This is a genomic window from Sphingomonas faeni (assembly GCF_030817315.1).
In the GTDB taxonomy this organism is placed as follows: Bacteria; Pseudomonadota; Alphaproteobacteria; order Sphingomonadales; family Sphingomonadaceae; genus Sphingomonas; species Sphingomonas faeni_C.
Genome location: NZ_JAUSZF010000001.1, coordinates 3021625 through 3133065, shown reverse-complemented (window position 1 = coordinate 3133065; position 111441 = coordinate 3021625). Strand labels below are relative to the sequence as shown.

At 65.8% G+C, this 111441-nt stretch carries 110 protein-coding genes and 4 pseudogenes (2 of these 114 cut by a window edge); 59 read left to right on the top strand and 55 right to left on the bottom strand.

Annotated elements, in window-relative coordinates:
- Positions 1–339: the 3' portion of an MFS transporter gene (locus QFZ54_RS14700; RefSeq protein ID WP_307088281.1), read on the top strand. Its footprint begins 993 nt before the window's first position; the window shows 339 of its 1332 coding nt (coding positions 994–1332); the start codon falls outside the window, past its left edge; it ends in the stop codon at positions 337–339.
- Between the two features lie 305 nt (positions 340–644).
- Here the strand turns inward: QFZ54_RS14700 and QFZ54_RS14695 are convergent, their stop codons facing one another.
- Positions 645–1805 carry an MFS transporter gene (locus tag QFZ54_RS14695; RefSeq protein ID WP_307088279.1) on the bottom strand — a complete coding sequence of 387 codons (1161 nt, stop codon included), beginning with the start codon at positions 1803–1805 and terminating at the stop codon, positions 645–647.
- Between the two features lie 63 nt (positions 1806–1868).
- Positions 1869–2486: a flavin reductase family protein gene (locus QFZ54_RS14690; RefSeq protein ID WP_307088277.1), complete on the bottom strand. Its 618-nt coding sequence runs from the start codon at positions 2484–2486 to the stop codon at positions 1869–1871.
- Between the two features lie 51 nt (positions 2487–2537).
- Here QFZ54_RS14690 and QFZ54_RS14685 point away from each other — a divergent pair, with 51 nt between their 5' ends.
- The 3 genes from QFZ54_RS14685 to QFZ54_RS14675 are packed head-to-tail and all read left to right on the top strand — an operon-like array spanning position 2538 to position 5318.
- The gene (locus QFZ54_RS14685; protein WP_307088275.1) at positions 2538–3284 is read left to right on the top strand and encodes a cytochrome b/b6 domain-containing protein; all 747 of its coding nucleotides are present in this window, start codon (positions 2538–2540) and stop codon (positions 3282–3284) included.
- Complete coding sequence (locus tag QFZ54_RS14680; protein ID WP_307088273.1) at positions 3281–4042, top strand: molybdopterin-dependent oxidoreductase; 762 nt, start codon at positions 3281–3283, stop codon at positions 4040–4042. Before QFZ54_RS14685 ends, QFZ54_RS14680 begins: the two co-directional genes overlap by 4 nt.
- Before the next feature lie 49 nt (positions 4043–4091).
- On the top strand, positions 4092–5318 hold the full coding sequence (locus QFZ54_RS14675) for an SAM-dependent methyltransferase (RefSeq protein WP_307088271.1): 1227 nt from the start codon (positions 4092–4094) through the stop codon (positions 5316–5318).
- 348 nt (positions 5319–5666) lie between these two features.
- On the opposite strand, the gene QFZ54_RS14670 is transcribed toward QFZ54_RS14675, so the two are convergent.
- Positions 5667–6059 (bottom strand): EF-hand domain-containing protein, encoded by a 393-nt coding sequence (locus QFZ54_RS14670; protein ID WP_307088269.1) that lies wholly within the window; start codon positions 6057–6059, stop codon positions 5667–5669.
- 146 nt (positions 6060–6205) lie between these two features.
- Here QFZ54_RS14670 and QFZ54_RS14665 point away from each other — a divergent pair, with 146 nt between their 5' ends.
- Both QFZ54_RS14665 and QFZ54_RS14660 read left to right on the top strand, forming a co-directional pair.
- Positions 6206–7450 (top strand): argininosuccinate synthase, encoded by a 1245-nt coding sequence (locus tag QFZ54_RS14665; RefSeq protein WP_307088267.1) that lies wholly within the window; start codon positions 6206–6208, stop codon positions 7448–7450.
- Positions 7451–7573: 123 nt separating this feature from the next.
- The gene (locus QFZ54_RS14660; protein ID WP_307088265.1) at positions 7574–9163 is read left to right on the top strand and encodes a hypothetical protein; all 1590 of its coding nucleotides are present in this window, start codon (positions 7574–7576) and stop codon (positions 9161–9163) included.
- Here the strand turns inward: QFZ54_RS14660 and QFZ54_RS14655 are convergent.
- The 4 genes and pseudogenes from QFZ54_RS14655 to QFZ54_RS14640 form a co-directional block, all read right to left on the bottom strand.
- A pseudogene (locus tag QFZ54_RS14655) lies at positions 9123–10272 on the bottom strand (GNAT family N-acetyltransferase). The gene QFZ54_RS14660 and the pseudogene QFZ54_RS14655 sit on opposite strands and share 41 nt — an antisense overlap.
- A 96-nt stretch (positions 10273–10368) precedes the next feature.
- Positions 10369–10833, bottom strand: a complete 465-nt coding sequence (locus tag QFZ54_RS14650) for a RidA family protein (protein ID WP_307088263.1) — start codon at positions 10831–10833, stop codon at positions 10369–10371.
- A gap of 201 nt (positions 10834–11034) precedes the next feature.
- Complete coding sequence (locus QFZ54_RS14645; RefSeq protein ID WP_307088262.1) at positions 11035–11661, bottom strand: HAD family hydrolase; 627 nt, start codon at positions 11659–11661, stop codon at positions 11035–11037.
- The gene (locus tag QFZ54_RS14640; protein WP_056490061.1) at positions 11658–11927 is read right to left on the bottom strand and encodes a DUF3572 domain-containing protein; all 270 of its coding nucleotides are present in this window, start codon (positions 11925–11927) and stop codon (positions 11658–11660) included. The genes QFZ54_RS14645 and QFZ54_RS14640 overlap by 4 nt, the downstream gene beginning before the upstream one ends.
- Before the next feature lie 36 nt (positions 11928–11963).
- Between QFZ54_RS14640 and QFZ54_RS14635 the strand changes: the two genes are divergently transcribed.
- The gene (locus QFZ54_RS14635; protein ID WP_307088259.1) at positions 11964–12326 is read left to right on the top strand and encodes a response regulator; all 363 of its coding nucleotides are present in this window, start codon (positions 11964–11966) and stop codon (positions 12324–12326) included.
- Between the two features lie 99 nt (positions 12327–12425).
- On the opposite strand, the gene rpmG is transcribed toward QFZ54_RS14635, so the two are convergent.
- On the bottom strand, positions 12426–12593 hold the full coding sequence (gene rpmG, locus QFZ54_RS14630; RefSeq protein ID WP_055881863.1) for a 50S ribosomal protein L33: 168 nt from the start codon (positions 12591–12593) through the stop codon (positions 12426–12428).
- A 70-nt stretch (positions 12594–12663) separates the two neighbouring features.
- Here rpmG and QFZ54_RS14625 point away from each other — a divergent pair, with 70 nt between their 5' ends.
- The 4 genes from QFZ54_RS14625 to QFZ54_RS14610 all read left to right on the top strand — a co-directional run bounded on the left by QFZ54_RS14625 (position 12664) and on the right by QFZ54_RS14610 (position 14420).
- Positions 12664–12918 carry a hypothetical protein gene (locus QFZ54_RS14625; RefSeq protein ID WP_307088254.1) on the top strand — a complete coding sequence of 85 codons (255 nt, stop codon included), beginning with the start codon at positions 12664–12666 and terminating at the stop codon, positions 12916–12918.
- Positions 12919–13090: 172 nt separating this feature from the next.
- Entirely contained in the window at positions 13091–13588 is a 498-nt protein-coding gene (locus QFZ54_RS14620; RefSeq protein WP_093398573.1) for a Dps family protein, read from the top strand.
- Between the two features lie 69 nt (positions 13589–13657).
- Positions 13658–13843 (top strand): DUF1328 family protein, encoded by a 186-nt coding sequence (locus QFZ54_RS14615; RefSeq protein ID WP_055881870.1) that lies wholly within the window; start codon positions 13658–13660, stop codon positions 13841–13843.
- 70 nt (positions 13844–13913) lie between these two features.
- Positions 13914–14420 (top strand): DUF6265 family protein, encoded by a 507-nt coding sequence (locus QFZ54_RS14610; RefSeq protein ID WP_307088248.1) that lies wholly within the window; start codon positions 13914–13916, stop codon positions 14418–14420.
- On the opposite strand, the gene QFZ54_RS20420 is transcribed toward QFZ54_RS14610, so the two are convergent.
- Positions 14402–14530 (bottom strand): pentapeptide repeat-containing protein, encoded by a 129-nt coding sequence (locus QFZ54_RS20420; RefSeq protein ID WP_373458535.1) that lies wholly within the window; start codon positions 14528–14530, stop codon positions 14402–14404. The two genes, QFZ54_RS14610 and QFZ54_RS20420, sit on opposite strands and share 19 nt — an antisense overlap.
- On the opposite strand from QFZ54_RS20420, the gene QFZ54_RS14605 reads away from it, so the two are divergent.
- A complete protein-coding gene (locus QFZ54_RS14605; RefSeq protein ID WP_307088246.1) occupies positions 14525–16117 on the top strand; it encodes a cisplatin damage response ATP-dependent DNA ligase in 1593 nt (530 codons plus the stop codon). The two genes, QFZ54_RS20420 and QFZ54_RS14605, sit on opposite strands and share 6 nt — an antisense overlap.
- 72 nt (positions 16118–16189) lie before the next feature.
- On the top strand, positions 16190–16972 hold the full coding sequence (locus QFZ54_RS14600) for an AcvB/VirJ family lysyl-phosphatidylglycerol hydrolase (RefSeq protein WP_307088244.1): 783 nt from the start codon (positions 16190–16192) through the stop codon (positions 16970–16972).
- A gap of 259 nt (positions 16973–17231) precedes the next feature.
- Here QFZ54_RS14600 and QFZ54_RS14595 read toward each other — a convergent pair whose 3' ends face one another.
- Positions 17232–17966: a glutaminyl-peptide cyclotransferase gene (locus tag QFZ54_RS14595; protein WP_307088242.1), complete on the bottom strand. Its 735-nt coding sequence runs from the start codon at positions 17964–17966 to the stop codon at positions 17232–17234.
- Positions 17967–18073: 107 nt separating this feature from the next.
- On the bottom strand, positions 18074–18952 hold the full coding sequence (locus QFZ54_RS14590; protein ID WP_307088239.1) for a cold-shock protein: 879 nt from the start codon (positions 18950–18952) through the stop codon (positions 18074–18076).
- Positions 18953–19255: 303 nt separating this feature from the next.
- Here QFZ54_RS14590 and QFZ54_RS14585 point away from each other — a divergent pair, with 303 nt between their 5' ends.
- The 5 genes from QFZ54_RS14585 (at position 19256) to rpoN (ending at position 23662) form a co-directional block, all read left to right on the top strand.
- Positions 19256–19876: a ribonuclease D gene (locus tag QFZ54_RS14585; protein WP_307088237.1), complete on the top strand. Its 621-nt coding sequence runs from the start codon at positions 19256–19258 to the stop codon at positions 19874–19876.
- Positions 19873–20529, top strand: a complete 657-nt coding sequence (gene lptC, locus QFZ54_RS14580) for an LPS export ABC transporter periplasmic protein LptC (RefSeq protein ID WP_307088235.1) — start codon at positions 19873–19875, stop codon at positions 20527–20529. Before QFZ54_RS14585 ends, lptC begins: the two co-directional genes overlap by 4 nt.
- Positions 20530–20534: 5 nt before the next feature.
- Positions 20535–21098, top strand: a complete 564-nt coding sequence (locus tag QFZ54_RS14575; RefSeq protein ID WP_307088233.1) for an LptA/OstA family protein — start codon at positions 20535–20537, stop codon at positions 21096–21098.
- Positions 21099–21226: 128 nt separating this feature from the next.
- On the top strand, positions 21227–22009 hold the full coding sequence (gene lptB, locus QFZ54_RS14570) for an LPS export ABC transporter ATP-binding protein (RefSeq protein WP_307088231.1): 783 nt from the start codon (positions 21227–21229) through the stop codon (positions 22007–22009).
- Positions 22010–22150: 141 nt separating this feature from the next.
- Positions 22151–23662 carry an RNA polymerase factor sigma-54 gene (gene rpoN, locus QFZ54_RS14565; protein WP_307088229.1) on the top strand — a complete coding sequence of 504 codons (1512 nt, stop codon included), beginning with the start codon at positions 22151–22153 and terminating at the stop codon, positions 23660–23662.
- Between the two features lie 120 nt (positions 23663–23782).
- On the opposite strand, the gene QFZ54_RS14560 is transcribed toward rpoN, so the two are convergent.
- From QFZ54_RS14560 to QFZ54_RS14550, 3 genes are all read right to left on the bottom strand, one after another.
- On the bottom strand, positions 23783–25420 hold the full coding sequence (locus tag QFZ54_RS14560; protein ID WP_307088227.1) for a S10 family peptidase: 1638 nt from the start codon (positions 25418–25420) through the stop codon (positions 23783–23785).
- Between the two features lie 62 nt (positions 25421–25482).
- Positions 25483–26481: a ligase-associated DNA damage response exonuclease gene (locus QFZ54_RS14555; RefSeq protein ID WP_307089485.1), complete on the bottom strand. Its 999-nt coding sequence runs from the start codon at positions 26479–26481 to the stop codon at positions 25483–25485.
- Between the two features lie 64 nt (positions 26482–26545).
- The gene (locus QFZ54_RS14550) at positions 26546–27151 is read right to left on the bottom strand and encodes a hypothetical protein (protein WP_307088225.1); all 606 of its coding nucleotides are present in this window, start codon (positions 27149–27151) and stop codon (positions 26546–26548) included.
- Between the two features lie 81 nt (positions 27152–27232).
- Between QFZ54_RS14550 and QFZ54_RS14545 the strand changes: the two genes are divergently transcribed.
- From QFZ54_RS14545 to QFZ54_RS14535, 3 genes are all read left to right on the top strand, one after another.
- Positions 27233–29677, top strand: coding sequence for a ligase-associated DNA damage response DEXH box helicase (locus QFZ54_RS14545; RefSeq protein ID WP_307088224.1), 2445 nt, complete (start codon positions 27233–27235; stop codon positions 29675–29677).
- Between the two features lie 545 nt (positions 29678–30222).
- The gene (locus QFZ54_RS14540) at positions 30223–31032 is read left to right on the top strand and encodes a retroviral-like aspartic protease family protein (RefSeq protein WP_307088222.1); all 810 of its coding nucleotides are present in this window, start codon (positions 30223–30225) and stop codon (positions 31030–31032) included.
- Positions 31033–31115: 83 nt separating this feature from the next.
- Positions 31116–32513 (top strand): M20/M25/M40 family metallo-hydrolase, encoded by a 1398-nt coding sequence (locus QFZ54_RS14535; protein ID WP_307088220.1) that lies wholly within the window; start codon positions 31116–31118, stop codon positions 32511–32513.
- A gap of 106 nt (positions 32514–32619) precedes the next feature.
- Here the strand turns inward: QFZ54_RS14535 and QFZ54_RS14530 are convergent, their stop codons facing one another.
- The gene (locus QFZ54_RS14530; protein WP_307088218.1) at positions 32620–34626 is read right to left on the bottom strand and encodes a potassium transporter Kup; all 2007 of its coding nucleotides are present in this window, start codon (positions 34624–34626) and stop codon (positions 32620–32622) included.
- 169 nt (positions 34627–34795) lie between these two features.
- Here QFZ54_RS14530 and pdeM point away from each other — a divergent pair, with 169 nt between their 5' ends.
- Positions 34796–35458 carry a ligase-associated DNA damage response endonuclease PdeM gene (pdeM, locus tag QFZ54_RS14525; RefSeq protein ID WP_307088216.1) on the top strand — a complete coding sequence of 221 codons (663 nt, stop codon included), beginning with the start codon at positions 34796–34798 and terminating at the stop codon, positions 35456–35458.
- 282 nt (positions 35459–35740) lie between these two features.
- On the opposite strand, the gene msrA is transcribed toward pdeM, so the two are convergent.
- The 4 genes from msrA to pabB form a co-directional block, all read right to left on the bottom strand.
- Positions 35741–36400, bottom strand: a complete 660-nt coding sequence (gene msrA, locus QFZ54_RS14520; RefSeq protein WP_307088214.1) for a peptide-methionine (S)-S-oxide reductase MsrA — start codon at positions 36398–36400, stop codon at positions 35741–35743.
- A gap of 49 nt (positions 36401–36449) precedes the next feature.
- Positions 36450–36596 (bottom strand): hypothetical protein, encoded by a 147-nt coding sequence (locus tag QFZ54_RS14515; protein ID WP_307088212.1) that lies wholly within the window; start codon positions 36594–36596, stop codon positions 36450–36452.
- Between the two features lie 323 nt (positions 36597–36919).
- Complete coding sequence (locus QFZ54_RS14510; protein WP_307088210.1) at positions 36920–38119, bottom strand: pyridoxal phosphate-dependent aminotransferase; 1200 nt, start codon at positions 38117–38119, stop codon at positions 36920–36922.
- Positions 38120–38168: 49 nt separating this feature from the next.
- Entirely contained in the window at positions 38169–39941 is a 1773-nt protein-coding gene (pabB, locus tag QFZ54_RS14505; RefSeq protein WP_307088208.1) for an aminodeoxychorismate synthase component I, read from the bottom strand.
- 80 nt (positions 39942–40021) lie between these two features.
- Between pabB and QFZ54_RS14500 the strand changes: the two genes are divergently transcribed.
- Positions 40022–40690, top strand: a complete 669-nt coding sequence (locus QFZ54_RS14500; protein ID WP_307088206.1) for an MBL fold metallo-hydrolase — start codon at positions 40022–40024, stop codon at positions 40688–40690.
- A 259-nt stretch (positions 40691–40949) separates the two neighbouring features.
- Here QFZ54_RS14500 and QFZ54_RS14495 read toward each other — a convergent pair whose 3' ends face one another.
- Entirely contained in the window at positions 40950–42575 is a 1626-nt protein-coding gene (locus QFZ54_RS14495) for a M28 family metallopeptidase (RefSeq protein WP_307088204.1), read from the bottom strand.
- Positions 42572–43015, bottom strand: a complete 444-nt coding sequence (locus QFZ54_RS14490; protein ID WP_307088202.1) for an MAPEG family protein — start codon at positions 43013–43015, stop codon at positions 42572–42574. The genes QFZ54_RS14495 and QFZ54_RS14490 overlap by 4 nt, the downstream gene beginning before the upstream one ends.
- Before the next feature lie 225 nt (positions 43016–43240).
- Here QFZ54_RS14490 and rpmF point away from each other — a divergent pair, with 225 nt between their 5' ends.
- The 5 genes from rpmF (at position 43241) to QFZ54_RS14465 (ending at position 46303) form a co-directional block, all read left to right on the top strand.
- Positions 43241–43420: a 50S ribosomal protein L32 gene (rpmF, locus tag QFZ54_RS14485; protein WP_128455117.1), complete on the top strand. Its 180-nt coding sequence runs from the start codon at positions 43241–43243 to the stop codon at positions 43418–43420.
- Positions 43421–43455: 35 nt separating this feature from the next.
- Positions 43456–44484 (top strand): phosphate acyltransferase PlsX, encoded by a 1029-nt coding sequence (gene plsX / locus QFZ54_RS14480; protein ID WP_307088200.1) that lies wholly within the window; start codon positions 43456–43458, stop codon positions 44482–44484.
- Positions 44481–45449, top strand: coding sequence for a beta-ketoacyl-ACP synthase III (locus QFZ54_RS14475; RefSeq protein WP_307088198.1), 969 nt, complete (start codon positions 44481–44483; stop codon positions 45447–45449). The genes plsX and QFZ54_RS14475 overlap by 4 nt, the downstream gene beginning before the upstream one ends.
- Before the next feature lie 94 nt (positions 45450–45543).
- Complete coding sequence (locus QFZ54_RS14470; RefSeq protein ID WP_307088196.1) at positions 45544–45843, top strand: integration host factor subunit alpha; 300 nt, start codon at positions 45544–45546, stop codon at positions 45841–45843.
- Between the two features lie 97 nt (positions 45844–45940).
- Positions 45941–46303 (top strand): MerR family transcriptional regulator, encoded by a 363-nt coding sequence (locus QFZ54_RS14465; RefSeq protein ID WP_307089482.1) that lies wholly within the window; start codon positions 45941–45943, stop codon positions 46301–46303.
- A gap of 40 nt (positions 46304–46343) precedes the next feature.
- Here QFZ54_RS14465 and QFZ54_RS14460 read toward each other — a convergent pair whose 3' ends face one another.
- The 6 genes and pseudogenes from QFZ54_RS14460 to QFZ54_RS14435 all read right to left on the bottom strand — a co-directional run bounded on the left by QFZ54_RS14460 (position 46344) and on the right by QFZ54_RS14435 (position 49874).
- Entirely contained in the window at positions 46344–46859 is a 516-nt protein-coding gene (locus QFZ54_RS14460) for a MucR family transcriptional regulator (RefSeq protein WP_307088194.1), read from the bottom strand.
- Between the two features lie 453 nt (positions 46860–47312).
- A pseudogene (locus tag QFZ54_RS14455) lies at positions 47313–48057 on the bottom strand (IS5 family transposase).
- Between the two features lie 80 nt (positions 48058–48137).
- Positions 48138–48272 (bottom strand): hypothetical protein, encoded by a 135-nt coding sequence (locus QFZ54_RS14450; protein ID WP_307088192.1) that lies wholly within the window; start codon positions 48270–48272, stop codon positions 48138–48140.
- 110 nt (positions 48273–48382) lie between these two features.
- Entirely contained in the window at positions 48383–48781 is a 399-nt protein-coding gene (locus QFZ54_RS14445; protein ID WP_307088191.1) for a hypothetical protein, read from the bottom strand.
- A gap of 138 nt (positions 48782–48919) precedes the next feature.
- A complete protein-coding gene (locus tag QFZ54_RS14440; protein ID WP_307088189.1) occupies positions 48920–49573 on the bottom strand; it encodes a hypothetical protein in 654 nt (217 codons plus the stop codon).
- The gene (locus QFZ54_RS14435) at positions 49560–49874 is read right to left on the bottom strand and encodes a hypothetical protein (protein WP_307088187.1); all 315 of its coding nucleotides are present in this window, start codon (positions 49872–49874) and stop codon (positions 49560–49562) included. Before QFZ54_RS14435 ends, QFZ54_RS14440 begins: the two co-directional genes overlap by 14 nt.
- 391 nt (positions 49875–50265) lie before the next feature.
- Between QFZ54_RS14435 and QFZ54_RS14430 the strand changes: the two genes are divergently transcribed.
- From QFZ54_RS14430 to QFZ54_RS14420, 3 genes and pseudogenes are all read left to right on the top strand, one after another.
- Positions 50266–50766 carry a MucR family transcriptional regulator gene (locus QFZ54_RS14430; RefSeq protein WP_307088185.1) on the top strand — a complete coding sequence of 167 codons (501 nt, stop codon included), beginning with the start codon at positions 50266–50268 and terminating at the stop codon, positions 50764–50766.
- A 115-nt stretch (positions 50767–50881) separates the two neighbouring features.
- Positions 50882–51799: pseudogene (locus QFZ54_RS14425) on the top strand (IS1595 family transposase); the annotation flags it as partial.
- Complete coding sequence (locus QFZ54_RS14420) at positions 51799–51960, top strand: hypothetical protein (protein ID WP_307088183.1); 162 nt, start codon at positions 51799–51801, stop codon at positions 51958–51960. The pseudogene QFZ54_RS14425 and the gene QFZ54_RS14420, both read left to right, overlap by 1 nt.
- Before the next feature lie 1380 nt (positions 51961–53340).
- Here QFZ54_RS14420 and QFZ54_RS14415 read toward each other — a convergent pair.
- Genes QFZ54_RS14415 through argH form a run of 5 tightly spaced genes read right to left on the bottom strand, consistent with a single transcriptional unit; the run spans position 53341 to position 58079 of the window.
- The gene (locus QFZ54_RS14415; RefSeq protein WP_307088181.1) at positions 53341–54294 is read right to left on the bottom strand and encodes a CorA family divalent cation transporter; all 954 of its coding nucleotides are present in this window, start codon (positions 54292–54294) and stop codon (positions 53341–53343) included.
- The gene (locus QFZ54_RS14410; protein ID WP_307088179.1) at positions 54291–55175 is read right to left on the bottom strand and encodes a precorrin-2 dehydrogenase/sirohydrochlorin ferrochelatase family protein; all 885 of its coding nucleotides are present in this window, start codon (positions 55173–55175) and stop codon (positions 54291–54293) included. The genes QFZ54_RS14415 and QFZ54_RS14410 overlap by 4 nt, the downstream gene beginning before the upstream one ends.
- Positions 55172–56434 (bottom strand): diaminopimelate decarboxylase, encoded by a 1263-nt coding sequence (gene lysA, locus QFZ54_RS14405; protein ID WP_307088177.1) that lies wholly within the window; start codon positions 56432–56434, stop codon positions 55172–55174. The genes QFZ54_RS14410 and lysA overlap by 4 nt, the downstream gene beginning before the upstream one ends.
- 11 nt (positions 56435–56445) lie before the next feature.
- Positions 56446–56700 (bottom strand): hypothetical protein, encoded by a 255-nt coding sequence (locus QFZ54_RS14400; protein ID WP_307088176.1) that lies wholly within the window; start codon positions 56698–56700, stop codon positions 56446–56448.
- A complete protein-coding gene (gene argH, locus QFZ54_RS14395) occupies positions 56697–58079 on the bottom strand; it encodes an argininosuccinate lyase (RefSeq protein WP_373458602.1) in 1383 nt (460 codons plus the stop codon). Before argH ends, QFZ54_RS14400 begins: the two co-directional genes overlap by 4 nt.
- A 16-nt stretch (positions 58080–58095) precedes the next feature.
- On the opposite strand from argH, the gene QFZ54_RS14390 reads away from it, so the two are divergent.
- From QFZ54_RS14390 to QFZ54_RS14375, 4 genes are all read left to right on the top strand, one after another.
- Positions 58096–58737 (top strand): TlpA family protein disulfide reductase, encoded by a 642-nt coding sequence (locus QFZ54_RS14390; protein WP_307088173.1) that lies wholly within the window; start codon positions 58096–58098, stop codon positions 58735–58737.
- 246 nt (positions 58738–58983) lie between these two features.
- Entirely contained in the window at positions 58984–59499 is a 516-nt protein-coding gene (locus QFZ54_RS14385; RefSeq protein WP_307088171.1) for a DUF2975 domain-containing protein, read from the top strand.
- Entirely contained in the window at positions 59499–59717 is a 219-nt protein-coding gene (locus tag QFZ54_RS14380; RefSeq protein ID WP_307088170.1) for a helix-turn-helix domain-containing protein, read from the top strand. Before QFZ54_RS14385 ends, QFZ54_RS14380 begins: the two co-directional genes overlap by 1 nt.
- Entirely contained in the window at positions 59714–60526 is an 813-nt protein-coding gene (locus QFZ54_RS14375; RefSeq protein ID WP_307088168.1) for a hypothetical protein, read from the top strand. Before QFZ54_RS14380 ends, QFZ54_RS14375 begins: the two co-directional genes overlap by 4 nt.
- 435 nt (positions 60527–60961) lie before the next feature.
- On the opposite strand, the gene QFZ54_RS14370 is transcribed toward QFZ54_RS14375, so the two are convergent.
- The 4 genes from QFZ54_RS14370 to QFZ54_RS14355 form a co-directional block, all read right to left on the bottom strand.
- On the bottom strand, positions 60962–61459 hold the full coding sequence (locus QFZ54_RS14370; RefSeq protein ID WP_307088166.1) for a DUF427 domain-containing protein: 498 nt from the start codon (positions 61457–61459) through the stop codon (positions 60962–60964).
- Positions 61456–61818 carry a thiol-disulfide oxidoreductase DCC family protein gene (locus tag QFZ54_RS14365; RefSeq protein ID WP_307088164.1) on the bottom strand — a complete coding sequence of 121 codons (363 nt, stop codon included), beginning with the start codon at positions 61816–61818 and terminating at the stop codon, positions 61456–61458. Before QFZ54_RS14365 ends, QFZ54_RS14370 begins: the two co-directional genes overlap by 4 nt.
- Positions 61815–62366, bottom strand: coding sequence for a TspO/MBR family protein (locus QFZ54_RS14360; RefSeq protein ID WP_307088163.1), 552 nt, complete (start codon positions 62364–62366; stop codon positions 61815–61817). Before QFZ54_RS14360 ends, QFZ54_RS14365 begins: the two co-directional genes overlap by 4 nt.
- A 119-nt stretch (positions 62367–62485) precedes the next feature.
- Positions 62486–63562, bottom strand: coding sequence for a GlxA family transcriptional regulator (locus QFZ54_RS14355; RefSeq protein WP_307088161.1), 1077 nt, complete (start codon positions 63560–63562; stop codon positions 62486–62488).
- A gap of 244 nt (positions 63563–63806) precedes the next feature.
- Here QFZ54_RS14355 and QFZ54_RS14350 point away from each other — a divergent pair, with 244 nt between their 5' ends.
- Complete coding sequence (locus QFZ54_RS14350; RefSeq protein ID WP_307088159.1) at positions 63807–64634, top strand: alpha/beta fold hydrolase; 828 nt, start codon at positions 63807–63809, stop codon at positions 64632–64634.
- A gap of 98 nt (positions 64635–64732) precedes the next feature.
- Here the strand turns inward: QFZ54_RS14350 and QFZ54_RS14345 are convergent, their stop codons facing one another.
- Positions 64733–66562 carry a DUF885 domain-containing protein gene (locus tag QFZ54_RS14345; protein ID WP_307088157.1) on the bottom strand — a complete coding sequence of 610 codons (1830 nt, stop codon included), beginning with the start codon at positions 66560–66562 and terminating at the stop codon, positions 64733–64735.
- Positions 66563–66844: 282 nt separating this feature from the next.
- Here QFZ54_RS14345 and QFZ54_RS14340 point away from each other — a divergent pair, with 282 nt between their 5' ends.
- From QFZ54_RS14340 to QFZ54_RS14315, 6 genes are all read left to right on the top strand, one after another.
- Complete coding sequence (locus QFZ54_RS14340) at positions 66845–67738, top strand: alpha/beta hydrolase (protein WP_307089480.1); 894 nt, start codon at positions 66845–66847, stop codon at positions 67736–67738.
- A 115-nt stretch (positions 67739–67853) separates the two neighbouring features.
- Positions 67854–68774, top strand: a complete 921-nt coding sequence (locus tag QFZ54_RS14335; protein WP_307088155.1) for an alpha/beta hydrolase — start codon at positions 67854–67856, stop codon at positions 68772–68774.
- 363 nt (positions 68775–69137) lie between these two features.
- Positions 69138–70919 (top strand): sensor domain-containing phosphodiesterase, encoded by a 1782-nt coding sequence (locus tag QFZ54_RS14330; protein ID WP_307088153.1) that lies wholly within the window; start codon positions 69138–69140, stop codon positions 70917–70919.
- Positions 70920–71147: 228 nt separating this feature from the next.
- The gene (locus tag QFZ54_RS14325) at positions 71148–71462 is read left to right on the top strand and encodes a phosphonate transporter (protein ID WP_307088152.1); all 315 of its coding nucleotides are present in this window, start codon (positions 71148–71150) and stop codon (positions 71460–71462) included.
- A 10-nt stretch (positions 71463–71472) separates the two neighbouring features.
- On the top strand, positions 71473–72762 hold the full coding sequence (locus tag QFZ54_RS14320; RefSeq protein WP_307088150.1) for a GGDEF domain-containing protein: 1290 nt from the start codon (positions 71473–71475) through the stop codon (positions 72760–72762).
- Entirely contained in the window at positions 72759–73928 is a 1170-nt protein-coding gene (locus QFZ54_RS14315) for an AMP-binding protein (protein ID WP_307088148.1), read from the top strand. Before QFZ54_RS14320 ends, QFZ54_RS14315 begins: the two co-directional genes overlap by 4 nt.
- Positions 73929–74098: 170 nt before the next feature.
- Here the strand turns inward: QFZ54_RS14315 and QFZ54_RS14310 are convergent, their stop codons facing one another.
- The 4 genes from QFZ54_RS14310 to QFZ54_RS14295 form a co-directional block, all read right to left on the bottom strand.
- Positions 74099–74632, bottom strand: coding sequence for a CarD family transcriptional regulator (locus QFZ54_RS14310; protein ID WP_307088146.1), 534 nt, complete (start codon positions 74630–74632; stop codon positions 74099–74101).
- A 204-nt stretch (positions 74633–74836) separates the two neighbouring features.
- Positions 74837–75178 (bottom strand): ferredoxin FdxA, encoded by a 342-nt coding sequence (gene fdxA / locus QFZ54_RS14305; protein ID WP_031393648.1) that lies wholly within the window; start codon positions 75176–75178, stop codon positions 74837–74839.
- A 282-nt stretch (positions 75179–75460) separates the two neighbouring features.
- The gene (locus QFZ54_RS14300; protein WP_307088142.1) at positions 75461–75754 is read right to left on the bottom strand and encodes an RNA-binding S4 domain-containing protein; all 294 of its coding nucleotides are present in this window, start codon (positions 75752–75754) and stop codon (positions 75461–75463) included.
- Between the two features lie 7 nt (positions 75755–75761).
- Positions 75762–78254: a helicase-related protein gene (locus QFZ54_RS14295; RefSeq protein WP_307088139.1), complete on the bottom strand. Its 2493-nt coding sequence runs from the start codon at positions 78252–78254 to the stop codon at positions 75762–75764.
- A 416-nt stretch (positions 78255–78670) separates the two neighbouring features.
- Here QFZ54_RS14295 and QFZ54_RS14290 point away from each other — a divergent pair, with 416 nt between their 5' ends.
- Both QFZ54_RS14290 and QFZ54_RS14285 read left to right on the top strand, forming a co-directional pair.
- Positions 78671–80158 (top strand): M23 family metallopeptidase, encoded by a 1488-nt coding sequence (locus QFZ54_RS14290; RefSeq protein WP_373458600.1) that lies wholly within the window; start codon positions 78671–78673, stop codon positions 80156–80158.
- 104 nt (positions 80159–80262) lie between these two features.
- The gene (locus QFZ54_RS14285; RefSeq protein WP_307088135.1) at positions 80263–81033 is read left to right on the top strand and encodes an energy transducer TonB; all 771 of its coding nucleotides are present in this window, start codon (positions 80263–80265) and stop codon (positions 81031–81033) included.
- Positions 81034–81102: 69 nt separating this feature from the next.
- On the opposite strand, the pseudogene QFZ54_RS14280 reads toward QFZ54_RS14285, so the two are convergent.
- The 6 genes and pseudogenes from QFZ54_RS14280 to QFZ54_RS14255 all read right to left on the bottom strand — a co-directional run.
- Positions 81103–82196, bottom strand: a pseudogene (locus tag QFZ54_RS14280) (ATP-binding protein); the annotation flags it as partial.
- Positions 82197–82281: 85 nt separating this feature from the next.
- Positions 82282–83001, bottom strand: coding sequence for a TIGR02186 family protein (locus tag QFZ54_RS14275; protein WP_307089478.1), 720 nt, complete (start codon positions 82999–83001; stop codon positions 82282–82284).
- Between the two features lie 35 nt (positions 83002–83036).
- On the bottom strand, positions 83037–83951 hold the full coding sequence (locus QFZ54_RS14270; RefSeq protein ID WP_307088133.1) for a sulfite exporter TauE/SafE family protein: 915 nt from the start codon (positions 83949–83951) through the stop codon (positions 83037–83039).
- A gap of 48 nt (positions 83952–83999) precedes the next feature.
- Positions 84000–84995: a hypothetical protein gene (locus QFZ54_RS14265; protein WP_307088131.1), complete on the bottom strand. Its 996-nt coding sequence runs from the start codon at positions 84993–84995 to the stop codon at positions 84000–84002.
- Entirely contained in the window at positions 84992–86446 is a 1455-nt protein-coding gene (locus QFZ54_RS14260; RefSeq protein WP_307088130.1) for a glycosyl transferase family protein, read from the bottom strand. The genes QFZ54_RS14265 and QFZ54_RS14260 overlap by 4 nt, the downstream gene beginning before the upstream one ends.
- Before the next feature lie 262 nt (positions 86447–86708).
- A complete protein-coding gene (locus QFZ54_RS14255; protein ID WP_307088129.1) occupies positions 86709–87212 on the bottom strand; it encodes an outer membrane protein assembly factor BamE in 504 nt (167 codons plus the stop codon).
- Positions 87213–87346: 134 nt separating this feature from the next.
- Here QFZ54_RS14255 and QFZ54_RS14250 point away from each other — a divergent pair, with 134 nt between their 5' ends.
- Together QFZ54_RS14250 and QFZ54_RS14245 are read left to right on the top strand one after the other, a co-directional pair.
- Positions 87347–87853: a ubiquinol-cytochrome C chaperone family protein gene (locus tag QFZ54_RS14250; protein WP_307088127.1), complete on the top strand. Its 507-nt coding sequence runs from the start codon at positions 87347–87349 to the stop codon at positions 87851–87853.
- Positions 87850–88374, top strand: a complete 525-nt coding sequence (locus QFZ54_RS14245) for a YceD family protein (protein WP_307088124.1) — start codon at positions 87850–87852, stop codon at positions 88372–88374. Before QFZ54_RS14250 ends, QFZ54_RS14245 begins: the two co-directional genes overlap by 4 nt.
- 259 nt (positions 88375–88633) lie before the next feature.
- On the opposite strand, the gene QFZ54_RS14240 is transcribed toward QFZ54_RS14245, so the two are convergent.
- Together QFZ54_RS14240 and QFZ54_RS14235 are read right to left on the bottom strand one after the other, a co-directional pair.
- Positions 88634–89173: a SixA phosphatase family protein gene (locus QFZ54_RS14240; RefSeq protein ID WP_307088122.1), complete on the bottom strand. Its 540-nt coding sequence runs from the start codon at positions 89171–89173 to the stop codon at positions 88634–88636.
- Positions 89174–89181: 8 nt separating this feature from the next.
- Positions 89182–91881: an ATP-dependent DNA helicase gene (locus QFZ54_RS14235; RefSeq protein ID WP_307088121.1), complete on the bottom strand. Its 2700-nt coding sequence runs from the start codon at positions 91879–91881 to the stop codon at positions 89182–89184.
- A gap of 261 nt (positions 91882–92142) precedes the next feature.
- Here QFZ54_RS14235 and QFZ54_RS14230 point away from each other — a divergent pair, with 261 nt between their 5' ends.
- From QFZ54_RS14230 to QFZ54_RS14210, 5 genes are all read left to right on the top strand, one after another.
- Positions 92143–92448, top strand: coding sequence for a hypothetical protein (locus QFZ54_RS14230; protein WP_307088118.1), 306 nt, complete (start codon positions 92143–92145; stop codon positions 92446–92448).
- Positions 92449–92507: 59 nt separating this feature from the next.
- Positions 92508–94088: a lysine--tRNA ligase gene (locus tag QFZ54_RS14225; RefSeq protein ID WP_307088116.1), complete on the top strand. Its 1581-nt coding sequence runs from the start codon at positions 92508–92510 to the stop codon at positions 94086–94088.
- Between the two features lie 216 nt (positions 94089–94304).
- The gene (locus QFZ54_RS14220) at positions 94305–94862 is read left to right on the top strand and encodes a 2'-5' RNA ligase family protein (RefSeq protein ID WP_307088114.1); all 558 of its coding nucleotides are present in this window, start codon (positions 94305–94307) and stop codon (positions 94860–94862) included.
- Between the two features lie 91 nt (positions 94863–94953).
- Entirely contained in the window at positions 94954–95958 is a 1005-nt protein-coding gene (locus tag QFZ54_RS14215) for a histone deacetylase family protein (protein ID WP_307088112.1), read from the top strand.
- The gene (locus QFZ54_RS14210) at positions 95948–97180 is read left to right on the top strand and encodes an MFS transporter (RefSeq protein ID WP_307088110.1); all 1233 of its coding nucleotides are present in this window, start codon (positions 95948–95950) and stop codon (positions 97178–97180) included. The genes QFZ54_RS14215 and QFZ54_RS14210 overlap by 11 nt, the downstream gene beginning before the upstream one ends.
- Before the next feature lie 146 nt (positions 97181–97326).
- Here QFZ54_RS14210 and QFZ54_RS14205 read toward each other — a convergent pair whose 3' ends face one another.
- A complete protein-coding gene (locus QFZ54_RS14205; RefSeq protein WP_307088108.1) occupies positions 97327–98556 on the bottom strand; it encodes a dipeptidase in 1230 nt (409 codons plus the stop codon).
- Positions 98557–98653: 97 nt separating this feature from the next.
- Between QFZ54_RS14205 and QFZ54_RS14200 the strand changes: the two genes are divergently transcribed.
- The gene (locus QFZ54_RS14200) at positions 98654–99751 is read left to right on the top strand and encodes an acyltransferase family protein (RefSeq protein WP_307088106.1); all 1098 of its coding nucleotides are present in this window, start codon (positions 98654–98656) and stop codon (positions 99749–99751) included.
- A 3-nt stretch (positions 99752–99754) separates the two neighbouring features.
- Here QFZ54_RS14200 and QFZ54_RS14195 read toward each other — a convergent pair whose 3' ends face one another.
- From QFZ54_RS14195 to QFZ54_RS14175, 5 genes are all read right to left on the bottom strand, one after another.
- The gene (locus QFZ54_RS14195) at positions 99755–100513 is read right to left on the bottom strand and encodes an energy transducer TonB (protein ID WP_307088103.1); all 759 of its coding nucleotides are present in this window, start codon (positions 100511–100513) and stop codon (positions 99755–99757) included.
- 506 nt (positions 100514–101019) lie between these two features.
- Positions 101020–101949: an electron transfer flavoprotein subunit alpha/FixB family protein gene (locus QFZ54_RS14190; protein ID WP_307088101.1), complete on the bottom strand. Its 930-nt coding sequence runs from the start codon at positions 101947–101949 to the stop codon at positions 101020–101022.
- Complete coding sequence (locus QFZ54_RS14185; RefSeq protein ID WP_307088099.1) at positions 101946–102692, bottom strand: electron transfer flavoprotein subunit beta/FixA family protein; 747 nt, start codon at positions 102690–102692, stop codon at positions 101946–101948. Before QFZ54_RS14185 ends, QFZ54_RS14190 begins: the two co-directional genes overlap by 4 nt.
- A gap of 245 nt (positions 102693–102937) precedes the next feature.
- Positions 102938–104140 (bottom strand): ADP-forming succinate--CoA ligase subunit beta, encoded by a 1203-nt coding sequence (gene sucC / locus QFZ54_RS14180; RefSeq protein ID WP_056053980.1) that lies wholly within the window; start codon positions 104138–104140, stop codon positions 102938–102940.
- Positions 104141–104638: 498 nt separating this feature from the next.
- Positions 104639–105577 carry a ribose-phosphate pyrophosphokinase gene (locus tag QFZ54_RS14175; RefSeq protein ID WP_093398251.1) on the bottom strand — a complete coding sequence of 313 codons (939 nt, stop codon included), beginning with the start codon at positions 105575–105577 and terminating at the stop codon, positions 104639–104641.
- A gap of 97 nt (positions 105578–105674) precedes the next feature.
- Here QFZ54_RS14175 and gltX point away from each other — a divergent pair, with 97 nt between their 5' ends.
- The 7 genes from gltX to ribH form a co-directional block, all read left to right on the top strand.
- The gene (gltX, locus tag QFZ54_RS14170) at positions 105675–107000 is read left to right on the top strand and encodes a glutamate--tRNA ligase (protein WP_307088097.1); all 1326 of its coding nucleotides are present in this window, start codon (positions 105675–105677) and stop codon (positions 106998–107000) included.
- A 500-nt stretch (positions 107001–107500) separates the two neighbouring features.
- The gene (locus tag QFZ54_RS14165; protein WP_307088095.1) at positions 107501–108112 is read left to right on the top strand and encodes an energy transducer TonB; all 612 of its coding nucleotides are present in this window, start codon (positions 107501–107503) and stop codon (positions 108110–108112) included.
- 55 nt (positions 108113–108167) lie between these two features.
- Positions 108168–108515, top strand: a complete 348-nt coding sequence (locus QFZ54_RS14160) for a hypothetical protein (protein WP_307088093.1) — start codon at positions 108168–108170, stop codon at positions 108513–108515.
- Positions 108512–109495 carry a bifunctional diaminohydroxyphosphoribosylaminopyrimidine deaminase/5-amino-6-(5-phosphoribosylamino)uracil reductase RibD gene (gene ribD / locus QFZ54_RS14155; RefSeq protein WP_373458599.1) on the top strand — a complete coding sequence of 328 codons (984 nt, stop codon included), beginning with the start codon at positions 108512–108514 and terminating at the stop codon, positions 109493–109495. The genes QFZ54_RS14160 and ribD overlap by 4 nt, the downstream gene beginning before the upstream one ends.
- Complete coding sequence (locus tag QFZ54_RS14150) at positions 109495–110121, top strand: riboflavin synthase (protein WP_307088090.1); 627 nt, start codon at positions 109495–109497, stop codon at positions 110119–110121. The genes ribD and QFZ54_RS14150 overlap by 1 nt, the downstream gene beginning before the upstream one ends.
- Positions 110111–111274: a 3,4-dihydroxy-2-butanone-4-phosphate synthase gene (ribB, locus tag QFZ54_RS14145; protein WP_307089476.1), complete on the top strand. Its 1164-nt coding sequence runs from the start codon at positions 110111–110113 to the stop codon at positions 111272–111274. Before QFZ54_RS14150 ends, ribB begins: the two co-directional genes overlap by 11 nt.
- Positions 111274–111441: the beginning of a 6,7-dimethyl-8-ribityllumazine synthase gene (gene ribH / locus QFZ54_RS14140; RefSeq protein ID WP_307088088.1), read on the top strand. Its footprint extends 255 nt past the window's final position; the window shows 168 of its 423 coding nt (coding positions 1–168); the start codon lies at positions 111274–111276; its stop codon lies beyond the right edge, outside the window. Before ribB ends, ribH begins: the two co-directional genes overlap by 1 nt.

Genomic DNA, 111441 nt, shown 5'->3' with positions numbered 1-111441 from the left:
GCCCTGTTCGCGATCGCCGCACCGTCGCTGCTCGATGGCGGCGACTCGGGCGAGCGCTTGTTCATGGGCATCGGCTTCCTGTTGTTCGGCCTGTCGTTCGGCCAGTCGTCGGGCGCCGTGGCGTCCAGCCTGTCGCCGCAGCACCGCTACACCGGTTCGGCCCTGACGACCGATCTCGCCTGGCTGTTCGGCGCCGGCTTCGCCCCGCTGGCCGCCCTGCTGCTGTCGAGCAAGCTCGGGCTGGCAGCAAGCGGCGCATACCTGTTCTCGGGGGCGGTGTTCACGCTGATCGCACTCGGACTGAACAAGCAACTCGCCAAACGCGACATCGCACGCTGATCGTTCGGGGGGTGCGCCCCCCGGCCGGCACCTCGCTGCATTCAGAAACACAACGCCACCCCTACCGGCACCACCCCGGCGAAGGCCGGGGCCCAGTTGGCAAGGTCATAGTGACGACGCGCCGCTCTCAGTTACCACCGTCCCCCAACTGGGCCCCGGCCTCCGCCGGGGTGGTGGCAGCCAGCTAGCTTCGAGAACACCCAGCAAAAAACCGTTCCCCCGCGAAGGCGGGGGTCCAGGAGCCACAAACGCCAACGCTGATAACCCTGTAGTCTCCCGCCTCCGCGCGAGACCACAGAAGCAGTTCAAACCCGCCGACGATCCAACCACCAAGACAGCGCCCAGATCGCAAACCCGCCAAGCGCCAGCGCCGTCCCGACCCACCCGGTCGACGGCAGCCCATACCCGCCCGCGATCGCCAGCCCGCCAAGCCAGGGCCCAAGCGCATTGGCCGTATTGAACGCCGAGTGATTCAGCGCCGCGGCCAAGGTCTGCGCCTCCTCCGCGATATCCATCAGCCGCGTCTGGAGGATCGTCGACAATCCTCCCCCACAACCGATCAGCACCACCACCGGCAACATGGTCCAGAGATTCTGCGTCGCCGGCGCGTAGAGCGCGAGTGCCCCCGCCCCGAACAGCAATGTGATCCCCGCCGCCGGCATCAGCGCCACGTCCGCCGCCTTCGCGCAAACCAACGTGCCGATCGTCAGGCCGACGCCGAACAGCGCGAACGCGACGGGGGTGAAGGCGGACGACACACCGGTGACGTCGGTCAGTGTCGAAGCGAGGTAGGTGTAGACGCAGAAGATCCCGCCAAAGCCGATCGCGCCGATCGCCAGCGTCAGCCAGACCTGCCCGTTGCGCAGCGCCGCGAGTTCGCCGAGCGGGCTCGCATCCTTCGCAGGCCGCAGCACCGGTGCGAAGCGGAACAGCATCGCCACCGTCGCCGCGGCGATGATCGCGACGACCCCGAACCCCCAGCGCCAACCGAACCACTGGCCGAGTCCGTTGGCGAGCGGCACCCCGGCAATCGTCGCGATCGTCAGCCCCAGCATCATCCGCGACACCGCCCGCGAGCGCTTCTCATGCGGGACCATCGACGCCGCGACCAGCGACCCGACCCCGAAATACGCACCATGCGGCAATCCACTGAGGAACCGGGCCAGCAGCATGAGGTGATAGGTCGGCGCGAGCGCGGACAGCCCGTTGGCGATCCCGAGGAACGTCATCAGGCCGATCAGCAACACCCGCCGCTCGATCTTCGCCGCGAGCACCGCGATCGTCGGTGCACCGACGACGACGCCGAGCGCATAGGCGCTGATGACATGCCCCGCGGTCGGCTCGTCGATCCCGAGTCCCCGCGCAAACTGCGGCAACAGGCTCATCGCGGCGAACTCGGTGGTGCCGATCGCGAACCCGCCGACGGCGAGCGCGAGCAGCGCCATGCGCGTATCGACAGGTTTCATGGGGAATCGCTTTCGTGAGAGTCGGAGCGGCGGCAAATGCTGCGCCGCAACATCACCCCTCTATCAGCCCGGCCGACGCATCTTGAACAAGGAATCCTCTGTGATCGCAAAGTAATCCGCGGGGCCACCGCCGCGCAGGATCGGTTGCCCGCGCGCCGTCTGGTACACGCCGTCCTCCAGCATGGCCGAGTCGATGTGGACAGCGACCGCCTCGCCGAGCACCAGCCACTGGTCGAGTTCGCGGCCTTCCTTCGTCTCGAGCCGGATCAACTGCGTCAGCTTGCATTCGAACTGCGCGCGGCTGGCTGCGACGCGCGCCGGCTTCACCTGGGTCGAGGCGGCCATCTCGAGTCCGGCCAGTGCGAACTCGTCGACATCGGCGGCAACGTTCGCGGCGGTCGTGTTCATCGCCTCGCTCAGGTCGCGGGACACCAGGTTCCAGACGAACTCGCCGGTCGCCTCGATATTGGCGACGCTGTCCTTCCACCCCATCGACGAGAAGCCGATGATCGGCGGGGTGTAGTTGAACAGGTTGAAGAAGCTGTACGGCGCGAGGTTCGGCACGCCGTCGGCGGAGACGGTGCTGACCCAGCCGATCGGTCGCGGCGCGACGATCGCATTGAGGGGATCGTGCGGCAGGCGGTGGCCGTTCGCGGGTTCGTAAGAATGCCATTCGGTCATGCGCGTATCCCTGCTAGGTTCAGGTTCGACTGGCTAGAGCGAAGACCGAGCATGAACGATCCCTCTCCCCCCGTGACCATCAAGCGCCACCGCCTGGCGACCCGCGTCTGGCACTGGGTGACGGTGGTGGCGATGTTCATCATGATCGGCAGCGGGATCGGCATCCTGAAGGCGCACCCGCGGCTGTATTGGGGGCGGTACGGCGCGAATTTCGACACCGCGTGGACCACGCTCGACCAGTGGCCGAGCTGGTTGGTGACGCTGCTCAACCTCCTGACGATCCCGGCGAGCTACAACCTCGCAATCTCGCGGCGCTGGCATCTGTTGTTCGCGCTCGTCCTCTCGTTCGCGCTGCTCGGGTTCATGATCGTCAGCCTGATCAACCGCCATTTTCAGCGCGACCTTCGCGTGCGCGTCGCCGAGCTTTCCCCGCAGGAAGTCGCGCACGACGTGAAGGAGCATCTCGCCTTCCGCTTCCACGATCCGAAGCGGCCGGGCGCGTATAACATCCTCCAGAAGCTGTCCTACGTGGCGACGATCTTCGTGCTGATCCCGGTGATGATCCTGACCGGGCTCGCCATGTCGCCGAATATGGATGCGGCATGGCCGTGGCTGCTGGAGGTGTTCGGCGGACGGCAGTCGGCGCGCTCGATCCACTTCATCGCCGCGACCGGGCTGGTCCTTTTCATCATCGTCCACATGGCGCTGGTTATCCTGGCGGGCACCTGGAACGAGGTGCGATCGATGATCACCGGGCGCTGGGCCGTCCCCGCCCATGCCGAAGAGGACGTCGCATGAGTTCGCTGATTACCCGCCGCGCCCTCGTTGCCGGCGCCACGATCGGTGCCGGCGCGCTGCTGACGGGCTGCGACAAGGTCATCCAGAACCCGGCGGCGCGAAAGATCCTGTTCATGGGCGAGGACATGAATCGCGGCCTGCAACGCGCGCTGACCAACCGCAACGCGCTCGCGCCCGAGTTCACGCCGGCACAGATGTCGCCGATCTTCCGGTCGAACGGCACGCGCGATCCGGGTACGCCCGGATACACTGCGATGGTCGCGAACAACTTCGCGGATTACCGGCTGAAAGTCGGCGGACTGGTCGATCGGCCACTATCCGTCACCCTGCCCCAACTCCGCCAGATGCCCGCACGCGCGCAGATCACGCGCCACGATTGCGTCGAGGGCTGGAGCGCGATCGGCAAATGGCAGGGGCCAAAGCTCGGCGCGCTGCTGACCGCCGCCGGGTTGCAGAGCACCGCGCGCTACATCGTCTTCACCTGCGCCGACCTGTATCGCGGCGCGCCCTATTACGAGTCGATCGACCTGGTCGACGCGTTCCACCCGCAGACGATCCTCGCCTGGGCGCTCAACGACCGGGTGCTCGACGTCGCGCACGGCGCACCGGTCCGGCTGCGAGTCGAGCGGCAACTCGGCTACAAGCACGCCAAATACGTCATGGCGATCGACGCGGTCGCCAGCCTCGCCGGGATCGGCAAGGGCAAGGGCGGCTATTGGGAGGATAACGTCGATTATGACTGGTACGCGGGGATCTGAGCCGCCCCTAGGGGTAGCGCAATTCCGTACCAGTCATTAGCTAACGCGCATGGCTCTTTTCGATCGTTTCCTGGCTCGGCAGGTTAAAACCGGCGAACTCACGCTCATCCACGCGGACGGCACGACCAAGCATTTCGGCAAGCCCGACCCCGCCTATAACCCGGTCACGATCCGGCTGACCCAGCCCGGCGTCGCCGGCGCGATCGTCCGCCACCCGGCGCTCGGCGCGGCGGAGGCGTTCATGGACGGCCGCCTCGTGATCGAACGCGGCGACATCCGCGACTTGGTCAACCTGCTCAAGGGCAACAGCCCGTGGGAGCGCGGCGGCGGGCTCAATCCCTCGCTGCCGATCAAGCTGCTCGACAAGGTCGTCCACCGCGTCGACCGCGTGAACATGGCGCGCCGCTCCAAGAAGAACGTCGCGCATCACTATGATCTGTCGGACCGGCTGTACGACCTGTTCCTCGACGCGGACCGGCAATATTCCTGCGCCTACTTCACCGATGCCGGCAACAGCCTGGAACAGGCGCAATCGGACAAGAAGGCGCACATCGCCGCCAAGCTCGCGATCCAGCCGGGCATGCGCGTGCTCGACATCGGCTGCGGCTGGGGCGGCATGGCGCTGTACCTGCACGCGAAGACCGGCGCCGAAGTGCTCGGGGTCACCCTCTCCGAAGAGCAGTTGAAGGTCGCCCGCCGTCGAGCCGAGGATGCCGGTGTCGCCGACAAGGTGAAGTTCGAGCTGATCGACTACCGCGCGCTGACGGGAACGTTCGACCGGATCGTCTCGGTCGGCATGTTCGAACATGTCGGCCCGGCACACTACAAAGCGTTCTTCCGCAAATGCCGCGACCTGCTGACCGAGGACGGCGTGATGCTGCTCCACACGATCGGCCGGATGGGCGGGCCGGGCGTCACCGACACCTTCACGACCAAGTATATCTTCCCGGGCGGCTATAACCCGGCCCTGTCGGAGATCGTGAAGGGGTATGAGGGACTGCGGATGTTCCCGACCGATATCGAGGTCTTGCGCGTCCATTATGCGCTGACGATCGACCAATGGTACGACCGCACGGTGGCCGCAAAGGATGCGATCGTCGCGCTGTACGACGAACGATTCTACCGCATGTGGACCTTCTACCTCGCGGGCGCCGCCGCGGCGTTCCGGACCGGCGGCATGGTCAACTACCAGATCCAGCTATCGAAAAGCCGGATGACCCTCCCGCTGACGCGCGACTACATGATCGAGGGCGAGCGGACATTGCGCGAAGGCTGACCTGCCGCCCCTTCCTGAAAGGGAGGGGCTGGGGGCGGGTCGGCTGCTTGGGATCAGCGACGCGAGCAAAACGGGCCAACCCACCCCTAACCCCTCCCTTCCAGGGAGGGGAACCCCGTCGCGGCTCGACGCAGGTCCTGCCCAATCACCCTCGTCGCAGCACGCTCGCCAAAACCGACTCATACTCAAAACGATCGAAAGACGAGCAGCCCTTACGCAAAGGCTAACCTGCCCCCCTCCCTGAAAGGGAGGGGCCGGGGGTGGGTAGGCCGCTTGGGATCAGCGGCCCTAACAAGACAGGCCAACCCACCTAAACCCCTCCCTTCCAGCGAGGAGAACTGCCAAGCCTCAGCGCGGCCCCTGCACGTCCGCCTTCGCCGCAGCGCGCTCGTCGCCGCCGATCTTGCCGTCCTTGTTCGCGTCGTACTTTGCGAACGTCGCCGCGAGCAGCGCCTGCGCTTCGGCCTGCGTGACCTTGCCGTCCTTGTTCTTGTCCGCGCTGGTGAACCACAGGTCCGCGAGGCGCTTGGCGTGGACCGGGTCCGGGCGCCCCTGCCCGCGGACCTTCATGTTGCCGATCCGTGCCTGCACTTCGGCGCGCGTTAGGACGCCGTCCTTGTTCGTATCCGACGCGGCGAACTCCGACTTGAACTTGGCCGAAGCGGACGCGCGGGTTTCCTGCGCGAGCGCCGGGGTCGCAAGGCCGGCAAGGGCGAGAACGGTAAGCGTTTGGCGTAGCACGGTGCGGTAACTCCAGAGGATTTGCGGCGCGAATAGACCGGCTCGGTTGTACGCGCCATTAACGCCATAGTTGCAGGCGCCGGTTGCATGGACGCCCCCTAGCGCATAGGGGCGCGGGCATTGGATATTGCCCGAAGGATTCTGCCGTGACCGATCAGATCAATCGTCCCGCCGGCGACGCCGGCATCAATCGGGTCGTATTGGCCTATTCCGGTGGCCTGGACACGAGCGTGATCCTTAAATGGCTCCAGCAGACGTATAACTGCGAGGTCGTCACCTTCACCGCCGATCTCGGCCAGGGCGAAGAGCTCGAGCCCGCGCGTGCCAAGGCCGAGATGATGGGCGTCAAGCCCGAGCACATCTTCGTCGACGACCTGCGCGAGGAGTTCGTCCGCGACTACGTGTTCCCGATGATGCGCTCGAACGCGCTGTACGAGGGGCTGTACCTGCTCGGCACGTCGATCGCCCGGCCGCTGATCGCCAAGCGCCAGATCGAGATCGCCAAGATGGTCGGTGCCGACGCGGTCAGTCACGGTGCGACCGGCAAAGGCAACGACCAGGTCCGCTTCGAGCTCGGCTATTACGCGCTGTCGCCCGATATCAAGGTCATCGCACCGTGGCGCGAATGGGATCTCACCAGCCGCACCAAGCTGATCGAGTTCGCCGAACAGCACCAGATCCCGGTCAGCAAGGACAAGCGCGGCCAGGCGCCGTTCTCGACCGACGCCAACATGCTGCACACCTCGAGCGAAGGCCTCGTGCTCGAGAACCCGTGGGACGAGGTCCCCGACTATGTCTATTCGCGCACGGTAAACCCCGAGGACGCGCCCGATACCCCTGAATACATCACGATCGATTTCGAGCGCGGCGACGGCGTCGCGATCAACGGCGAGGGCATGAGCCCGGCCACACTGCTGTCGACCCTCAACGAATATGGCCGCCGCCACGGCATCGGCCGCCTCGACCTGGTCGAGAATCGCTTCGTAGGCATGAAGAGCCGCGGCATGTACGAGACGCCGGGCGGCACGATCTATCACCTCGCGCACCGCGGCATCGAGCAGCTGACGCTCGATCGCGGCGCCGCGCATCTGAAGGACGAGCTGGCGCCGCGTTATGCCGAGCTGATCTACAACGGCTTCTGGTTCTCGCCGGAGCGCGAGATGCTGCAGGCGGCGATCGATCACAGCCAGGAGAAGGTCTCGGGCACCGTCCGCCTGAAGCTCTACAAGGGCGGCGTCTATGTGGTCGGCCGGAAGTCGCCGAACTCGCTCTATTCGGAGAAGGTCGTGACGTTCGAGGACGATCAGGGCGCCTACGACCAGCGCGACGCGGCCGGCTTTATCAAGCTGAACGCGCTGCGCCTGCGCTTGCTGGGGCGGCGTGATCAATAAGCTCTACCAGTAATCGTCGCCCTGTCGAACTACCGTTTCGATAACGAAGTTTACCAGGAAGATCGTCAACTCGTCGTGCGCGCACTTGTCTAGTGCGCCCACCCGCCCCTAGGGTTCGACGATATGATTACTCAGGGGGAAAAGCTGCATTGGTGGCAGACGCGCGCATTCGTTGCCGCCGTCGCGATCGCGTCGATCATACCGCTGCTGTGGCCGGAGATCCCGCCGCTGGTCGACCTGCCCGGGCATATGGGCCGGTACCGCGTCCAGCTGGCGATTGCCGACAATCCCTGGCTTTCCCAGTGGTATAACTTCCGCTGGCAGATGATCGGCAACCTCGGCATCGACCTGCTGATCGAGCCGCTCGCGCCGATCTTCGGGTTGCAGCTGGCGGTGAAGCTGATCGTTATGACGATCCCGGCACTGACGGTGACCGGGCTGCTCTGGATCGCCCGCGAGGTGCACGGGCGGATCCCCGCGACCGCGTTGTTCGCACTCCCGCTCGCCTACAGCTATCCGTTCCAGTTCGGGTTCGTGAATTTCGCGCTCGGCATGGCGCTCGCGCTCAACCTGTTCGCGTTGTGGCTGCGGATGGGGCGGCTCGACCGGCTGCGGTTGCGCACGGCGATCTTCGTGCCCGTCTCGTGCCTGTTGTGGCTATGCCATACGTTCGGCTGGGGCGTGCTGGGCGTGCTGGCCTTCTCCGCCGAGCTGATCCGCCAGCATGACATCCGCCGCGACAGCGATCCCAAGAGCTGGGCGCATGGCTGGTTCCGGGCGTGCATCCAGGCGGGGCTGAACTGCCTGCCGCTCGCGCTGCCGATGGTCATGATGGTGGTCTGGCGATCGGGCGATCATGTTGGCGGCAAGACGCAGGACTGGTTCAACTGGCGCTGGAAGATGAACTGGATCACGATGGTCCTGCGCGATCGCTGGATGACGTTCGACATCGCGTCGGTCACCGTGTTGTTCGTGATCCTGTTCCGCGGCGTGCGCGACCAGACGATCGAATATTCGCGCAACCTGAGCCTGTCGGCGCTGTTCCTCGCGATCGTGTATATCCTGCTGCCACGGATCGTGTTCGGCTCGGCCTATGCCGACATGCGGCTCGCGCCGTTCATGCTCGGGATCGCGGTGATCGCGCTGCGGCCGCGACATGGGCTGTCGCTGCGCGGCGCCGCCGTGCTCGCGGTGCTGGGCTTTGCGTTCTTCGGCGTACGGCTAGCGGGGACGACCGTCAGTTACCTGATGTACGACCGCAGCTACGATCAGGCGATCGCCGCGATCGATACCGTGCCCGAGCGGTCACGCGTTGTATCGTTCGTCGGGCGACGGTGTCGCGACGACTGGGCCTATTCGCGGCTCGAGCATGTTCCGGCACTTCTGCTGGAGCGGCGGCTGGCCTTCACTAACGATCAGTGGTCGATGGCCGGCGCGCAGTTGATGACGACGCAATATCCCGCGGCGAAGGGCTTTGCGCATGATCCATCCGAGATCGTCAGCGACATCAAGTGCCGTGGCCAGTTCTGGCGGCCGATCGGGATGGCGCTGGAGAAATTCCCACGCGACGCGTTCGACTACGTCTGGCTGATCCACCCGCCGAAGTTCGATTCCGCGCTGGTCCGCGACCTGACGCTGATCCGCCGCGACGGCACCAGCCTGCTCTACCGCGTCAACCGGGCTGCTGCTGCTCGCCCCGCCGGAACGGAGTAAGCTCGCCGAGATACTCCTGCTGCTCGGCGACGGCTTCGCGTTCGCGGACGAGATAGTCGGCGATCGCGCGGCGGAAGCTCGGGTCGGGGATATAGTGCGCCGAGTAGGTAGCGACCGGCGCATACCCCCGCGCGAGCTTGTGTTCGCCCTGCGCCCCCGCCTCGACGGTCTTCAGCCCGCGCGCGATGGCGGCGTCGATCGCCTGGTAATAGCAGAGTTCGAAATGGAGGAACGGCACCTCCTCCGTCGCCCCCCAATAACGGCCGTAGAGCGTTTCGTCGCCGATCAGGTTGAGCGCGCCTGCGATCGGAACGCCGTCGCGCTCGGCGAAGATAAGCAGGACGCGGTCGCCCATTGTCTCGCCGATCCGGTCGAAGAAGCTGCGCGTAAGGTAGGGCTGGCCCCATTTGCGGGCGCCGGTGTCCTGGTAGAACACCCAGAACGCGTCCCAATGCTCGGACGTGATCTCGGCGCCGCAAAGGTGGCGGATCGTCAGGCCCTCGACCGCGGCGGCGCGCTCCTTGCGGATCGCCTTGCGCTTGCGGCTGGCGAGCACCGCGAGGAAATCGTCGAAGCTGGCATAGCCGTCGTTCTTCCAATGGAACTGCGTGCCCTGCCGTATCAGCCATCCTGCCGCCTCGAACAGCGCCACCTCGTCGGGGTCGATGAAGGTCGCATGCGCGGAGGACAGCCCGCTCTGGTCGGTCACCGCCTCCAGCGCGGCGATCAGCGCAGGCGCCTGCTCGCGGTCGCGGAGCAGCAGGCGTGGCCCCGGCACCGGGCTGAACGGCGCGGCGATCTGGAGCTTCGGGTAATATTGCCCCCCTGCCCTCTCCCACGCGTCCGCCCAACCCTGGTCGAACACGTATTCGCCCTGGCTGTGGCTCTTCGCATAGGCCGGGCGCGATTCCCGCCGGCTTGCCGTCGGGACCATCGACCACGACGGGTAGGGCTTGCCAGCCCGACCGGCCACCGACGCTTTTCGAGGCTTCGAGCGCGGACAGGAAGGCGTGGCCGACGAACGGGTTGGCGGTGCCGGAACACGCCTCCCAATCCTCGGCCGCGATCGAGGAGACGCCTTGGGCGATGCGAGCGGTAACGGCGTTCATCCGCAACATTTGGGGTGGTGAGCCGCCGATAGCAAAGGCCGCGTCACGCTATCGTTGGCAATTTCACTGTTCTCCCGCGTTCGCGGGAGAACAAGATCAGGCGGAAACCTGCACGATCGCGTCGATCTCTACAGCAGCCCCCAGCGGGAGGACCGGTACGCCGACTGCCGAGCGCGCATGCTTGCCCGCATCGCCGAACAGCGCGACCATCAGGTCCGATGCGCCGTTCGCGACCTTGGGCTGGTCGGTAAAATCACCGGTCGAATTGACGAACACGCCGAGCTTCACGATCCGCTCGACGCGGCCGAGCGTGCCGAGCGCCGCCTTCATCTGCGCGACCAGCATCAGCGCGCACAACTTGGCCGCCTCCTGCGCGTCTTCGAGCGACACGCCGTCTCCAACCCGGCCGGTGACGAGCTGACCGTCCTTGAACGGCAACTGGCCCGAGATGTGGAGCATGCCGTTCGCCAGCACGGTCGGGACATAGGACGCCACGGGTGCGGCAGCCTGCGGAAGGGTGAGGCCCAGCTCTTCGAGCTTGCGGTCGATACGATCGGTCATGGAAGAGGTATCACCACAGCGGCAGGGGACGGGTCAAGTGCGACCACCCTACCAGCTCCTTCCCCCCTCCCTGAAAGGGAGGGGCCGGGGGTGGGTCGGCTTCCGCATATTCAAACGCTGGTGACCAAAGCCGGCCAACCCACCCCCAACCCCTCCCTTCCAGGGAGGGGGGACCGTTGTGCCCACGGCAACCCGACCGACTCAAACGTCCGCCGGCAACCCCGCCTCGAACCGCGCGGAAATCCAGTCCGCCGCCTCGCGCCAGTCATCGATCCGCGCATGCGCCTCGGGCGCCTTCGGCACGTTCACCGCCAGCGTCGGCTCCGACACCATGTGCAACCGGTGCACCCCCGGCGCGTGCTTCGCGACCGACTCGTGGTGCACCGCCAGATCGTCGACGAACACCGTCACCGGGTTTCCATATTCCTCGACCAGCCGCGAGACCGGCGTACCCTTGCCGCCCTGGTTGCACTCCACCCGGTGCGCGATGCCGAACTTGGCGAGCTGCTCGATCCGCGGCTGGCGGCACTCGTCCTGGAGGTTGGTGAGGATGACGATGTCCGCCACCTCCGCCAGCCGCTCCAGCGCCTCGACCGCATGCGGCACCAGCGTCTGGCGGTGCATCTCGCCGGGAAAGAACTCGCCCAGCATCGCCCACATATCCTCGCGCGAGGGCGGCGGACTACCGTCGCGTCGCGTCATCGCGGTCGAGAAATCGCCGTGCTGGATCGCGAAATCGATGTCGTGACGCTCGTCGAGCCACACGCCGAAATGCTTGACCATGTGCAACAGCACCTCGTCGCAATCGCTGATCAGCAGCGGCCTCATGCTTCCAGCTCCATCCGCGCGCGGACCAGCGCCTCGGGCTTCACGCCGAGCGATTCGGCGCAAGCGATCAGGTCCGGCTCGTGGTTTTCGAGGAACCCGAGCGCGGCGGACAGCACTGTCGGATCGCTCGCCCTGGCGCGCAGGTCGTGCGGCTCCAGGCCAGTCACCGACAACAGCCGCATCGCCCGGTCGGGCTCGACCAGGGTCCATACCAGAGCGCGCAGGGCGAGCGCTTCGGCGTCTTCGTTTGAATCGCGGTCGCGCATTGCCTATCGTGCCTTCTTTCCGAATAAGGTGGATCGGTGGCAAAGAAGGTGCTCGTTGTCGAGGACAACGAACTCAACCTCAAACTATTCTGCGATCTGTTGCGCGCGCACCAGTTCGCCGTCGAACCCGTGCGCGATGGCCGCGAAGCCGTTGCACGCGCTCGAGAATTCGCGCCCGACCTGATCATCATGGACATCCAGATGCCGCACGTCACCGGCTACGAGATCATCCTCGAACTGAAGGTCGACGAGGACTTGCAGGCGATCCCGGTGATGGCCGTGACCGCCTATGCGGGGCGCGAGGACGAGGAGCGGATCCGGGCCGCGGGCGCGGATTCATACGTGTCCAAGCCGATCAGCCTGGCGCGGTTCATGGATGCGGTGGGGGCGCTGGTCTGATCCTCCCCGATCCGGGGGGAACGCCCAAAGCCGCGGATATCGCTATCCGCGGCTTTTCGGATCATCGCAATCAATCGGCGACCTAAGCCGCCAACCTGATTACTTGATCTTGGCTTCCTTGAACTCGACATGCTTGCGCACGACGGGATCGTACTTCGAGAAGGAGAGCTTCTCCGTCTTCGTACGGGGATTCTTCTTGGTGACGTAGAAGAAGCCGGTGTCAGCGGTGCTGAGCAGCTTGATCTTTACGGTGGTCGGCTTGGCCATGAGCCCAATTCCTATGGCTTGAAAATGCGAAAGCGGCGAACTGACGCCGCCGCTCCATCAGGGGCGGCGCATGGCGGACGCGCGCGACGAAGTCAAGCTTTACGCCTTCGACACGCGGCAAGACGCATCATTTAACCCGCTATTCACGACCATAAGCGCATTCTACCGCCAGATAAAAGGGAGCGGGATCGTGGGCCAGGCAGTACGAATCGACGACATGATCGCGGTGAAAGCCGACCTGACCGCCCGAATCGCCGCGATCGACGCGACAATCGGCTCGCTGGTCGCGATCGTCCCCGCCGCACTGATGGGCGAGGCTGCATGACTGAAACTACCGCTCAGGCCGCTGCGCATCGCGATCGCCATTGTGTTCCTGATAGTCGGCGTCGTCCTAGCGCTCCGTGCCCTGCGATTGGTCTAGCGGGAGATTGGTTAGCGATGGGGAGCAATTCGGCGTTCGGATCGTTCACGCAACGACTTTCCAACCGGAGCTAGACATGGCCGACATCAACCCCGCCCTCGACACGCCCACCGACCTGCCGAGCAACAGCACCAAGTCGGTCGCCGACGCGCTGAACGCCGCGCTCGCCGATTGCTACGCGCTGTATCTCAAGACCAAGAACTTCCACTGGCACATGTCGGGGCCGCATTTCCGCGATTACCATTTGCTGCTCGACGACCAGTCCGCTCAGATCATCGGCGTGACCGACGCGATCGCCGAGCGCGTGCGGAAAACCGGCAATACCACGCTGCGCTCGATCGGCGACATCTCGCGGCACCAGACGATCGCCGACAACGACATGGCGTTCGTCGGCCCGACCGAGATGCTCGCCGAACTGCGCGAGGACAATCTGAAGCTCGTCGAGCAGTTCCGCATCGTCAAGGACGCCGCCGACGCCGCCAAGGACAACGCCACCAGCGGCATCGTCGACGAATGGACCGACCATGCCGAAGAACGCGCATGGTTCCTGTTCGAAGCCAGCCGCAAGGCCTGATCGTTACAGCCGAGGAACAATGCGGTCGCCGGGCCGGTTGATAGACCTTACCGAAAACTGGAGGCCGCCATGCTGAAGCTCGCAATCACCTTTCTCGTCATCGGCGCCGTTCTCGCGCTGCTCGGCTTCGGCGGCATCGGCGGCGCGTTCATCGGGATCGCCAAGATCCTGTTCTTTATCGCGATCGCGCTGTTCGTGATCTTCCTCGTGCTCGGCCTGCTCGCCGGCAAGGGTATCAAGAACGCGATCGACTGACGCGCATACCGCTAGCGACTCGCCAAGCGGCGCCAATCATGTAGCCTCTGCCGGAAACGGTGGAGGCTATATGCATTTCTGGATCCCGATCCTCGCGCTCGCCGCCTTGCCGGCCTCGTCCCTTGCCGCCGTTCCGGACGAGACGCGGTCCGCCGCCCCCGGAGTCGCACCGCCGGCCGCGAGCATCGAATCGCTCGCATGGCTGGAGGGAAGCTGGCACGGGCCCGGTCTCGGCGGCGATGCCACAGAGGTCTATGCAGCGCCCGAAGCCGGTCAGATCACGGGACATTTCACGCAGACGCAGAAGGGTAAGGTCGCCTTTTACGAACTGATCCAGATCGTCCCCGTCGGCAGATCGCTGGCCTATCGCCTGCGTCATTTCAACGCCGACCTGACCGGCTGGGAAGACAAGACGGGTAAACCGGAGAGCTTCCCGCTCGTCGCGATGGAGAAGGATGCGGTCCATTTCGATGGGCTGACGATGCGCCGACTCGGCCCCAACCGCATCGACGTCTGGGTACGAATCGACGGCAAGGCGCCGCGCGAGGTTCTTTTCAGCTACACGCGCACGCGGTGAAGACGGGCCCGGTGAAGATGGGCGCCGTGAAGATGGGCGCGATGAAGATCGGCGCGGTGAAGAGGTACGGGGAGCGGCGGCGGCTTCCCGTGCGTTGAACGACGATGCACGCTTTTGCCGCCCTGCTCGACTCACTCACCTACACCCCGTCGCGCAACGCGAAGCTGAAGCTGATCGCGGATTACCTGCGCGCGACGCCCGACCCCGACCGCGGCTGGGCGATGGCGGCACTGACCGGCGATCTCGATCTCAAGGGCGTGAAATCGGCGGTGATCCGCGGGTTGATCGAGGAGCGCGTGGATCCGGTGCTGTTCCGGATGAGCCGCGACTATGTCGGCGATACCGCGGAGACGGTGGCGCTGCTCTGGCCAGAGCAGACGGTTCCGGTCGATCCCACCCCCCTGTCGATCACCGACGTCGTCGAGCGGCTCGCGGCGTTGTCGCGTGCCGATGCCCCCGCCGCACTCGCGGACATGCTCGACCGGTCGGATGCCGAAGAGCGGTTCGCGCTACTCAAGATGGCGACGGGCGCACTCAGGATCGGCGTGTCGGCGCGGCTGGCGAAGACCGCGCTGGCCGACGCGTTCGGGCTCGACGTCGATGCGGTCGAAGAAGTCTGGCACGGGCTCGACGCGCCCTATGCCAGCCTGTTCGCCTGGGCGGAGGGCACGGGCGCGCAGCCGACCCCCGCCGACGTGCCCGTGTTCCGGCCGTTCATGCTCGCCCACGGCCTCGAAGACCTCCGCGTCGATCTCACCGACTATGCCGCCGAGTGGAAATGGGACGGCATCCGCGTCCAGATCGTCCATGTCGCGGGCGAAACGCGTCTCTACAGCCGCACCGGCGACGACGTGACGGGCAGCTTCCCGGAGATCGCCGCAGCGTTTCGGACACCGGGCACTGTCGACGGCGAACTGCTGGTCAAGGGCGAGCATCAGGGCGGCACGCTGGAGGACGGCGGCGGTGCGGCCAGCTTCAACGCGCTCCAGCAGAGGCTCGGGCGCAAGACCGTGTCGGCGAAGATGCTGGCCGAGTATCCTGCGTTCGTCCGGCTCTACGACCTGTTGCTCGATGGTCAGGAGGATCTGCGGACGCTGCCCTGGACCGAGCGGCGCAAGCGGCTCGAGGCGTTCGTGCCGCAACTCGATCCCGAGCGGTTCGATCTGAGCGCGGTGATCGAGGCGGAGGACTTCACCGCGCTGGAAGCGATCCGCGCCACCTCGCGCGATGCCGCGATCGAGGGCGTCATGCTCAAGCGCCGCGACTCACCCTATGTCGGCGGGCGCCGAGCCGGCCTCTGGTACAAATGGAAGCGCGATCCGCTGACCGCCGATTGCGTGATGATGTACGCGCAACGCGGCTCCGGGCGCCGCTCGTCCTATTATTCGGACTATACCTTCGGTTGCTGGACCGAGGACGGCGAGTTGCTCCCCGTCGGCAAGGCCTATTCCGGGATCACCGACGAAGAGCTGAAAATGCTCGACAGCTTCGTCCGCAACCACACGCAGAACCGGTTCGGCCCGGTGCGCGAGGTGGAGAAGACGCTGGTGCTGGAGATCGCGTTCGATTCGCTCCACGATTCGAAGCGGCACAAATCGGGCGTCGCGATGCGATTCCCACGGATCGCGCGAATCCGAACCGACAAGCCCGCGGCGGAGGCGGACCGGATCGAGACGCTCAAGCGGATGATTACGTAATCCACGCGTCATCGAAGCACACGGCGTGGTCGGGCTATCACGCGCGATCCTGCCACGCGTAAGGATGATCCGGTGAACAGTTCGAAACACCCCCGGACGGCAGCGGCACGACGCTGGCGGCGCGGCGCGTGGGTGACCGGCATCCTCTCCGCGATCGTCGTGCTGTTCGTCTATCTCGCGGGCTATTTCGATCGCGATCCGGTGCATGTGTTTCCGGCTATCGGTGTCCGGTCGTCGGGAACACCGCCGATCGCGGTCGTCAACTTCTCGGGCGACATGGGGCTGCGGTTCCTGCTCGGCGCGTCGACCTCGCGGGGACTGACCGAGCACGGCATCCCGGTCGTCGGAATCACGACACCGGCCTTGTTCGCACGATCTCGAACGCGCGACGAGCTGGATGTGATCGTCGCGGACGGCATTCGAACGGCACTGGCCCGGACCGGTGCGAAGCGGATCGTCGTGATGGGCCAGTCCTATGGCGCGGACATAGTCCAGACCGGGCTGGCGGACCTGCCTCCGTCGTTACGCGCGCGGGTCGCGGCGATCGTGTTGATCCTGCCGGGAAACACGGTCTTCTACCGCGCCGATCCGTCCGGGCTTCTCTACGATCACGGAACGCCGGACAGCATGGGCGCGACGACCGGCAACCGGCTGACCTGGGCGCCGCTGACGTGCATCTACGGCCTCGAGGAAACCGACAGCCTGTGCCCGCTGCTAACGATGCCGAACGCGCGCAAGGTCGCGATGCCAGGCGGCCACAACATCCGCCACGATGCGAACGGGTTGCTCGCGCATGTGCTTGCCGCGATCCGCGGGGTGGCTCCAGAGGGCGGGCGCGCTGACACTGGAAATTAGGGCGCAGAGCGATCGCTAGGACTAATCCAGCGGCGGCTGTTCAAAGCCCCCCAAAACTCCATCGCCCCCCTTCCGTCATCCTGACGAAAGTCAGGACCCAGGGCCAAGAGTGTAGGCGTTCGTAACTCTGGGTCCTGACTTTCGTCAGGATGACAGAATGAGCAAGTGAAGGTTGGAACGATGCCACCCTGTTCTCCCGCGAAGGCGGGAGTCCAGCCTGGGCTCCCGCCTCCGCGGGAGAACAAGGGAGGGGACCGGCTTATTGCGGCGCGGCGGCGATCTTTATCTCGAACAGCGTCGGCCAGTATTTGCCCGTCACGAACAGCCGATCCGCCTTCGCATCCCACGCAATACCATTGAGCACCGCCTCCCGGTCGGTAGCCGCAATCTCCGCGACGAGCGGACGCAGGTCGATCACCGCGGTCACCTTCCCGGTCTTCGGATCGATGCGGACCAAGAACCCCGTATGCCACACGTTCGCCAGCAGCGCGCCGTCGACGTATTCGAGCTCGTTGATGTCCCGCAGCGGCCGCCCGTCGATCGTCACCGCCACGCGGCGACGCTCCGCCAGGGTTAGCGGATCGCGGAAAATAATGTCGGAACTGCCGTCGGACTGGAGCAGCGAGACGCCGTCGCTCGTCAGCCCCCAACCCTCGCCGGTGTACCGGTTCTGCCCCTTGGGTTTCAGCGTACGAACGTCCCAGCGATGCGCGATACCGTCATGCCAGGTCAGGCTGACCAGCTGATCCTTCCACAGCGCGAGGCCTTCGCCGAACTGCGCCGGATCGATTCGCGTCTTCGCCAGGATCTTGCCGTCCTTGAGCGACACCCGGCGGACGTCGGATTGCCGCTCCTGCCCCGTACTCTCGTACAGCGCGCCGTCGTGCCACAGCAGCCCCTCGGTGAACGCGGTGCGATCATGCGGATAGCGCGCGACGATCGTCGCCGAGAACACCGGCACGCGAGTCGGCTCGCGCGAGGCCGGCGCAGCCACCTGCCCCGCCCGCACCCCGGACGATGAAACGAGAACGGCCGGCCCCGCCAAAGCGAGACCGGCCGCAATCATCATCCTACCGAACACGGTCGGACCAGTCAGCTGAATCAGCCGCCTGCGCTCAGGTTCACCGCTGCGTACTTGCCGCGACGATCGACCTCGAGCTCGAACTCGAGCTTGTCGCCCTCGTTCAGCGTCGCCATGCCGGCGCGTTCCACGGCCGAGATGTGGACGAATGCGTCAGGCTGTCCGTCGTCGCGCTGAATGAAGCCGAAGCCCTTCATCGCGTTGAAGAACTTGACCGTACCGGTCGCCTTCTCGCCGGTGAGCTGACGCTGTGCGCCACCTGCACCACCGTCACGGTCGCCACCGCGGGGCGCGCCCGGGCCGGCATCACGGTCACGCGGCGGGCCGCGATCGGTGACAGCCATCGGCTCGCCGTCGATCTTCAGGTCGGTCGCCGAGATACGGCCACCGCGATCGACGAGCGTGAAGCCGAGCGGCTGACCCTCGGCGAGCGCGACCATGCCGGCCTGCTCGACTGCGCTGATGTGGACGAACACGTCCTCGCCGCCGTCATCGCGAACGACGAAGCCGAAGCCCTTCTGCGCGTTGAAGAACTTTACGACGCCAGTGCCTTCGCCGACGACCTGGGGAGGCATGCCGCGACCACCGCCGCCGCCGCCACCGCCACCGCCCGAGAAGCCGCCGCCACCGCCGCCGCCGCGGTAACCACCGCCGCCGCCGCCGCTGCCGCCACCGAAGCTGCTGCCGCCGCCGTAGCTGCTGCCACCGCCGCCGCCGTAGCTCGAACCACCGCCGCCGCCGCCATAGCTGCTGCCGCCGCCGCCGCCGCCGCCGAACCGGTCGCCGCCGCCACCAAAGCTGCTGCCGCCGCCGAACTCGTTGTCGCCGCCGCCGAAGCTGTCGCGCTTGTCGCGGCCACGCCCGCCACGGTTCCCGCGGCCACCTTTATCGAAACCCATAAGCTCTGTTCGTCTTCCCGGTTCGCCCGCAAATTTCTCAAAACCCTTGTGCCGGACGACGAACGCAGGTTTTCCAGCGCGAAACCTTTTGCGCCTTGAGGGGACCCTTAGCGCAAAATACAAGCCGTCGCGAATAGATTCTGACGTATCGGGCCGCGATAAGGACCGATACTGATGCAAGTGTCGCTCCTGAGCCACGGCTCGTCGCACCGCCACCGCAAACGCCATCTTATCGCCCGATTCCGCGCGTGGCTGCCCTTACGGCCATTGAGCGTTCAGCCGCAGGCGGCTACGGCCCCCGGCATGACAGTTTATCTCCACGAAGGCGACATCCCCGCCGATCTGTTCGCAGGCGGCGCCGCGATCGCCGTCGATACCGAGACGATGGGGCTCATCACGCCGCGCGACCGGCTGTGCCTCGTCCAGCTCTCGGATGGCGGCCCCGACGAACACCTCGTCCGATTCGCCGCCGGTGCCGGCTACGACGCGCCCAATTTGAAGGCGCTGCTGGCCGATCCGGCACGCGTGAAGCTCTATCATTTCGGCCGATTCGATATCGCCGCGGTCCAGCATTACCTCGGCGTCGTCGCCGCGCCGGTCTATTGCACCAAGATCGCGTCGCGTCTGGTGCGGACCTACACCGATCGCCACGGCCTGAAGGAGCTGGTCCGCGAACTGCTCGGCCAGGATATCTCGAAGCAGCAGCAATCGTCCGACTGGGGCAGCCCCGAACTGTCCGACGCGCAGAAGGATTATGCCGCGTCCGACGTCCGCTTCCTCCACCGGTTGCGCACCGAACTCGACAAGCGCCTGATTCGCGAAGGCCGGATGGAGCTGGCACAGGCCTGCTTCGACTTCCTGCCGACTCGCGCCGCGCTCGATCTCGCCGGCTGGCCCGAAATCGACATCTTCGCCCACGCATGACCCAGATGCCGCCGCCCTCCCCAATCGCTCGTCGCGCACGCACCGCGCGGCAGGACTGGGCCGCGCCCGGCGGCAGCCACGATCGTTTCGTGGCGATCGCCCGCGTCGCGCTGCCGACCGCGATCGGCGTGCTGGCGGCGTTCCTGGTAATGGCGCCGCTGACCGCGGGCGGCGACGTGTCGTTTCTGCTCGACAAGAACAAGGTCGACGTCGCGCAGGAGCGGATGAAGATCCAGGCGGCACGCTATCGCGGCGAGGACAGCAAGGGCCAGTCCTTCACGCTCGACGCCCAGTCCGCGATCCAGAAGAGCTCGGCCGAGCCGATCGTCCAGCTCAACCAGCTCGCGGCACAGATCCAGCTGACCGACGGCCCCGCCAACATCAAGGCGAACACCGGCCGCTACGACATGGACACTGAGAAGGTGCAGCTGTTCGGTCCGCTCAACGCCACCGCGGCGGGTGGCTACGACCTGAAGACCACCAACGCGACGATCGACATGAAAGCGCGCACGCTCGAAAGCGGTGGCGCTGCGACCGGCACCGTCCAGCAGGGGACGTTCAGCGCGAACAAGCTGCGCGCCAACCTCGAGGAGCGCACTGTTACGCTTGACGGCAATGCCCGCTTGCGGATCATCCCCAGAGGGCCGAAATAGCCGCCATGCGCGCTTCCCCTATCTTCGCCGGCCGGATCCTTATCGGGATCTCCGCCGTCCTGCTCTCCACGACCGCGGTCGCGCAGCAGTCGCACAATTCCAACGCCCCGATCGATTTCGGCGCGGATCATATCGAGCTTCAGGACAAGGCGAACCGCGCCATCCTGTCGGGCAACGTCGCGGTCAAGCAGGCCGAGATGACGCTCAATTCGGCGCGGATGACGGTCGCCTATACCGGCCAGGTGATCGGCGGAAACCCGCAGGTCTCGCGGCTCGACGCGTCAGGCGGCGTGATCGTCAAGCGTCCCGACCAGACGGCGCGCAGCCAGTATGCGATCTACGACCTTAACCGCCGCGTCATCACGATGCTCGGCGCGGTTACGTTGACGCAAGCCGGCAACACCGTGAACGGCGGGCGCCTGACGATGAACCTCGACACCGGACGTTCGGTCATCGACGGGTCGTCGGTCGCGGGGGGCAGCGCGAGCGGATCGACCGCGAACGGTGGCACCGTCACGCAGACCGGCGGTCGCGTGACCGGCACCTTCTCGGTCCCCAAGCGCAACTGACGCGCGAGCGTACCGCAGGGGCTTCCCTCCGGCGGCGCGCTCCTGCATGTTTCCTGCCAAACCCCCCAGGTTTGGCGACACCATCACGCCGAGCGTTCGGCGGCTGACTTTTGCGAGGGCCTGATCCCATGGACGCCACCACGCTGCCCCCAATCGAGGACGTAGAGCCGATTTCCGAGCCGCCGGTGAGCAACGGGCTCCAGGTCGTCTCGATCGCGAAATCCTACGACAAGCGCGTCGTTCTGACCGACGTGTCGGTCTCGGTCGGGCGCGGCGAAGTCGTCGGCCTGCTCGGGCCCAACGGCGCGGGCAAGACGACGTGCTTCTACTCGGTGATGGGCTTGGTGAAGCCCGACTCGGGCCGCATCATGCTCGACGGCGAGGACATCACGAAGCTGCCGATGTACCGGCGCGCGATCCTCGGCCTCGGCTATCTGCCGCAGGAGACGTCGATCTTCCGCGGCCTGACGATCGAGAAGAACATCCTGACCGTGCTCGAACTGTCCGAACCGGACAAGGCGGCGCGCCAGCGGAAGCTCGACACGCTGCTCGAGGAATTCGGGTTGACCCGCCTCCGCACGGCCCCGGCGATGGCGCTGTCGGGCGGCGAGCGGCGTCGCGCCGAGATCGCCCGCGCGCTCGCGGCGGACCCGTCGATCATGCTGCTCGACGAGCCGTTCGCGGGCATCGATCCGATCTCGATCGCCGACATCCGCGATCTGGTGAAGGACCTCAAACGCCGCGACATCGGCGTGCTGATCACCGACCACAACGTCCGCGAGACGCTGGAAATCGTCGACCGCGCCTACATCATCTACGACGGCCGCGTGCTGTTCTCGGGCTCGCCCGCCGAACTGGTCGCAGATGCCAACGTCCGGCGGCTTTACCTCGGCGAAGGCTTCTCGCTTTAAGCCGATGGATACGCCCCTTTCTCCGTTCGCCCTGAGCGAAGTCGAAGGGCCGCCGCGCGAGCAGGTGCTTCGACTGCGGCGAGATACGCCGGAGTTTATCCTGAGCTTGCCGAAGGGCTCAGCACGAACGGGTGAAGTGGCATGAGCCTCGCCCCTCGCCTGGACATCCGCCAGTCGCAATCGCTGGTGATGACCCCGCAGCTCCAGCAGGCGATCAAGCTGCTCGCGCTGTCGAACCTGGAGATCGAGGGGTTCATCGCGGAGGAGGTCGAGCGCAACCCGCTACTCGAAGCCAGCGCCGCCGAGGACAGTGACGCCCCCGACCGCGAACCCGTCCCCGAAGCCCGCGACGAACGCGTCGCCGCCGACGAACTCGTTTCCGGCACCGGAGCAGGCGACGAACCGACGCTCGACGTCGACTACGCCACCGAAAGCCACCAGCAGGACAGCGTCGCCGACGGCGGCAGCGGGATGGACGGCGCACTGTCGATGACCGGCGCGAGTGCGGGCGGGGCGGGCGGCGAGGACGGCCCCGATCTCGACGCGTTCGCCGATACCAGCCTCAGCCTTGCCGACCACCTGCTCGCACAGGCCGGGCCCGCAATCCCCCGCGAGGATGCGTTCATCGCCGCGCACCTGATCGATCAGATCGACGAGACCGGCTATCTCACCGTGTCGCTGCTCGACATCGCCAACCGGCTCGGCGTGCCGCTGGTCCGCGTCGAGGCCGTGCTGGCGACGATCCAGACCTTCGACCCGACCGGCGTCGGCGCGCGCGATCTTGCCGAGTGCCTGACGCTGCAGGCCAAGGAAGCCGACCGCTACGACCCCTGCATGGCGCAGCTGATCGACAATCTCGACCTGCTCGCGCGGGGCGAACTCACCCGGCTCAAACGCATGTGCAACGTCGACGACGAGGACATGGCCGACATGATCCGCGAACTGCGCGGCTATGATCCGAAACCCGGCTGTCGCTACGGCGGCGAGCCGTCGCAGTCGGTGACGCCGGACCTTTTCGTGGCCCGAATCAGCAATGGTACGAAAGCCGGCTGGGCGATCGAGATCAACGCCACCACCCTGCCCCGCGTACTCGTCAACCGCAGCTATTACACCGAGCTGTCGGGCGGGCAGCAGGACAAGGCCTCGAAGGCCTGGCTGAGCGATTGCCTCGCCAGCGCGAACTGGCTGGTGAAAGCGCTCGACCAGCGCCAGCGGACGATCATCAAGGTCGCGACCGAGATCGTGAAGCAACAGGAGGCGTTCTTCCTGAAGGGCGTCGCGCACTTGCGGCCCCTGACGCTGCGCCAGGTGGCGGACGCGATCGAGATGCACGAATCGACCGTCAGCCGCGTGACGAGCAACAAATACGTCTCTTGCGCGCGCGGCCTTTACGAGCTGAAATACTTCTTCACGAGCGCGATCCAGTCCGCGGACGGCGGCGAGGCGGTATCGGCGCAGGCGGTGAAGTCCGCGATCCGCGCCCTGATCGACACCGAGGGGACGAAGATCCTGTCCGATGACACGCTGGTCGACCTGCTAAACGCCAAAGGCTTCGACATCGCACGCAGGACCGTGGCCAAGTACCGCGAAGCACTGGGGATAGGAAGTTCGGTACAACGCCGGCGGGCGAAGGCGCTGGAGGGGGTTCGGTAATTGCTTGCCCCTCCCTGGAAGGGAGGGGTTGGGGTGGGTCGGGTTCCGCTTGATCGCACGGTGGTGGCTTGAGCGGGCCTACCCACCCCCAGCCCCTCCCTTCCAGGGAGGGGAGCAAGATTAGTTCGGCACCTGCCCCGAACCCACCGCACCCGACACGCTCGCCCCACCCGGCGGCGTCGCACTCCGCGCCTCGCCCACCGCCTGATCATACCAGGACGCCAGATCCGCCTTCATCTGATGCAGGGCCTCTGGATTGAGATACGTCATGTGCCCCGCCGGATAGTAGCGAAACGCCAGATTCCGCTGCCGCGCGGGATCGAGCATCATGTGCCCCAGATCGTTCTCGGTCCCGAAGAACGGCGTCGCCATGTCGTAATAGCCATTCATCGACAGCACGTTGAGATACGGATTCTCGCGCATCGCCGCGGCCAGATCGACCGCGGTGTTCGGATTGTTCTGCGACTGGCCGCCACGGCCCGGCGCATCATGCTTCCAGTTCCACGTCCAGCCGGGCGCATCGCGCGCGCTGAGGCGATACGGCATCTCGGTCTTGTAGCCGAGCGTGTGCGTCACGTAATCGTTGAACGTCGCGATGAATGCACCGGCGATCGCGGTGTCGGACGCGTCGGTCTCTGGCCGCTCCCCCGCCGCATCGCTGTCGATGCCGGTATAGCGCGAATCGAACCGCCCGAGCGTCAGCCGCTGGTCGCGCAAAAGCTCCTTCTGGAAGCGGGCGAGGTCGATGCGGAGGTTGGCGCGCTTGATGAAATCGGGCGAGATACCGATCAGCTGGCTCATCCGGGTGGCGACCGTATCGCGTTCCGCGTCCGAAATCGTCTGCCCCTTCGACAGCGCCGCCGCGTAGGGCCCGGTCGCGAACGCCCGCGCCTCGGCGACGATCGTGGCGACGTCGGCGGGGCGGTTCTGCAGGCGGTTGTGGTACCACGCGCTCGCCGCATAGCTCGGCAAATAGTTGAGGTAGATCTCGTCGAGCCCCGGCTGTCGATACCCGTAGTTCATGATCGACGACAGCAGCACGACGCCGTTCAGCGCCATTCCCCGATCCTGCAACTGATACGCCAGCGCGCCCGAGCGGGTGGTGCCATAGCTCTCGCCGAACAGGAACTTCGGGCTGTTCCAGCGGCCATATTTGGTGGCGTAGCGCAGGATGCCCTTGGCGAACGCGTCGGCATCCTCGTCGACGCCGTAGAAGGCCGACGGCTTGGTATCGCCGAGCGGCCGCGAATAGCCGGTCCCGACCGCATCGATGAACACCATGTCGGTCTTGTCGAGCAGCGTGTCGGGGTTGGGACCGAAGTCGTACGGCGCGGGCCTGATGTATTCGGGGTTGGCGGTGCGCAGCCGGACCGGCGCGAACGAGCCCATGTGCAGCCAGAAGCTCGGGCTGCCCGGCCCGCCATTATAGAAGAACGTCACCGGGCGCTTGCTGCCAGGCTTCACCCCGTCGAGCGTGTAGCCGGTGTAGAACAGACTGGCGGTCGGCTTGCCCTCGGTATCGCGCAAGGTCAGCGTGCCGACGGTCGCGGTATAGCCGAGCGACTTGCCGCCGACGGTGACGCGGCCCTTCGACTTGACCTCCTGCTCGGCGACCGGCGCGTTGGCGTAATCCGCCTCCGCCTCGGCCTTCATTCGCTCCGCGTTGGTCTCAGCCTTGTCCTTCTTCGGCGCATCCTGCGCGGTGGCGGTGGTCGAGAGCGCTAATACCAGAGCAACGAACTTGGTCGAACGGGCCACGGAATATCCTTGCGACAGGGGCAATGGCCTATCCTGCCGCAGCCTCCACAAAGCGCAAGGCCTCAGTCGTCCTCGTCCTCGAACCCGACCAGCGCCAGCGCGCGCGCCTTGATCTGGCGGGTCATGCACCAATGGACCAGCGCATCCTCGCGCCCGTGCGTGACCCACACCTCCTGCGGCGCGATCTCGGTCAGCGTCGTGGTGAGTTCGTCCCAATCGGCATGATCGCTCAGGATCAGCGGCAGCTCGACGTTCTTCTGCCGCGCCCGCCCCCTTACCCGCATCCACCCGCTCGCCATCGCGGTGATCGGATCGGGCAGCCGCCGCGACCAGCGATCGTTGAGCGCCCCCGGCGGGCACATCACGACATGCCCCGCCATGTCCGCCTTCTTCGCGTCGGCCACCGGCAGCAGTTCGCCGAGCCGCACGCCGTGCTCCGCATACAGGTCGCACAGCTTTTGCAGCGCGCCGTGGATGTAGATCGGCGCCTCATGCCCACGCTCGCGCAATTCGGCGATCACCCGCTGCGCCTTGCCCAACGCATAGGCGCCAACGACCACGCAACGATCCGGGTTGGCGCGAAGGGCGGCGATCAACTTGTCGATCTCGTCGCCGGTATCGGGGTGGCGAAACACCGGCAGGCCAAAGGTCGCCTCGGTGATGAAGACGTCGCATTTGACGGGCTCGAACGGCGTGCAGGTCGGGTCCGCGCGGCGCTTATAGTCCCCCGAAACGACGATCCGCTCGCCGCGATAATCGAGCACGATCTGCGCGGACCCAAGCACGTGGCCGGCAGGGACGAAGCCGATATCCACCTCTCCCATCCGGATCGTCTCGCCGTACGCGACCGGGTTGCCGGCTTGCGGACCATAGCGCGCGTCCATGATCGCCAGCGTCTCCGGCGTAGCCCACACCGCCTCGTGCCCCCCGCGCGCGTGATCGGCATGCCCGTGCGTCACGAGCGCCTTCGCGGTCGGAATCGACGGGTCGATCCACGCGTCAATCGGCTTGACGAGGATGCCGTGCGGATGCGGTTCGAGCCAGTCGCCGAGTTTTGCCATGGGCTGATAACGCGCGACCCGCGAGCGCGGTGCCACGCGCCCCTACTGCCCTACTGCGCCCAGCCTACCGCCGCCCCCCGACCTTCACCGTCGCCACGATCGCATCCATCCGAGCCGCCGCGATCGCCTGGGCCGGCGCATTGCGCGCAGGCGGCCCGGCCGCCTTGACCGAATAGGTGACGCGGTCGATCGTATAGCAGGTGCCGTTCACGACCGTCCGCAGGTTGGTCGCGCGGACCTGCTGGCTCATCCCCGCGTCGCCGTTCGAATACACCGTCCAGCGATGCCCCCCGATCATCCGGTCGGGCAGCCTGCGCCCGCTGCCCGACTTCAGTCCCGCCGTGCCGCAGGTCGCGACGACCGCGGCGCTGCGGCTGAAACCGACCTGGACGATCTCGGTCACCTGTCCCTGGCCATCGCTCGGCTTGGCGACCTGCCAGAAGCGGACGATGCCGACGCCGCGACCGATCGGGCTACCGTCCCACACCTGCCGCCAACCGCTGTTCATCAGCGGTCGCCCGGCGAAATTGCGGGTCGGGGTCAGTGCCGACGCATAGGACAGCCGCACCGTGCCGCCTGCGCCGAGGAAGGATTTTGTTGCGGCGCTGGCGTTGGCGAAGGGAAGAAAAGCGAGCAGTGGCAGTGGCAGCAAAAAGCGAAGAAGCGTCACCGATCGTCTTTCACAAGAGAGGCTTGGCAGTGTGCCGCCGGTTTGCGCCGCGTCCATAGCGGTGCGGCGCAACGCCCCCATATGGCGATGATGCGTGAACAGGCCGTGAGCGACCTCCCCCCTCCCCTCGAAAACTGGTTCGCGTCGCGCGGTTGGCGGCCGCGCAGGCATCAGCGCGAGATGCTCGCCGAAGGACGTGCGGGGCATCATGCCCTGCTCGTGGCGGCGACCGGCGCGGGCAAGACGCTCGCCGGGTTCCTGCCCACGCTCGCCGAACTGATCGAGGCGCCGACCGCCAAAGGAGGGGGCGGCCTCCACACGCTCTACGTCTCGCCGCTGAAAGCGCTCGCGGTCGACGTACAGCGTAACCTGCTGACGCCGATCGACGAGATGGGCGTCGACATCCGCGTCGAGACCCGCACCGGCGACACGCCCTCAGACCGGAAGGCGCGGCAGCGGATCAAGCCGCCACAGATTCTGCTGACCACCCCCGAATCGCTGTCGCTGCTCCTGAGCTATCCCGACAGCATCACGATGTTCGACACCCTCCGCACGATCGTCGTCGACGAGGTCCACGCCTTCGCCACCGGCAAGCGCGGCGACCTGCTCTCGCTCTGCATGGCGCGCCTGCAAAAGATTTCGCCGGGGATGCGTCGCGTCGCGCTGTCGGCGACGGTCGCGGATGCGGACGGCTATCGCGCGTGGCTCGCGCCCGATGGCGACATCGACCAGGTCGCGATGGTCCGCGGCGAACCCGGCGCGGATCCCAACATCGCGATCCTGCTGCCCGAGGGGCGCGTCCCGTGGTCGGGGCATTCGGGCCGCTATGCCGCCGCGCAGGTGATGGGGGAGATCGAGGCGCACGAGACCTCGATCGTGTTCTGCAACACGCGCAGCCTCGCCGAGCTGATCTTCCAGGATCTGTGGAAGGTGAACGCGAACAACCTGCCGATCGGCGTCCACCACGGCAGCCTCGCCAAGGAGGCGCGGCGCAAGGTCGAGAACGCGATGGCCGAGGGGAAACTCCGCGCGCTGGTCGCCACTTCCAGCCTCGATCTCGGCGTCGACTGGGGCAATGTCGACTGCGTGATCCAGATGGGCGCGCCAAAGGGGTCGTCGCGGCTGTTGCAACGGATCGGCCGCGCCAACCACCGGCTCGACGAATCGTCCGAGGCGATCATCGTGCCGGGCAATCGCTTCGAATATCTGGAGGCACGCGCGGCGCTCGACGCGGTCGAGGTGGGCGAACTCGATTCGGACATCTTCCGCGTCGGCGCGCTCGACGTGCTGGCGCAGCACATGATGGCCTGCGCGTGCGCCGCGCCGTTCCGCGAGGCGGACCTGCTCGACGAGATCCGCTCCGCGCTCCCCTATTCCGCGCTCCCGACCGAGACGTTCGAGCGCGTGCTGCACTTCATCAGCGACGGCGGCTATTCGCTCAAGGCCTATGACCGCTTCAAGCGGCTGACCAAGGATCCGGACGGCACGTGGCGCGTCAGCCATCCCAAATTCATCGGCCAGCACCGGCTGAACGCAGGCATCATCGTGGAGGCGACGATGCTCAACGTGCGGTTCGGCAATGGCCGCGTGCTTGGCCGCGTCGAGGAGGCGTTCGCCGCGCAGTTGAGCCACGGCGACACGTTCTTCTTCGCCGGATTGAGCCTGGAGGTGATGAAGATCGACCTCGAGGATCTGGTCGTCCGCGCGACGTCGAAGCCGGCGCGGATTCCGACTTACGGGGGCAGCCGGATGCCGCTGTCGACCAACCTCGCCGACCGCGTCCGCGGGTTCCTCGCGCATCCCGGCGACTGGGCGCGTTTCCCCGACGACGTCCGCGAATGGCTGGAGATGCAGGCGTATCGATCGGTGATGCCCGAGCCCGGCCAGCTGCTGGTCGAGACGTTCCCGCGCGAGGGGCGGCATTACATGGTCGCGTACAGCTTCGAAGGGTGGAACGCGCACCAGTCGCTCGGCATGCTGATCACGCGGCGGATGGAGACGCAGGGGCTAAAACCGCTCGGCTTCGTCGCGAACGACTATGCGCTGGCGGTGTACGGGTTGGAGAAGATCACCGATCCGGCGGCGTTGTTCTCCGCGGATATCCTCGAACACGAGTTCGTCGAATGGGTGCAGCAATCGCATCTGCTCAAACGCGCGTTCCGTGAGGTCGCGGTGATCGGCGGGCTGGTCGAGCGCCAGCATCCCGGCAAGCGCAAGACCGGCAAGCAGGTGACCTTCTCGACCGACCTGATCTACGACGTGCTGCGAAAATACGAACCGACGCACCTGCTGCTGGAGGCGGCCTGGGCGGACGCACGCGCGCGAATGACCGACGTCGGACGACTCGCCTCACTACTCGACCGCGCGGCGGCAACGATGGTCCACGTCGACCTGGAGCGCGTAACGCCACTCGCCGTGCCGGTGCTGACGCTGATCGGCCGCGAGAAGATCTCGACGAACACCTCGGACGACGCGCTGCTGATCGAGGCGGAAGCAATGATCGCCGACGCCATGCGGCCGGATTGAGCCGGGCGCGGACTCCGTGAATCCCGCCACCACGGATCCCTTGGATCCTGCCACCACGGCACCCTCAACAGATTGCACCACCCCGGCGAAGGCCGGGGCCCAGTTGGTGAACGCTGCTAACGAAGGGCACCCCGCAATTATTGCCACCTTTCCATCTGGCCCCCGGCCTCCGCCGGGGTGGTAGCATCTCATGCCGATCCCGATCGAAAATGAACGACGTTCCAACCCAACCACCACCCCCCTGTTCTCCCGCGAAGGCGGGAGCCCAGTCTGGATCCCCGCCTTTGCGGGGAAACAAACTTACGATAACCATCATAACATTAGGGGCCGTCCGCCGCTAACAACGGTAGTTGCGCGCACCCCGGAATGAGCGCAGCATTTGCAGCATGCACAGGTGGCTAGCCCTTCTATTACTAGCCACGACCGCCCAGGCCACCGCTCAGGACGCCGTCCCCCCGCAACAAAATGCTGCACCCTCGCCAAATGCAGCATCCGCAGCAGAGCCCGACCCCGCGACACTCGTGTTCGCCGAAGACGAAACCCGAATGACCGTCCCGGTCACGATCGCCGGCGCGGGACCATTTCCCTTCGTCGTCGACACCGGCGCGCAGCGCACCGTCATCTCGCGCGAGCTTGCCGCCACGCTCGGCCTCGCGCCCGGCCGCACCGTCCGTGTCACCGGCATGACCGGATCCGACGCCATCGGCACCGTCATCATCCCCTCGCTGAAAGTCAGCGTCATCGGCAGCGCTGCGATCGAGGCGCCCGCGATCAGCGCGATCAACCTCGGTGCACGTGGGCTGCTCGGGATCGACACGTTGCAGGATCACGCGGTGACGATCGACTTCGATACCAAGACGATGACCGTCACCCCCTCGCGCAGGCGACAGAATCGCGAACGCGCGGGGCCGGACGAGATCGTCATCCGGGCGCGCAGCCTGTTTGGGCAACTCGTCGTCACCGACGCCTATTGCAACGGCATCCGCATCCGCGTGATCCTTGATACCGGCACCTCGGTCAGCATGGCCAATGGCGCGCTCCGCCGAAAGGTGGCGCGCAAGGCATTGGGCCGCGCACGGGCCTCGCAACCCGTATCGCTGACCGGCGTCACCGGCGAAACCGTGGTTGCCGACTACACGACGATCGACCGGGTCTCGATCGGCAGCCTGACGCTCGGCGACCTGCCCGTGGCGTTCACCACCGCGGATGCGCCGCCGTTCCGCCAGTTCGGCTTGTCCGACCGCCCCGCGATGCTGCTCGGAATGGACGTGCTGCAACTGTTCCGGCGCGTCGACATCGACTTCGCCAACCGCGAGGTGCGGCTCGCCTTGCCCCGCGGAACGCGCCGGCGCTGAGGGGAGCGTTGAGCGCAGTGGCGTCGAGGTTGCGTCGGCGCGCGTTCGCTGCAACTCTTCGTCCAGAAACAAGGGGGACGACGATGCGCGCGACTAGCTGGCTGCTTACGGCGGCGATTCTGACGACACCGATCTCGGCACAGGCGCAGTCGCGGCCCGACCAGAAGGCGTTCCTCGGCCTCTACAAGGAACTGGTCGAGACCAACACGACGCTGTCCGCCGGCAGTTGCACGCAGGCGGCGGCGCAGATCGGCGCGCGGCTGAAGACGGCGGGCTATGCCGATGCCGACATCACCTATTTCTCGGTGCCCGAGCATCCCAAGGACGGCGGGCTGGTCGCGGTGCTCAAGGGCTCGGACGCGTCGCTCAAGCCGATGCTGTTGCTCGCGCATCTCGACGTGGTCGAGGCCAAGCGCGAGGATTGGGTGCGCGATCCGTTCAAGCTGATCGAGGAAGGCGGCTATTATTACGCGCGCGGCACCGTCGACGACAAGGCGCAGGCGGCGATCTGGTCCGACGCGATGATCCGCTTCAAGACCGGCGGCTACAAGCCCAAGCGGGCGATCAAGTTAGCGCTGACCTGCGGTGAGGAAACCACCTTCGCGTGGAACGGCGCGCAGTATCTGGCGAAGGAAAAGCCCGATCTGATCTCGGCGGAGTTCGCGCTGAACGAGGGCGGCGGCGGGCGGCTCGACGACACTGGCAAGCGCCAGTTGCTCGCGATCCAGATCGGCGAGAAGGCCGCGCAGAACTACACGTTCCTCGCCACCAACCCCGGCGGCCACAGCTCGCAACCGATCCCCGAGAACGCGATCTACGAACTCGCCGACGCGGTGAAGGCGGTGCAGGGCTACGAGTTTCCGGTGAAGTTCACCGATACGACCAAGGCGTTCTTCGCGGCCAGCGCGAAGGCGATGCCGGGCGAGATGGGGTCTGCGATCACGCGGCTGCTCGCCAATCCCGAGGACAAGACCGCGGACGCGATCGTCAGCCGCGACAAGGCGATGCACTCGACCCTGCGCACGACCTGCGTGGCGACGCTGCTGAACGCCGGCCATGCGGAGAACGCACTACCGCAGCGCGCGACCGCGAACGTCAACTGCCGCATCTTCCCGGGCGAGACGGTGGACGGCACGCTGGCCAAGCTGAAGGAACTGGCCGGCGCGAAGGTTACGGTGACCGCCAACCAGCCGGTCCGCCCCACCGCGATCCCGCCGACGCTCGATCCGAAGATCATGGGCCCGGTGACCAAGGTCGCGGCCAAGCACTTCCCCGGCATCCCGATCCTGCCGATGATGTCGACCGGCGCCACCGACGGCATCTTCTTCGAAGCGATCGGCATCCCCGTCTACGGCGCGCCGGGCGTCTTCATCGACAAGGACATGGGCGGCATCCACGGCCTCAACGAACGCATCCGCGTAGCGTCGCTCTACGACGGCCGAGACTATCTCTTCGACCTAGTAAAGGCCTTCGCCGGCTGATGTCCCGTATCCCTCTCCCCTCCGGGGAGAGGGAGGGAGGAGCCAAAGGCGACGGAAGGGAGAGGGGCATGAGGCTCGAAACCGTGCCCCACAACGCCCCTTGAGTTCAGACCGTGACCTGCTCGCCCAACTCAAGCACCTTCCCCGGCGGAATCCTCAAAAAGTCCGTCGGGTCGCTCGCATTCCGCTGCAGGAACATGAAGATCCGGTCCTGCCAAGGCGGCATCCCCTTCTCCGCATCCGGCTTCAGCGTGTTGCGCCCGATAAAGAACGACGTCCGCATCGGATCCAGCCCAAGCTGCTCGGTCTTGTTCCCAACGCCCAGATCGCGCGGCACGTCGGGCGACTCCATGAACCCATAGGTCAGCACGACGATCGAGAAATTGTCGTCCACCCGCTCCACCTTCGCGCGCGCGGACTCCTCCACGAACGGCCGGTCGGCGGTGCGGATGCTGCAGATCAGGTTGCGCTCGTGCAGCACCTTGTTGTGCTTCAGATTGTGCAGCAGCGCCCCCGGCGTCGCATGCGGGTTCGCCGTCAGGAACACCGCGGTCCCCGACACGCGCTCGGGCGGACGCTTCTCCAGCGCGGCGGCGAGGTCGCTCAGCGGGATGCTCTGCCGCTTTTCGAACGCGCTGACGATCTTCTTGCCGCGCACCCAGGTGAAGATGATCAGCCCGATCGACGCGGCGATGACCAGCGGCACCCAGCCCCCCTCGATCACGCGCAGGATGTTCGCGCCGAAGAAGATCAGGTCGAGCGTCAGGAACGGCAGGATCGCCGCCAGCGCCAGCGGGCGCGACCAGTTCCACCGATGCCGCACCACGATATACGCCAGCAAGGTGGTGACGACCATCGTCCCCGTGACCGCGATGCCGTACGCCGCCGCCATCGCCGACGACGTCTTGAACTGGATCACCAGCACCAGCACGCCGATCAGCAACAGCCAGTTGATCGCCGGCAGGTAGATCTGGCCCGCGAACACCGCCGACGTCTGACGGATACGCAGCCGCGGCAGCAGCCCGAGCTGGATCGCCTGCTGCGTCAACGAGAACGCACCCGTGATCACCGCCTGGCTGGCAATCACGGTCGCGAACCCCGCCAGGATGATCAGCGCCGGCCGCAACGGCTCGGGCGCCATCAGGAAGAACCAGTCCTGGTTGACGAACGGCACGCCCCGCGCCGCCGCATCCTCGAGCCGCGACAAGGCGAACGCCCCCTGCCCCAAATAATTCAGTGCCAGCGCCGGGAAGACGAGGAAGAACCAGCCGATGCGGATCGGCAGCTTGCCGAAATGCCCCATGTCCGCGGTCAGCGCCTCGGCACCGGTGACGGTCAGGAACACCGCGCCCAGCACGAACAGCCCGGTGACGCCGTGCGTCGCGAGGAACGAGACGCCGTAGGTCGGCAGGAACACCCGGACGATCGACGGCTCGTCGGCGATGTGCCAGATCCCCAGCGCGCCGATCGCGACGAACCAGACGATACAGACCGGACCGAACAGCTTCGACACCTGCGCCGTCCCGCGCGCCTGAATCAGGAACAACGCGATCAGGATGCCGATCGTCAGCGCGCGCACCACGCCCTCGTTGAAGATATGCGCCGCGCTCGGGATCGTCCGCAGGCCCTCCATCGCCGACAGCACCGACAGCGCCGGCGTGATGATCGCATCGCCGTAGAACAACGACGCGCCTGCCGCGCCGAGCACGATCGCCACCTTCGACCGCATGCCGAGCGCGCGACGGGCGAGCGCGGCCAGCGCCAGTACGCCGCCCTCGCCCTGGTTGTCCGCACGCATCAGGAAGATGACGTATTTGACGGTGACAACGAGGAACAGCGACCAGAGCGCGAGGCTCAGCACGCCGAGGATCTCGCTCGGATCGATGCCGCCCGCGGACGACTGGCCGAGCGCCTCGCGGAACGCATAGAGCGGACTGGTACCGATATCGCCGAACACCACGCCGATCGCGCCGACCGTCAGCGCGGCCAGCGCCGGATGCGGATGCAGATGCGCGGCCGACAGGTCCGACGGCGCGCACGCCTGCCCCGCCGCCTGCTGGGCAGCGTGTTCGGGCACGAGTGCGGTCTCGGGTGTTCCGGCTACGGACGTCATGGCGCGCAGAGCGCTCCTCCTGATGGGACGGCGCGCTTTACGCCGATTGGGGGCATGCGCAAGTGCCGCCGGCCCGCGCCTGCTGGCGTGCCCGATCGGACGCCGGATCGCACGCCGGATTAACCGATGGCGGGTTGATTCACGCGGCGGGCACCGGCATGGCGAGGAAATGGTTCCCTTTTCGTTCGGCGGGCATGCGCTTCTGGCGTTGGCGCAAGGCGCGCTGTTCTGGCCGGAGCGGCGTGCGCTGCTGGTCGCCGACCTGCATTTCGAGAAGGCAAGCTGGTTCGCCCAGCGCGGCCAGATGCTGCCGCCCTATGATTCGATCGCGACATTGGCCGATCTCACCGCGCTGGTTACCGCAACCGGCGCACGCGAGGTCTGGTGCCTGGGTGACAGCTTCCACGACAGCGACGGGTGCGAGCGACTGCCGCAACGCGCGCAGGACATGCTGCGCGCGATGACCGACGGCACGCGCTGGACCTGGATCACGGGCAATCACGATCCGGCTATCCTCGATCGATGTGGTGGGGAGGTCGTGGACGAGGTCGTCGTCGACGGCCTGGTACTGCGCCACGAAGCCGACCGGTCGGAGACGCGACCGGAATTGTCGGGGCATTTCCACCCGAAACTGCGGTTGCGCGTGCGGGGGAAGTCGGTCGCGCGCCGCTGTTTCGTGGCGACCGCGACGAAGTTGATATTGCCGGCGTTCGGGTCGCTGACCGGAGGGCTGGACGTGGACCATCCGGAGATCGTCCGGGCGGTTGGGGTCGGGGCCGAGGCGATGGTGCCCGTAGCCGACCGAATGCTGCGGTTTCCGGTCGCGGCCTGAGGGAAAGCCCTAGCAAATATTTACCCCACCCCGGCGAAGGCCGGGGCCCAGGTGGGGACGGCTGCTGGTAAAGGACCGCACGCCGTTACCTCGACCTTGCCAACTGGGCCCCGGCCTTCGCCGGGGTGGTGGCTAACTATTTGAAGATAAAAGCCTCACCACCCCGGCGAAGGCCGGGGCCCAATTGGGAGCGGCCTATAACGAAGGCTTGTCCGCCGTTACTTCCACCTTTCCAATTGGGCCCCGGCCTCCGCCGGGGTGGTGCAGCTTAAGGTAAAGCCCTCACCGCGAAATCGTCGGAAACGCCGCGCGAAACGCAGCCATCTTCGGCTTGTCCCACATCACGATATACGGATGCGTCGGGTTCCGGTCGTAGAAATTCTGGTGATATGCCTCGGCCGCATAGAACGTCCCCGTCTCCAGCTTCGTCACGATCGGCCCCGAGAACGCCCGTGTCTGCCCCAGTTGCGCGATATACGCCCGCGCGATCTGGGCCTGTGCCGGCGACTGCGAGAAGATCGCCGAGCGATAGCTGGTGCCGCTGTCCGGCCCCTGCCGGTTCAGGCTGGTCGGATCGTGCGCGATCGAGAAATACACGCGCAGCAGAGTGCCGTAGCTCACGATGCGTGGATCGTATGCGATCCTGATCGCTTCGGCATGGCGGGTCGTTTCGGCGGACACCTGATCGTAGGTCGCGGTCGCCTTGGTGCCACCGGCATAGCCCGCCGTGACGGCCTTCACGCCCTTCACATGCTCGAACACCGCTTCCATCGTCCAGAAACAGCCGCCCGCCAGTACCGCGGTCTGGATACCGGCCGCCGCGGGAAGGTCGGTCTTGACGGCGGGGATGACGACGGCGCGGGCGCCCTGCGCCGTACCGGTGGACAGGAACGCACCGGCAATACCGACGGCGGCGAGCGTGGCGAGAAGCGGCTTTTTCATGTTTGTATACATGGTGTTGCGCCGATCGTTCGCCAAGACGCGCGCAAGATCAGCGCGTGGCGGGCGCGCTGTGCTCGAAATGGCTGGCAAAGGTCTGGCGGGCTTCCGCAGGCTGCATCGCGAGCAAACCGATGGCGCCGAGGACGAAACCGCCGCTGAACTGCCAGAAGAAACTCGACTTTACGATACTGCGCATGATGCGATCCCAATGAATTCAAATGATGACACCGACCGGATGGATCGGCGTCAGCTACGTACCGGCATGTCGTGGAGATACCGGCCAACCACAATGTCGTTTTTAGAAACTCTCGATTAACGCGCCGTGGCCGATGCGTTCATCGTACAGCAGGCATCACCCGACAGGATTGCCGGAAGATGTCGCCGCATGTCCCAAATGTTGCTCAACCCTTCCGATCCTCCCCAGCAAGGGGGAGGTGGCTGGCTCTTGCCGGACGGGGGGAGGCCCTCCGTCGCTTCGCGGCCCCTCCCCCTTGCGGGAGAGGATCGTTCAGCTTTGCCTTACTTCAGCGCGGCACACGCCGTCTGGATCCGCGTGCAAGCCTCGCGCAACAGCGCGTCCGACGTCGCATAGCTGATCCGGAACGCGGGGCTAAGCCCGAACGCCGCACCCTGCACCACCGCCACCTTGGCATCGTCGAGCAGATAGCCGACCATCGCCTCGTCGGTATCGATCAGGCGGCCGTTCGGCGTCGTCTTGCCGATCAGCTCCGCGAACGACGGGTACACGTAGAACGCACCCTCCGGCGTCGGGCAGTGCATTCCCTCGATCTCGTTGAGCATCGCCACCACCAGATCGCGACGCCCCTGGAACGCGGTGTTGCGCTCGGCGAGGAACGACTGGTCACCGTTCAGCGCAGCCACCGCCGCCGCCTGCGCGATCGAGCACGGGTTCGACGTCGACTGCGACTGGAGCTTGGCCATCGCCTTGATCAGCCACGCCGCGCCGCCCGCATAGCCGATCCGCCAGCCGGTCATCGCATACGCCTTCGAACAGCCGTTGACGGTCAGCGTGCGCTCGAACAGCTCGGGGCATGCCTCGGCGATCGTCGCGAACTTGAAGCCGTCATAGACGATGTGCTCGTACATATCGTCGGCGAAGATCCACACGTGCGGGTGCTTCGCGAGCACCGCGCCAAGCGCCTTCAGTTCGTCGATCGTGTAGCCGGCGCCGGTCGGGTTCGACGGCGAATTGAGGATCACCCACTTGGTCTTGGGCGTGATCGCCGCGTCGAGTGCGGCAGGATCGAGCTTGTAGCCGACCTCGGGCCCCGCCTTGACGATCACCGGCACGCCGCCGGCGAACTGCACGACGTCGGGATAGCTGACCCAGTACGGCGCGGGGATGACGACCTCGTCGCCCGGATCGATCGTCGCGACCATCGCGTTGAACAGGGTGTGCTTGCCGCCGACGTTCACGCTGACCTGGTCGGTCGTGTAGATGAGCTTGTTGTCGCGCGCGAACTTGGCGACGATCGCCTGCTTCAGCTCGATCGTCCCGTCGACGTTGGTGTATTTGGTCTTGCCGTCGCGGATCGCCTGGATCGCCGCCTCTTTCACGAAGTCGGGCGTGTCGAAATCGGGTTCGCCGGCACCCAGGCCGATCACGTCGACGCCTGCGCGCTTCAGTTCGAGAACGCGCGAGGTGATCGCGAGCGTCGGCGAAGGGCTGATGCGGCCGAGCGCGGCGGATGCGTGCATGGTGTAACCTTTGCGGTTGTCCGCAGTACGCCTGCGGAATTCGCGGGCGCTATACGCTCCGCTTGGCCGAATTCGCAACCGTAACGATGGCAGGAATGAGCCCACGGACCGCATTTCCGATGAAGAAACCGGCGGCGAGGTCGGCCTGGGTGATCTGCGCCTCGATCGCGCGACCCGATTCGATCAGCTCGGCGCGCAAAATACCGGGGAGCAGGCCCGAAGACTGGCTCGGCAGCAGCGGCGGCGTCACGAGGGTCGCGCCACGCTGCACGAACAGCGACGTGAAACTCCCTTCGGTCAGGAAGCCCTCCGCATCCTCGAACACCACCTCGAACGTGCCCGCGGCCTTGCGCGCATCGTCGTAGAAGGCCCGCGCGCTCGTCTTGTGGCGGAGGCGGAAGTCGGCGGAGGCGACCGGCAGCGGCACGATCGCGACGGTCGCTTGCGCAGGCGATTGCGGCAGCGGTGCCGCCTCGATCGCGATCGCGCCCGACGGGCTCAGCAACAGGCGGATGCGGCGGGGCCCCCGCAACCGGAAGGTCGCCGCCTGGAGCTCGTTGCGCGCGGTGTGGCGATCGAACGTGAACCCCAGCGCCTGCGCGCTCGCCTTCATCCGCGCCAGATGCGCTTCGAGACGGGTCAGCCCCTCGTTGGGATCGAACGCCATCGTCTCGATCAGGTCGAAGCGCCGCTGGCCGGCGGTGACGAACGCGCCCTTGGCATGGCATTCCTCCCACTCCGCGTTGCCCGCGCTGTCGGCGACGATGCCCGAGCCGAGGCTCATCGTCGCCGCGTCATCGCGGACCGCCAGCGTCCGGATCGCGACGTTGAAGATCGCGTCGCCGTTCGCGTCGAACCGGCCGATCGAACCGGTGTAGATGCCACGAACGCGGGCGTGCTCGACCTCCGCGATGACCTCCATCGCGCGCTGTTTCGGCGCGCCGGTGATCGATCCGCACGGGAATAGCGCGGCCAGCACGTCGATCGCGTCGCAGTCCGGTTTCAGCGTCGCGGTGACGGTCGAGGTCATCTGGTGGACGGTCGGATAGGTCTCGACGGTGAACAGGTCGGGGACCGCGACGTGGGTGGCGACGCGCGACAGGTCGTTGCGCATCAGGTCGACGATCATCAGGTTTTCGGCGCGCTGCTTGGGGTCGGCGGCGAGGGCCTCGGCGAGCGCGCGATCGGCTTCGGGCGTCTCGCCGCGTTGCGCGGTGCCCTTCATCGGGCGGCAGGTGAGCGTATCGCCGTCGAGCGCGAAGAAGAGTTCGGGGGACAGCGACAGGAACCGGGTCTCGCCCGTGTCGATCAGCGCGCCATAGCCCGCCTTCGCCTGCCGCCGCAGCCGCGCGTAGAGCGCAAGCGGGTCGCCGACGAACGGTACGCTGGCGGCGAAGGTGAGGTTGGCCTGATAGATGTCGCCGGCCGCGATCAGGTCGAGCACGCGCGCCAGGCTGGCGTCATAGGTCTCGCGGTCGATCAGCGGCGCGGGTGCGCCGGTCCACGCGCCGGCGGGGTCGGGAAGCAGCGCGGCGACGTCGTCGGGCGCTATCGTCCGGTACTCGGTGAACAGGCCGAACCAGAGCAGTGGGCCTTCGGTGCGGACGTCGACCGGCCTCGAGGCGAGCGCCGCGCCCGCTTCGTAGGCTAGGTACCCGGCGGCGTGGAGTCCGTCCTCGCGGGCTTTGCGGAGCGCGTCGAGTGCGGGGCGGACCTCGGCCAGGGTATCGGCGCGGACGATTCCGACGGGGTCGCGGTACAATCGCGCCGGGGCTCCTGCCGCGCGGGCATCGTCGAGCAACACGTAGGGCGCGGTCCACATCGTCGCGACTGTTGCACGGAGCGCGAGGCAAACCGCAAGCGCCGATTGCTCCTTAGGGCGCGCTATCCTATTTCGGGGCCATGACAAATCCAGCCACTCCGCCCCTGCGCGCCGCGATCGTCCAGGTCACGCCGATCCAGCAGAACTGCACGATCATCTGGTGCACCGCGACGATGAAGGCGGCGGTGATCGATCCGGGCGGCGATCTCCCGCGGATCATGGCGGCGGTCGAACAGGCGGGGGTGACGGTCGAGAAGATCCTGCTCACGCACGGCCATATCGATCACGCGGGCGGCGCGAAGCGGCTGTCGAACGACCTCGGCGTCCCGATCGAGGGCCCACACGAAGCGGACCGCTTCTGGCTCCAGCGCCTCGACCAGGACGGCCCGAAATACGGCATCTCGGGTGTGAACTTCGAACCCGACCGCTGGCTGGTCGAGGGCGACACGGTCGCGGTCGGCGACCTCCTGCTCGACGTCTACGAAACCCCCGGCCACACCGAAGGTCACGTTATATTCCACCACCCCCCCTCAAACTTCGCCCAAGTCGGCGACGTGCTGTTCCAGGGGTCGGTCGGACGGTCGGACATGCCGGGCGGCAATCACCAGGTACTGGTGAAGTCGATCGTCGAGAAGCTCTGGCCGCTGGGGAGCGATACAAGCTTTATCCCGGGGCATGGGCCGGCGAGCACGTTTGCGCATGAGCGGGCGACGAATATGTTCGTCAGTGATAGGGCTTTGGCGGAATAGCGTTCTACCGTTCCCCCGCGAAGGCGGGGGTCCAGGGTCACAAGCGCGGGTGTTCGTGACCCTGGGCTCCCCCCTTCGCGGGACAACAACTTCGCGGGAGAACAAGAAGGACGTGCTGCCTTGCCAATGCCCTCACCCCGGCGAAGACCGGGGCCGAATTGGGGGACGAAGTTTGGCGTAGGCCGCGCTCCGTGACTGCAACCTTTCCAATTGGGCCCCGGCCTTCGCCGGGGTGGTTGTCAGCGAATATGACGGCCTTCTACTTCCGCTCCCCCGCGCTTTCAGCCCTCACCGACTTGAACTCCGACCCGTCGCGCCATTCCGGCCACAAGCGCGTGTTTGCGAGCTTCGTTCCGATCGTATGGAACAGGTCGACGTCTTGCGCCGCGCCGCGCAGATCCCAGTCCGCGTTCCAAGCGTCACAGGTCTGGTGATAGCATTTCATATAGCCGTCGAGCCAAGCCTGCCCCGCAGTCCGGCCGCCCTTGACCAAGTCGGGCGCGCCGCTGATCGCCATCAGCAGCAACGTCGGCACGCCGCGCCGCGCGACCGAGAAATGGTCGGCGCGGTAGAACAGCCCGCGTTCGGGAAGCGCTTCGGGTGTCACGACGCGGCCTTGGGCCTTTGCAGCGTCACCCAGCATGTCCTCGAGGCTGTTCTGGCCGGCGCCGACCAGCATGACGTCCTTCGCCGGGCCTGCCGTCTGGAGGATGTCGAGCGTCAGATTGGCGACCGTCTTCGCCGCCGGATAGACCGGGTTCACAGCATAGGTTTCCGAGCCGAGCAGCCCGCGCTCCTCGCCGCTCCACAGCGCGAAGACGAGGCTGCGGTCGGTGCGGGGAGCCTTGGCGAAACTGCGGGCGAGTTCGAGCACACCCGCCACGCCGAGCCCATCGTCGTTCGCGCCGGGCCGGATCGTCCGTCCCTGCGCGTCGGGAGCACCAACGCCGTAGGCGTCCCAGTGCGCGCCGAACATCACGACCTCGTCGGGATGCATCTTGCCCGGCAGCTTCGCCAGCACGTTCTGGCTCACGGCGGTGTCGTGCTTCACGGGTAGATCGGTGGTGAACGCCTGCTTCAGCGCGACCGGGCGGAAATCGCTCCGCCGCGCGGCCTTGCGCATCGTTGCCAGATCAAGGCCCGAGGCTGCGAACAACCGGGCCGCCGCACCACCTTCCAGCCAGCCTTGGAGCATCACCCGTGACTCGGGATCTTTCCGCACGATATCGTAATTCTCGCCAGCGGGGGCGGTGACGGTGTTCCAGCCATAGCCTGCGCCCGCCGTGTCGTGGACGATCAGCGCGCCGACCGCGCCACGCCGCGCCGCTTCCTCGTATTTGTACGTCCAGCGGCCGTAATAGGTCATCCGACGGTCGCCGAACTTGCCCTTCGAGTCGTCACCTGCGACCGCTTCAAAATCGGGATCGTTGACGAGGAACACCGCGACCTTGCCCTTGAGGTCGAGCCCTTTGAAGTCGTCCCAGCCGCGCTCGGGCGCGGTTACGCCGTAGCCGACGAACACCATCGGCGCGTTCGCGATGGCGACGCGGTCAACGCCGCGGACCGTGCTGAGATAGACGTCGCGGCCCTGCACCAGCGCGGTGTCGCCGGCGCGCACGGTGCCAGACCCCATCCGGGTGTGGACGAGCGGGACGGGCTGCGTCCAGCTGCCGTTCGGGCCGCCGCCTTGCGCCTTCATCGCGTTGAACTGCGCGATCAGCCAGGCGATCGTCTTGGTCTCACCCGGCGTTCCCGGCGCCCGCCCCTCGAACGCATCGGAGGCAAGCGTCTTCACATCCGCGGACAATCGCTCGGGCGAGACCTGCGCCACGGCAGGGGATGTAGCCAAAAGCGCCGCAGCGGGAAGGAAGCGAAACGCGCTCATGCCCGACTACCCGACGGCACGACCTGGAACGTCTTCGCGGCCGGCACCGTATTCGCCTGATACGCAATCGCCAGCGCCCAACCGGCTAGCAACGCCATCAACGTCCATGTCACCAGCGCACCCGCCGCCCGCGGCACGCTCGACGTCGCCCGGTCCATCCCGAACGCGTGCGCCACGCGGGCGATCGCGAACACGACGCCCGCGATCCACAGCCACGTCGTCGATCCGCCAGCGAGTTCGATCAGCCCCAGCAGGATCAGGATGAACGGCGCATATTCGGTGAAGTTCGCATGCGCGCGCATCCGCCCCTGCAACAGCGCATTGCCGTTATCGCCCAGCAGCACCTTGTCCTTCACCCGGATCGGCACGATTCGGAAGGCGAGCCACAGATTGACGACGGCCGCAGCCGCTGCGATCGTCAGTGTCACGGGTAAAATCACGGCGTTGCCCCTCGTTGGATGTCGTGGGAGGTCCTGCCACTCGCGACCAATGGTTGCAACGCGGGGGCGAAAGCTTGCAACGCGGGACGAAATCGCTATAGCGCCACGCTTCGCGAGCGTCAGGCCGCATGGGTTGCTTCAGGCGGCCGGCATTCATGTCGGTTGCCGAGTTCCGTGTCCGGGCGTACTCAGAGCCCCGACCTTTAGATTGAACAAGGTGCCGAAATGGCCGTCCCCAAAAGAAAAACCTCGCCCTCCAAGCGCGGCATGCGCCGTGGCCACGACTCGCTCACGATCGCGTCGTTCCAGGAATGCCCGAACTGCGGCGAACTGAAGCGCCCGCACAACCTCTGCGGCTCGTGCGGCCATTACAATGGTCGTGAAATCCTCTCGGTCGAGGGTTGAGGTCGCAAGCCTCTAACTTGAACGAAGGATAGCGAATGCCCGACAGCGGCTGGATCGCGGTCGATGCGATGGGTGGCGATGACGGGCTGGCAGTGATGCTTGCCGGTGTCGCCCTCGCGCGTCATCAATTCGAGGGCATGCGCTTCCTGCTGGTCGGCGACGAAGCTGCGATTCGCGAGGGGCTCAAGGCTCATCCGAACCTGTCGCAGCATTCGGAGATCGTCCACGCGCCGGAAGTCGTCGGGTCGAGCGAAAAGCCGACCCAGGCGATTCGTCGCGCCAAGAAGACCTCGATGGGCATCGCGATCGACCTGGTGAAACAGGGTCGCGCCGCCGCCGCGGTGTCGTCGGGCAATACCGGCGCACTGATGGCGATGGCGAAGCTGTCGTTGCGGATGCTGCCCGGGATCGACCGGCCGGCGCTCGCGGCGCGTCTGCCGACGCTCGGCGATACCGACATGGTGATGCTCGACCTCGGGGCGAACACCGAGTGCGATGCGCGCAACCTCGTCCAGTTCGCGATCATGGGCGCCGCCTATGCGCGCACCGCACTCGACATCCCGCACCCCCGCGTCGCGCTGCTGAATATCGGCAGCGAGGACATGAAGGGCACCGACCAGATTCGCGATGCCGCCGCGCAACTGCGTGCGACGCCTGCGGTCGACATGCAGTTCAACGGCTTCATCGAGGGCGACCGCCTGTCGCGCGGCGAAGTCGACGTGGTCGTGTGCGACGGCTTCTCGGGCAACATCGCGCTGAAGACCGCCGAGGGCACTGCGCGATTCGTCGCCGACCTGCTCAAGCGGGCGTTCCGCAGCTCGGTGCGCTCGAAGCTCGGCTTCCTGATCTCGCGGCCGGCGACCGAATTGCTGCGCGATCACCTCGATCCGAATAACCACAACGGCGCGGTCTTTCTCGGGCTCAATGGCATCGTCGTGAAGAGTCATGGCGGCGCGACCGATCGCGGCGTCGCGACCGCGATCGGCAATGCCGCCAAGATGGTCCGCAACGACCTGATCCGGCGCATCGCCGACGATCTCGGCAGCGTGGAGAAGGCGGCATGATCCGATCCGTGGTCATCGGCACCGGCTCCGCCCTGCCCGCTCGTCGCGTCTCCAACGCCGAGCTTGCGGAACAGGTCGACACCAGCGACGAGTGGATCGTCGAGCGCACCGGCATCCGCTTCCGCCACATCGCCGGCGAAGGCGAGACGACTGCGACTCTCGCCGCGGACGCGTGCCGCGCTGCTTTGACCGCCGCCGGTATCGAGGCGCAGGACATCGACCTGATCGTGCTCGCGACCGCGACACCCGACCAGACATTCCCCGCCAGCGCCACCAAGGTGCAGGCGATGCTCGGCATCAACGACTGCGTCGCGTTCGACGTCGCCGCGGTCTGCTCGGGCTTCCTCTACGCGGTGCAGGTCGTCGACAGCATGATCCGCAGCGGCGTCGCCAAGCGCGCGCTGGTGATCGGCGCCGAGACGTTCAGCCGCATCCTCGACTGGGAAGACCGGACGACCTGCGTGCTCTTCGGCGACGGCGCCGGCGCGATCGTGATCGAGGCGCAGGACACCGCCGACGAAGGCGGCCGCGGCATCCTGACCACCAAGCTGCATGCGGATGGCCGCCACAACGAACTCCTCTATGTCGACGGCGGCGTCTCGACGACCGGTACCGTCGGCAAGCTCCGCATGAAGGGCCGCGAGGTGTTCCGCCACGCGGTCACCAACCTAGCCTCGGTGATGACCGAGTCGCTGGCGATGGCCGGGCTCGACGCGGATCAGGTCGACTGGGTCGTGCCGCATCAGGCGAACGCCCGCATCCTCGATGCGACCGCTCGAAAGCTGGGCTTGGCACCGGCAAAGGTGGTCGTGACGGTTGATCAGCATGCCAATACGTCGGCCGCTTCGGTACCGTTGGCGCTGGACGTTGCAGTACGCGATGGCCGCATTGAGGAGGGGCAGATCGTCGTGCTTGAAGCGATGGGTGGCGGGTTCACCTGGGGCGCTGCGGTTATCCGTTTCTGATCCCGGCGAAAGACTTCGATCCACTTGTAGAACAAATCCCTTCCGGTCACCTTCCCGCTTGTGTAGGAGAAGCGTCGAGACTGGGAGCTTGTGAATGACGATGACCGGTACTTTGACGCGCGCCGATCTGGCTGAATCTCTCCATCGCGAGGTGGGTTTGTCGCGGGCGGATTCTTCGAAGATCGTGGAACAGATACTCGCCGAAATGTGCGGCGCGCTGTCGCACGGCGAGAACGTCAAGATTTCGGGGTTCGGCACGTTCGTGCTCCGTGACAAAGGTGAGCGCGTCGGCCGCAACCCGAAGACGGGCATCGAGGTACCTATCGCACCCCGTCGGGTTCTTACCTTCCGTGCAAGCCAGATGATGCGTGAGCGCATTGTCGGTGCCGACTGATTCAAGCGTGCCCGACAGTGCCGACGATTCCGATGGCGATCTCTCAAGCAGCGTCGGCTTAGACGATGGTCGTGCCCCAACGCTCGACGACAACGCACTGCTCGTAACCGACGGCCCAGGCAAAACCGATACCGCGTTCAGGACGATCGGCGAACTGTCCCGCGAGACCGGCCTGCCGCAACACATTCTACGGTATTGGGAAACACGGTTTTCTCAGCTTCGTCCACTTCAGCGGGCAGGAAACCGTCGATATTACCGGGCCGAGGACGCCGTTCTCGTACGCCGGATCGACACCCTGCTAAACCGCGAAGGCTATACTGTCCGCGGCGTGCAACAGTTGCTTGCGGCAGAGAAGACGACGTCAGTCGCGCCCGACACGAGCGACCCCATGATCCCGGCTCTACGGGCAATCCGAGCCTTGCTGGCACAAGCTTTGGTCGAGGACGGCCGGCACATCTGATAGGCGTGAGGGAAAGGCCGAGCCTCTCCCCCCATCGCTATTAATCTTCGCTGCCCAACGTCTTCTTGGCCGCATCGATTGCAGCCTTACCGCCCTTGCGAACGGTCTTGAGCGCGCCCTCGCCGACCTTCTCAACCGTTGTGCCAGCCTTACGACCTAGCCCGATCGACTTGGCCATCGCGCGGCGCGCTTCGGAATAGGTCGCGGCAACCATTGGATAATCGGCCTTCAAATTGAAGCGTTCGCGGTATTGCTCCGGAGTCATGCCGTTCGTCGAAAGATGACGACGCAGCGTCTTGTACTTCTTGCCATCGAGCATCGAGATGATGTGATCGGGCGACGCGAGCGACTTGCGGACAGACACCGCTGGCTCGGATGTAGGCGCGGCAGCAGTTTCGGGCTCTACGTCGCCATTGCCGACGAGTTTCTCGACAGCGGTATGCATCGCCACGAGGAACGCCGGGACGTCGTCTGCGGCGGTGCGTGTATTAGGGTTCGCGAGCCACGCTGCTGTCAGTTCGGCAGCGAGTTCAACCGTATTAATCGTATCAGTCACACTATGTCCTTGAATTCGTAACGCACCCCTGCGGGCAGGTGCGTACAATTTTTGTCTGGAAATGAACACCAGATGTTGGACATACGCCTATTGTTACATTTTGTTCATCGAACCGAGTAAATATTATTTGGTGCACGGCTGCGTGATGATCGCGTCCGCTATTCTCGCCGCGGATATGCCGACGCGTAGTCAATACGCACGACGTCAGAACCAACGGATTTATGCCAAACAAGATCAAATTTCTCGGGTCCATAAACATGACGGGCGGACGTAGCGGGACGGCCGACAGTCCGGCGGGCGATCCCGATGCTATTTCTGCTTACTGCGCGGTCTTTTCGGAACTCAGACAGTCGCTGTTGGGTATCGCACAATGACTGGTCCAACGTTGCGCACTGCGGTTCCAGTACCGTATTCGGCACGGCGTAACCATACCGGCCTAGGGTGTGTGGGGATTCATCGAGAATTGATGACGGCGGCGACGAGGTAGATCATCGCGGAGAAGCTCTGGTCGGTTTTGCAGGCCCGCATGGCGATACGTTTGAACTCCTTGAGCTTGCAGAAGAAGTTTTCGATGAGATGGCGCCACTTGTAGAGGTCGCGGTCGATCTGGAATGCGCCGATCCGCCGTGGATGATGAGAAACGATCTTAGCGCCGCGCTGGTCAAGGTCGGCGATGATTGCGCTCGTGTCGAACGCCTTGTCGGCGATCAGGCCACCAAAGGTGATACCCGCGAGCAGCGGTTCTATGCCGATCGTATCGAAGCGCTGTCCGGGCAGCAGTTCGAAGCGCACCAGATTGCCACCGCATCGGTCAGCGCCAGAATTTTGGTTGTCTGGCCGCCTTTGGAGCGACCAATGGCCTGACTCTGAGTCCCACTTTTGCGCCCTGCCCGTGACGGTGGACCTTCACGATCGTGGCATCCACCATCGGGTATTCCATGTCGGGTTCGCCCGAACAGGCATCGAACATGCTTAAATATATCGGCTGCTCGCCAGTCACGGAACCGGCGGAACACGGTGCTCCAGTTCCCGAAATGCACCGCAGATCACGCCACGGGCTACCTGTGCGCGCGATCCAAAGAACGGCCTCGATGAACAGCCAGTTGTTCCTGCCGCTGCGCCCAGGGTCGGCCGGCTTGCCCAGACAATGAGGCTCCATCCCCGCCCATTGGGCATCGGTCAAAACGTTGCGGTCCATCCGCAGCTTAAATCACATCCAAACCACTACCATGTGAATCCCAAAACACCCTAGGGCAAGCGCTCATCCCAAGTGGAGCACTATATCGCATGCTCGACCATCGACCATCGACCATCGACCATCGACCATCGACCATCGACCATCGACCATCGACCATCGTAACCGGTGCGAGACGCATCAAGGAAACCGTATTCCGCCTTGGCGAGAATTTCCATCGGCCGCCTATTCACGAGACGGCTCAACGGACCAGAGAACATTGCTGGTCCGCTAGCGGCCGGTAGGGCGCGAGTTTGCATGGCGGGTTCGCCCCATATCCAGCTCGAGCCTACATAGCCGAGATCGACGGAACCGAAGACGTCGGGATCGCTCCGACCAGGCTGACCTCATTGAGCGCACCTACTGGGCAGTCGACGAGTTGCTGCCAGCTGCCGGCGTGATCGACCGAGCGCCAGATGCCGTATTTGCCGGCTACGCGCCCCGACAGGAACAAAGTCGGATAGGTCCTGCCCTTCGTCGCCTTACCGAACGCGATGTCGTCGACGCAGGTGACGCTGAGGACGATTTGCCAGGTGTTGCCGCCGTCTATGCTGCGACGCAGGCCGGTGTCGCTGGTATGCTCGAATGCGGACGTGAAGAACAGGTTGCCGGGATGGCCCGGCACCGAACGGAGCTTTGCCGCGAGCCCGCTCGACGGTGCGAGTTCGCCATCGAAGACCTTGTCCAAGCCGACGCCGCCATCGCTCGTCCGCCACAGGCCCTGTAAGCTGGCATTGGCACCGCCACCGCTGGCAGCAGGTCGGCACCCTTCCGATGAACGAGCCGCCCCGCGAACAGCACTCGGACTGGGCCTGCTCCCCCCCGATCAGGAAAGCCATCGGTGGCGACACACCATTATAAATGACGTCCGCGAGCAGTCGGCGGCCGCGCGTAACGATCGCCGCGTCGGCGTCGACAGCGTTGCACAACACCGCACCGCGTCGCCCATGGCTAGCCGCTGCGTCACCCAGTGCCCGATGCCACCCCAGGCGATCCAAGCCTCGCCATTGTGGGCGGTGCGGAGCAACGGCGTGCGGCGGCCGCGGCGGACGCGGCGGACGCGGCGGACGCGGCGGGAGATTAGCCTCGCCATCGCCGGCGTCAACTCCCGTATCACGGTATGGGCATGGATCGGGTCGGGCCGCTGATCGGCGACCGCCCTTGCGAGCGAACGCACCGCGAAGACCACGCCGACTTGAAGCCGCGCTCCGTACCGTGCCGGAACGGCACGGTACGTGCCAGCGCGCCAGTTGCTGGGCCATGTCCTGCCAACGTCGCTCAGCGGCGACTGACGGAGGACTGCGAACAGGAAGAAGTCGACCCGGTCGCGGAGCCGGTCGCGGAGCCGGTCGCGGAGCCGGTCGATCAACCCCAGCGCGACATTCTCGGCACCGCCCATGTCGAGATGCATAATGACGTGCATCACGCAGAAGCGCGGCGCATCCGCTGCTTGCGAAGGCTCGTCGTTAGTACCCGTCACCAGATGATCGAGGCCTCGCCGTCGTGCGCGTAACAACGCCCGGCAGGCGCGTCCATGCCGGCTCTAGCAGCGTGCCACCAGCCACTATAGACCGACGGCGCACGTGGGGGCTCCGGCACAGGTAAGCGAGAGCATAGCGACAGGATCGGCCGCGACCGGGGATCCGCAGCGGCATCAGGCAATCGCCAACGCTTCTCAGCACCGGCGCATTGCCATCCGCATTGACCTTGCCGAGCTTCGCCAGCCAGTCGCTGCCCGAATAGGAGCCCGGTTTGGCGAGCGCCTTCGCGGTCCCGCTCATGCCGCCGGATCGGTTCGCGCGTTCGGATCGGTTTGCACCGTCGGGACCTGAGAGCATGCGGAAACTCTCTCGATAGGATGCATCGCAGCTACGACGCGTACCGGGTATGTTGCGCGAAGCTATCGCCGCGACCGACGATACGCACGGGGCCATCACTCGAGTTTTACTTGCCGCGACGACAGGTGTCCAGCCATCCACGATCCGCGATATCTGCCTCGTGCCTGCTGTGCTCCTGATCACGATCTTTGATCTAAAGCAATCGAAATGATTCGATCTCATCCGACACGGATACCAAGGTCGATTTTTACAATTTAATGGGCTGAAACCGTCTTTGGATGGTTGATCCCGATGTAGCACGCCGTTACGGGGTCCGCAGATAATGGAGTATACTATGGCCGAAGATACCGCCGACTTGAATGCCGTCGAACTGGCAACAGAATTGACGATCGCATGGCTCGGGAATCCAAATACGCGGAGTTCGGCTGATGACGTTCCCGCGTTTCTCGGCAAAATGCATGAGACCGTCGCGTCGTTGCTCGGCACCACGACCGATGCGGCTCCAGTCGAAGCTGCGACCGAATACACGCCGGCCGTAACGGCACGCAAATCGCTCGCGTCGAAGGACCACATCATCTCGATGATCGACGGCAAGTCGTATAAGACCTTGCGTCGTCACCTCGCGACGCATGGCATGACGCCAGCCGAGTACCGCGAACGTTACGGCCTGAAGCCGGATTACCCGATGGTCGCCGAAAACTACTCGGAAAGCCGTCGCGCTATGGCGAAGAAGATCGGCCTTGGCCGCAAGCCAAGCTCGCGCAAGGCCGACTCGGCTCCTGCCCAGCCCGCCGCACGTAAGCGCAAGACGGAATCTGCCGTCGCCGCCGAATAGGCGACGCAGCCAGTACCGACCAAAAGGACCGGCCGCTTAAGACACCGGTCCTTTTTTTGGCGTTATTATACTTGACGTACCCACGTAAAAGCGTAGGTATAAAGAATAGTCAGCGCACTTTCACACCGAAGAAGCCGCTTACGCTTACATCGAAACGCGTATTTGGCCGAATGGCCCGGTGTGCCCTCACTGTGGCGGCGTCGAACGCATCAGCAAGATGCAGGGTAAGAGCACCCGCATTGGTACCTACAAGTGCTACCAGTGCCGCAAACGTTTCACGGTGAAGGTTGGCACCATCTTTGAAGCGTCGCATGTTACGATGAACGTATGGCTTCAAGCGATTTATCTTATCGCCGGTAGTAAGAAGGGTATTTCGAGCGACCAGCTTCATAGGATCTTGGACGTTACCCTCAAGACCGCTTGGTTCATGTCACACCGTATTCGCGAAGCAATGCGTTCTGGCGGCTTCTCCCCGTTTGGATCGGATGGCGGCATTGTCGAAATTGATGAAACCTTCATCGGCCATGACCGCACCATCAAGCCCGAGGGCGTCAAAAAGGGCCGTGATGACGCCCACAAGTACAAGATTCTCTCGCTGATCGACCGCAGCACCGGGCGTCAGCGCAGCATGGTGGTCGAAAGCCTCAAAGCCGCCGATCTGCTCCCGATCTTGCGCGACAACATCGCCGCGGAAGCGATTGTGATGACCGACGAGGCGAGCCAATATCGCGCCCTTGGTAGCGAGTTTGCTGATCACGGCTTCACCCGCCACAGCACTGGACAGTACGTCGATTATGCGAACCCGTTGATCCACACTAACACCATCGAAGGTGCGTTCTCGATCTTCAAGCGTGGCATGAAGGGCGTTTATCAGCATTGCCAGAAGAAGCATCTGCACCGTTACGTCGCTGAGTTCGAGTTCCGTTACACGAACCGCAGTGCCACCGGTTATAATGATGCTGACCGCGCCGATGCAATGCTGGCGGGTATCGTTGGCAAGAGGCTCACTTATCAAACAGCTGGTGCGAAATAATGCCGAAAAAGAAAAACATCGAAAATCAAACCGAGCAGAGCGCAAGATTTCGAGCCGAAGTCGAAAAACTGATCGCCGCTGGCGAACTAAGACCAGCCGAGGCCGAAGAGGCACTGGATAAAATGGTTTGCTATAGAATTGATCAGCGAGGAGGCGAATAACAGTTGCACCCACCAGAGTGCCTCCATAACTCAGCGGCCATTTGCGTTTCTGGTAGACCGATCGCTGATAGGTACTGCGATCCAAACTTATCGCCTCTGAGCCACGCACGGAAACCAAAAGCACACGCGTCAGCTACATCAACTAACGGTTCCTTTCCTTTAAGAACAAAGTGTATCGTGTCTCTTATCCTTGATATACGAAATTCTAGGTTTCCGGTAGAATATCCCCGTTTACGGTCTGCAATTCCTGGGGTATGATATTCCGATTTGAGTCGGAATCCCTCCCGATATACATCCATTGCGGCACGCATCGCTTGCCGTTCCGGCTTTTCGGAGTGCTCAGCAACTATAGTTGCGACTTCCTGCGGGTGCCCATTCTGGCGTATATGCGCGTCAGCTTTTGCCATACAATCACCGAAGGCTCTAAGATGATGCCAGCGCGCCCTCTCTACAAGGTCCGGAAAAGTATCACTCAAAACTCGTCTAGGAACACTAGCTATCGCAAGAGGTATTCCGCACATCCTTGGAACAGACATTAAATGGGTGAGAAACCGCAAACGGTCGGAAATCGACCACAAGGTTTGCGCTCTTGAATCTCCCCCATACTGCCTTAGCGCTATAAGTGAAGTCATCGAGGTCCTGCGGGATTTCGCCCATGACTTCGTTTACTAGAGCCTCAGACATGACAAGCTGTTTATCAGCATCAACAATCAGCGCAGCGACAACTGTATGTGGCTCTGGGGCAGAGATGCCCGCCTCGTCAGTGAATATAAAACGCGAGGCACGGTCCCCCAGAAGAGGCCCGCCGAACAAGGCACGTGGCTGGTAACGGGCGCTACTCACTTAGCACCCCCTTTTGCGGGCGGGTACGCGAAATATAACAACGCCTTTTTTACCCAAAGCTCAAGAGCGCAATGCCGTTACTTAGCGAACAGTCCCGGCGATAGAACATAGTGATCGCAACGCGACGATTGCGCTTATCGGCGGGACCTTTCACGATCCGCGGTACGCGGTCGGCGACGTCTGCGATGCGCTCGAACCACTCCTCCCGCGCGCCACCCGACAACAGCCGCCGTCGCCTCGGCGCGACCGGACGAGAACATCCAGTCGTTCATCGCACGCGGATCGCCATACGGCACTCTATCTGTATGCCCGCGGATCATGATCGGTTCTGCATTCCCTGCACCGAGCCGCGATCATGCCCGTGGTGCCGAGTGCGAACAGCGAGCAATCCCCGTCGTCGAACAGATCAATGCGCGTGCCGTCTTGCGTCGACACGAAGCGGACTTGGTTCTGCAGGCCTGACAGCCATGCGTTTCCGGGAAAATCCGACCGGACGCGCTCGCTCAGGCTTCGCGGACCACCGGCGCCGCATAGTCGCTACCGACGGAACCAGTGACGGGCGGTGAAATACCCGATCACGCCCACCGCGATCACGACGCAGGCCGCCGCGATCGCATCGAACGCCCAGGGCTCCTCGGCATAGGGCAGGGGTTTTACGTTCATGCCGTATAGGCTGGTGATGAAGTTCAATGGCAAGAACACCATCGCCGCGATCGAGATGATCAGCGAGCGATTGTCGATCTGTTCCGCGCGCAGGTCGGTCAGCGTCTCGTGGATCAGCGCAGAGCGTTCGCGGATCGATTCGAGTTCCTCCGCCATCCGCGCGGCGCGGTCCGCCGCCGCCGCGAGATGCAGTCGGTCGTCGTCGGCCAGCCAGTCGCCCGGTAGCGCCGCCAGTTTCTCCAGCGCGGCGCGTTGCGGACTGAGGAAGCGCTTGTAGCCGATCGCCGCCACCCGCACTCTGCTGACCGTGCGGCGCAGTTCGAACACGCGGTTGGCGTCGAGCTGTTCCTCGCAATCGTCGAGTTCGTCGCCGAGCGTCGCCACGTCGGGATCGAGATCGGTGGTGATCGCGGTGGCGAACGCAGCGATCAGGTCGCCCGGATCGCGCACCTCGTGGCGCTCGACCATCTTCTCGACCTCGGCGACCGCGATCAACGGCTTCCGCGTGACGGAATATACGCGACCCTTCACCGCCCAGATCCGCACCGAGGCAAGCATGTCTGAAGTGTCGAGTTCCTCCTTCGACCGCCCGCGAAGGTTGACGAACGCGCCGTCGCCGACCGCCTCGCAGCGCGGCCGCGTCTCGGTCGCGGTCAGCGCGTCGACGACATAGTCGAGCAGCTTGGCCTCGTCGCGGAGCCACGCCTGCGCATGCTCGGCGGTGGTCGACAGATGCACCCAGACGAGGTCGGCGGTGCAGGTAAGCGCTTCCTTGACGTCGATGCGAGTCGCTTTCCCATCGACGATCCGGAACGCGAAGCCGCTCACAGCGCGATCTCGACATCGACCGACAGGCCGGTGCCGGGGTCGGCCGGCATTGCCTCGCAAAGCCGCGCGGCATCTGCGCGCGCGCGGTCGAGGATCGCCGCGGGCACGTCGGGGCGGTGATACACCCGGTCGGCACTGGCGAGCGCTCGGGCCTGACGCAGGGTGAGGTCGTCGGGGTCGGTGGAGATCAGGCGGATCGAGACCTGCTCCCCTCCCTGGAAGGGAAGGGTTGAGTCGGCTGGTTGGGAGTCGGCGTGGACATCAGCGGCCGACCCACCCCCTGCCCCTCCCTTCCAGGGAGGGGAGTCTGGGGTGGACAGCCATGCGTCGACATCATGCGTCGGCGAGAGTGGGTCGAGCATGCCGCCTGCCGCCATCGCCGTCGCCAGCGCTCGGCGGCGCTCCGCCATGTCGGGCCAGCGTTTGCGCAGCGCACCGCGCGCGGCCTGCAACGCCAGCGCGAGTTTGCCGAGATCGGATGGGATCAATGCCTCCAGCCGCTGCCGCAGGGCCGCGGCGAGTCCCGCCGACACGCCACTCGTCCCGATCGCGATCAGCACCGGCGCGCGGTCGACGATCGCCGGCAGCGTGAAGTCGCACAGCGCCGAGCGATCGACCGCGTTGACCAGTATCCCCCGCGCCTTCAGCCGCGCGACCGCCGCCAGCGCCTCGTCCTCGTCGTCGATCGCGACGATCGCCAAAGCCGCCGCCGCATCCTCGCCGACCACGTCCGCGCCCGCACGATCGAGCAACCGACGTTTCGCATCCGCCGCCTCGCCATCTCCCAGCAGGATTACCGGGCGCCCCGCCAGCCTGACGAACAGCGGCAGGCTTTGTAGCGGGGGGGGTAACGGGGAGGGCAACGGAGCGGGCGATGTCACCGCTTGAGCCATTCCGGCACGCGCTCGGCGGCCAGGATCGTCTCCGGGTGGATGCGATCGGCGACCACCGCGAACCGGTCGCCATCGACCAGCACCTCGGGCACCAGCGCGCGGCTGTTGTAGGTCGAGGCCATCGTCGCGCCATATGCGCCCGCGGTGCGGAACACGCCGAGATCGCCCGACTTCACCACGTCGATATCGCGGCCCATCGCGAAGGTGTCGCCGGTCTCGCACACCGGTCCGGCGATGTTCGCGGTCATCCGCTCGCCGCTCGGCTCGACCGCGACGAAATCGTGATACGCATCGTACATCGCGACGCGCGCGAGGTCGTTCATCGCCGCGTCGACGATCACGTACGGATTGACGACGCCGGGCTTCACCCAGATCACCTCGGTCAGCAGCACGCCGGCATTGCCCGCGATCACGCGACCGGGCTCGAACATCAGTTCGACATCCCAATCGGCCGTCGCGCGCGCGACCATCGCGCCATACTCGGCCGGACTCGGCAGCACGTCGCCGGGCTTGTACGGCACACCGAGACCGCCGCCGAGATCGACGTGGGTGATCGTGTGACCCGCAGCACGCAGTTCCGCGACCAGTTCGCCGATCCGCGCGTAGGCGGCTTCGAGCGGTGCGAGGTCGGCGAGCTGGCTGCCGATGTGGATCGCGACGCCGCGCAGATCGAGGCCGTCATGCTGCGACAGGCGGTCGAACATCGCGACGGCCTGATCGATCGGCACGCCGAACTTGTTCTCCTTGCGACCCGTCGAAATCTTCGCGTGCGTGCCGGCATCGACGTCGGGGTTCACCCGCAGCACCGCCGGCGCGCGTTGGCCGCGAGCATGCGCGAGCGCGGCGAGGACTTCGCCCTCCTCCTCCAGCTCGAGATTGAACTGGCCGATCCCCGCGTCGAGTGCCTGCGCCAGTTCGCGACGCGTCTTGCCGACGCCGGAGAACACGATGTCCGAAGCTGGAATACCGGCCGCAAGCGCGCGCTGCATCTCGCCAGCCGACACGACGTCGGCGCCGTACCCTTCGTCGGCGAGCACGCGCAGCACCGCGACGTTCGGATTCGCCTTGATCGCATAGGCCAGATGTACGCGCCCGGCGCCCTTCAGTGCGTCGCGAAACACCTGCGCATGACGGCGGAAGGTGGCGGTCGAATAGACGTAGACAGGCGTCCCTACAGCCTCGGCGATCGCCGGCAAGGCGACGTCCTCGACGTGCATGACACCGTCACGATAGGCGAAATGATCCATGGTTCAGGTCTTCAATTCGGCGGCGGCAGGTCGAACTCGTCGCTGCGGCGCGGCTGGGACGTGGTGAGCAGCTCGTCGCTGCGCTGCGGGCGTTGCTGCGTGGTCGGGGTCAGCAACTGCGCGGGAGTCGGCGGCGTTTTCGCACCATAGGGCGCGACCGGGAGTGTCTTGCCCTCCGCCGGGACGAGCCCGTCCGCCGCGCCGCAACCCGACAGGGTCCCCGACAGAGCCAGTGCCAATCCCACGATGCCAAAAAGCCGTTTCATGCCGTCTCTCCCCCCGCCGTCTCGGCACGCGCCGCACGGATCGCAGCACGCACATTGTCGGGCGCGGTGCCGCCGAAGCTGGTCCGGCTGGCGACCGACGCGTCGACCGAGAGCACGCCGTACACGCGTTCGTCGATCCGCGCATCGATTGCCTTCAGGTCCTCGATCGGCAGCGCATCGAGCGCGACCTTGCGCTCCTCCGCCAGCTTCACCGCGCGCCCCGTCACATGATGCGCCTCGCGGAACGGCAACCCCGCCTCGCGCACCAGCCAGTCGGCGAGATCGGTCGCGGTCGCAAAGCCGCTCTCGGCCAGGCCGCGCATCCGATCGGTGCGGAACGTCGCGCTCTCGACCATCCCGGTCATCGCCGCGATCGACAGCGCGAGCAGGTCGTGCGCCTCGAACACCGGCGGCTTGTCGTCCTGCATGTCCTTCGAATAGGCGAGCGGCAGGCCCTTCATCGTCACCATCAGCGCGGTCATGCAGCCGAGGATACGCCCGGCATGCCCGCGCACCAGCTCGGCCGCATCGGGATTGCGCTTCTGCGGCATGATCGAGCTGCCGGTCGACCATTGATCGCTGAGCGCGACGAAGCCGAACGGCTGCGACGCCCACAGCACGAACTCCTCGGCGAGACGCGACAGGTGGAGCGAAGTCTGCGTCGCGGCGGTGAGATACTCGATCGCGAAATCGCGGTCGCTGACGCCGTCGAGCGAATTGGTCATCGGTCCGTCGAAGCCAAGCGTAGCAGCGGTCATCTCGCGGTCGATCGGAAAGCCCGTGCCCGCGAGCGCGGCCGAGCCGAGCGGCGACCGGTTCATTCTTGCGCGGGCATCGGCAAACCGCCCGACGTCGCGCGAGATCATCGCGTGGTACGCCATCAGGTGATGCCCGAGCGTAACCGGCTGGGCGGACTGCAAGTGCGTGAAGCCGGGCATGACGCTCGCCGCATGCTCTTCCGCGCGGGTCAGCAACGCGGCCTGGAACCCGGCGAGCGCGGCCAGCGCCTGGTCGATCGCATCGCGCACCCAGAGCCTGAAATCGGTCGCGACCTGATCGTTGCGCGAGCGCGCGGTATGCAGGCGGCCGGCGACCGGTCCGATCGCATCGGCCAGCCGCGCCTCGGTCTGCATGTGGATGTCCTCGAGGACCAGATCCTCCTCGACGCCGTGCTCGGCATAATGCGCGGCTACCGTGTCGAGGCCTGCCGAGATCGTCGCCGCATCCTCGGCCGAGACGATGCCCTGCTTGCCGAGCATCGCGACATGCGCCTTCGAGCCGGCAATATCCTGCTGCCAGAGCCGCTTGTCGAAGGGAATGGAGGCGTTTATCTCGCGCATGACCGCTGCCGGCCCCTCGGCGAACCGCCCACCCCACATCGAATTGGAACCGTCCATGGTCTTGCGTCCTGTGTTCAATTCGCTGTTAAAGTCTGGGCCGATCACCGCCGTTATGGGAATGGGCCTGCTGGTCGCCGGCTGCGATAGGAAATCGCCCGCGCCGGAGCAAGCGAACGTCGTCGCCGCGAACACCGTGTCCGCCGATGAGGTCGCGTCCGGGCCAGCGCCCGACGAAGCCACCGGCCCTGCCGCAAGCGCCGAAAAGCTCGACCGCAGCCACAAGGGCGAGACCGGCCCGACGGTCGCCTTCACCGCGCCCGACGGCAAGTCGGTCACGCTGGCCTCGTTCAAGGGCAAGCCGTTGCTGCTCAACCTGTGGGCGACCTGGTGTGCGCCGTGCGTGGCCGAAATGCCGACGCTCGACGCCGCCGCCAAGTCGCTGGCCGGCAAGGTCCAGGTGATCGCGGTCAGCCAGGACATGCAAGGCGCGGAGAAGGTAACGCCGTTCTTCGCCGAGAAAAAGTTCACGACGTTGCAGCCGTACCTCGATCCGAAGCTCGGCCTCAGCCTCGCCTATCAGGCGAACCTGCCAACGACGATCCTCTACGATTCGGCGGGCAAGGAAGTCTGGCGGATGACCGGCGGCTTTGAATGGAACACGCCGGCAGCGGAGAAGCTCATCGCCGAGGCGTCGTAACGCGTTAGTTCTGGGCTTGTGGGCTTCTCTATTTTGCGACGGTCTCGCGTTGATCTGATGTTTGGAATGGGAGGAAAGCGGACAGGCGGTTTTCGGGAAAGCTGATGGCGATCGCCGACGTAGTGCGGCACCGCCATTCCCGAACCCATGGTGTTTTACGAAAATAAAACACCTCATCGCGATTTAGATAAGATCCTTGCCGCTTATCGATAAACGATGTATATCGTTTATCGATAAGGAGGGTTTATGCAGGATCGTGGTCTAGGCCTTGCTACCGGCTTGTTGAGGGTCGCCACGTGGGCAAACTGGCTCCTCGCAGGCATTTTCGTCGTGGCAATCGGTGTATCGTTCGCATTTGGCGACGCCTTTTCGGCGCGGCTGCTCACCAAGTATCCCGGCAGTGATGCCGGAGGAATCGTCGCTGTGATGAGGGGAATGGCCATGCTGGGCATCCTCGCTGCCGTGGCGATGCATCGGATACTCGCGGAGCTATCGGCGATCGTGCTGACGGTTCGGCTCGGCGATCCCTTCGTCGTCGCCAACGCCGATCGACTGCGCCGGGTCGGCTGGGCGCTACTGATACTCCAGTTGCTCGATCTCGCCGTGGGCCTCGTCGTCTACGCGCTGGACAAAATGGGCGTGGACCACGCGACGTGGACGCCAGCGTTCACCGGCTGGATCGCGGTGGCAATGATCTTTGTGCTCGCCCGCGTTTTCCGTGTTGGGGCCGGGATGCGCGACGACCTCGACATGACCGTCTGATGCCGATCCTTGTCAGGCTTGATGAGATGCTGTCGGCGCGCGGCATGACGCTGACCGAGCTGTCGCAGGCAGTGGATATCACCATGGCGAACCTGTCGATCCTCAAGACCGGCAAGGCACGGGCGGTGCGCTTCTCCACGCTGGAGACGATCTGCCGCGTGCTCGACTGCCAGCCGGGCGATATCCTGACGTTCACGCAAGAAGGAGAGAGCGAATGACGAGAGCATTCTTCGGCAACTGGCTTGGCGCGTTCAGGGACGGGTGGGCGGTCACGCGTGCCATGCCGTTTCTGGTTGCAGTGATGATCGGCATCGAGTTCGCACAGCATGCGATCGAGCTTCACCTTGGCTTCTTCTCGCTCGACAAGGCCGTGCGCCGGGCCGCGTCCGAGGAACCGCTGCGCATGATGTTCGGGTGGCCCAAAATGCTGACCGTGTACGCGGTCGCCTTCTTCACGACGCGGTGGCTGGTCACCCGTGACGTTCGCGCTACCTTGCGGCCGTCCTCTCAGGCGCTCAGACGCTACGCTGGCGTAGTGCTGTTCCTGGTGATCCCAGCTGCTGCCATGATCCACGCGCGTGCGATATTGCCGGTCCTCGGCTTCGGCGAACCCGAGGTCGTCACCTTTCGGATGATCTTCGGTCTCTTCTCGCTATTGGCCGAGCCGCTGCTGCTGCTTTGGTTCGTCAATGCGGCGATGGGTACGGACGCATACGGCCCCGCTGCGTCCGCCAAGACAACTGGCTGGCTGTACGTGTGGGCATTCATGCTGTTGTTCGTCACCCGTGTCCCGGTGTCGCAGCTGCATGCAAGGTTGAACGCTTGGCCTGCTGGCCAGACACCTGCGGTTCAGTGGGCAATGTTTGCGCTGGATGCATTGGTCGTCGGCGTTCTGACCGTCATCGTGCCGGCAATCCAGGTAAGGATCGCACGCTTCATTGCAGATCGGCGGAAGGTGGAACTTCTCGGCGACCCGCAACGGCGTTTCGAGCCGTTGGCTCGCCCGTCGCATTTGGCAGAGGCATAAGCCGCGACGACCCGCCTTTGGGGTTCCAAAAATGGGTACTCCGGCTGTCTGAATAAGAACCCAAAGCGGGATAGTCGTCCCGGCGATCCTACTGCTAGCCGTCCCGAGTATCCCCTTCCCCACAATTTATTTTCGATCGCTCTTTCCCGAAATAGCCTGTCGGAGTCGGAAAAACGTTGGAGATCGCGCTCAACGAATGGCCTTTATCGGGAGTCCGGATGTCGGCGTTTCCAGACATTCGCGTATCGGTTCACACCTTGCGCACCAACGGCAGGTTGTGCCGACCCGCCTTGGTGACGAGCCAAAGGTTGATGGCGGGCCGGCACGCCCTTCCTTAACGCGCCGGGTGTTTTCAAAGGTGTAAACAACATCGGAATGCGATGAACCGATGGCCTGTTCGGATGTGTGCAGGCAAACGGGACGTCGGGCAGCGACCTACCAGTAGCGGCTGCTCGGCACGCCCTTGAACGGTCCGGCGAGATCGGCGGTGATCCAGCCGCCGTAGAACTCTCCCGGCTGCGGGATGACGGGCTCGCCATCGACGAAGCAGCCGTCGAACGGGGCTGCATAGAATGCCAGGTGATCGCGCAATGCTGCAAAGGCGGGTGTCGGCGATGGGTAGCTCCAGGCGACATCCCGTAGAACATCGCCGGCGATCTCGACGTCGTAATAGACCGCGTTGCCCTTCCATTCGCAGAAGGATTGCCGCGTGGAACGCCGGAGCGCCGACATCAGGATGTCGGAGGGCGGGATGTAATAGCTGGGCGGATGGCTCGTCTCGATCGTGCGGACGCTGCGACGCGTGTCGGCGAGCGTAACCCCGCGGTGCTCGATCAGGACATGACGATCGCTGGGCTGCGCGATCGCCGGGCGCGGATAATCCCAGACGCTTTCCTGGCCGGGTCGCGCGATATCAGGAACAACTGGCCTCATGCGGTGCGGTCCATCTTCCGGACGGCGGACTGCAAGCGGGGCCGGACATGGAGAAACGCGCGATACACGCGCTCCAGGCCGGCAAGGACGACCGGGTTACGTGCCGCCAACCCGAGTGGCCTCAGCAGCGGGATGGCGCGCCACATCGCTGCGAAGGCCGCGGCGCCCGACAGCATCCGGTCCCCTTCGCGCGCGTGGAACCGTGCCAGCATCGCGCTCCGGTCGATCGGGCAACTGGCCTCGCTGTTGCTGGCATCGACGAAATCGATCGCCCCGCGACGATCGAGACGACGCATCAGCGCGATCTCGCGTCGGCACAGCGGGCATCCGCCGTCGTGCCAGACCGTCAGCCGGGTCATGCCTTGCCCGAGTCGTTGGACCGGTTCCGCTCCCAGATGCGCTCGGCGAGCAAGGTCGCGAATCCGAGCCATGCGACGAACGGGACCGCGGTCGCCGCGGCCGTGCGGTCGACCTTGGCCGCGGCCGCCACATAGCCGGCACCGCTCGCGATCATCGCACCCGACGCGACGGCACTCGGTCCCAGCGCCTTGCGTCGGAAGAACAACTCGGTCCAACCGCCGACCATGCCGGTGTTGAGCAGCCAAAGTCCGACCGCGAGGTTGCGCGGTGCGTCGGCGGGGCGGCGCAACAACCGGTAGCCGCCGACCGCGAGGCCAGTCTCGAGAACCGGCCATACCGCGCCGAAGGCGGCGTCGGGCGGCGTGTAGGCTGGCTTGTCGAGTCGTTTGTACCAGCGGCGAATGCCGGGATGCGAGGGATCGGGTGCGTTGCGACGTCCGAGCACCGCGCTGGCGCCGAGCACGGCTGCGACGACCGCCAGCGCAGCCGGACGAGACAGGCCTTTGCCAGGTTCCTTGGGAGTTTCGCTGTGCTCGATCGGCATCATGGTTGGCGTCCTCGTCTCGGACGTACTGTCCGCTCCGACCACAGCGAAGCAGCGGTCGCGACGTTCCGTCCCGGCGCACACGATAATCTGCGTGCCGTCAATGTACCTATGCTTCCGGTTCAGGCCTGGACGACGCGTTCGGTGCCATGCGGCGTGTGCCCGAACCGTTTTCGGTAGTCGCTGGGGCTCAGGCCGGTGAACTTGGCGAACGTCGATCGGAAGGACGCCGGGTCGCCATAGCCCGATTCCCACGCGACCTGTCCGATCGGGGTAGCGGTCGTCTCGAGCAGTTCGCGGGCTTTCTCGATCCGCAGGCGCTGATGATACTGGTTTGGGCGCAGACCGGTGGCGCCCTGGAAACGGCGGCTGAACGTCCGCGTTTCGAGACCGGACCAAAGCGCCATGTCGGCAACGGTGGAGCCCGCCGCGCCGTGGGCGTGCAGGCGCTCCTGGGATTTCATGATCGCCGCGTCGCCGTGGTTCATCTCGGGCGCGAACGTCTTGTAGAAGCGCTGCTCCCGCCCCGGCGGATCGATCATCATGAAGCGTGCCGTTTGCATCATCGCGACGGCACCCAGCAATCGCCTGACCACGACGAGGCCGAGATCGGTCCACGCCATGACTCCACCCACCGTGATCAGGTCGTCCTCCTCGGTCAGCAGCGCATCGAAATCGACGTGGACGGCCGGGAACATCGTCGCAAGATCGGGCGCACACAACAGGTGCGTCGTAGCCCGGCGGCCATCGAGCAACCCGGTCTGCGCGAGCAGGAACGTGCCGCCGCAGATCGATCCGAGCACGGCACCCTCCGCATGACGCGCGGTGAGCCAGTTCGACCATTTCCGGGTGGTCTCGATACCCAAGGCCGCCGTCTCGCACGGCGGGATGATGATCACGCGCGGACCGTTCGAACCGTTCGAACCGTTCGAACCGTCCGAACCGTCCGCGATCGCTGCATCGGGCACCGTGTCGAAGGTGCGCATGATACCGCCGGCACCGGTATCGGCGAAATGGCTGAGCCGGATGACCGGCGCGTCTATGCCGACCCGTACCCTGCTCAGATCGTCGGTGATGCGGAACAGGTCGGTCAGGCCGTGGACGATGCCGAGCATGACCTTGTCGCGCAGGACGATGGCGACTTCCGCGGGACGGGCGACGGGGATGGACTGGGTCGCGATGTCAGTTATCCCTCGCATTTTGTCAGATCGGCCGATCACGCCTGGCATAGCTGCAAGTTAATACGCTCATACGGCAGCAAAGCCGCCACTATTCGTGGAGCGACCCATGCCATCGTCCAAGCATCCAGAAATACAGCCGCTTATCAACGGCTCGCGACGCGATATTCTTTTGGGAACGGCGGTCGTATCGGCCTTCGCGCTTGGCGGCCAAAGCCTCGCCGGACCCTTGAAAGACGTTAGAAAACCTTTGGGAGACAAGACCATGAGCACGATAACCGTCAAGGATGGCACCGAAATCTTCTACAAGGAGTGGGGCGCGGGTCAGCCGATCGTGTTCCATCACGGCTGGCCGCTGAGCGGCGACGACTGGGATACGCAGATGATGTATTTCGCCGAGCGCGGCTACCGCGTCGTCGCGCACGACCGTCGTGGGCATGGCCGTTCGAGCCCTGCGTCGAAGGGCAACGACATGGACACCTATGCCGCAGACGTCGCGGCCGTCACCGCGCATCTCGGACTTCGCAACGCGGTCCATATCGGTCACTCGACCGGTGGTGGCGAAGCGATCCGCTACGTCGCCAAATACGGCAGCAACGGCCGCGTCGCCAAGGCGGTGCTGATCGGCGCGATCCCCCCGCGGCTGACGCGGTCGCCGGCCAATCCCAACGGTGTGCCACCGGAGGCGATCGACGGCATCCGCGCCGGTACCGCCGCCAACCGCGCGGACTTCTACAACGGCTTTGCGACCGGACCGTTCTACGGCTTCAACCGGGCCGGCGCGAAGGTGCTGCCCGCGGTCTCCGCCAATTGGATGCGGCAGGCGATGGTCGGCGACATCAAGGCGCAATATGACTGCATCACCGCATTCGCCGACACCGACTTCACCGCCGACCTGCAATCGATCGACCAGCCCGTGCTGATCCTGCACGGCGAGGACGACCAGGTCTGCCCGATCGACACGACGGGCAGGCTCGCGGTCAAGCTGCTCAAGAACGGCTCGATCAAGACCTATCCGGGCTATCCGCACGGCATGGCGACGATCCACGGCGACGTGCTGAACCCGGATATCCTGGCGTTCATCCGGAGCTGATCCAAACGTTTGCCGCTTATCCACGCAGCGGGCGGGGCCATAGTCCCCGTCCGCTGCTTACGGATGCCAGCACGCGTCCGTGAAGTTTGCCCCGGCGGTTATTTCCGCCGGGCCGCGATATACCGCTCGACCTGCTCGTCGAGCACATCGAGCGGAAGCGCGCCCTGGCTGAGCACGGCTTCGTGAAAGTCGCGGATGTCGAAGCGCGGGCCCAGTTCCCGCTCGGCGCGAGCGCGGAGTTCGGCGATCTTGAGTTGGCCGACCATGTAGCTGGTCGCCTGTCCCGGCCAGTTGAAGTACCGATCGACCTCACGGGCGATGTCCTTGTCGGATACCGAGCTGTTCGCCTTGAAATACGCGATCGCCTGCTCGCGGGTCCAGCGCTTGGAATGGATGCCGGTATCCAGCACCAGCCGGATCGCGCGCCACACCTGCAACGACAACATGCCGAACCGGGCATAGGGATCCTTGTAGACGCCCATCTCGTTCGCGAGCCGCTCGGAATAGAGCCCCCAACCTTCGATATACGCGCCGTAGCCGCCGAACTTGCGGAACTTCGGGATGGCCACCAGCTCCTGTTGGCGGGCGATCTGGAAATGGTGGCCGGGTGCGCCCTCATGCGCGGCGATCCCGGCGACCTGAACCTTCTGGGTCTGAGTCATGTCGGCAAGGTTCACATAGTAGATGCCGGGCCGCGATCCGTCGGCGGACGGCGGATTGTAGAAGGCGGTCGACGCGGTACCCTCGCGCCACTTCTCCACCGCGCGAACCTCCAGCGGCGCCTTGGGAAGCGTCCGGAAATAGCGTGGTGCCGCGGTCATGACGGACGCGATCACCGCGCGGGCATCGCCGAGATACTGCTCGCGACCCGCCGCCGTATTGGGATATTTGAAGGCCGGATCGGTGCGGATCCGGTCGAAGAACTGCTCCAGCGTACCGGTGAAGCCCACTTCGCGTTTGACCGCCTCCATCTCCTGACGGATCGCGGCGACCTGTTTCAGGCCCAGCGCGTGGATCTGGTCGGCCGACAGGTTCGTCGATGTCGAGGTCTTCAACCGATCCGCGTAATAGGCCGCGCCGTTCGGCAGGCTCCACGCACCGAAATTGCCCTTCGACTTCGGTTCGATCTCGTCCAGCGCGGCAAACAGCACGTCGTAGCCGCGACGGAATGGCCCGGTCAGCGCTGCGCTGCCGTCCGTCATCAACTGCGCCTTGACCGCTGCCGGTGCATTCAACGCGCCGACCTTCTTGCGGAAATCCGCGAAAACGCTCGAATCCGCGCCAGCATCGAACGGTGCCCCGGTCACGATAGCGCGCGCGTCGGCCCGGGCGGGTGCGAAGTTCACGGCGTTGGGCACGATCCCCGCCGCCGCCTGCTCGCGCATCGTGGCGGCGACTTCGCGCATCACCCGCTCCGTATCGCGCAGACGGGCGACATACGCCTGCGCATCGGCGACCGTATCGACCTTGTGGTTGTTGATCAGCAGCACCGGGATGTCGCCCGCGGGACTGCCGTTGGTCGATACGGGAAAGCGGAGCTTGCGGAACTGCAGCGAATCCCGGTCGCGCTCGACCTGATACTCGAACAACCGGTAGCTGACGCGTGCGCTCTCGCTCAATTGCGCCGGCTGGAACCGCGCGCGCATGGCTGCCAGTTGGCGTTCGGCCAGCGCCTCCGCCCGCAGCGGCGCGGCGTCGGTATAGTCGTCGAGTCGATCGTAATTCGTCTTCAGGCCCAATTGCGTCTGCGACTCGGGGCTCAGGTTCAATTGCTCGTCATACGCCTGATCCAGAAACGCGAGCAGCGCGGCGTCCTGAGCCGCGGTACGCGTCGTTGGTTCGGGGGCGGGGGCGGGTTGGGGCGCGGGCGCGCTGGCCTGGATGAGCGGCACCGACGATAGCAGCATGAGGGTAAAAGCAAGACGCATGGGATCTCCTGACGACTGGGCTTGTCGCGCGCGGCCGGGAACGGCGCAATCGTCTTTTGGACTTGGCCATCCAAAGGAACACGGCATCGCGAAGATTACGTAGGTCGCGAAGAGCCGCTCGAAACCGACCAGCTACTATCGATGCAAGTATCAATTGCCGGATGGTAGCGCTCACCTTAGCATCGGACCCAATAACGATAAAAAGGGAGAGCGAGCATGATTCGCACGATGAGCGTTACGGCGGCCTGTCGGGGGCTGCGCTCCTGTATTTCGCAGGTCGGCATGGCCGCGGCGATGGTATCGGCGACCCCGGTCTTTGCACAAAGCGACAAGATGGCGCCGATCGCCGTCCCTGCCCAGCCGGGTGCGGTCGAACTGGGAACCGGCAAGCTGCCCGGCGCGACGGCGCCCGAAGCATGGCATAGCCAATATGGCAGCGTGTTCGCGCGCAACGTCACCGTCGCGACGCTGACGCCGTTCCTGCCCGATCCCGCCAAGGCGACCGGCACCGCCGTCATCGTCGCGCCGGGCGGCGGGTTCCGTACGCTTTCGATGCAGAACGAAGGCTGGGACGTGGCGCGCGCACTGGCCGCCAAGGGCGTGGCGGCGTTCGTGCTGAAATACAGGCTGAACCCGACACCGGTCGAGATGCCCGCGTTCGAACGATCGATGACCGCGATGTTCACGCCCGGTACCGCACCACCCCGCCCGAAGCCGGAGGAGATGATGGCCGGCCTCGCACCGCAGATCGCCGACGCTCGCGCCGCGTTCGCCTTGGTTCGCAAGCGGTCCGCGGAATGGCACGTCGACCCGACGCGTATCGGCATGGTCGGTTTCTCCGCCGGCGCCATGCTGACCATCGCGACCACGGTTGCGGGCGTCGATGCGAAGCCCGCGTTCATCGGCAACATCTATGGCCCACTGGCGGCGATGACGGTGCCGGCGGACGCACCGCCGATGTTCGTCGCGTTGGCGGCGGACGATCCGTTCTTCGGCAATGGCGGGTTCGGACTGATCGAGAGCTGGCGCACGGCAAAGCGTCCGGTCGAGTTCCATTTGTTCGAGCAGGGTGGCCACGGCTTCGGCATGTATCCGAAGCCGACCACGAGCACGGGATGGTTCGAAGAGTTCACGCGCTGGATGGCGATGCACGACCTGCTGAAGCCGGCGCGCTGACGGGCGCAGTGCCGGGCGGGAGGCGTTGGACGGGCAAGCGTTCGACGGGCGAGCGTTCACGGCCTCCTGCCCGCTCCTTTCGTAACGCGGTTCAAACTGAAGGACTCAAAGACCGATGCTTCGACTGTTCGCCTTTGCGGCGCTGATGCTGACGACGCCGGCGGCTGCACAGGATCCCGCCCCCCAGGCCGATCCCGCACCACAGGCGGCGGCCAGCTATACGTCGATCCCGTTATGGCCGAACGGTGCGCCGGGCTCGGCCGCGCGTCGCGGCGAAGCGGAAGTCGGGCGCGATTACTGGGTCCGCAACGTTCACGAACCATCGCTGATCGCCTTCCCGGCGGCGCCCGCGCACCGCAACGGTGCCGCAGTCGTCGTGATACCGGGCGGCGGCCACAAGCTGCTCGTCTGGACCAACGAAGGCACGAAGGTCGCAACCGCGCTCAACCGGATGGGCGTGACCGCGTTCGTGCTGAAATACCGGTTGGCGAACGAACCCGGCTCGCCCTACTCGGTCGAGGGCAATGCGGCGGACGACGCGCGCCGTGCGCTGCGCTGGGTCCGCGCGCATGCCGCCGAGTACGGCATCGACCCTGCACGCGTCGGCGCGATGGGCTTTTCGGCCGGCGGTGAACTCGTATCGCTCGTCGCGGACAATCCCGAGCCTGCCGGACGTCCCGTGACCGATGCGATCGACCGTCAATCGGCACGCCCCGATTTCCAGGTTCTGGTCTTTTCCGGACCGCGCGGCATTCCGGCGACCGCGATCGCCACTGCGCCACCGGCGTTCCTGGTCGCGGGCAGCCTCGATCCCTGCTGCGCGGCACCGACCGTCACGCTGTACGAGCAGCTTCGGAAGGCCGGAGTCTCGGCGGAACTCCACATGTATGCCGACAGCGGCCATGCCTTCAACCTGGACGAGTCGGACCGGATCTCGATCCTGCACTGGCCCGACCGGCTGAACGACTGGCTGGCGGATGGCGGATGGCTTTCCCCGAAGGCGGCCGGCACCGCGGCGGCACCGAAGACCAAGTGATTTTCGGCTAACGTACTAGATACCGGGCGTGCGCGCGGGCACGTCAGCGGCCTGCGAGGTAGCGCGCGAGCGGATCGATCATGTCCTCGGGAATGCGGCGGGCGATGACCGGCATCGTCGCCTGCGATTCCACGGTCTCGACTACGGGACGAGGTAAACCATAAATGACAACTCTTTCATCTTCAGGACGATCTCAGTGTGCCTGCTTTGGCTAGCGGCAGATCGCCCCGCCGGCGCCGGTATTGCAACACTGCGCGAGATAGCTGGCACCCAGCTCGCTAAAACCTAGGTTGTCTTCCTAATATCTGACATAGGTTAAACAGTTAAGGTTTTGAATATAGACGGGATCGTGAAAGGAATCGTGTGCGCGACCATCACGAAGATGCCCGGCTGGATGCATTACATCAGCTGAAGTTGCTCGATACCCAGCCAAGCGAGGGCTTCGATCGCATTACGCGGATGGCGAGCCAGATCTTCGGCCTGCCCGTAGCGGCGATATCGCTGACCGATCGCGACCGCCAATGGTTCAAGTCGCGCGTCGGCGTCGGGCATGACAGCATCCCGCGGGAGACCGCGCCGTGCGCTCAGGTGGCCGAGTCGTCGCAACTGATCGTCATCGAGGATTTTCAAGCCGATCCCTGTTACGCCAACAGTGTATTGGGCCGCGGCGGCACCCGGTTTTATGCCGGTGCCCCGCTGGTCACCCATGATGGCTTCGGCCTTGGATCGCTTTGCGTATTGGGAACCGAACCCCGGAAGGCGACCGATGCCGAGCTTGCGGCCCTGGTCGACCTGGCGGCGATGGTCATGGCGCAGATCGAATTGCAGCATGCGTTCGGACGGATAGATCCCGTCAGCGGTCTGCCGACCAGGAACCAGTTTCGCGACGATTTCATCGATCTCGAGCGAGACCATCCGGGCGAACAGCGTTTCGCCGTCGTCGTCGATATGGCACGTGACGACCAGATCAGCCGGATTACGCGCGCATTGGGATTGGCGCGGGTCGACGACTTCATTCGCGAGGCATCGCAATCGCTGCGCGTGACGCTCGGGCCCGGGCGAGTCGCCTATCAGGTCGGCAACGCCCAATTCGCGTTCATCTCGCCCCCCGGGGTCGAGCAAATGGCGTATGTGACGCTGCTGAAATCGAGTTTCGAAGAAATGCACGCTTCGTCGTCCGTTCGCTTCGTCACGAACGTCGCGATCGGCGTCAGGTCGTTCATCGTCGGCACCGTCTCGGCGGACGACGTCCTGCGCGGTGCGGCCAGCGCAGCGCAGGACGCGCGGAGTGCGGAGGGTTCGATCGCGCTCCATTCACCTGCCAACGACACGGCGCACCGCCGTCAATACGGCCTGCTGCAGGATTTCGGTGCGGCGCTCGAAGCGGGCGATCAGTTGCGCCTGATGTACCAGCCGCGGATCGAACTGGCGACCGGCCGCTGCCGAGGCGCCGAGGCGTTGCTTCGGTGGCGACACCCGCGACTGGGGGAAGTCTCCGCCGCCGAATTCATTCCGATCATCGAGCAGACATCGTTGGCCCGCCCTACGACGCAATGGGTCCTGGATGCGACGATGGATCAGCTGGTGACATGGGATCGTGCGGGCATCGAACCGGTTCTGTCGGTGAATATCTCCGCCGCCAACCTGAGCGAAGCGGATCTCATCGAGCGGATCCAGGTCGCGCTGTCTAAGCGCAAGCTGGCGCCCGAACGTCTGGAAATCGAGCTGACCGAGAGCGCGATCATGGACCAGCCGGACCAGGCGCTCGCCATGCTGCGCGAACTGGCCGATGCCGGGGTCTGCCTGGCGATCGACGATTTCGGGACGGGGCACAGCAGCCTTGCCTATCTCCAACGACTGCCGGCGCGAATCGTGAAGATCGACCAGGCGTTCATGCGGAACCTGACCCAGGCGACCGGACCGGATTTCGTCCTGGTGGAGGCGATGATCGGGCTTGCGCACAAGCTCGGCTACCGTGTCGTTGCGGAAGGTATCGAAACGTCGGAAGCCGCGACGATCCTCACGAAGCTGGGGTGCGAGGAGGCGCAAGGCTTCTGGTTCGGACGACCGATGGAAGCCGAGCAGTTCGCTGCCTGGCTTTCGGATCGGCAATCCGGCCGGCGGGTCGAGCGAGGGGATACCTGACTCTCTAAATCAAATCTTCCTGCGCAAATAATGCCGGAAAACGTTGCGCCCATTTTCATGCGTGCGCGTTCGGGCATGGCATCGCCAGCACCATGATGTTGCAGACTTCATATTCTTGAATTGAAGGCAATATTTAAGGATGTTCGGGCATGCGTCGTCAGGGAGCCACCGACCATGCCAGCAACCGAATCGAGTTTCGAATCGATACCATTGCGTGATCTGGACGCGATGAGCGAACGTGAGCGTGATGCGCTACCGTTCGGCGTCGTCGGATTTGCCGCCGATACGACCGTGCAAACCTACAATGCGACGGAAGCCCGATTGTCGGGGCTCGATCCTGCGACCGTGGTCGGGGTCCCGTTTTTCGAGGTCGTGGCGCAGTGCATGAACAACTTCATGGTCGCGCAGCGGTTCGAGGACGAGGCCGAACTGGACGACATCGTCCCGTACGTCCTGACGTTGCGGATGCGGCCGACCAAGGTGCGGCTACGGTTGCTTGCGACGGCCGGGATCCTGCGGCGCTACGTGCTCATCGAACGCTGAGGCCGGACGAATGACGGACGTCTCCAGCGAGCAGGAGCTACTCGAATTCCTTTATGCGTGTCCGGTCGGGCTGATCGAATGCAACGCCGCGGGCGAGATCGGGCTGATGAACCCGCACGCGATGCAGCATCTGTTGCCACTCGCCGGCGCGAGAGACGCGAGCAACCTGTTCTCGGCATTCGAGCAGCACGCGCCGGAATTGCGGAGCATGGCGGCGACGTTCGAACCCGCCACGGGGAAGATCTGCGACGGGCACCGGATTTTCGTCGAACTCGGACTGGGACGGCAAGGCCTGACGCCGAAGGTGCTGGCGTGCACGCTGGTGAAGCTCGGTCCCGATCGGTTGATGGCCACGCTCGCCGACATCAGCCAGCAGGTCGTGCAGGAAAACCGCCTGCGCCAAGCGGATACCTGGTTTGCCACGTTGCTCGACGACGCCCAAGGCTATGCCGCGCTGACGATCACGCCGAAAGGCGAAATCGCGTCGGCCAATAGCTGCTTCCTGCGTCAGACGGGGCACGCACCGGCCGACGTCACCGGACATAACCTTGCCGATGTGCTGAGCACCGACGTGCCGGGGGACGACATGCGCCTCGACGAACAACTGGTGATCGCCGGTCGCGAGGGATGGCATCTGCAGGAGGGATGGCAGCGACGCGCGGATGGCGAACGCTATTGGTGCCAACGGCTGGTCGTCGCGCGGTCCAGCGCCGATTCCCTGAAACCGCGGCGGTTCTCGGTCGTGCTGCGCGACGTGCCGCGGCGCGAGGCGGCCACGGCGGATCTGCGGCGCCTGCTGACGTGCGATCACCTGACCGGCGCCGCCAACCGACGCCATTTCAGCCAGATGATGGCGAAAGCACAGGGACGCTGGCGCGACCTGCGCGAGCCGCTGTCGCTGATCGCGCTCGACCTGGACCATTTCAAGGCGGTCAACGACAGCCACGGACACTCCGCCGGCGACACGCTGTTGTGCCGGGTGACCGAGGTCTGCACCGCGCTGTTGCCGCCGAGCGGCATATTCGCGCGCCTGGGTGGCGAGGAGTTCGGCGTCCTGCTCCCCCGCCACCGCCTCGAACAGGCCATGGCGCTCGCCGAGCAACTGCGTGCCGAGATCGCGACCGTCGCGGTGGAAACGTCGGGAGGCGTGCTGCAAGTCACGGCCAGTCTCGGCTGCGCGACGCTGGAGGAGGCCGACGGATCGATCGACGCCTTGATCGCGCTGGCGGACAAGCGCCTTTACGCTGCCAAGCGGGCGGGCCGGAACCAGGTGTTCGATATCCGGTCCGACGTGGCGTGAAGATAGGGGGGCTGCGGCGATCCGCGGCGCACCGGATCGCCTGTGCGGTCGTAGCCGCGGAGGTGCGCCGTCTGCGCGATGGCGATGCGGCCCGTCTGCCGGCCCTGGACTGGCCCGAGGATATGCCGATCGGTGACGAGGGCCTGGGACTGGACTCGATCGAACAGCTAGGTGCGCTCGGGGCCTTGGCCGAAACGTTTGGCCTGGATGACGACCGGCTCGGAACCGAACCGCCAGCGCGGGTCGGTGAGTGGATCGACTGGGTCATGGCCGCCCAACACACATCCGATCGCCAGATAATTGTCGCGACGTCGGGATCGACCGGGGCGCCACGCCTTTGCCGTCATGCCGTTGCCGATCTGCTCGACGAAGCCGCCTATATCGCCGCGCGCTTTGCGGATCGACGGCGGGTCGTCGCGATGGTCCCTGCGCACCATCTATACGGCATCATCTGGACCGCGCTGTTGCCGGGCGTGCTGGGCATACCCGTCGTCGTTCGGACGATTGGCGCTGCGCTGGACCTGACGGCGGGCGATATCGTCGTCGCGGTACCGGAGCAGTGGCTGGCCCTGTCGCGGATCGTACGGCGTTTCCCGGACGACGTCGTCGGCGTCAGCTCCGCGGGCGTGCTCGACGATCGCGTCGCGACCGATCTTTCGGCCAAGGGGTTGGCGCGTCTCGTGGACGTCTACGGAGCGTCGGAGACGAGCGCGATCGCGATCCGTGAGATACCGGCATCCACCTACGAGCTCTTGCCTCGCTGGCATCTGGCACCGCGTGACGATGGCGATTGGGACCTCGTCGATAGTCGCGGTGCACGGGTCGACCTGCCCGACAGGATCGACCGAACGGGAGACCGCACGCTACGACCGATCGGGCGGCGCGACGGGGCCGTGCAGGTCGGCGGGCACAATGTCTGGCCGGACCGGGTAGCGCGGATATTGCGCGACACCGACGGCGTGGCGGACGTCGCGGTGCGGCTCCACGCGAACGGCCGGTTGAAAGCCTTCATCGTGCCCGTCGATGGGAGAGACCCCGCCGACCTGTCCGCTACGCTCGATCGCGTGGTCGCCGACAGACTGACGGCTGCCGAGCGGCCGAAGAGTTTGCGCTTCGGGAGCAGCCTGCCGCGGGGAGAGATGGGCAAGCTGACGGACTGGGTTTGAGGGGTAGCGTTCGGCTGGACGCCGTCATCCGCCGACGCTTATCACGCAGGAGCCATGCGGAGCGGAGCGCGAGGACCGTTCGGGCTGGTTCGCGCCGTTGCCCGGACCGTACGAACGAAAAAGGGCGGCCCCGCGGGACCGCCCTTTCGTCTCGTCAAAGCACGCAGGCGTTACGCCGGCACCTTGTCCTTGTTGTACATCGCGGCTGCGGCGCGGAGGATGTCGAGGATCTTCTCCTGCGCCTTGGGCTCGTCGAGTTCTTCCATCGCAGCTAGTTCGCGCGCGAGGCGGCTGGTCGCGCCTTCGAAGATCTGGCGCTCGGAATAGCTCTGCTCGGGCTGGTCGTCGGCACGGAACAGGTCGCGGACCACCTCGGCGATCGACACGAGGTCGCCCGAGTTGATCTTCGCTTCATATTCCTGCGCGCGGCGCGACCACATGGTGCGCTTGACCTTGGGCTTGCCCTTGAGCGTGTCCATCGCCTCGCGCATCGTCTTGTCCGACGACAGCTTGCGCATGCCGACGCTTTCGGCCTTGTTGGTCGGTACGCGGAGCGTCATGCGCTCCTTCTCGAACCGGAGGACGTAGAGTTCCAGTGTCATGCCGGCGATTTCCGAGCGCTGGAGCTCGATCACACGGCCGACCCCGTGCTTTGGATAAACGACGAAATCACCGACATCGAAGGACAGTGCCTTGGCAGCCATTTGGGGCCTTTCCGGATCAGGCCTCGCCGCGACGCCTCGACGAAGGACTCGTCGCAGCTGCATCGGGGGAGGGATAGGTCTAACTCACGCCAGGCGCACGACTATCGTCATCGCGCCCGTCGCGGACCCAATAGCAGCTTTGCAACAAAATTACCAGCCGAACATGGCAGGCGGCTTGCCCCATCGGGGTTTGGCCGCGTCCCGTCAGTCGCCCGCGCCGGGTTCGGGCGAGAAATACTTGTCGAACTTGCCCTCGACACCCTTCATCGCGTCGGCGTCCGGCGGCGTCTGGTTGTCGTTGCGCGTGACGTTGGGCCATTGCGCCGAGAAGGTCGTGTTCAGCTCGAGCCACTGCTCCAGCCCGCTCTCGGTGTCGGGCAGGATCGCTTCGGCGGGGCATTCGGGCTCGCACACGCCGCAGTCGATGCACTCGCTGGGATTGATCACCAGCATGTTCTCGCCTTCGTAGAAGCAGTCGACCGGGCACACTTCCACGCAGTCCATGTACTTGCAGCGGATGCAGGCATCGGTGACGACGTAGGTCATTGCAGAACTCCTGGGCCGGATTCCTTCCCGGCGACGAACGCGCCAGCGACTATGCGCGCAGGCCGGTCGCGTCAATCATAGCTGGGCTTGTGCGAGACGTTATCAGGCTTTGTCGTCCCCTAAATCCTCCCCCGCCCACGCCCCCCGCCGTCATCCTGACGAAAGTCAGGACCCAGGATACCAAAGGACAGCGTTTCATAACTCTGGGTCCTGACTTTCGTCAGGATGACGGGGGGGTGCGGTGCTGTCGTCCACTTCAACGATCGCTAGTGTGGAGATACCTCATTCGGAGGCAGGGTCGCGGATAGTGCCGGCGGGGGTCTGGCCAGCGATCAAGTCCTGGTAACACGCTTGCGCTTCGGGCGCCGGCCCCCGCCGCGCCGGTAGCGCCTCGATCCGAATCACCCGAACCTGGTCGTATGCCGCGAAGGTCAGCACGTTGCCGATCCGTACCGGGCAGTGCGCGCGGTCGATCGGGCGGCCGTCGATGCGGAGATGCCCCTTCTCGGCGATCGCCTGCGCGGCGCTGCGCGTCTTTGCGAGCCGCACGAACCACAGGAACCGATCGATCCGCATCGCGCCTTCAACCATGGCGGACCAGTGCGGCTAGCCCGGCAAAGGCGTTCTGCCGCGACGGGTCGATCGGCGTCGGCGGCGCTGGGCGTGCGGGCGGACGCCCTCGCCAGACCCAGCGCGGCGTGTCCCCCGCCAGCGCCTTGAACCCGAGTTCGGCCATCAACCGCTCCAGCGACGCCGGGTCGACGCCGATCGAGGTCGCCAGCGCCGGATCGGGCGCGAACGGTGTCCGCCCCTGGCGCGAGTCGTGCGCCGCGCGGGCGATCCGCTCGATCAGGTCGACACGGACGGCCTGGAGTCCGAGCGGGCGGAACCCTGCCTCCAGCACCGCACCGTCGCTGCCACGCGCGAGCACGGTCGCGCCGTCACGTGGGGCGGTGATCGTCATGCCACGAGCAGCCGCGAGGATACGCCGCCAGCGCGCCGACTCGGGCTTGAGCAACCGCGCGTCGAACAGGTCGAGCGCGCCGACCGTGATACCGATCTTGCGCAGCCGCTTGCGTTCCTCAGGGTCGATCGCGTCGAGCGCGAGCCGCATCGGCAACCGCGGCAGTATCCCGCCGGCGTCCTCGATCGCGCTGGCGACGGCGCGCAATGCGGGCGTCGCATTCGCATCGCGGCTGATCTCGGCGAGGTGGACCAGCACCGCGATCCGCCTCTTGAGCATGGCGCCGAGCCATAGCGACAGCCGCGCCTCGATCCGATCGCGCGCCGGCTTGTCTAGGCAATCGAGCGAGCGGTCGAGGATCAGTTTCGGCCGGGCGAACGACGGGCCGGCTGCCAGCTTGGCGACCGGGTGACCTGCCCAGACGATCTGCGCCGCATCGCCGAGCGCGATATCCGCATCGGGCGCATCGACCAGCGACTGGCCGCGGCGCGAACGCTCGCCCGTCAGGCGCTTTTCCGCCGCCGCCAGCAATAGGCGCTTGTCGCTGGCGCGCGCGTCCGCCGCGACCGTGAAGCGGAAGCCGTCGAGGCGGCCGATCGGATGATCCTCGACCATCACCTCGCCCTCGGGGCCGATCACCACCGGTAGCGCGGCCGAATCCACACCGATCTGGCGCATCAGCGCGGTCGTGCGCTTGTCGACGAACCGCTGCGTCAGGCTCGCATGCAGCGCGTCCGACAGGCGTTCCTCGAGCGCGGCCGTGCGCGCGGCCCAGAGTGTGGGCTCGGCGAGCCAGTCGGCGCGCTGCGCGATATACGCCCAGATCCGCGTCGCCGCGATCCGTCCGGCGATCACCGGCACGTCGCCCGCCACCGTATCGAGCCGCGCGATCTCGTCGGCGAACCACTGGTGCGGGATGTGCCCCCGCCCCTCGCTCAGATGCCCGAACAGCCGCGACACAAAGCGAGCATGAGGATCGAGGCCGACTTTCCGGAAGTCCGGCACGCCGCACGCCGCCCAGAGCCGCGCGACCATCGATGGATGACGCGCCCGTTCGCGGACCCAGCCCTCTTCCGCCAACCGCTTCAATACGCCGAGATCGAGTGCCTGGGGCGCGGCGCGCAAGACACCCGCGGGGGGACGCGCTTCGAGGCTGGCGATCAGCGCGTCGATGCTCGCGAAGTCGGGCTCGCCCTGCCGCCAGTAGAGGTTCTCGAGACGCGGGAAGCGGTGCTCCTCGATCGCCAGCACTTCCTCGGGCAGGAACGCGCCGGGGCCGTCGTCGGACAGCGCGCCGAACGTGCCGTCGCGCTGGTGACGTCCCGCACGGCCGGCGATCTGCGCCATCTCCGCGACCGTCAGGCGACGCTGGCGCTTGCCGTCGAACTTGTTGAGGCTGGCGAACGCGACGTGTGCGACGTCCATATTGAGACCCATGCCGATCGCGTCGGTGGCGACCAGGTAATCGACCTCGCCGGCTTGGAACATCGCGACCTGCGCGTTGCGCGTGCGGGGTGACAGCGCGCCCATGACAACGGCCGCGCCACCGCGCAGGCGCCGCAGCATCTCGGCGACCGCGTAGACCTCTTCCGCCGAGAACGCGACGATCGCCGAGCGCTTGGGCAACCGGCTGATCTTCTTCGCGCCGGCATAGGTCAGCGTCGAAAAGCGCGGCCGGTTGACGATCTCCGCCTTGGGGACGAGCGCCTTGATCATCGGCCGCAACGCTTCGGAGCCGAGGATCATCGTCTCCTCGCGTCCACGCGAGCGCAACAACCGATCGGTGAAGACGTGTCCGCGTTCCGGGTCCGCGCCGAGCTGCGCTTCGTCGATACCGACGAACGCGACGTCGCGGTCGGGCATCGACTCGGCGGTGCAGAGAAACCAGCGTGCGTCGGGGGGCACGATCTTCTCTTCGCCGGTGACGAGCGCCACCCGGTTCGCGCCCTTGATCGCGACGACGCGGTCGTAAACCTCGCGGGCGAGCAGGCGCAGGGGGAAGCCGATCATGCCGCTCGAGTGCGCGCACATCCGCTCGATCGCGAGGTGCGTCTTGCCCGTGTTGGTCGGGCCGAGAACTGCGGTCACGCCAGCGGAGACATCATCGCTCATGGCTGACAACATCGGGGGTTAAGTGGGCTGGCGCAATGACCTGTGGGGAATTGGGGGGTGTCGACGCGGTGGATTGCCGGGTTCTTTCGCTGTGCCGCCTACCCACAGAGCGGGGGAGCAGGCGCACGCAAAATCTTTCACCACCCCGGCGGAGGCCGGGGCCCAGCTGGGAAGACCCAGGTAACTAAGCGCCGACGTCCATTACGCTCGTCCCCCAACTGGGCCCCGGCCTCCGCCGGGGTGGTTAGACGCCCATCCGCCTCGGCCCTGCCTCGACTTGAGCACGGTCCGCCGTCGGCAGGGCACCCGACAGCACCGGGTTCATTTGACTTTAGCATATCGCCGCCACAACCCGACGCCTGCGCCGGGAAGCGACCGCGCGCGAGATTTTGAACGCGATTTCGGGGCGGGCACGCGTGTATTTGCAGAACGATCAGGCGCTGGAACTGGCGGGCGGCGGCGGGCGCGGCTTTGGTCGCGCGCTCGACCGGCAGCGCGAGGACGCGCCGACACCGGCCCGGTCGCGGATCGACTGGGTGCCCGATCTCGGTGCGCAGATCGGTAGCCGCGACTGGTGGCGCGGGCTCGCGACATGCACCGCGCTCTGCGCCGCGACCGTGATGCTGGCGCCCGGGTTCAAGCCGCTGGTCGGTGCGGTGCCGGCGCCGCTTGCTGGTGCCGAGTGGGAAGAAACGCGGGCGCAGGGCATCGCGCCGCTCGGCCAGGGCGCGACCACCGGGCGGCGGATGGCGGCCAACGATCTCGTCGCGCCGCTCGCCAATGCGCCTGAAAGGCCGACGCTCGAACTTTCCGCGACGCTGGGTCAGGGCGACGCGTTCGACCGGGTTTTGATGCGCGCGGGGGTCGGCCGCACCGATGCCGAAGCGGCCGCGGCGCTGGTCGCGCAGTCGGTCGATCCCAAATCCATCCCAGCCGGCATGCGGATCGCGCTGACGCTCGGGCGCAGACCGGACCGGACGGTCGCACGGCCGTTGGAGCAGCTGGATTTCCGCGCACGGTTCGATCTGGCGCTGTCCTTGACGCGTGGCGCAGGCAGGCTGGTCGTGAACCGCAAGCCGATCGCGGTCGACTCGACGCCGTTGCGCATCCAGGGCCTGGTCGGCTCCAGCCTGTACCGCTCCGCGCGCGCTGCCGGTGTTCCCGGAAAGGCGGTGGAGTCGTTCATCAAGGCGATCTCGACCCGGATGTCGATCGGCCGCGACGTGACCGCGGCGGACAGCTTCGACGTGATCGTCGAGCGCCAGCGTGCCGCGACCGGCGAGACCCAGATCGGCGACCTGGTGTTCGCCGGCATCGACCAGGGGCGCCGCAAGGTGCAGCTCGTCCGTTTCGCCCCCGATGCGGCGAGCGTCGATGCCGATGACGAAGGACACCGCGGGGGCTGGTTCGATGCGAACGGGCAGACCGAACGCCGTGCCGTATCGGGCATGCCGGTCAGCGGCCGGATCACCTCGAATTACGGGATGCGGTTCCACCCGCTGCTCGGCTTCACGCGGATGCACAAGGGGCTCGACATCGGTGCGCCCTACGGCTCGCCGATCCATGCAATGACCGACGGCGTCGTCGCGTTCGCGGGGCGGACGGGCGGCTACGGCAATTTCGTCAAGCTGACGCACGCCCGCGGGATAGCGAGCGGCTACGGCCATATGAGCCGGATCGCAGTGTCGTCCGGCACCCGCGTCCGCGCCGGCCAGGTGATCGGCTATGTCGGCTCGACCGGCATATCGACCGGCCCGCATCTGCACTGGGAAGTGTGGAAGAACGGCGCGACGATCAACCCGCGCTCGGTCTCGTTCGCGAGCGTGGCGGCATTGTCCGGCGAGAAACTCCGCGCGTTCAAGGCGAAGGTAGCGCGATTGCTGGCGGTGCGCGTCGGCGGTTAGGTTCGCGGCCGTCGCTCCACCGAAAACCTTCGCTTGAAGTCGGCCAGTTGGCAGCTAGCATCCGGGACAAGGCCAACAGGCCATCCGAAGTGGAGGAGGATGCGATGATCGCTGCGCTTGTCTTGGCGGCGGCTGCCACGGCGATCTACAGCCCGGCGGGCAAATGGACATTGGACTATCAGCAGGACCTTTGCCAGCTTACCCGACCGTTCGTTGCCGAGTCCGCAAAGATCACGCTCGGCTTTCGGCAGTCACCGGCGGATTTCCAGACCGAGATCGTCGTGCTGTTCGCCGACACGCCCGATGAACAGCTTCGGCGAGGTCTCGTCACGATGAAGGTGGCGGGCTCAGATCGGTCGACGCTCACATTTGGGGTAAGCTTGCGAATTCCGAACGGACGCCAGCGGATGTTGCGGTTCGTGACGACCCGGGAGCAGATCGCCGCGCTCGCCGCCGCGACGGCGGTGACGATCGAGGAGTTCGATCAGCCCCCGATAACCTTCACGCTGGACCGTCCGGGCAAGGCGATCGACGCGCTCGGTGCGTGCGAAATCGACCAGATCAAATCCTGGGGCGTAGATCCGACGCAAATGGCGGTTCCGGCGAAACCGATCGGCGACGTCGTGAAATGGTTCACCTTTCCCCTGGAAGCCGCAATGAACCGTCATGGCGGCGACACCACCGTCCGCTGGATGATCGACACGCAGGGCAAAGTGAACAATTGCATCGTCGTACGATCGAGCGGCAATCCGACTCTGGACGCGGCGGCCTGCAAGCAAATCGCCAAACGCGGACATTATGAGCCCGCGATCGGCAAGGATGGCAAGCCGATGCCATGGGTAGAGACGCGGCAGCTTATCTGGTTACTTGGGTAGCCGACGAGTTCGGTTCGTCACCTGCCCTGCCCCTTCCCCCTTCTTCGGTGGGGAGCAGATGTGGGGTCACTATTTCCCCTGAGCCCGCCAGCGCTGGATGGTGCGGCCGATGATCTGGTCCTCGCCGCCGACGTCGCGCCATAGTTCGGAAAATAGCGGGTCGCCCGAGGCGGGGCGCTTCGATTCCTCCAACCCGTCGAAGCTCACGCGGATCGGGATCGTCACGCCCTCCCCGCAGATGATGCACTCGCGATTGCGCAGCGCTGGGATCGAGTCGAGGAAGCCGCGCGCGCCCTCCGGCATTGCGGCGCGGACGAAGGCCTGATCGCGGTCGTTGTTGAGGCGCATCGCGATGATCGTGCCGCACTGCGACAACACGCCCTCCGCAAGATCGGACGGGCGCTGCGTTATCAGCCCGAAGGACACGCCGTATTTGCGGCCTTCCTTGGCGATCCGACCCAGGATGCGACCGACCGAGCTGTTCGCCTCCTGCCCCGCCGGGATGTAGCGATGCGCTTCCTCGCAAACGAGCAGGATCGGGCGTTGCGGTTCGTTGCGCGACCAGATCGCGAAGTCGAACGTCATCCGCGCCAGCACCGCGACGACGACGGAGGTGATGTCCGACGGCACGCCCGAGACGTCGATGATCGAGATCGGCTTGCCGTCGCCGGGCAGGCGGAAGATGCGCGCGAGGAAGCTCGCCATCGTGTCCGCCACGAGCATGCCCGAGAACATGAAGCCGTAACGCGGATCGGCCTTGATCTCGTCGATCTTGGACTTGAGCCGCAGATAGGGCGCGGTGTCGCCGGCGCGGTCCACCTTGCCCATCTCGGCACTGATGATCGTCGTCAGGTCGCTCAGCATGTAAGGGATCGGCGCATCGACGGTGAGCTTGGCGATCTCCTGCCCGAGGCGGCTTTCGCCCTCGCCGCGAGCAGGCATTTGGCGAGGATGTCGGCATCGAACTGTCGCGCGGAGCCGCTGCTGGTCAGGAAGACCTCGCAATGCTCCTCGAAGTTCATCAGCCAATACGGCATCTGCAGGTTCGAGACGTCGTAGATCGCACCGTTCGATTTGAACGCGGCGGCATATTCGCCGTGCGGATCGATCATCACGATATGCCCTTGCGGCGCAAGCTCGCAGATGCGGTGCAGGATCAGCGCGACGGGAATGTCGTGATAATTGTAAAGATCCGATGACCGCGTTGATCTTGCTGAGAAAACCGGCGCGTTTGGTCGCTGGGAGGCGTTAAACCCTGCGCGCGATCCAGCCTGCCGCCCAGCCCAGGAACACCGACAGCGCGACCGCGACCAGCCCGTAGAGTACCGACGATCGATCCGCGGCGCGCGCGACGAATCGTTCGAAGCCCGATTTGCGGATGTCGATGTCGCGCACGGCGGCGGCCAGCACGCGCCCGTCGCGGATCAGGAACGTCTCCGCGGTGAAGCGGCCAACAGGCACGCGGGCGGGGATCGACACGCGCGCACGATAGAGCACGCCGTCGGTGATCTCGACCGCGCGCGGCGCCTCGTAATACAGGCCAGCGCGGCGCTTGAGGTCGACCAGCCCCTTCTGGAAGCGATCCTGCGTCGGTGCTGGTGCGCTCGACGCGGGCGACAATTGCAGGCTGTCGAGGCCCAGCTCGTAGATCGCGCGCGTCCGGTCGTCGACGAGGCGGTCGATCGGTTTAGACGAGGCGATCGCATAGAAACTGGGGGCGGAGCGGTATCGCAGGCGCGCGGCGTTGACCCAGATGCCGGCAACCTTCTCCTTCTCGCGCATCAGGATCGACTGGGTCGGCCCCTTGACGACGACGACGATGTCGGTGGGTTGCTCGCCGGTCGGCAGGCGCCCGCCGGGATAGAGGATCGCGCCGAACAGCAGCAGCTCGGCGCCGGTGAAGCTGTAGGCGATCTCGATATTGCGCTGGGATACGTCGGGGACGAGCACGGGCTTGGCCTGCGCCATCAGCAGCGGCGCGAGCAGGACCAGCCAGCCCGGCTTCACGACAGCGCGACCGAGAAGATCTCCTCGGGACGCCAGATGAGCCCCAGCAGGATGCGTGTGCCGACCAGCAACACCATGAGCGCGAGCGCGAGGCGGAGGTATTCGGGGCGAAACTTGGTCGCGAACCGCGCGCCGACCTGAGCGCCCACGACCGAGCCGAGCAGGAGCAGAGCCGCCAGTACGATGTCGACGGCCTTGGTGGTGGTCGCGTGGACCATCGTCGCCACTGCGGTCACGAACAGCGTCTGGAACAACGAGGTGCCGACCACGACGGAGGTCGCCATGCCGAGCAGGTAGATCATCGCGGGCACGAGGATGAAGCCGCCGCCGATGCCGAGCAGGATCGTCAGGATACCGGTGAAGAAGCCCAGCAACAGCGGTGCAAGCGGCGAGATATAGAGGCCCGACGCGTAGAAGCGCGTCCTGAGCGGGAGCGCGGCGACGAGCGGGTGATGGCGACGTTTGCGGGCCTTTGGCGGGCGTCCGGTCCGCACGCGGCCGATCGTGCTGATCGATTCCTTGGCCATCAGGCCACCGATCGAGCCCAGCATGAGCACGTAGACGATCGCGATGACGGTATCGATCTGACCGCTCTGCTGGAGCAGCCGGAACAGCCACGCGCCGAAGAACGAGCCGAGGATGCCGCCTGCGACGAGCACCCCGCCCATCTTGGTATCGACACCCTTGCGCCGGAAGTGCGCGAACACGCCCGACACGCTGGCGCCGGTCACCTGGCTTGCGGACGAGGCGGCGGCGACGGTCGGCGGGATGCCGTAGACGATCAGCAGCGGCGTCGTCAGGAAGCCGCCGCCGACGCCGAACATCCCCGACAACAGCCCGACGCCCCCGCCAAGCAGGATGATGACGAGCGCGTTGACCGACAGGTTGGCGACGGGGAGATACAGATCCACGGCCGCAGCGTTACACCGGATTGCGCGGGCGGGGCTAGGCTCGACCGCTCAGAAGTCGCTACCGATCGACAAGGCCGGTCCGGAACCCGGACGCGCGCCGCCGGCGATGCGTTCGCGCCAGTCGAGCGTCAGGCGGATGGTCGTGCTTGCGACGGGTAGCATGGCGACGATCGAGGGGCCGATATCGAAGCGTTCGGCGTCGCGTTGCGCGCTGGCCCATGTGCCTACGCCGATGTCGACCTCTGCCCCCGCAAGCGTCCCGAGCGGATGCGTGAGTCGTGCGGAGGCATCGACGAAGCCTTCGATCCCGTCTCGTGCGATCGCGCCGGCCTGGCCATATGCTTCCAGGCGGATGCCCGATGCGACATCGGTCGGACCATAGCCGGCAATGATGCCCAATGTCGGTCCGCCGCGTCCGCCGTCCAGTGCGAACCGCTGTTCCGCGACGAGGCGGATCGGCAAGCGCGTCGGTTGCCATTCGATCCCGAGCGCCGCCTCCCGTCCGACACCTTCGAGCGGCGTGGCGACTCGTGCCACCAGCGCGAACTTGCGGCGGTTGCCGATGGCATAAGCTAGGCGCAGGCCGCCCTGCGACGCGCCAAGCTGCCCTCCCGACACCGTACCGGCGGGACCGCCGCGCGCGAGTAGCCACGCGCTTCCGCTGAGACGATTCGGCCCTCTGGGGACCAAGGGCGGTGCTACCGGCGACGGGATGGCGTAGGTCTGAAGCGCTGCGACGGCTGGTACATCGGGAAGAGCGAGCGCTACCGAGAGCGGCAGCGTGAGTATTGGTACCTGCCTTGGTCGCGGGTTGGCGACCATCGGCTGCGCGATAGCGACACGTGGCACCGTCATCACCCGCGGCGGGACGGACGATCGCACTAGAGCCGCTGCCGCGACTTTTGGCACGAGCACGTCGATAACGCGCGGGATCATCTCCAACGGTGGAAGCGAGGCGACCTCCGGCAGCAGCAACGCCACGCGTATCATCACCCATCCGCCCAGTGCCAGCGCGAGAAAGCGCAGCGGGCGGCCGACGCTCATCGCGCCGCGGCGGCGAGGCCCGGATGGTTGAGGGCGACGACATCGTCGGACGGAAGGTCGGGAAACTCGTGACGCGTCTTGTCCCAGACCGGCGCGGCACCCCGCAGCATGCCGACATAGACGAACACCGCGCGCGGTGCGGCGATCAGCGAAACGAGGTTGCCGACCAGGAACCGCGGCACCGCCCAGAACGCCTCGCGCACGCCGTAACTGCGCCCGGTAAACACCATCCGGACGCCGAGCCGCCACGCCAGCAACGCGCCATTGGCGAGCAGCAGCCAGAAGGCGATCGGATAGGCACCATTGGCATAAGGCGACGCCAGGTCGGCTCGGCCATGCAGCAGCGACGATGCCAGCCATACCGGCACGGCAAGATAGCCGACCGCGAGGATCACGACTGCCAGCGGCGCGCGTCGATCGCGCATCCGCATCCAGTGGTCGGCGACCGCGCGTGGCTTCCCCCAGCCGGTACGATCCCAGCCCGCGAGTGCGATGCCCGTCATCCAGCGGGTCTTCTGCCGGACCGAACCGCCGAGCGTGCACGGAAAATACGCGCGCACCGCGACCACGGACCCGGCGTCGTCCGCCGCGACTCGGGCGAAGATGCCGCGTGCGCCGAGCTCCGCGAGCCGCAGGCCCAGTTCGTAATCTTCGGTCAGGCTGGTGGCGTCGAACGGATCGCCACCCCGCGCCTGTGCAATGGACGCGAGGACCGCGGGCGCGATGGCACAGCCGGTGCCTGCGAGCGGCATCGCCGCGCCCAAGGCCGTGCGAACGACGATCTGCTTGGCGTGGGATTCGGCAAACTCGTCGGCATAATGCCCCGACACCAGCCGCGAGCCGGCGTGGACCAGCGGCAGGACGGGAAGCTGAACCACGTCATAGCGTTCGATCAAGCTGTCGAACACGCGCAGCTCTTGCGGATGGACGACGTCTTCGGCGTCATGCAGCACGATGGCCTTGGTAGGCTGCCGTCCGGATGCTCGCGCCTGCAGGTCGTCCCGGCATAGGGCGTGCCATATCGTGTTGAGGCAGTCCGCCTTGGTCGTCGGCCCGTCGCGGTGCCCGATCACGAGCCGGATACGCGAATCACGTTCGGCTACCGCGGCGATGGCATCGATCGTTCCCCGGTCATTGGGGTAGGCGCCGACATAGATGCGGTAATCGTCATGCTCGTAGCGATGGAGCGCCGTGGTCAGCATCCCGCCGATGACCGCGACCTCGTCCCATGCGGCGACGAACACCGCGATACACCCGGGAATGCGTGGCAGCGGCAAGCTCGCCACGGTCAGGCGAGGCCGACCGCCGTGTCTGATACGGCGCCCTAGCCGATGGCCGATATAGAGGAGATCGACCAGCAGGTCGTCGACCCCGCCGATCAGCAGCCCGACACCCGCGAAGAGCAGCATCTCGCGTGCGGACGCGTCGATGATCCATAGCGACTCGCCCAAGCCCCACCCCCACGGGCAGCGTACAGCCGGTTACCGCCACAACGGAGATAGTCGGGTCGGAATTGGATGTTTGCCAAACGGCAATCCGGTCTTCGACGAATTTCCCGGACACGCCGAACCATTGCGTCGAACATGCGTTACGACGAAGATCCCTTTCCCCCCTTTCGGGATCGGTGCCGACCATGCCCGGCCCGGCCGCACCGCTGCAATGGCAGCCGGTGCGGCCTAAACCGACACCGGGCTCACCATCGTGACCGACAGGCTATGGCCGATTGCGCCCGCCGCCGCCGGTGTTGCTGCCGCCACCGGCGCCGCCGGCCCCTGCCGCACCGACCGTGCCGATGTTACCGAACAGATCCTGGAAGAACCCACGCTCGCGACCCAGGGTCGGCGTCTTCTTGCCGTACGGCGTGATCGAAGCGACCTGATCCAGGCCGCCGCGACGGACCGCGGTGACGGTGCCCTTCTGGTCGAAGCTGATCTGTAGCGTGATCTGCGCGTTCGGGCGTGGATTGCGGAACGCGAGGTTGCGGCTGTCGCGCGCGAGGTAATACCAGTCGCCCTGGTCGAACTGGCCCGCGAGCGTCGGCTTGCCGAGCGTCTGGAGCACCGACTGACGGTTATCCACGCCCGGCTGGACCGAGTTGACGAGGTCGGTGTCGACGACATAGCCCTGGTGCGAGCGCAACTGAGTGCAGCCCCCGCTGGCCAATGCGGCGACCGCAAGCGCTGCGGCAAGACCCGTACGGGCGGAAAACACGCTCATATAAACTCCCAACCGGGGCACGCGAAAACACGTGACGGGTCCCACGCGATTGCATCGGCCGCCGATCGCCTCGATATGCGAGGATGCGCGGGCAAACAAGCCGAAGCGCGGCTTCGTGTTGAGGACGATAGATTTTGAGCTGGTTGGGAAGACTGCTCGGCGAGAAGCCCGATGAGGCGCTGCCGCTGTATAACGCCGTCGTCGGCCGGGCCCGCACGGAACACTGGTACCGGGAAGGCGCAGTGCCCGACACGGTCGACGGGCGTTTCGACATGATCGCGACGCTGCTGGCGATCGTCATGCTGCGGCTTGAGGCGGAGCCAGCGGGTGGCGAGCCCGCCGCGCGGCTCGCGGAACGGTTCGTCGACGACATGGACGGTCAGCTGCGCGAGATCGGGATTGGCGACATCATCGTCGGCAAGCATATCGGCAAGATGATGAGCATGCTGGGCGGGCGACTCGGGGCGTACCGCGAGGGGCTGGCGGCGGGCGATATCGCGCCGGCTCTGGTGCGGAACCTGTACCGGGGATCGGCGCCGGACGATGCGGCGCTGGCGCATGTCCGCGACTCGGTGACCGCGTTTCATGCCGGGCTGGCTGCGACGCCGCTACCGAATCTGTTATCTGGAGAATTGCCGTGAAGCCCGAGTTCAGCCGCCCCGAACGCCTCGACACGATCGGCGAGCGCGAGCGGATCGTCGAGATCGTCGCCAACGAGGACGAGCGTGCGGTACTGGCGAAGCGGTTCGCGCTGCTGTCGATCACGCGACTCGACGCGCGGTTGGGTATCAAGCGCACTGAGAGCGGCATCGTCGTGAAGGGCCGCGTGACCGGGGCGGCGGTGCAGGCGTGCTCGGTCACCGACGAACCGCTCGATACGCAGATCGACGAGCCGGTCGCGCTGCTGTTCGTCGAGCAGCTGATCGCCGAGGGCGACGAGGTCGAGCTGTCCGACGATGCGCTCGACATGGTGGCGATCCAGGGCGGGACGATCGATCTGGGCGAGGCTGCAGCGGACACTCTGGCGCTGTCGATCGACCCGTTCCCGCGTGGGCCGAATGCGGCAGCCGCGCTGGCGGCGGCGGGGGTGATCAGCGAGGACGAGTTCCGGCCGGCGAATGCGTTTTCGGATTTGAAGGCGAGGATGGCGGGGAAGGGGTGAATCTAGCTCCCCTTCCTGGAAGGGAGGGGTTGGGGGTGGGTTGGCCCGTTGTTCGAAGGCTGGGGTAGCCAATCGGCCGACCCACCCCCGGCCCCTCCCTTCCAGGGGGGGGTGAAGAGCTGGGCTAGCGCCGCGACGGTGTCGGATCGGGCTCCGCCTCCGTCGGGGTGGAGCGCGTTCGAGGGCATATCCCGCCCCCTTGTTCACCCGCGAAGGCGGGTGCCCAGACTGGATTCCCGCCTTCGCGGGGAAACAAGTTTCAGTCCGCGTCGGGGCCCAACGTCGGGTCCAGATCGCGAGGGCGGATGAAGCGGGTCAGACGCGCGGTAGCCGAACCGATGTCTTCCCAACTCCCCGCATCGAACTGAAGCTCCGCAATACTCGCGGTCGGATATTTATCCTCGACCGCATCGCGCAGCGGGTCAGCCCCATCCGCAACCAGCATCAGGACGAGATCCTCCAGCCCGGGATTATGCCCGACCAGCAGCACGCTCTGCGTCTCCGCTGGAAATCCGTGCACCACATCCAGCAACGTCGCCGCCGAAGCCAGATACACGCGCCGGTCCCAGGCAGGCGCGATCGTCCGGCCATAGCCCGATTCGATCTGCTCCAGCGTCTCGGTAACCCGCACCGCCGGCGAGGCGATCGCATGATCGAATGCCAATCCCAGCGACCGCATGTGCCGACCGACCATCGCCGCCGCGCGCTTGCCCTTGGCGTTGAGCGGGCGGTCGAAATCGCGTGCGACCGGGTCGTCCCAGCCGGACTTGGCGTGGCGCAACAGCGTCAACGTCTTCATGGCAATCCTCAAGCGGGTTCGCGGCTTTCATGCCCTACCGCTGCCCGCGAGGAAAGCCGGCTTGCGACTCGGGCCACCGCTTCTTCGAGCGTGACGCGCGCGATCGGCACGCCTGGCGGGAACGCGCTAAGCAGTCGCGACGGCATCGCGGCGGAAAGCATCACGAAAACGCCGGAGTCGTCGGCGCGGCGGATCAGCCGGCCGAATGCCTGCGCGAGCCGTGCGCGGACGAGCCGGTCGTCATACGCCGAACCACCGCCCGCGAGCCGCCGCGCGGCGTGGAGCACCGACGGTTTCGCCCACGGCACACCTTCCATCACCACGAGTCGCAGCGACTCGCCGGGCACGTCGACGCCGTCGCGGAGCGCATCGGTGCCGAGCAGCGACGCGCCCGGGTCGTCGCGGAAAATGTCGACCAGCGTGCCCGTGTCGATCGGATCGACGTGCTGTGCGTGGAGCGGCAGACCTTCGCGCGCGAGTCGATCGGCGATGCGGCCATGCACGCCGCGCAGTCGCCGGATCGCGGTGAACAGCCCGAGCGTGCCGCCTCGGCTGGCGACGATCAGTTGCGCATAGGCGTTGGCGAGCGCGCCGATATCACCGCGCTTCACGTCGGTGACGATCAGGACTTCGGCCTGGCGGGTGTAGTCGAACGGGCTCTTCGCCTCGAACCGGGCGGCGGGTCGCAGGAGATGCGGCGCACCGGTGCGGGCTTCGGCTACTTCCCAGTCGCCGCCGCCGGTGAGCGTGGCCGAGGTGACGAGCGCGCCGTGGGCGGGCTTCAGGACGATTTCGGCGAACGGCCGCGTCGGATCGAGCCAGTGGCGGTGGAGGCCGATGTCGAACTCGCGGCCCTCGATCCGATCGACCGCGAGCCAGTCGACGAAATCGCCATCGACCGGTCCGCCGACGCGCGCGAGCAGCGACAGCCACGACGCCACCGTCTCCGCGCGCCAGCCGATCGAGGCGATCGCGCCTTCGACTCGGGCTCGGGCGGGCGCGTCCATCCAGTCGGGGGCTTCGGCGAGCACAGCTTCCAGGCGGCGGCCGAGGGTGACGAGCGGACGGACGAGTGCGTCGAGGGCGGCGGCGGCGGGTGCGGCGGCCTCGATCAGCGTGGCGTCGGGTTCGGCGAGTTCGGTCTCCAGGCCATAGCCCGCGTCGCCCGGTTGCTCGGCCCGCGCGTAGGTGAGCCCGCGGACGGCAGCGAGGAGCGTCTCGATCGGCCCGAACGGCGCGCCTTCGCCGAGGCGTTGCAGCCAGCCGTCGGCCGCCAGCGCCCCCGCGGCGGTCACCGCGTCGGAAATCGCCCGCGCGCCCTGTTCGTCGTAGCTGGCGAGATCGGACAGGCGTGCGGCCAGCCCTCGCCTGCGACCGCGACCGCTCGATTCGGGGCCGAGGATCCAGCGGCGCAGTTCGATTGTCTCGGCGCCGGTCAGCGCGGTCGCGAACATCGAATCGGCAGCGTCGAAGATGTGATGGCCCTCGTCGAACACGTACCGCGTCGGTCGCGTGGCGAGTTCGCGCCCTCGTGCTGCATTCACCATCACCAGTGCGTGGTTGGCGATGACGATGTCGGCGTCGGACGAGGCGCGGGCGGCGCGCTCAATGAAGCATTTTCGGTAGTGCGGGCAGCCGGCGTACACGCACTCGCCGCGCCGGTCGGTCAGCGCGGTCGAGCCGTTGCGGCGGAACAGGGTTGGTAGCCAGCCGGGGAGGTCGCCGCCGACCATGTCGCCGTCCGCGCTGTACGCGGCCCAGCGCGCGACGAGGTGCGCGAGGATCGCCGCGCGGCCTGCGAACCCGCCTTGGAGGGCGTCCTCGAGGTTGAGCAGGCACAGGTAATTCTCGCGGCCCTTGCGCGTGACAACTTTGGCTTTGCGGATCGCGGCGTCGGGATAGAGGCGCGCGGTTTCCTGGCCGAGCTGGCGTTGCAGCGTCTTGGTGTAGGTCGAGATCCACACCGCGCCGCCTGCCTTCTCCGCCCAGAGCGAGGCTGGGGCGAGGTAGCCGAGCGTCTTGCCGATCCCGGTACCGGCTTCGGCGAGGACGAGATTGGGCGTGTCGCGCATCGCCCGCGGCGCGAACGCGGCGGTGGCGGCGCCGGCATAGGCGCGCTGGCCGGGGCGTTCCTCCGCACCGTGGCCGGTGAGGTCGACGAGCCGCGCCTCGGCATCGCCCGGCTCGATCGTCACGGTACGCGGGGCGGGTCGTGGCGCGTGCTCCTCCCATTCGGGGAGCGACGAGAACAGCCAGCGTTCGTTGACGGACGGTTTCTTCAGCCGCTCGGCGACGACGGGCGCCCAGGGCCAGCGCAGGCGGAACAGCGATTGCGCCGCGGTCCATGCACCTTCGCGCTCGGGCCAGTCCGTATCGGTGAGCGCCAGCATCGCTTCCGCCGCACGCAGCAGGAACGGCGCGACCTCGGCATCCTCGCTCGGCACGTCCAGGCCAGTAACTCGCGCGATCCCCTTGGGTGTCGGCACCGCGAATTGGGCGGGGCGGAGGAATGCGTAGAGTTCGAGCAGGTCGAGCCCCGACAGATCGGGATAGCCGAGGCGCTGCCCGACGAGCGGCGCGTTGAGCATGATGACCGGCGTGTCGGCGGCGATCCGGATCGCCTCGCCTCGCCCGATCGGCCGCGCCCCGTCCGCATTCGCGATCCAGATGCCGGCGTGGCTGGCGTGGAGGGCAGGATAGCGAAGCACCGCGCGACCTTGCGGGACGGGGAACGAAAGGGCAACCTTTTGCTGCTTGTTCTCCCCCGAAGATGGGACCCAGTCTGGACCCCTGCCTTCGCGGGGAAACATGCTGTGGTTTCAGCCTGCAGCGCTGCACCACCTAAAATCGTGCAGACCGCCCTCGCCCGGCAAACTCATCCACGTCGGCCGTTACGCAACCGGCACGGTCCACGTGCGTTGCTGCTCCTTCGATACCGAACTTTACCTACATCAACAGGGACGATCATCATGCGGAAGTTTCTCATGGCGTTGAGCGCGCTCTCGCTCGCAATCCCGGCCGCCACCGTGATCCCCACGGGCAAGGCCGAGGCACGTTCGAAGCGTGAGTATCGCGGGCATGACCGTCGCTACCGCGCAAAGCGTTGCCGTCATTCGAGCGGCACGACCGGCTTGGTCGCAGGCGGCGTCGGCGGCGCGGTGCTTGGTAATGCGGTTGGCGGCGGCTTGCTTGGCACGCTGGCCGGCGGTGCAGCGGGCGCGCTTGGGGGCCGCGCGGTCGACCGGACGATCACCGCGAAGGATCGTTGCCGCTGATAGGCACACGCGGCAGTGGGGGTGACGGAGACGAATGCACGCGCTAGTCGCGATGCATTATGACCGATGACCTCCGCCCCCCTGCTCTCGAAGCAGCCGCCCTCGAGTCCAAAGCTTGGCCGTACGAGGAGGCGCGCAAACTCCTCAAGCGGTATCCGAACGGCAAGTCGGGCGACCCGGTGCTGTTCGAGACGGGCTACGGACCGTCGGGCCTGCCGCATATCGGCACGTTCAACGAGGTGTTGCGCACGACGATGGTGCGCAACGCCTTCCATGCGCTGAGCGACACGCCGACGCGACTGATCGCGTTTTCGGACGACATGGACGGCTTGCGGAAAGTGCCGGACAACGTTCCGAACGGCGACATGCTACGCGAGCATCTCGGCAAGCCGCTGACGCAGATTCCCGATCCGTTCGGGACGCATTCGAGCTTCGCCGCACACAACAACGCGATTTTGCGCGAATTCCTCGATCGCTATGGCTTCGACTACGAGTTCGCGTCGTCGACCGAATATTACACGAGCGGGCGGTTCGACGAGGCGTTGAAGGGTGTACTTCGTCACTTCCAGGGCATCCAGGACGTGATGCTGCCGACGCTGCGGGCCGAACGCCGCGCGACCTATTCGCCGGTGCTGCCGATCTCGCCGACCAGCGGCATCGTGCTCCAGGTGCCGATCGAAGTGATCGATGCCGAGGCTGGGCTGATCGCCTTCGAAGACGAGGGCCAGCGTATCACGCAGTCCGTTCTGGGCGGCAAGGCCAAGCTCCAGTGGAAGGTCGACTGGGCGATGCGCTGGGTCGCGCTCGGCGTCGACTACGAGATGGCGGGCAAGGACTTGATCGATTCGGTCACCCAGTCGTCGAAGATCGCGCGCGTGCTCGGCGGGCGGCCGCCCGAAGGGTTCAATTACGAGATGTTCCTCGACGAGAATGGCGAGAAGATCTCGAAGTCGAAGGGCAATGGGCTGAGCCTCGAACAGTGGCTGACCTATGGCCCGGAGGAATCGCTGGCCTTCTACGCCTATCGCGAGCCGAAGAAGGCGAAGTCGCTGCACATGGGCGTGATCCCGCGCGCGGTGGACGAATATTGGCAGTTCCGCGGCAATTATGCGGGCCAGGATCTGAAGCAGAAGCTCGGCAATCCTGTGCACCACATCCACGACGGCAAGCTGCCGACGGGCGAACTGCCGGTGACCTTCGGACTGCTGCTCAACCTCGTCGGGGTGATGGGCGATGCGAGCAAGGAGCAGGTCTGGGGCTATCTCGCCAACTACGTGCCCGATGCGTCGGCCGAGAAATACCCGGAGCTCGACCGGCTGATCGGCTATGCGCTGGCCTATAGCCGCGATTTCGTCGCGCCGACGCTGAAGCGGCGCGCGCCCGAGGGTGTCGAGGTCGCGGCGCTGGAGCGGCTGGATGCGGAACTCGCAGCCTTGCCGGCGGAGGCGAGCGCGGAGGATATCCAGAACATCGTCTATGAGATCGGCAAGACCGGCGGGTTCGAGAACCTGCGCGACTGGTTCAAGGCGCTGTACGAGACGTTGCTGGGGTCCGAACAGGGCCCGAGGATGGGGAGCTTCATCGCGCTGTACGGGGTGGAGAACTCGCGGAAACTGATTGCGGAAGCGTTGGCGCGCTAAGGCCGTACCCTGAAAGAGATATCCACCCCGGCGCAGGCCGGGGCGCAGTTAGGGGACGTGCATAACGGGATGCAGCGTGTCGTTACCGCGACCTTTCCAACTGGGCCCCGGCCTCCGCCGGGGTGGTACTTTGAGTATGCAACTTCACGCCCGAACTCGACACATAGTACAGAACATATTAGCAACGCGTCCGCTTCCCCCGATTCGGAAACCGGCATGTTCCATCGACCGATCGCCCGTCACCGCCTGTTCTTCGCGATCCGCCCGCCGCTCCCGCTCGCGCGCCAGATTACCGCCGCAGCGTCGTGGTTCGGGACCGACGGCGACAAACGCCGCCCCGAGCATCTCCACGTCACGATCGACATCCTCGACGACCAAGACCGTGTATCGACAGCGTTGGAGCGCGACCTGAAGGCAATCGGCGATGCGGTCGAGGAGGCGCCGTTTGTGCTTCAATTCGATACCGTCGTCGGCAGCGAGCGATCCATCGCGCTGCGTCCGCGCCACAAGAATGTCTCGCTCGCCGCGCTGCATCAGCGGATCGCGGTGGCACGCGAGTCGGCAGGGTTGCGCGCCCGCGAAGGCTATCGGTTCAGTCCGCACATGACGCTCGGCTACCGCGAGAGCGCGCCGTTCACGCAAGCCATCGCGCCGATCGGCTGGACCGCGGATGCGTTCGTGCTGGTCCATAGCCATGTCGGCCGGACGCGCCACGACGTGATCGGGCGCTGGCTGCTGGACGGCGACGACGATCGGCAACTCGCGCTGTTCTGAGCCTTCGAATTTGCCGAACGCGCGCGACCCGGTAGGACCCGCAAGGCGATCGGTCGGTTCTTCCCCCGTGACCGCGCAGCAAGGAGCAACAATGCGGCTGTTTTTCGACGAGGCCCAGCGGAGCCATGCGCCAGCGCGCGAACTGCACAACGGCGCGTTCACCGCCTATGCGGAGACGCCCGCGCGGATCGATGCGATCCTGCGCGCGATCGGTCCGGTCGAAGCGCCGGAGGATCGCGGCGAGGCGCCGATCCTGGCCGTCCACCCCGCGCCGTACGTCACGTTCCTGAAGGACGCCGCGCGACTGTGGCGCGAAGCCGGACGCGAGGGCGACGCGATCCCCTACACCTTCCCGATCCGCGGGCGCCGGCCGCTCGACCTGACCCGGATCGATGCGCTGATCGGCGCGCACAGCTTCGACGCGACCACGCCGATCACGCCGCAGGCCTGGGCCGCCTCCTATGGCAGCGCACAGTCTGCGCTCGCCGCGACGCACGCCGTGCTCGACGGCGACCGCGCGGCGTTCGCGCTGTGCCGCCCGCCAGGTCATCACGCGGGGGCGGATTATTGCGGCGGATATTGCCACCTCAACACCGCCGCGATCGCCGCGCAGGCCGCGCGCGATGCCGGCGTCGCGCGCGTCGCGATCCTCGACATCGACTATCACCACGGCAACGGTACGCAGGATATCTTCTATGCCAGAGGCGAAGTGTTCTACGCCTCGGTCCACGCCGATCCGAAAACCGACTACCCGTTCTACTGGGGCCATGCCGACGAGATCGGCGAAGGCGAAGGGATCGGCACCACGCTGAACCTCCCCCTCCCCCACGGCACGCGGATCGATGCATTTCGCAGGGCACAAAGCACCGCACTCGAAGCGATCGCCGCGTTCGATCCCGGCCTGCTGATCGTCAGCTTCGGCGCGGATACGTGGGAGGGCGATCCGATCTCACACTTCAAACTGACCACGCCCGACTATGCGGTGCTCGCCGCCGACATCGCGGCACGCGGTTGGCCGACCGTCATCGTCATGGAGGGCGGTTACGCAGTCGACGCGCTCGGCCACAACGTCGCGAGCTTCCTGAGTGGCTTCTGAGGCGCCGATCGCTCTGGGCACGCCAGCCTATCGCAGGCTCACGTTGGCGATGCTGTTCGCGGGGTTCTCGACCTTTTCGCTGCTCTATTCGGTGCAGCCGTTGCTGCCGCTGTTCGCCGCGCAATTCGGGCTGACTGCGGAAGGGGCATCGCTCGCGGTGTCGCTCGCGACCGGACCGCTGGCGATCGGCATCCTGTTCGCGGGGTTCGTGTCGGACCGCGTCGGCAGGCGTCCGTTGATGATCGCGGCGATGTTCGCGGCGGGTGCCCTGACCTTGGCGGCGGCGGTCGTGCCGGGGTGGAGCGGGTTGCTCGTGCTGCGGTTCCTGACCGGCGTTGCACTCGCGGGCGTGCCGGCGGTGGCGATGGCCTATGTCGCTGAGGAGGTCGATGCGGGCGCGGTCGGCGCGGCGATGGGGCTGTATATCGCGGGCTCTGCGCTTGGCGGCATGGCCGGGCGGCTGGTCGTGAGCGTCGTCGCCGATCTCGAAGGCTGGCGCTGGGCGCTTGCCGCGGTCGGTATCGCCGGCCTCGCGATGGCTGAGGCATTCCGCCGGCTTGCGCCGCCGTCACGCAATTTCACGCCGAGCGTCGGACGGCCGGGCGCGCTGTTGCGGAGCGCCGGATCGTTGTTCACCGATCGCGCGATGCCGCTGCTGTATCTCGAGGCATTCCTGCTGATGGGCGTGTTCGTCACGATCTATAACTATGCGGGCTTCCGGTTGATGAGCCCGCCTTATAGCCTCAGCCAGGCGGCGGTTGGCGGCGTGTTCCTGCTGTACGTGCTCGGCTCGGTGAGTTCGGCGAAGTTCGGGACGCTTGCCGGGCGGCTTGGGCGGCGGAAGGTCTTCTGGGTGCCCGTCGTGCTGCTGATCGCCGGCGTCGCGCTGACCGCGATGACGCCGCTGGTGCTGGTGATCGCGGGGATCGCGGTGGTGACGATCGGCTTTTTCGGCGCGCATTCGATTGCGAGCGCCTGGGTCGGGCGGCGCGCGCAGGGCTCGCGCGGGCAGGCGGCGGCGTTCTATCTGTTCTTCTATTATATGGGATCGAGCGTGCTGGGATCGGCCGGCGGGTTCGCGTGGACGCATGCCGGATGGCCGGGAGTGACGGCGTTCTGTTTGCTGCTGGGGGTGACGGCGCTGGTGATCGGGCTGGTGCTGCGCACGGTACCGCCGCTGGTGGGGGAGCCGCCGGTGCCGCAGCGGATGCCGGATCCTTGACGACTGACTTTTCCCCTCCTTGGAAAGGGAGGGGCTGGGGTGGGTTGGCCTGCTTGTGCCCATAGGTTCGGACTCGCGGAACCCGACCCACCCCCGGCCCCTCCCTTCCAGGGAGGGGAGAAGAAGTCTGGCTTCCCTCACCCCTTCTATCGCGACGCCACATCCGTCGCATCGATCGGCGGGATACCCGCCATGCTCTTCGCGACCGTCTCGACCCGTTCCATGACGCGGAGGACGTTGCCGCCGGACAGTTTCGCCAGATCGCCATCGCTCCACCCCCGGCGCGCCAGTTCGGCGAACAACAGCGGATAGCCGTCGACGCCCTTCAGCCCGATCGGCCCGGTCCCCTGGATGCCGTCGAAGTCGCCGCCGATCCCGACGTGATCGTGACCCGCAACCTTGGCGATATGCTCGACATGATCCGCGACCGTCGCGGCGGTGACTTGCGGCTCGGGATGCGCCGCGTCCCACGTCACCAGAGGCGCGGGCGATTTGGCGCCGTATACCCCCGCCGGCACGCCGACCGACTTCGCATAGGCTGAGCGCGCGACGTCCCACGCCCGCCACTCGGCCGACAGGAAGGATGGGTAGAAGTTGACCATCACCACGCCCCCATTCGTGCCGATCGCACGCAGCAGGTCGTCGGGGATGTTGCGCGGCGCGTCGGCGATCGCCCGGGCGCTCGAGTGCGAGGCGATCACCGGCGCCTTGGTCGCCGCCAAAGCCGCGGCCATCGTCGCGTCCGAGACGTGGGAGACGTCGACGATCATGCCGATGCGGTTCATCTCGGCGACCACCTGTCGCCCGAAATCGCTGAGCCCGTTTGCGCGCGGCGCGTCGGTCGAGCTGTCCGCCCAGTTCAGGCTCTTGCCGTGCGTCAGCGTCATGTACGCCACACCTAGCGCGCGATATTGCCGCAGTACCGACAGCCGCCCGTCGATCTGGTGCCCGCCCTCGACGCCGATCAGCGACGCGATCCGCCCCGCCTTCTCGATCCGTCGGATGTCGGCGGCGGTGGTCGCGAGTTCGAACGTCGTCGGGTTCGCCGCGACGAAGCGGCGGACGATATCGACCTCCTCCAGCGTCATCTCGACCGCGCGCGGCGCATCGGCGGGGATGTAGACCGACCAGAACTGGCCGCCGACATGGCCCTTCCGTAGCCGGGGAATGTCGGTCTGGAGCGGGTTCGGCAGCCGCGCGGTGTCGACCGAGAGATCGACCGCCTCGACCTTCGCGTCGTGCAGCTCGCGGATTTCCCAGGCGAGGTCGTTATGCCCGTCGATTACCGGGCTGCGCTCCAGCACGCGCTCGATCCGGCGAGAAAGTGCGGCGTCCGGGCTCGCCTGCGCGGCCAGCAGCAGGAATGCGGCGATCATGTCTTGGTCCCCCGTGGCGTCCGCTCCATCCTGAAGGAGGTGTTTGCGTGCGACAAGCCGGGTAAGGCGCTCGCCGAACGCAGGCGGAGAGGCGGAATTGGATACTGGAACGGCCGGACCGGCGCGTAAGGCGGACAGCCGCCTCTCCACCGCGATCGCGATCGCGCGGCTGATAGGGATCATGGGGATCGTCTATGTCCATGCCTGGACCGGGCGGACCGCGGAAGAACTCGCGGCGGTCGCGTTCACTTGGCAGGCGGTTCTTCGTACCGTGCTGGGCGAGATTTTCGGGCGTAGCGCGGTGCCGCTGCTCGGGATGATCTCCGGCTGGCTGGTGGTCTCGACCGCGACGCGACGGGGCTATGGCCCGTTCCTGCTCGGCAAGGCGCGAACGATCCTGCTGCCGATGCTGCTGTGGAATGCGATCGCGATTGTGCTGGTCGGGGCGGCGGCGATCTTCGGTGACCTGAAGGCCCCGACGCCGTCGAGCATCGGCTGGACGCTGAACGAACTCGTGCCGATCGCCCACGCCAACGACATCAACGTGCAGATGCCGTTCTTGCGTGATCTTTTCGTGTGCATGATGCTCGCGCCGGTTCTCGCGCGCGCGTCGAGTATCTGGCTGGCGCTGGTCGCGTTGATCGTGGTCGTGTGGAGCGTGTCCGGGGTGCATGTCCCGCTGCTGTTGCGGCCGCAGATCCTGCTGTTCTTTACCGCCGGGATCGCCGCACGGCGATTTGGCGTGGCAGAGAAGGTGGCGGGGTGGCCTGTCGCGCGCTGTGCGCTGCCGTTCGTAGTGCTGATCGCGCCGCGGCTGTGGACTGCGCTGCTAGGGAACGCGTTCTTCGACGCGCATCCGCATGTGATGGCGGCGTTCGACATATTGTTTCGATTGGCCTCCGCGATGCTGTTCTGGCGGCTGGCGTGGGCGCTGGCGGGGAGCAGCGTCGCTGAGCGGCTGCGGGGGATCGAGCGCTACGGATTTCTCGCCTTCTGCGATCATCTGGTGCTGTTGTGGCTGTTCGGGCCGATGATCGGACTGGCGACCGGCGCGCTGGGGGCCGGGCTGTATCCGGCCTATCTGCTGGTGCAGCCGTTGCTGGTGCTCGGCGTCACGGTCGTTCTGGGGCGGGGGCTGATGACAGTTTCGCCAGCGGTAGCGCGGGTGCTCAGCGGGGGGCGGCTGGGACGGTAGGCTTCAGTTGTTGCGTGACGGCGGGTCGAGTTGGTTCACCCATTCCTGGTTGTGGACGACGGTCGAGCGGACCGGGCGGCCGGCGGTGTCTAGCCAGGGACGGTAGCGGAAGCGCAGTTCGATCAGGCGGCAGGTCGTCGAGTCGAGCACCGCGTTGCCGCTGGAGCGCGTTACTTTGCAGTGCGTGACACTGCCGTCTGTCTCGACTGTGTAGCGGACGCCGACGACCCCGCCCGCGCCGATCACCGCCTCGGCATTGGGGAAGTCCTTGTTCTTGAAGCGACCCTTGATGAGGCGGGGCGGCGTCTCCTCGCCGCCGTCGCCATCGCCATTTCCGAAGCGACCGCTGCCCGTGCCGTTCCCTTCGCCGCCAGCCCCTGTGCCCGGGCCGGGGACGGGCGCAGCGCCGGTGGTGGCGTCGCTGCCGGGGCCGGGTTTGAACGCGGCGATGACTGGTGGTGGCGGGACGATCGGGGGGATGATCGGTTTGGGGATGACGAGTTCGGTCGCCTTGGAGCGGAGATTGGCCGGGGACGCTACGCCCTCGGGGCGGTGGCTCTTCGCGGGGCGGGGGATGATCTTTTCGGGCGGCGGTGGCGGTGGTGTGGGACCGACGGCGAACGTCTTCAACGCGTCGGGGATGACTTTGGGAAGGCTGACACCCAGGCCGAGGACGAGCGCGTAGCCGATCACGGCGCAGAGGGTTGCTGCGCTGGCGGCGGATAGCAGGCGGTCGCGCGAGTTCGGGTGGGCGCCGTACATGCTGGGTAGTTGGGGAGAGGCGCGGTGGGCGACAACTGGCTGGTGTTGGGAGCCATGGCGACCAAAAGGTCAGCCCTTCCGAGGTTCATTGGCAGGCGGCCGGGATGTACTGCGGCGTGCTTGGTTTTAGAAGCGGAGCGTGCCGATCTCACAAGCACCTCCCCGGCGAAGGCCGGGGTCCAGGTGGAGAGGCCGCAATAACGAAGCGCTACGCTCGATGAGCGACGTCACCCAACTGGCCCCGGCCTTCGCCGGGGTGGGTGCTCGCTTTTGGTACGATAGACTGCGGTTTTTAAGCGTATCGGTTGGACGTCGGCAGACCTGCATGTTCGGCAGACACTAGAACGGGCGGTGCGACCGCAGTCACACCGCCCGTTTCTGGCGCGCGACGCGGGAGTAAATCCCGCGTCGTCGGTCGGCGCTGAAGCACCGCCGGCCGGCCTTTCGCGTGCGAACCTGCGCTTTGCTGGTTCTTAGCGGCGTGCTGCTGCACGCCTCGCTCGGGCTTATAGCTTCTCCGTCAACTCCGGTACGATCTTGAACAGGTCCCCGACCAAGCCGATGTCCGCGACCTGGAAGATCGGCGCGTCCTCGTCCTTGTTGATCGCGACGATGACCTTCGAGTCCTTCATCCCCGCCAGATGCTGGATCGCACCCGAGATGCCGATCGCGACATACACTTCCGGTGCCACGATCTTGCCGGTCTGGCCGACCTGATAGTCGTTCGGGGCGTAGCCCGCGTCGACCGCGGCGCGCGAGGCACCGACGCCCGCACCGAGCTTGTCCGCCAGCGGATCGATCAGCGCGTGGAACTGGTCGCTCGAAGCCAGCGCACGGCCGCCCGAGACGATGATCTTCGCGCTGGTCAGCTCGGGACGCTCGTTCTTGGCGATTTCCGAGCCGGCGAAGGTCGAGAGACCCTTGTCGCCGGTCGATGCGACCGCTTCGATCTCGCCCGAACCACCCTCGGTCGCGGCCTTGGCGAATGCCGTGCCGCGTACCGTGATCACCTTCTTCGCATCCGACGACTGGACCGTCGCGATCGCATTGCCCGCGTAGATCGGTCGCGTGAACGTGTCTTCGCTCTCGACCGACAGGATGTCGCTGATCTGCATGACGTCGAGCAGCGCGGCCACGCGCGGCGCGATGTTCTTGCCGTGCGTGGTCGACGGCGCGACGAACGCGTCGTGGCTCGCCATCAGCTCGACGATCAGCGGCGCGACGTTCTCGGCGAGCGCGTGCGCGAAGGCCGCGTCGTCGGCGACGTGCACCTTGCCGACGCCGGCGATCTTGGCGGCTTCGGCAGCGACGCCGTCGACGCCCTGGCCGACGACAAGCAGATGGACTTCGCCAAGCTGCGATGCGGCAGTGACCGCGGACAGCGTGGCATCCTTGACGGCCTGACCGTCATGTTCGACCCAGACGAGCGTCTTCACTTGGCGACTCCCATTTCCTTGAGCTTGCCGACCAGCGCGTCGACATCGGCGACCTTGATCCCCGCCGAGCGCTTGGCGGGCTCGACGACCTTCAGCGTGGTCAGGCGCGGCGTCACGTCGACGCCGAAATCGGCCGGCGTCTTTTGCGCCATCGGCTTCGACTTCGCCTTCATGATGTTCGGCAACGACGCGTAGCGCGGCTCGTTGAGGCGGAGATCGGTGGTGATGATCGCGGGGAGCTTCAGCGTGTCGGTCTCCGCGCCGCCGTCGACTTCACGCGTCACGTTGACCGAGCCATCGGCGATCTCGACCTTCGACGCGAACGTGCCCTGGCCCCAGCCAAGCAGGCCGGCGAGCATCTGCCCGGTCTGGTTGTTATCGTCGTCGATCGCCTGCTTGCCGAGGATCACCATGTCGGGCTTTTCCTCCTCGACGATCTTGGCGAGGATCTTGGCGACGCCGAGGGGCTCAACCTTGGTCTCGCTGACGATGAGGATCGCGCGATCGGCGCCCATCGCGAGCGCGGTACGCAACGTTTCCTGCGATTTCTGCTCGCCGATCGAGACGACGACGATCTCGGTCACGCCCTTGTCTTTCAGGCGGATCGCTTCCTCGACCGCGATCTCGTCGAACGGGTTCATGCTCATCTTGACGTTCGCCAGATCGACGCCCGTTCCGTCCGCCTTCACGCGAGGCTTCACGTTGTAGTCAAGCACGCGCTTGACCGGCACCAGCACCTTCATCGGGATTCCTTCCAAGGTGAATCTATTCGTTTCGCCCGCTGGTTACCCGGCGGCGTTGGCCGGACAGATGGCGGTTTCGCGTCGTTTTCGCAAGTCCGGTATGGAAACATCGCTATGCCGTAGCATCACGGCGAGATGCCGATCGGACCACCTGCCCGGTAGTATGCAATATCAACGAAAAAGGGCCCGGACGTTTCCGTCCGAGCCCCTCTTTTCGCAGAATCAGTATGCGTAGTCGAAGGCGGTTAGGCCGCGACCTTCTGCACCTCTGCGACGATCTTCTTAGCTGCATCGCCGAGGTCGTTCGCAGGAACGATCGCCAGGCCGGAGTTCGCGAGGATCTCCTTGCCCTTCTCGACATTCGTGCCCTCGAGGCGGACGACCAGCGGCACCGAGAGGTTCACTTCCTTCGCCGCCGCGACGATGCCGTCGGCGATGATGTCGCACTTCATGATGCCGCCGAAGATGTTGACCAGGATGCCCTTAACGTTCGGATCCGCGAGGATGATCTTGAACGCCGCGGTCACCTTCTCCTTGTTGGCGCCGCCGCCGACGTCGAGGAAGTTGGCGGGGAACATGCCGTTGAGCTTGATGATGTCCATCGTCGCCATCGCGAGGCCGGCGCCGTTGACCATGCAGCCGATGTCGCCATCGAGCTTGATGTAGGCGAGGTCGTACTTCGACGCTTCGAGCTCGGCGGGATCTTCCTCGGTCTCGTCGCGCAGTTCGAGCAGGTCCTTGTGGCGGAACAGCGCGTTGCCGTCGAACGCGACCTTCGCGTCGAGCACCATCAGCTTGCCGTCGTTAGTGACCGCGAGCGGGTTGATCTCGATCTGCTCGGCATCGGTGCCCATGAACGCGTCATACAGCTTCGACGCGGTGTTCGCGGCCTGCTTGGCGAGATCGCCGGTCAGCTTCAGAGCTGCGGCAACGGCGCGGCCGTGATGCGGCATGAAGCCGGTCGCCTGGTCGATGTCGATCGACTGGATCTTCTCGGGCGTGTCGTGCGCGACCGCTTCGATGTCCATGCCGCCTTCGGTCGAGACGACCATCATCACCCGGCCGGTGGTGCGGTTGAGCGTCAGCGCGAGGTAGAATTCCTTGTCGATGTCGACGCCGTCGGTGACGTACAGGCGATTGACCTGCTTGCCCGCGTCACCCGTCTGGATCGTGACGAGCGTGTTGCCGAGCATGTCGGTCGCGGCCGCGCGAACCTCGTCCTCGGTCTTGGCGAGGCGGACGCCGCCCTTCGCATCGGGACCGAGCTCGACGAACTTGCCCTTGCCGCGGCCGCCGGCGTGGATCTGCGCCTTGACGACATAGAGCGGTCCGGGAAGCTTCTTCGAGGCCTCGACGGCCTCTTCGACGGTCAAGGCCGCGAAGCCTGCGGGCACGGGGACGCCGAACTTGGCCAGCAGTTCCTTGGCCTGGTATTCATGGATGTTCATCGGGAAGGCTCCACGCAATTTTTAGGAAACTCGGGAATTGCATCGGCGTAAAGCACAGGGCGCGCGGCAAATCCACCCTTAAGGCATTTGCAGTTGCGTATCGTTATCAATAGAGGGTAGCGCGAGCCTGGATTTCGTTGCCGCATCGGCACGGAAAAATACTCGAAGACCGGCTCGAACGCCGTTTGGGCGCAACTATTCCGGCCTCGGCTGAGGCTGGTGCGTTTGCCGGGTCTGGTTGCGCTCGAGGCGGTGGTCGCGTTCGCGAAACCGCTGCATCCCGCGGTGTTCGATCATATCGTCGCGTTGAGCCAGCGATAGGCGATTGAGACCACCCGTTTTCCTGCGAACGCAGGAACCCAGGATTATTCAGTTTCGTGCTTAGTTACCCTGGGCTCCTGCGTTCGCAGGAGAACGGCAAGGGACGTCGGCAAGGCCGCGGTCGGACGCTGCTCGCACGTGCGGGGATCGGTGCGGGCGTGGCTGCGCCTGCTTCCGTCAGTCGAACAGGCTCGACACGCTCGTCTCGTCCGCGATCCGCTTGATCGCCTCACCGAGCAACGGCGCGATCTGCAGATGGCGGATCTTGCCGTGTGCGCCCTTGATGACCTCGTGATTCCCGATCGAGTCGGTGATCACCAGCTCTCGCAGTTCAGAGCCCTCGACGCGGGCGACTGCGCCGCCCGACAGGACGCCGTGCGTGACATAGGCGACGACGTCCTCGGCACCCGCTTCCTTCAGCGCCGCCGCCGCGTTGCACAGCGTGCCCGCCGAATCGACGATATCGTCGACCAGGATGCAGAAGCGACCTTCGACCTCGCCGATGATGTTCATCACCTCCGACTCGCCCGCGCGCTCACGGCGCTTGTCGACGATCGCGAGCGGTGCATTGTCGAGTCGCTTGGCGAGGACGCGTGCACGGACGACACCGCCGACGTCCGGCGACACGACCATCAGGTTCTTGCCCTTGAACCGCGCGAGGATGTCCGCCGACATGACCGGCGCCGCATAGAGATTGTCGGTCGGAATATCGAAGAAGCCCTGGATCTGACCAGCGTGCAAATCGACCGACAGCACGCGGTTCGCGCCCGCGACGGTGATCAGGTTGGCGACCAGCTTGGCAGAGATTGGAGTCCGCGGGCCCGGCTTCCGGTCTTGTCGCGCGTAACCCATGTACGGGATCACCGCGGTGATGCGCCGCGCCGACGCGCGCTTGAGCGCGTCGATCATGATGAGCAGTTCCATGAGGTTGTCGTTGGCGGGATAGCCGGTCGACTGGATCACGAACACGTCCTCGCCGCGGACGTTCTCGTTAATCTCGACGAAGACCTCCTCGTCGGCGAAGCGGCGCACACTGACGTCGGTTAGCGGGATCTCGAGATAGGCGGAGATTTCCTGCGCCAGCGGCAGGTTCGAATTGCCGGTCATCAGTTTCATGAAGCTATTTCCCGCTCGATATTGCGCACCCCTTAGGCGCACGAACGGTGTCGTGGAAGGGTTTGCCCGCCGGCGCGTGGCTACGTACAGCGGCAGGATGACCGTGATCACCCGTTTCGCCCCCTCGCCCACCGGCCGGCTGCATGTCGGCAATATCCGCACCGCGCTCCACAACTGGATGTTCGCGCGGGCGCAGGGCGGCACGTTCGTGTTGCGGATCGACGATACCGATCCCGAACGCAGCGAGGAACGCTTCGTCGACGCGATCCGCGCCGATCTCGACTGGCTCGGAATGACGCCCGATGCGGAAGAACGACAGTCCGCGCGGTTCGCGCTGTACGAGGCGCGGTTCGCGGCGCTGGTCGCGAGCGGGCACGTGTATCCCGCGTACGAAACCTCGCAGGAGCTCGACCTGAAGCGCAAGATCCAGGCCGGGCGTGGTTTGCCGCCGATCTACGATCGGGCTGCGTTGGCGCTCGACGAGGCTGCGCGGGTCAAGCTGGAGGCGGACGGAGTTAAGCCGCATTGGCGGTTCAAGCTCGACCACGACTCGGCGATCGACTGGGACGACCTGATCCGCGGGCCGCAGCATTTCGAGGCGAGGACGATGAGCGATCCGGTTATCCGGCGCGCGGACGGATCGTGGCTGTATATGTTGCCGTCGGCGATCGACGACGCCGAGATGGGCGTGACGCATGTGGTGCGGGGCGAGGATCATGTGTCGAACACCGCGCTCCAGTTGCAGATGTTCGCGGCGCTCGGCGTGACGCCGCCTCGGTTTGCGCATGAGGCTTTGCTGACGGGGGCCGAGGGGAAACTGTCGAAGCGGCTTGGGTCGCTCGGTGTCGATCATTTCCGTGAGGTCGGGATCGAACCGCAGGCGGTGCGCGCGCTGCTGGCGCGGATCGGGACGAGCGATCCGGTCGAACCGATCGCCGATGCTGCGCCGCTGATCGCAGGGTTCGATTTTGCAAGGTTCGGACGGGCGCCGGCGCGGTTCGACGAGGCGGAACTGGCGCAGTTGAATGCGCGGATTTTGCATGCGCTGCCGTTCGAGGCGGTGGCTGGGCGCTTGCCCGATGGCATGGACGTGGCGGCTTGGGAGGCGGTGCGGCCGAACCTGGTGACGCTGGCGGATGCAGCGGACTGGTGGGGGGTGATCGAGGGGCCTGTTGCGGTCGCGGGCGACGTGGAGGTCGAGTATCTCGATCAGGCGCTGGCGGCGGCGGGTGAGATCGATTGGTCGAGCGATCCGTGGCACGCGCTGACGGCTCGGTTGAAGGCTGAGACGGGGCGCCAGGGGAAGGCGCTGTTCCTGCCGTTGAGGCGCGCGCTGACGGGGCGTGATCATGGGCCGGACATGGCGGCGTTGCTGCCGCTGATCGGGCACGAGCGGGCTTTGGAGCGACTCGCGGCGCGGTAGTCTCGCGTTAGCGAGGGTTGCCCGCAAGAAGCATGTTCTCCCGCGAAGGCGGGAGTCCAGCCTGGGCTCCCGCCTTCGCGGGAGAACAAAGAGGGGTGGGCGGTCGATCTGAACACCGCCCCCATCCCAAACACCTCCCCGGCGAAGGCCGGGGCCCAATTGGGGGGACAGTGATGACGGGCGTTACGCCCAGTTATTTCAACCTTTCCAATTGGGCCCCGGCCTCCGCCGGGGTGGAGACCTGGTGCGATCGAGGTGGCGGCCAAACAGGTAGCGGGGCGACTTAAACCACTCCTTGACGGCGAGCGTCCTCGACCGGGAAAGGTACTGAGAAGGCGAACACTCCCACCCGCCAACCCCCTTGCCCCCGAAATGTAATGATGTACCATCCCAATCGGCGGTACCTATCTCGCCGCCATCCTCGAGGAGATGCGAAGGAGACGGTAATGTACGCGGATCGACTGAACCGGACGGGCGGATTCAATCCCGGGAGCCTTGGCGTGGCGCTGGCCATAAACTGCGCGGTGATTGGAGCGTTGTTCTTTGCAGCGCCTAATGTGCTGCCGTTCGTGCCCGACAAGCCCCTCGTCACCTATGTGCCGTACACTCCACCACCGCCGCCTGAACCCACTCCGCCCGCCGACCCGCTGATCCGCCAGCAACCGCGCCCAGCCCCGCGCCCCGATGCACCGATCACGGTCGTGCAGATCCCGCAGACCGATGGCTTCGCGGTCGCCCCCGATCCACTCCCCTACATGCCGTCGATCGAAGTCGAAGGCACCGGAACGGGAACCGTGGCGGTCGCTCCGCCAAAGCCCGCACCCGTGTTCGTCCAGCCCGGCATCGACCCGCGCTATGCCGCCGACTTCCAGCCGAGCTATCCGTCCGAGGAACGTCGCGCCGAACGCGAGGGCAAGGTCGTCGTGCGCCTGCTGGTCGGTACCGACGGTCGCGTGAAGCAGGTCGAGCGGGTCAGCGCGACCACCGATGCGTTCTATCGCGCGACGCTGGACCGTGCGCTGGCGAAGTGGCGGTTCAAGCCCGCGACGCGCGACGGCGTTCCGGTCGAAGCGTGGCGATCGATGTCGCTGACGTTTGTGCTCCAGAACTAAAGCTTGAGGGGCGCGGGGCTGGCCTAGCCGGCTTCGCCCCCCTATCTTGGCGATCATGGGCTTTTTCAGTCGTTTCTCCCCGATCGTCGCCTATCGCGACCTGCGGCTCTTCTTCAGCCAGCGTCGGCCGTACGAGCTCATCTTTCTCGTGGCTGCGCTCGGCGTCACCAGCTTCCTGATCTACGCGTTCATGAAGGATTCGTACGTCGAGCAGGAGTATCGGCCGAAGATCATCTACGTCGAGCAATGGCCTGCGGATCGGACCGACGCGGAGATCGTCGCCCAGCAGAAGATCGACGCGCCGATCAAGGCCAAGGCGCTCGCCGAGCAGAAGGCCCGCGAGGACGAGACACGTGCGTCGTTCAAGCGGTTGGACGACAAGCTCAAGGCCATGGGAATCTGACCCAGGCGGATGCTCGGTGGATGGGCACTGCGTTGGCGCTGGCCGAGCGTAGCCGAGGACGGACTGCGCCCAATCCCAATGTCGGCTGCGTGATCGTGCGCGACGGCCGCGTCGTCGGGCGTGGCTGGACGCAAGCGGGCGGGCGACCACATGCCGAGGCGATGGCCTTGGCGGAGGCCGGTGCGAAAGCGCGGGGGGCCACGGCCTATGCTACGCTTGAGCCATGCGCGCACCAGTCGCCACGCGGGCCAGCATGTAGCGACCTGCTGATCGAGGCTGGTGTCTCACGCGTGGTCGTTGCCCTCGAAGATCCGGATATACGAACGGCCGGCCGAGGGTTTGCCAGGATCGAGACGGCTGGCATCGCCGTGACGCGCGGTGTGCGTGCGGACGAAGCCAAACGTTCGATGGCCGGCTTTCTCACCCGGCAAGCGCTGGGCCGTCCCCATGTAACGCTGAAGCTCGCGACGTCGCTCGACGGTTGCATCGCGATGCCTGATGGATCGAGTCGCTGGATCACCGGTCCGCAGGCGCGCGCTCACGCTCATCTCGAGCGGAGTCGGCACGAAGCGATCCTCGTCGGTCGCGGCACGTATGACGCCGATGCACCGCGACTCGACGTGCGGTTGCCGGGGCTGGAAGAACGCAGACCGATGCGCGTGCTTCTGTCCTCGACTGTCCGGGACGTGCCCGGCTGGACCGTCATCGCCGCCCCGCAAGACATCGCGCCCCTCCCCAACGTCGATCATATCCTCATCGAGGGCGGCGCGGCCGTAGCGTCGGCGTTCCTCGCGGCCGATCTGGTCGACCGCCTTCTCCTTTACCGCGCGCCGATCCTCATCGGCGGCGGCAAGCATTCGCTCCGCGACATCGGCCTCACCGACCTGACCGAAGCGCATGGCCGCTGGGCGATCGTCGATGCGCGGCAACTTGGCAGCGACCGGCTCGAGGTCTACGAGCGCGAACGAAACGAGGCATAATGTTCACCGGAATCGTCACCGACATCGGCACCGTCACGACCGTGGAATCGCCCAGCGATACCCGCGTCGTCGTCAGCACCGCCTATGATACCGCGACCGTCGATCTCGGCGCGTCGATTTCGTGCTCGGGCGTCTGCCTGACCGTGGTCGACAAGGGACCTGGGTGGTTCGCGGTCGATGTCTCCGGCGAGACGATCAGCCGCACGGCGAAGGATCAGTGGACCGAAGGACGCAAGTTCAATCTCGAACGCGCGATGAAGCTCGGCGACGAGCTCGGTGGCCATATCGTCACTGGCCATGTCGACGGCCTCGGCACCGTCGTAGCGCTGAACGAGGAAGGCGGCTCGCACCGCGTCACGATCCGCGCCGGCGCCGACGTCGCGCCGTTCATCGCGCCCAAGGGTTCGGTGACGGTCGACGGCGTCTCGCTTACCGTGAACAGCGTCCAGGACATCGATTGCCCTGATGGACCAAGGGAGGTCGAATTCGGCCTCAACATCATCCCGCATACCTGGTCCGTCACCACCCTCGGAACCATCCAGATGGGTCAGTCGGTCAATATCGAGATCGACGTCCTCGCCCGCTACCTCCAAAGAATGGAGCATTACCGTGCCTCTGCCCGCTGAGCGTTCGTCCGAATTGGCCCGTCTGAAGCACGGCTATCTGTCGAGTCCCGAAGAGATCATCGACGAGGCGCGCAACGGTCGGATGTTCATCCTGGTCGACGACGAGGATCGCGAGAACGAGGGCGACCTCGTCATCCCCGCGCAGATGGCGACGCCGGAGAAGATCAACTTCATGGCCAAATACGGCCGTGGCCTGATCTGTCTCGCGCTGACCAGGGACCGCACCGAGGAACTCGGCCTCGAACTGATGAGCCGCAACAACGGCACGCGGCACGAGACCGCGTTCACCGTCTCGATCGAGGCGCTGGAAGGCGTCACGACCGGCATCTCGGCCGCGGACCGCGCGCGCACCATCGCGGTGGCGATCGATGCGACCAAGCAGAAGGCGGACATCGTCACGCCCGGCCACGTCTTCCCGCTGGTGGCGCGCGACGGCGGCGTGCTGATCCGCGCCGGCCATACCGAGGCTGCGGTCGACGTCGCACGGCTCGCCGGGCTCAATCCGTCGGGCGTGATCTGCGAGATCATGAACGAGGATGGCACGATGGCGCGGATGGATGACCTCGTCACCTTCGCGCAGTTCCACAACGTCAAGATCGGCACGATCCGCGACCTGATCGCGTATCGCCGCCGCTACGACCACCTCGTCGAGAAGCGTGCCGAGGCCAGGTTCACCTCCGAATGGGGTGGCGACTGGACCGCGCTGACGTTCTGGAACAAGGCGACCGGCACCGAGCAGGTCGCGCTGGTAAAGGGCAAGATCGACCCGGCCAAGCCGACGCTCGTCCGCATGCACGCGCTGTCGCCGTTCGCGGATATCTTCGGCGAATCGGGCGATCGCGGCCGGATCCTCGCGCGCTCGATGCAGATGATCGCGGACGAGGGCGCGGGCGTCATCGTAGTCATCAACCGCCCGCGCAGCAACACCTTCACGTCCGCCGTGATGAAGAAGGCGGGTGCGGAGATCACGCCGGACATGGAGGAACTGCGCGACTACGGCGTCGGCGCGATGATCCTGACCGAACTCGGCGTCCACGACATGGTGCTGATCACCAACACGCATCACACGCTGGTCGGCCTCGACGGCTACGGCCTGTCGATCGTCGGCGAGCGCCCGATCGCGTCCCTGAACACAGAAAAGAGCCCGAACTGATGGCCCATCTCCTCATCGTCGAAGCCCGGTTCTACGATCACCTCAACGACCTGCTGGTCGAGGGCGCAAAGGCGGCGATCGAAGCCGCCGGCCACACGCACGAGACGATCACCGTGCCTGGCGCACTCGAAGTTCCGGGCGCGATCGCGCTGGCGGCGGAGAGCGAG

What these genes read in the sequence shown, in the direction of transcription:
- QFZ54_RS14300 (WP_307088142.1), bottom strand. Translation starts at nt 75,754, where the DNA reads ATGCGGATCGATCGGTTCCTGTGGTTCGTGCGGCTCGCAAAGACGCGC.
- QFZ54_RS14515 (WP_307088212.1), bottom strand. Translation starts at nt 36,596, where the DNA reads ATGCGCAGTATCGTAAAGTCGAGTTTCTTCTGGCAGTTCAGCGGCGGT.
- QFZ54_RS14335 (WP_307088155.1), top strand. Translation starts at nt 67,854, where the DNA reads ATGCTTCGACTGTTCGCCTTTGCGGCGCTGATGCTGACGACGCCGGCG.
- QFZ54_RS14350 (WP_307088159.1), top strand. Translation starts at nt 63,807, where the DNA reads ATGAGCACGATAACCGTCAAGGATGGCACCGAAATCTTCTACAAGGAG.
- QFZ54_RS14225 (WP_307088116.1), top strand. Translation starts at nt 92,508, where the DNA reads ATGACCGATGACCTCCGCCCCCCTGCTCTCGAAGCAGCCGCCCTCGAG.
- QFZ54_RS14185 (WP_307088099.1), bottom strand. Translation starts at nt 102,692, where the DNA reads ATGAAGGTGCTGGTGCCGGTCAAGCGCGTGCTTGACTACAACGTGAAG.
- QFZ54_RS14325 (WP_307088152.1), top strand. Translation starts at nt 71,148, where the DNA reads ATGAGCGAACGTGAGCGTGATGCGCTACCGTTCGGCGTCGTCGGATTT.
- QFZ54_RS14610 (WP_307088248.1), top strand. Translation starts at nt 13,914, where the DNA reads ATGCATTTCTGGATCCCGATCCTCGCGCTCGCCGCCTTGCCGGCCTCG.
- QFZ54_RS14380 (WP_307088170.1), top strand. Translation starts at nt 59,499, where the DNA reads ATGCCGATCCTTGTCAGGCTTGATGAGATGCTGTCGGCGCGCGGCATG.
- QFZ54_RS14390 (WP_307088173.1), top strand. Translation starts at nt 58,096, where the DNA reads ATGGTCTTGCGTCCTGTGTTCAATTCGCTGTTAAAGTCTGGGCCGATC.
- QFZ54_RS14275 (WP_307089478.1), bottom strand. Translation starts at nt 83,001, where the DNA reads ATGGCGCAGGCCAAGCCCGTGCTCGTCCCCGACGTATCCCAGCGCAAT.
- QFZ54_RS14530 (WP_307088218.1), bottom strand. Translation starts at nt 34,626, where the DNA reads ATGACGTCCGTAGCCGGAACACCCGAGACCGCACTCGTGCCCGAACAC.
- QFZ54_RS14255 (WP_307088129.1), bottom strand. Translation starts at nt 87,212, where the DNA reads ATGAGCGTGTTTTCCGCCCGTACGGGTCTTGCCGCAGCGCTTGCGGTC.
- QFZ54_RS14360 (WP_307088163.1), bottom strand. Translation starts at nt 62,366, where the DNA reads ATGATGCCGATCGAGCACAGCGAAACTCCCAAGGAACCTGGCAAAGGC.
- QFZ54_RS14230 (WP_307088118.1), top strand. Translation starts at nt 92,143, where the DNA reads ATGCGGAAGTTTCTCATGGCGTTGAGCGCGCTCTCGCTCGCAATCCCG.
- QFZ54_RS14450 (WP_307088192.1), bottom strand. Translation starts at nt 48,272, where the DNA reads ATGGAAATTCTCGCCAAGGCGGAATACGGTTTCCTTGATGCGTCTCGC.
- QFZ54_RS14295 (WP_307088139.1), bottom strand. Translation starts at nt 78,254, where the DNA reads ATGAGCGATGATGTCTCCGCTGGCGTGACCGCAGTTCTCGGCCCGACC.
- QFZ54_RS14620 (WP_093398573.1), top strand. Translation starts at nt 13,091, where the DNA reads ATGGCCGACATCAACCCCGCCCTCGACACGCCCACCGACCTGCCGAGC.
- QFZ54_RS14625 (WP_307088254.1), top strand. Translation starts at nt 12,664, where the DNA reads ATGGCGGACGCGCGCGACGAAGTCAAGCTTTACGCCTTCGACACGCGG.
- QFZ54_RS14430 (WP_307088185.1), top strand. Translation starts at nt 50,266, where the DNA reads ATGGCCGAAGATACCGCCGACTTGAATGCCGTCGAACTGGCAACAGAA.
- QFZ54_RS14285 (WP_307088135.1), top strand. Translation starts at nt 80,263, where the DNA reads ATGATCGCTGCGCTTGTCTTGGCGGCGGCTGCCACGGCGATCTACAGC.
- QFZ54_RS14605 (WP_307088246.1), top strand. Translation starts at nt 14,525, where the DNA reads ATGCACGCTTTTGCCGCCCTGCTCGACTCACTCACCTACACCCCGTCG.
- QFZ54_RS14495 (WP_307088204.1), bottom strand. Translation starts at nt 42,575, where the DNA reads ATGAGCGCGTTTCGCTTCCTTCCCGCTGCGGCGCTTTTGGCTACATCC.
- QFZ54_RS14545 (WP_307088224.1), top strand. Translation starts at nt 27,233, where the DNA reads ATGGCGATGATGCGTGAACAGGCCGTGAGCGACCTCCCCCCTCCCCTC.
- QFZ54_RS14310 (WP_307088146.1), bottom strand. Translation starts at nt 74,632, where the DNA reads ATGGCTGCCAAGGCACTGTCCTTCGATGTCGGTGATTTCGTCGTTTAT.
- QFZ54_RS14500 (WP_307088206.1), top strand. Translation starts at nt 40,022, where the DNA reads ATGACAAATCCAGCCACTCCGCCCCTGCGCGCCGCGATCGTCCAGGTC.
- QFZ54_RS14205 (WP_307088108.1), bottom strand. Translation starts at nt 98,556, where the DNA reads ATGATCGCCGCATTCCTGCTGCTGGCCGCGCAGGCGAGCCCGGACGCC.
- QFZ54_RS14690 (WP_307088277.1), bottom strand. Translation starts at nt 2,486, where the DNA reads ATGACCGAATGGCATTCTTACGAACCCGCGAACGGCCACCGCCTGCCG.
- QFZ54_RS14220 (WP_307088114.1), top strand. Translation starts at nt 94,305, where the DNA reads ATGTTCCATCGACCGATCGCCCGTCACCGCCTGTTCTTCGCGATCCGC.
- QFZ54_RS14150 (WP_307088090.1), top strand. Translation starts at nt 109,495, where the DNA reads ATGTTCACCGGAATCGTCACCGACATCGGCACCGTCACGACCGTGGAA.
- QFZ54_RS14590 (WP_307088239.1), bottom strand. Translation starts at nt 18,952, where the DNA reads ATGGGTTTCGATAAAGGTGGCCGCGGGAACCGTGGCGGGCGTGGCCGC.
- QFZ54_RS14575 (WP_307088233.1), top strand. Translation starts at nt 20,535, where the DNA reads ATGCGCGCTTCCCCTATCTTCGCCGGCCGGATCCTTATCGGGATCTCC.
- QFZ54_RS14660 (WP_307088265.1), top strand. Translation starts at nt 7,574, where the DNA reads ATGATTACTCAGGGGGAAAAGCTGCATTGGTGGCAGACGCGCGCATTC.
- QFZ54_RS14585 (WP_307088237.1), top strand. Translation starts at nt 19,256, where the DNA reads ATGACAGTTTATCTCCACGAAGGCGACATCCCCGCCGATCTGTTCGCA.
- msrA (WP_307088214.1), bottom strand. Translation starts at nt 36,400, where the DNA reads ATGAAAAAGCCGCTTCTCGCCACGCTCGCCGCCGTCGGTATTGCCGGT.
- QFZ54_RS14645 (WP_307088262.1), bottom strand. Translation starts at nt 11,661, where the DNA reads ATGAGGCCGCTGCTGATCAGCGATTGCGACGAGGTGCTGTTGCACATG.
- argH (WP_373458602.1), bottom strand. Translation starts at nt 58,079, where the DNA reads ATGTGGGGTGGGCGGTTCGCCGAGGGGCCGGCAGCGGTCATGCGCGAG.
- pabB (WP_307088208.1), bottom strand. Translation starts at nt 39,941, where the DNA reads ATGTGGACCGCGCCCTACGTGTTGCTCGACGATGCCCGCGCGGCAGGA.
- rpmG (WP_055881863.1), bottom strand. Translation starts at nt 12,593, where the DNA reads ATGGCCAAGCCGACCACCGTAAAGATCAAGCTGCTCAGCACCGCTGAC.
- lysA (WP_307088177.1), bottom strand. Translation starts at nt 56,434, where the DNA reads ATGGATCATTTCGCCTATCGTGACGGTGTCATGCACGTCGAGGACGTC.
- QFZ54_RS14370 (WP_307088166.1), bottom strand. Translation starts at nt 61,459, where the DNA reads ATGAGGCCAGTTGTTCCTGATATCGCGCGACCCGGCCAGGAAAGCGTC.
- QFZ54_RS14510 (WP_307088210.1), bottom strand. Translation starts at nt 38,119, where the DNA reads ATGCACGCATCCGCCGCGCTCGGCCGCATCAGCCCTTCGCCGACGCTC.
- QFZ54_RS14615 (WP_055881870.1), top strand. Translation starts at nt 13,658, where the DNA reads ATGCTGAAGCTCGCAATCACCTTTCTCGTCATCGGCGCCGTTCTCGCG.
- QFZ54_RS14340 (WP_307089480.1), top strand. Translation starts at nt 66,845, where the DNA reads ATGGCCGCGGCGATGGTATCGGCGACCCCGGTCTTTGCACAAAGCGAC.
- QFZ54_RS14345 (WP_307088157.1), bottom strand. Translation starts at nt 66,562, where the DNA reads ATGCGTCTTGCTTTTACCCTCATGCTGCTATCGTCGGTGCCGCTCATC.
- QFZ54_RS14540 (WP_307088222.1), top strand. Translation starts at nt 30,223, where the DNA reads ATGACCGTCCCGGTCACGATCGCCGGCGCGGGACCATTTCCCTTCGTC.
- QFZ54_RS14650 (WP_307088263.1), bottom strand. Translation starts at nt 10,833, where the DNA reads ATGACCGATCGTATCGACCGCAAGCTCGAAGAGCTGGGCCTCACCCTT.
- QFZ54_RS14385 (WP_307088171.1), top strand. Translation starts at nt 58,984, where the DNA reads ATGCAGGATCGTGGTCTAGGCCTTGCTACCGGCTTGTTGAGGGTCGCC.
- gltX (WP_307088097.1), top strand. Translation starts at nt 105,675, where the DNA reads ATGACCGTGATCACCCGTTTCGCCCCCTCGCCCACCGGCCGGCTGCAT.
- QFZ54_RS14240 (WP_307088122.1), bottom strand. Translation starts at nt 89,173, where the DNA reads ATGAAGACGTTGACGCTGTTGCGCCACGCCAAGTCCGGCTGGGACGAC.
- QFZ54_RS14175 (WP_093398251.1), bottom strand. Translation starts at nt 105,577, where the DNA reads ATGAAACTGATGACCGGCAATTCGAACCTGCCGCTGGCGCAGGAAATC.
- sucC (WP_056053980.1), bottom strand. Translation starts at nt 104,140, where the DNA reads ATGAACATCCATGAATACCAGGCCAAGGAACTGCTGGCCAAGTTCGGC.
- QFZ54_RS14680 (WP_307088273.1), top strand. Translation starts at nt 3,281, where the DNA reads ATGAGTTCGCTGATTACCCGCCGCGCCCTCGTTGCCGGCGCCACGATC.
- QFZ54_RS14195 (WP_307088103.1), bottom strand. Translation starts at nt 100,513, where the DNA reads ATGTACGGCGCCCACCCGAACTCGCGCGACCGCCTGCTATCCGCCGCC.
- QFZ54_RS14375 (WP_307088168.1), top strand. Translation starts at nt 59,714, where the DNA reads ATGACGAGAGCATTCTTCGGCAACTGGCTTGGCGCGTTCAGGGACGGG.
- QFZ54_RS14160 (WP_307088093.1), top strand. Translation starts at nt 108,168, where the DNA reads ATGGGCTTTTTCAGTCGTTTCTCCCCGATCGTCGCCTATCGCGACCTG.
- QFZ54_RS14420 (WP_307088183.1), top strand. Translation starts at nt 51,799, where the DNA reads ATGCCGAAAAAGAAAAACATCGAAAATCAAACCGAGCAGAGCGCAAGA.
- QFZ54_RS14535 (WP_307088220.1), top strand. Translation starts at nt 31,116, where the DNA reads ATGCGCGCGACTAGCTGGCTGCTTACGGCGGCGATTCTGACGACACCG.
- QFZ54_RS14400 (WP_307088176.1), bottom strand. Translation starts at nt 56,700, where the DNA reads ATGAAACGGCTTTTTGGCATCGTGGGATTGGCACTGGCTCTGTCGGGG.
- lptB (WP_307088231.1), top strand. Translation starts at nt 21,227, where the DNA reads ATGGACGCCACCACGCTGCCCCCAATCGAGGACGTAGAGCCGATTTCC.
- pdeM (WP_307088216.1), top strand. Translation starts at nt 34,796, where the DNA reads ATGGTTCCCTTTTCGTTCGGCGGGCATGCGCTTCTGGCGTTGGCGCAA.
- rpmF (WP_128455117.1), top strand. Translation starts at nt 43,241, where the DNA reads ATGGCCGTCCCCAAAAGAAAAACCTCGCCCTCCAAGCGCGGCATGCGC.
- QFZ54_RS14675 (WP_307088271.1), top strand. Translation starts at nt 4,092, where the DNA reads ATGGCTCTTTTCGATCGTTTCCTGGCTCGGCAGGTTAAAACCGGCGAA.
- QFZ54_RS14355 (WP_307088161.1), bottom strand. Translation starts at nt 63,562, where the DNA reads ATGCGAGGGATAACTGACATCGCGACCCAGTCCATCCCCGTCGCCCGT.
- QFZ54_RS14685 (WP_307088275.1), top strand. Translation starts at nt 2,538, where the DNA reads ATGAACGATCCCTCTCCCCCCGTGACCATCAAGCGCCACCGCCTGGCG.
- rpoN (WP_307088229.1), top strand. Translation starts at nt 22,151, where the DNA reads ATGAGCCTCGCCCCTCGCCTGGACATCCGCCAGTCGCAATCGCTGGTG.
- QFZ54_RS14695 (WP_307088279.1), bottom strand. Translation starts at nt 1,805, where the DNA reads ATGAAACCTGTCGATACGCGCATGGCGCTGCTCGCGCTCGCCGTCGGC.
- QFZ54_RS14365 (WP_307088164.1), bottom strand. Translation starts at nt 61,818, where the DNA reads ATGACCCGGCTGACGGTCTGGCACGACGGCGGATGCCCGCTGTGCCGA.
- QFZ54_RS14265 (WP_307088131.1), bottom strand. Translation starts at nt 84,995, where the DNA reads ATGAGCGTCGGCCGCCCGCTGCGCTTTCTCGCGCTGGCACTGGGCGGA.
- plsX (WP_307088200.1), top strand. Translation starts at nt 43,456, where the DNA reads ATGCCCGACAGCGGCTGGATCGCGGTCGATGCGATGGGTGGCGATGAC.
- lptC (WP_307088235.1), top strand. Translation starts at nt 19,873, where the DNA reads ATGACCCAGATGCCGCCGCCCTCCCCAATCGCTCGTCGCGCACGCACC.
- QFZ54_RS14470 (WP_307088196.1), top strand. Translation starts at nt 45,544, where the DNA reads ATGACGATGACCGGTACTTTGACGCGCGCCGATCTGGCTGAATCTCTC.
- QFZ54_RS14555 (WP_307089485.1), bottom strand. Translation starts at nt 26,481, where the DNA reads ATGGCAAAACTCGGCGACTGGCTCGAACCGCATCCGCACGGCATCCTC.
- fdxA (WP_031393648.1), bottom strand. Translation starts at nt 75,178, where the DNA reads ATGACCTACGTCGTCACCGATGCCTGCATCCGCTGCAAGTACATGGAC.
- QFZ54_RS14475 (WP_307088198.1), top strand. Translation starts at nt 44,481, where the DNA reads ATGATCCGATCCGTGGTCATCGGCACCGGCTCCGCCCTGCCCGCTCGT.
- QFZ54_RS14435 (WP_307088187.1), bottom strand. Translation starts at nt 49,874, where the DNA reads ATGAGCGGGACCGCGAAGGCGCTCGCCAAACCGGGCTCCTATTCGGGC.
- QFZ54_RS14320 (WP_307088150.1), top strand. Translation starts at nt 71,473, where the DNA reads ATGACGGACGTCTCCAGCGAGCAGGAGCTACTCGAATTCCTTTATGCG.
- QFZ54_RS14215 (WP_307088112.1), top strand. Translation starts at nt 94,954, where the DNA reads ATGCGGCTGTTTTTCGACGAGGCCCAGCGGAGCCATGCGCCAGCGCGC.
- QFZ54_RS14640 (WP_056490061.1), bottom strand. Translation starts at nt 11,927, where the DNA reads ATGCGCGACCGCGATTCAAACGAAGACGCCGAAGCGCTCGCCCTGCGC.